General features: G+C 51.1%; 113 protein-coding genes and 1 pseudogene (1 of these 114 only partly in view). 91 read left to right on the forward strand and 23 right to left on the reverse strand.

Annotation, left to right across the window (positions count from 1 at the left end):
• Window positions 1-111 precede the first annotated feature (111 nt).
• From AC6RNO_RS00565 to AC6RNO_RS00580, 4 genes are all read left to right on the forward strand, one after another.
• Window positions 112-915, forward strand: a complete 804-nt coding sequence (locus AC6RNO_RS00565) for a hypothetical protein (RefSeq protein ID WP_497104195.1) — start codon at window positions 112-114, stop codon at window positions 913-915.
• A 131-nt stretch (window positions 916-1,046) separates the two neighbouring features.
• The gene (locus AC6RNO_RS00570; protein ID WP_497104196.1) at window positions 1,047-1,589 is read left to right on the forward strand and encodes a GNAT family N-acetyltransferase; all 543 of its coding nucleotides are present in this window, start codon (window positions 1,047-1,049) and stop codon (window positions 1,587-1,589) included.
• 118 nt (window positions 1,590-1,707) lie between these two features.
• On the forward strand, window positions 1,708-2,535 hold the full coding sequence (locus AC6RNO_RS00575; protein ID WP_474685662.1) for a metallophosphoesterase family protein: 828 nt from the start codon (window positions 1,708-1,710) through the stop codon (window positions 2,533-2,535).
• Window positions 2,536-2,557: 22 nt separating this feature from the next.
• Window positions 2,558-3,346 carry a nucleotidyltransferase domain-containing protein gene (locus AC6RNO_RS00580; protein WP_474685664.1) on the forward strand — a complete coding sequence of 263 codons (789 nt, stop codon included), beginning with the start codon at window positions 2,558-2,560 and terminating at the stop codon, window positions 3,344-3,346.
• Between the two features lie 82 nt (window positions 3,347-3,428).
• On the opposite strand, the gene AC6RNO_RS00585 is transcribed toward AC6RNO_RS00580, so the two are convergent.
• Window positions 3,429-3,986 carry a DJ-1/PfpI family protein gene (locus tag AC6RNO_RS00585; RefSeq protein ID WP_474685667.1) on the reverse strand — a complete coding sequence of 186 codons (558 nt, stop codon included), beginning with the start codon at window positions 3,984-3,986 and terminating at the stop codon, window positions 3,429-3,431.
• Between the two features lie 196 nt (window positions 3,987-4,182).
• On the opposite strand from AC6RNO_RS00585, the gene AC6RNO_RS00590 reads away from it, so the two are divergent.
• The 9 genes from AC6RNO_RS00590 (at window position 4,183) to rpmG (ending at window position 12,175) form a co-directional block, all read left to right on the forward strand.
• Window positions 4,183-5,010, forward strand: a complete 828-nt coding sequence (locus AC6RNO_RS00590; RefSeq protein ID WP_497104197.1) for a TIM barrel protein — start codon at window positions 4,183-4,185, stop codon at window positions 5,008-5,010.
• Window positions 5,007-5,429: a DUF6157 family protein gene (locus tag AC6RNO_RS00595; RefSeq protein ID WP_497104198.1), complete on the forward strand. Its 423-nt coding sequence runs from the start codon at window positions 5,007-5,009 to the stop codon at window positions 5,427-5,429. The genes AC6RNO_RS00590 and AC6RNO_RS00595 overlap by 4 nt, the downstream gene beginning before the upstream one ends.
• Window positions 5,430-6,085: 656 nt before the next feature.
• Window positions 6,086-7,069 carry a polysaccharide deacetylase family protein gene (locus AC6RNO_RS00600; RefSeq protein ID WP_497104199.1) on the forward strand — a complete coding sequence of 328 codons (984 nt, stop codon included), beginning with the start codon at window positions 6,086-6,088 and terminating at the stop codon, window positions 7,067-7,069.
• A 131-nt stretch (window positions 7,070-7,200) separates the two neighbouring features.
• A complete protein-coding gene (locus AC6RNO_RS00605; protein ID WP_497104200.1) occupies window positions 7,201-8,133 on the forward strand; it encodes a manganese-dependent inorganic pyrophosphatase in 933 nt (310 codons plus the stop codon).
• Window positions 8,134-8,326: 193 nt separating this feature from the next.
• On the forward strand, window positions 8,327-8,815 hold the full coding sequence (locus AC6RNO_RS00610) for a L,D-transpeptidase (protein WP_474680713.1): 489 nt from the start codon (window positions 8,327-8,329) through the stop codon (window positions 8,813-8,815).
• Between the two features lie 193 nt (window positions 8,816-9,008).
• A complete protein-coding gene (locus AC6RNO_RS00615; RefSeq protein WP_497104201.1) occupies window positions 9,009-10,214 on the forward strand; it encodes a GTP-binding protein in 1,206 nt (401 codons plus the stop codon).
• A 30-nt stretch (window positions 10,215-10,244) separates the two neighbouring features.
• Window positions 10,245-10,739, forward strand: a complete 495-nt coding sequence (locus AC6RNO_RS00620; RefSeq protein WP_497104202.1) for a transcriptional repressor — start codon at window positions 10,245-10,247, stop codon at window positions 10,737-10,739.
• 18 nt (window positions 10,740-10,757) lie between these two features.
• The gene (locus AC6RNO_RS00625; protein WP_497104203.1) at window positions 10,758-11,990 is read left to right on the forward strand and encodes a GTP-binding protein; all 1,233 of its coding nucleotides are present in this window, start codon (window positions 10,758-10,760) and stop codon (window positions 11,988-11,990) included.
• A 35-nt stretch (window positions 11,991-12,025) separates the two neighbouring features.
• Window positions 12,026-12,175, forward strand: coding sequence for a 50S ribosomal protein L33 (gene rpmG, locus AC6RNO_RS00630; RefSeq protein ID WP_474680717.1), 150 nt, complete (start codon window positions 12,026-12,028; stop codon window positions 12,173-12,175).
• Between the two features lie 40 nt (window positions 12,176-12,215).
• Here rpmG and AC6RNO_RS00635 read toward each other — a convergent pair whose 3' ends face one another.
• The 3 genes from AC6RNO_RS00635 to AC6RNO_RS00645 form a co-directional block, all read right to left on the reverse strand.
• Window positions 12,216-13,223, reverse strand: coding sequence for a TIGR03943 family putative permease subunit (locus AC6RNO_RS00635; protein WP_497104204.1), 1,008 nt, complete (start codon window positions 13,221-13,223; stop codon window positions 12,216-12,218).
• Window positions 13,224-13,241: 18 nt separating this feature from the next.
• Window positions 13,242-14,171: a permease gene (locus AC6RNO_RS00640; protein WP_497104205.1), complete on the reverse strand. Its 930-nt coding sequence runs from the start codon at window positions 14,169-14,171 to the stop codon at window positions 13,242-13,244.
• 68 nt (window positions 14,172-14,239) lie between these two features.
• Window positions 14,240-15,250, reverse strand: a complete 1,011-nt coding sequence (locus AC6RNO_RS00645) for a GTP-binding protein (protein ID WP_497104206.1) — start codon at window positions 15,248-15,250, stop codon at window positions 14,240-14,242.
• Between the two features lie 294 nt (window positions 15,251-15,544).
• On the opposite strand from AC6RNO_RS00645, the gene AC6RNO_RS00650 reads away from it, so the two are divergent.
• The 4 genes from AC6RNO_RS00650 to AC6RNO_RS00665 all read left to right on the forward strand — a co-directional run bounded on the left by AC6RNO_RS00650 (window position 15,545) and on the right by AC6RNO_RS00665 (window position 19,006).
• Window positions 15,545-16,252, forward strand: coding sequence for an ATP-binding cassette domain-containing protein (locus AC6RNO_RS00650; RefSeq protein WP_497104207.1), 708 nt, complete (start codon window positions 15,545-15,547; stop codon window positions 16,250-16,252).
• Window positions 16,198-17,106 (forward strand): iron chelate uptake ABC transporter family permease subunit, encoded by a 909-nt coding sequence (locus tag AC6RNO_RS00655; RefSeq protein ID WP_497104208.1) that lies wholly within the window; start codon window positions 16,198-16,200, stop codon window positions 17,104-17,106. Before AC6RNO_RS00650 ends, AC6RNO_RS00655 begins: the two co-directional genes overlap by 55 nt.
• Window positions 17,107-17,142: 36 nt before the next feature.
• Window positions 17,143-18,165: a metal ABC transporter substrate-binding protein gene (locus AC6RNO_RS00660; protein WP_474680723.1), complete on the forward strand. Its 1,023-nt coding sequence runs from the start codon at window positions 17,143-17,145 to the stop codon at window positions 18,163-18,165.
• Between the two features lie 220 nt (window positions 18,166-18,385).
• On the forward strand, window positions 18,386-19,006 hold the full coding sequence (locus AC6RNO_RS00665) for a serine/threonine protein kinase (protein WP_497104612.1): 621 nt from the start codon (window positions 18,386-18,388) through the stop codon (window positions 19,004-19,006).
• Window positions 19,007-19,356: 350 nt separating this feature from the next.
• Here the strand turns inward: AC6RNO_RS00665 and AC6RNO_RS00670 are convergent, their stop codons facing one another.
• Entirely contained in the window at window positions 19,357-19,674 is a 318-nt protein-coding gene (locus AC6RNO_RS00670) for a hypothetical protein (RefSeq protein ID WP_488436474.1), read from the reverse strand.
• Window positions 19,675-20,021: 347 nt separating this feature from the next.
• Between AC6RNO_RS00670 and AC6RNO_RS00675 the strand changes: the two genes are divergently transcribed.
• The 17 genes from AC6RNO_RS00675 (at window position 20,022) to AC6RNO_RS00755 (ending at window position 38,932) form a co-directional block, all read left to right on the forward strand.
• Entirely contained in the window at window positions 20,022-21,803 is a 1,782-nt protein-coding gene (locus AC6RNO_RS00675) for a cache domain-containing sensor histidine kinase (protein WP_488436475.1), read from the forward strand.
• Window positions 21,800-23,398 carry a response regulator gene (locus tag AC6RNO_RS00680; protein ID WP_488436476.1) on the forward strand — a complete coding sequence of 533 codons (1,599 nt, stop codon included), beginning with the start codon at window positions 21,800-21,802 and terminating at the stop codon, window positions 23,396-23,398. The genes AC6RNO_RS00675 and AC6RNO_RS00680 overlap by 4 nt, the downstream gene beginning before the upstream one ends.
• 201 nt (window positions 23,399-23,599) lie before the next feature.
• Window positions 23,600-24,862, forward strand: a complete 1,263-nt coding sequence (locus AC6RNO_RS00685) for an extracellular solute-binding protein (protein ID WP_497104209.1) — start codon at window positions 23,600-23,602, stop codon at window positions 24,860-24,862.
• Between the two features lie 100 nt (window positions 24,863-24,962).
• Window positions 24,963-25,865: an ABC transporter permease subunit gene (locus AC6RNO_RS00690; RefSeq protein ID WP_497104210.1), complete on the forward strand. Its 903-nt coding sequence runs from the start codon at window positions 24,963-24,965 to the stop codon at window positions 25,863-25,865.
• Window positions 25,866-25,880: 15 nt separating this feature from the next.
• Complete coding sequence (locus AC6RNO_RS00695; protein WP_497104211.1) at window positions 25,881-26,726, forward strand: ABC transporter permease subunit; 846 nt, start codon at window positions 25,881-25,883, stop codon at window positions 26,724-26,726.
• An 89-nt stretch (window positions 26,727-26,815) separates the two neighbouring features.
• Window positions 26,816-27,475, forward strand: a complete 660-nt coding sequence (locus AC6RNO_RS00700; protein ID WP_497104212.1) for a futalosine hydrolase — start codon at window positions 26,816-26,818, stop codon at window positions 27,473-27,475.
• A complete protein-coding gene (locus AC6RNO_RS00705) occupies window positions 27,472-28,311 on the forward strand; it encodes an MqnA/MqnD/SBP family protein (protein ID WP_497104213.1) in 840 nt (279 codons plus the stop codon). The genes AC6RNO_RS00700 and AC6RNO_RS00705 overlap by 4 nt, the downstream gene beginning before the upstream one ends.
• A 184-nt stretch (window positions 28,312-28,495) precedes the next feature.
• A complete protein-coding gene (locus tag AC6RNO_RS00710; RefSeq protein ID WP_474680732.1) occupies window positions 28,496-29,434 on the forward strand; it encodes a DMT family transporter in 939 nt (312 codons plus the stop codon).
• Window positions 29,435-29,461: 27 nt separating this feature from the next.
• Complete coding sequence (locus AC6RNO_RS00715; RefSeq protein ID WP_497104214.1) at window positions 29,462-30,244, forward strand: SDR family oxidoreductase; 783 nt, start codon at window positions 29,462-29,464, stop codon at window positions 30,242-30,244.
• Between the two features lie 109 nt (window positions 30,245-30,353).
• Window positions 30,354-30,725, forward strand: coding sequence for a hypothetical protein (locus AC6RNO_RS00720; protein ID WP_497104215.1), 372 nt, complete (start codon window positions 30,354-30,356; stop codon window positions 30,723-30,725).
• A 424-nt stretch (window positions 30,726-31,149) separates the two neighbouring features.
• A complete protein-coding gene (locus AC6RNO_RS00725) occupies window positions 31,150-32,988 on the forward strand; it encodes a cache domain-containing sensor histidine kinase (protein WP_474680735.1) in 1,839 nt (612 codons plus the stop codon).
• 19 nt (window positions 32,989-33,007) lie between these two features.
• On the forward strand, window positions 33,008-34,522 hold the full coding sequence (locus AC6RNO_RS00730; protein WP_497104216.1) for a helix-turn-helix domain-containing protein: 1,515 nt from the start codon (window positions 33,008-33,010) through the stop codon (window positions 34,520-34,522).
• 123 nt (window positions 34,523-34,645) lie between these two features.
• Window positions 34,646-35,938, forward strand: a complete 1,293-nt coding sequence (locus AC6RNO_RS00735; protein ID WP_497104217.1) for an extracellular solute-binding protein — start codon at window positions 34,646-34,648, stop codon at window positions 35,936-35,938.
• A gap of 11 nt (window positions 35,939-35,949) precedes the next feature.
• The gene (locus tag AC6RNO_RS00740; RefSeq protein ID WP_497104218.1) at window positions 35,950-36,834 is read left to right on the forward strand and encodes an ABC transporter permease subunit; all 885 of its coding nucleotides are present in this window, start codon (window positions 35,950-35,952) and stop codon (window positions 36,832-36,834) included.
• A complete protein-coding gene (locus tag AC6RNO_RS00745; protein WP_497104219.1) occupies window positions 36,831-37,655 on the forward strand; it encodes an ABC transporter permease subunit in 825 nt (274 codons plus the stop codon). Before AC6RNO_RS00740 ends, AC6RNO_RS00745 begins: the two co-directional genes overlap by 4 nt.
• 39 nt (window positions 37,656-37,694) lie before the next feature.
• On the forward strand, window positions 37,695-38,639 hold the full coding sequence (locus tag AC6RNO_RS00750; protein ID WP_497104220.1) for a glycosyl hydrolase: 945 nt from the start codon (window positions 37,695-37,697) through the stop codon (window positions 38,637-38,639).
• Window positions 38,640-38,743: 104 nt separating this feature from the next.
• Window positions 38,744-38,932 (forward strand): hypothetical protein, encoded by a 189-nt coding sequence (locus tag AC6RNO_RS00755; protein WP_497104221.1) that lies wholly within the window; start codon window positions 38,744-38,746, stop codon window positions 38,930-38,932.
• 184 nt (window positions 38,933-39,116) lie between these two features.
• Here the strand turns inward: AC6RNO_RS00755 and pdaA are convergent, their stop codons facing one another.
• Together pdaA and AC6RNO_RS00765 are read right to left on the reverse strand one after the other, a co-directional pair.
• Window positions 39,117-39,878: a delta-lactam-biosynthetic de-N-acetylase gene (gene pdaA / locus AC6RNO_RS00760; RefSeq protein ID WP_474681036.1), complete on the reverse strand. Its 762-nt coding sequence runs from the start codon at window positions 39,876-39,878 to the stop codon at window positions 39,117-39,119.
• Window positions 39,879-39,985: 107 nt separating this feature from the next.
• Complete coding sequence (locus tag AC6RNO_RS00765; RefSeq protein WP_497104222.1) at window positions 39,986-40,942, reverse strand: radical SAM protein; 957 nt, start codon at window positions 40,940-40,942, stop codon at window positions 39,986-39,988.
• Between the two features lie 150 nt (window positions 40,943-41,092).
• Here AC6RNO_RS00765 and AC6RNO_RS00770 point away from each other — a divergent pair, with 150 nt between their 5' ends.
• Window positions 41,093-41,356, forward strand: a complete 264-nt coding sequence (locus AC6RNO_RS00770) for an HPr family phosphocarrier protein (RefSeq protein WP_474680754.1) — start codon at window positions 41,093-41,095, stop codon at window positions 41,354-41,356.
• 26 nt (window positions 41,357-41,382) lie between these two features.
• Here AC6RNO_RS00770 and AC6RNO_RS00775 read toward each other — a convergent pair whose 3' ends face one another.
• Window positions 41,383-41,682: a hypothetical protein gene (locus AC6RNO_RS00775; protein WP_474680755.1), complete on the reverse strand. Its 300-nt coding sequence runs from the start codon at window positions 41,680-41,682 to the stop codon at window positions 41,383-41,385.
• 188 nt (window positions 41,683-41,870) lie between these two features.
• On the opposite strand from AC6RNO_RS00775, the gene AC6RNO_RS00780 reads away from it, so the two are divergent.
• From AC6RNO_RS00780 to cntE, 5 genes are all read left to right on the forward strand, one after another.
• Window positions 41,871-42,545 carry a response regulator gene (locus AC6RNO_RS00780; RefSeq protein ID WP_497104223.1) on the forward strand — a complete coding sequence of 225 codons (675 nt, stop codon included), beginning with the start codon at window positions 41,871-41,873 and terminating at the stop codon, window positions 42,543-42,545.
• Entirely contained in the window at window positions 42,542-43,987 is a 1,446-nt protein-coding gene (locus tag AC6RNO_RS00785) for an ATP-binding protein (RefSeq protein ID WP_497104224.1), read from the forward strand. Before AC6RNO_RS00780 ends, AC6RNO_RS00785 begins: the two co-directional genes overlap by 4 nt.
• Window positions 43,984-44,568, forward strand: coding sequence for a phosphatase PAP2 family protein (locus AC6RNO_RS00790; protein WP_497104225.1), 585 nt, complete (start codon window positions 43,984-43,986; stop codon window positions 44,566-44,568). The genes AC6RNO_RS00785 and AC6RNO_RS00790 overlap by 4 nt, the downstream gene beginning before the upstream one ends.
• Before the next feature lie 24 nt (window positions 44,569-44,592).
• Window positions 44,593-45,567 (forward strand): alkaline phosphatase family protein, encoded by a 975-nt coding sequence (locus tag AC6RNO_RS00795; protein WP_497104226.1) that lies wholly within the window; start codon window positions 44,593-44,595, stop codon window positions 45,565-45,567.
• A 360-nt stretch (window positions 45,568-45,927) separates the two neighbouring features.
• On the forward strand, window positions 45,928-47,136 hold the full coding sequence (gene cntE / locus AC6RNO_RS00800; protein ID WP_497104227.1) for a staphylopine family metallophore export MFS transporter CntE: 1,209 nt from the start codon (window positions 45,928-45,930) through the stop codon (window positions 47,134-47,136).
• 51 nt (window positions 47,137-47,187) lie between these two features.
• Here cntE and AC6RNO_RS00805 read toward each other — a convergent pair whose 3' ends face one another.
• Entirely contained in the window at window positions 47,188-47,850 is a 663-nt protein-coding gene (locus AC6RNO_RS00805; RefSeq protein WP_474680761.1) for a nitroreductase family protein, read from the reverse strand.
• A 182-nt stretch (window positions 47,851-48,032) separates the two neighbouring features.
• On the opposite strand from AC6RNO_RS00805, the pseudogene AC6RNO_RS00810 reads away from it, so the two are divergent.
• Window positions 48,033-48,194 (forward strand): annotated as a pseudogene (locus AC6RNO_RS00810) (ATP-binding cassette domain-containing protein); the annotation flags it as partial.
• A gap of 129 nt (window positions 48,195-48,323) precedes the next feature.
• On the opposite strand, the gene AC6RNO_RS00815 reads toward AC6RNO_RS00810, so the two are convergent.
• From AC6RNO_RS00815 to AC6RNO_RS00825, 3 genes are all read right to left on the reverse strand, one after another.
• The gene (locus AC6RNO_RS00815; RefSeq protein WP_474680762.1) at window positions 48,324-48,986 is read right to left on the reverse strand and encodes a nitroreductase family protein; all 663 of its coding nucleotides are present in this window, start codon (window positions 48,984-48,986) and stop codon (window positions 48,324-48,326) included.
• 94 nt (window positions 48,987-49,080) lie between these two features.
• Window positions 49,081-49,548 (reverse strand): Rrf2 family transcriptional regulator, encoded by a 468-nt coding sequence (locus AC6RNO_RS00820; protein WP_474680763.1) that lies wholly within the window; start codon window positions 49,546-49,548, stop codon window positions 49,081-49,083.
• A 1,112-nt stretch (window positions 49,549-50,660) separates the two neighbouring features.
• Entirely contained in the window at window positions 50,661-51,482 is an 822-nt protein-coding gene (locus AC6RNO_RS00825; RefSeq protein ID WP_474680764.1) for an undecaprenyl-diphosphate phosphatase, read from the reverse strand.
• 176 nt (window positions 51,483-51,658) lie between these two features.
• Here AC6RNO_RS00825 and AC6RNO_RS00830 point away from each other — a divergent pair, with 176 nt between their 5' ends.
• Window positions 51,659-52,255 (forward strand): VTT domain-containing protein, encoded by a 597-nt coding sequence (locus AC6RNO_RS00830; RefSeq protein ID WP_497104228.1) that lies wholly within the window; start codon window positions 51,659-51,661, stop codon window positions 52,253-52,255.
• Window positions 52,256-52,278: 23 nt separating this feature from the next.
• Here the strand turns inward: AC6RNO_RS00830 and AC6RNO_RS00835 are convergent, their stop codons facing one another.
• Window positions 52,279-52,956 (reverse strand): phosphatase PAP2 family protein, encoded by a 678-nt coding sequence (locus AC6RNO_RS00835; RefSeq protein ID WP_474680766.1) that lies wholly within the window; start codon window positions 52,954-52,956, stop codon window positions 52,279-52,281.
• A 162-nt stretch (window positions 52,957-53,118) separates the two neighbouring features.
• Between AC6RNO_RS00835 and AC6RNO_RS00840 the strand changes: the two genes are divergently transcribed.
• The 14 genes from AC6RNO_RS00840 (at window position 53,119) to AC6RNO_RS00905 (ending at window position 67,413) form a co-directional block, all read left to right on the forward strand.
• Window positions 53,119-54,393, forward strand: coding sequence for a glycoside hydrolase family 18 protein (locus AC6RNO_RS00840; RefSeq protein WP_474680767.1), 1,275 nt, complete (start codon window positions 53,119-53,121; stop codon window positions 54,391-54,393).
• 183 nt (window positions 54,394-54,576) lie between these two features.
• Complete coding sequence (locus tag AC6RNO_RS00845; protein WP_474680768.1) at window positions 54,577-55,692, forward strand: MGDG synthase family glycosyltransferase; 1,116 nt, start codon at window positions 54,577-54,579, stop codon at window positions 55,690-55,692.
• An 86-nt stretch (window positions 55,693-55,778) separates the two neighbouring features.
• Window positions 55,779-56,981, forward strand: coding sequence for an MFS transporter (locus tag AC6RNO_RS00850; RefSeq protein WP_497104229.1), 1,203 nt, complete (start codon window positions 55,779-55,781; stop codon window positions 56,979-56,981).
• Window positions 56,982-56,983: 2 nt separating this feature from the next.
• Window positions 56,984-58,333: a polysaccharide deacetylase family protein gene (locus tag AC6RNO_RS00855; protein WP_474680770.1), complete on the forward strand. Its 1,350-nt coding sequence runs from the start codon at window positions 56,984-56,986 to the stop codon at window positions 58,331-58,333.
• A 154-nt stretch (window positions 58,334-58,487) separates the two neighbouring features.
• A complete protein-coding gene (locus AC6RNO_RS00860; protein ID WP_497104230.1) occupies window positions 58,488-59,405 on the forward strand; it encodes a hypothetical protein in 918 nt (305 codons plus the stop codon).
• Between the two features lie 101 nt (window positions 59,406-59,506).
• Window positions 59,507-60,244 carry an ATP-binding cassette domain-containing protein gene (locus AC6RNO_RS00865; protein WP_497104231.1) on the forward strand — a complete coding sequence of 246 codons (738 nt, stop codon included), beginning with the start codon at window positions 59,507-59,509 and terminating at the stop codon, window positions 60,242-60,244.
• On the forward strand, window positions 60,237-60,983 hold the full coding sequence (locus AC6RNO_RS00870) for a DUF2705 family protein (RefSeq protein WP_497104232.1): 747 nt from the start codon (window positions 60,237-60,239) through the stop codon (window positions 60,981-60,983). The genes AC6RNO_RS00865 and AC6RNO_RS00870 overlap by 8 nt, the downstream gene beginning before the upstream one ends.
• A 15-nt stretch (window positions 60,984-60,998) precedes the next feature.
• Entirely contained in the window at window positions 60,999-62,477 is a 1,479-nt protein-coding gene (locus tag AC6RNO_RS00875) for an ATP-binding protein (RefSeq protein WP_497104233.1), read from the forward strand.
• Complete coding sequence (locus AC6RNO_RS00880) at window positions 62,474-63,166, forward strand: response regulator (RefSeq protein ID WP_497104234.1); 693 nt, start codon at window positions 62,474-62,476, stop codon at window positions 63,164-63,166. The genes AC6RNO_RS00875 and AC6RNO_RS00880 overlap by 4 nt, the downstream gene beginning before the upstream one ends.
• 272 nt (window positions 63,167-63,438) lie before the next feature.
• A complete protein-coding gene (locus AC6RNO_RS00885; RefSeq protein WP_497104235.1) occupies window positions 63,439-64,302 on the forward strand; it encodes a VOC family protein in 864 nt (287 codons plus the stop codon).
• Between the two features lies 1 nt (window position 64,303).
• On the forward strand, window positions 64,304-64,771 hold the full coding sequence (gene lspA / locus AC6RNO_RS00890) for a signal peptidase II (protein ID WP_488436560.1): 468 nt from the start codon (window positions 64,304-64,306) through the stop codon (window positions 64,769-64,771).
• Between the two features lie 7 nt (window positions 64,772-64,778).
• The gene (locus tag AC6RNO_RS00895) at window positions 64,779-65,522 is read left to right on the forward strand and encodes a DUF3105 domain-containing protein (protein ID WP_497104236.1); all 744 of its coding nucleotides are present in this window, start codon (window positions 64,779-64,781) and stop codon (window positions 65,520-65,522) included.
• Window positions 65,523-65,598: 76 nt separating this feature from the next.
• Window positions 65,599-66,474, forward strand: a complete 876-nt coding sequence (locus tag AC6RNO_RS00900; protein ID WP_497104237.1) for a YitT family protein — start codon at window positions 65,599-65,601, stop codon at window positions 66,472-66,474.
• A 282-nt stretch (window positions 66,475-66,756) separates the two neighbouring features.
• On the forward strand, window positions 66,757-67,413 hold the full coding sequence (locus tag AC6RNO_RS00905; protein WP_497104238.1) for an FBP domain-containing protein: 657 nt from the start codon (window positions 66,757-66,759) through the stop codon (window positions 67,411-67,413).
• 612 nt (window positions 67,414-68,025) lie between these two features.
• Here the strand turns inward: AC6RNO_RS00905 and AC6RNO_RS00910 are convergent.
• The 3 genes from AC6RNO_RS00910 to AC6RNO_RS00920 form a co-directional block, all read right to left on the reverse strand.
• Complete coding sequence (locus tag AC6RNO_RS00910; RefSeq protein WP_497104239.1) at window positions 68,026-68,751, reverse strand: polysaccharide deacetylase family protein; 726 nt, start codon at window positions 68,749-68,751, stop codon at window positions 68,026-68,028.
• Window positions 68,752-68,834: 83 nt separating this feature from the next.
• Window positions 68,835-69,524 carry an LrgB family protein gene (locus AC6RNO_RS00915; RefSeq protein ID WP_474680782.1) on the reverse strand — a complete coding sequence of 230 codons (690 nt, stop codon included), beginning with the start codon at window positions 69,522-69,524 and terminating at the stop codon, window positions 68,835-68,837.
• Complete coding sequence (locus AC6RNO_RS00920) at window positions 69,512-69,895, reverse strand: CidA/LrgA family holin-like protein (RefSeq protein ID WP_474680783.1); 384 nt, start codon at window positions 69,893-69,895, stop codon at window positions 69,512-69,514. The genes AC6RNO_RS00915 and AC6RNO_RS00920 overlap by 13 nt, the downstream gene beginning before the upstream one ends.
• Window positions 69,896-70,096: 201 nt before the next feature.
• On the opposite strand from AC6RNO_RS00920, the gene cidR reads away from it, so the two are divergent.
• From cidR to AC6RNO_RS00955, 7 genes are all read left to right on the forward strand, one after another.
• Window positions 70,097-71,008 (forward strand): cidABC operon transcriptional activator CidR, encoded by a 912-nt coding sequence (gene cidR, locus AC6RNO_RS00925; RefSeq protein WP_497104240.1) that lies wholly within the window; start codon window positions 70,097-70,099, stop codon window positions 71,006-71,008.
• 149 nt (window positions 71,009-71,157) lie between these two features.
• Entirely contained in the window at window positions 71,158-71,760 is a 603-nt protein-coding gene (locus tag AC6RNO_RS00930) for a TetR family transcriptional regulator (RefSeq protein WP_497104241.1), read from the forward strand.
• A gap of 1 nt (window position 71,761) precedes the next feature.
• Complete coding sequence (gene map, locus AC6RNO_RS00935; protein ID WP_497104242.1) at window positions 71,762-72,511, forward strand: type I methionyl aminopeptidase; 750 nt, start codon at window positions 71,762-71,764, stop codon at window positions 72,509-72,511.
• A gap of 45 nt (window positions 72,512-72,556) precedes the next feature.
• Entirely contained in the window at window positions 72,557-72,856 is a 300-nt protein-coding gene (locus AC6RNO_RS00940; RefSeq protein WP_474680787.1) for a hypothetical protein, read from the forward strand.
• A gap of 124 nt (window positions 72,857-72,980) precedes the next feature.
• Window positions 72,981-73,613: a 3-hexulose-6-phosphate synthase gene (gene hxlA / locus AC6RNO_RS00945; protein WP_474680788.1), complete on the forward strand. Its 633-nt coding sequence runs from the start codon at window positions 72,981-72,983 to the stop codon at window positions 73,611-73,613.
• Window positions 73,614-73,618: 5 nt separating this feature from the next.
• Window positions 73,619-74,176: a 6-phospho-3-hexuloisomerase gene (hxlB, locus tag AC6RNO_RS00950; RefSeq protein WP_497104243.1), complete on the forward strand. Its 558-nt coding sequence runs from the start codon at window positions 73,619-73,621 to the stop codon at window positions 74,174-74,176.
• A 220-nt stretch (window positions 74,177-74,396) separates the two neighbouring features.
• On the forward strand, window positions 74,397-74,786 hold the full coding sequence (locus AC6RNO_RS00955) for a winged helix-turn-helix transcriptional regulator (RefSeq protein WP_474680790.1): 390 nt from the start codon (window positions 74,397-74,399) through the stop codon (window positions 74,784-74,786).
• Between the two features lie 71 nt (window positions 74,787-74,857).
• Here AC6RNO_RS00955 and AC6RNO_RS00960 read toward each other — a convergent pair whose 3' ends face one another.
• On the reverse strand, window positions 74,858-75,883 hold the full coding sequence (locus tag AC6RNO_RS00960) for a cation diffusion facilitator family transporter (protein ID WP_488436514.1): 1,026 nt from the start codon (window positions 75,881-75,883) through the stop codon (window positions 74,858-74,860).
• Between the two features lie 831 nt (window positions 75,884-76,714).
• On the opposite strand from AC6RNO_RS00960, the gene AC6RNO_RS00965 reads away from it, so the two are divergent.
• Window positions 76,715-77,095 carry an ArsR/SmtB family transcription factor gene (locus AC6RNO_RS00965; protein ID WP_488436516.1) on the forward strand — a complete coding sequence of 127 codons (381 nt, stop codon included), beginning with the start codon at window positions 76,715-76,717 and terminating at the stop codon, window positions 77,093-77,095.
• A gap of 14 nt (window positions 77,096-77,109) precedes the next feature.
• Here AC6RNO_RS00965 and AC6RNO_RS00970 read toward each other — a convergent pair whose 3' ends face one another.
• Window positions 77,110-78,126 carry a cytochrome d ubiquinol oxidase subunit II gene (locus AC6RNO_RS00970; protein WP_488436517.1) on the reverse strand — a complete coding sequence of 339 codons (1,017 nt, stop codon included), beginning with the start codon at window positions 78,124-78,126 and terminating at the stop codon, window positions 77,110-77,112.
• Window positions 78,123-79,472: a cytochrome ubiquinol oxidase subunit I gene (locus AC6RNO_RS00975; protein WP_497104244.1), complete on the reverse strand. Its 1,350-nt coding sequence runs from the start codon at window positions 79,470-79,472 to the stop codon at window positions 78,123-78,125. Before AC6RNO_RS00975 ends, AC6RNO_RS00970 begins: the two co-directional genes overlap by 4 nt.
• 406 nt (window positions 79,473-79,878) lie before the next feature.
• On the opposite strand from AC6RNO_RS00975, the gene AC6RNO_RS00980 reads away from it, so the two are divergent.
• The 4 genes from AC6RNO_RS00980 (at window position 79,879) to AC6RNO_RS00995 (ending at window position 84,399) form a co-directional block, all read left to right on the forward strand.
• Window positions 79,879-80,700, forward strand: a complete 822-nt coding sequence (locus tag AC6RNO_RS00980; RefSeq protein ID WP_488436519.1) for a helix-turn-helix domain-containing protein — start codon at window positions 79,879-79,881, stop codon at window positions 80,698-80,700.
• Between the two features lie 284 nt (window positions 80,701-80,984).
• Window positions 80,985-81,839 (forward strand): ABC transporter permease subunit, encoded by an 855-nt coding sequence (locus AC6RNO_RS00985; RefSeq protein WP_497104615.1) that lies wholly within the window; start codon window positions 80,985-80,987, stop codon window positions 81,837-81,839.
• A 13-nt stretch (window positions 81,840-81,852) separates the two neighbouring features.
• Window positions 81,853-82,725, forward strand: coding sequence for a carbohydrate ABC transporter permease (locus tag AC6RNO_RS00990; protein WP_474680796.1), 873 nt, complete (start codon window positions 81,853-81,855; stop codon window positions 82,723-82,725).
• Between the two features lie 69 nt (window positions 82,726-82,794).
• The gene (locus AC6RNO_RS00995; protein ID WP_497104245.1) at window positions 82,795-84,399 is read left to right on the forward strand and encodes an extracellular solute-binding protein; all 1,605 of its coding nucleotides are present in this window, start codon (window positions 82,795-82,797) and stop codon (window positions 84,397-84,399) included.
• Between the two features lie 259 nt (window positions 84,400-84,658).
• On the opposite strand, the gene AC6RNO_RS01000 is transcribed toward AC6RNO_RS00995, so the two are convergent.
• Window positions 84,659-85,027, reverse strand: a complete 369-nt coding sequence (locus AC6RNO_RS01000; protein ID WP_497104246.1) for an HsmA family protein — start codon at window positions 85,025-85,027, stop codon at window positions 84,659-84,661.
• A gap of 217 nt (window positions 85,028-85,244) precedes the next feature.
• Window positions 85,245-85,760, reverse strand: a complete 516-nt coding sequence (locus AC6RNO_RS01005) for a helix-turn-helix transcriptional regulator (protein WP_474680799.1) — start codon at window positions 85,758-85,760, stop codon at window positions 85,245-85,247.
• Between the two features lie 320 nt (window positions 85,761-86,080).
• Between AC6RNO_RS01005 and AC6RNO_RS01010 the strand changes: the two genes are divergently transcribed.
• The 8 genes from AC6RNO_RS01010 (at window position 86,081) to AC6RNO_RS01045 (ending at window position 95,827) form a co-directional block, all read left to right on the forward strand.
• The gene (locus tag AC6RNO_RS01010) at window positions 86,081-87,208 is read left to right on the forward strand and encodes an ROK family transcriptional regulator (RefSeq protein ID WP_488436523.1); all 1,128 of its coding nucleotides are present in this window, start codon (window positions 86,081-86,083) and stop codon (window positions 87,206-87,208) included.
• A 202-nt stretch (window positions 87,209-87,410) separates the two neighbouring features.
• Entirely contained in the window at window positions 87,411-88,349 is a 939-nt protein-coding gene (locus tag AC6RNO_RS01015) for an ROK family protein (protein ID WP_488436524.1), read from the forward strand.
• A complete protein-coding gene (locus tag AC6RNO_RS01020; protein WP_474680802.1) occupies window positions 88,346-89,071 on the forward strand; it encodes a glucosamine-6-phosphate deaminase in 726 nt (241 codons plus the stop codon). The genes AC6RNO_RS01015 and AC6RNO_RS01020 overlap by 4 nt, the downstream gene beginning before the upstream one ends.
• 28 nt (window positions 89,072-89,099) lie before the next feature.
• Window positions 89,100-90,416, forward strand: a complete 1,317-nt coding sequence (locus AC6RNO_RS01025; protein WP_474680803.1) for an ABC transporter substrate-binding protein — start codon at window positions 89,100-89,102, stop codon at window positions 90,414-90,416.
• A gap of 78 nt (window positions 90,417-90,494) precedes the next feature.
• Window positions 90,495-91,415, forward strand: a complete 921-nt coding sequence (locus AC6RNO_RS01030; RefSeq protein ID WP_474680804.1) for a carbohydrate ABC transporter permease — start codon at window positions 90,495-90,497, stop codon at window positions 91,413-91,415.
• 4 nt (window positions 91,416-91,419) lie between these two features.
• Window positions 91,420-92,253 (forward strand): ABC transporter permease subunit, encoded by an 834-nt coding sequence (locus AC6RNO_RS01035; RefSeq protein ID WP_497104247.1) that lies wholly within the window; start codon window positions 91,420-91,422, stop codon window positions 92,251-92,253.
• A gap of 45 nt (window positions 92,254-92,298) precedes the next feature.
• The gene (locus AC6RNO_RS01040; protein ID WP_474680806.1) at window positions 92,299-93,684 is read left to right on the forward strand and encodes a family 4 glycosyl hydrolase; all 1,386 of its coding nucleotides are present in this window, start codon (window positions 92,299-92,301) and stop codon (window positions 93,682-93,684) included.
• 4 nt (window positions 93,685-93,688) lie between these two features.
• Window positions 93,689-95,827: a glycoside hydrolase family 3 N-terminal domain-containing protein gene (locus tag AC6RNO_RS01045; RefSeq protein WP_497104248.1), complete on the forward strand. Its 2,139-nt coding sequence runs from the start codon at window positions 93,689-93,691 to the stop codon at window positions 95,825-95,827.
• 130 nt (window positions 95,828-95,957) lie between these two features.
• Here the strand turns inward: AC6RNO_RS01045 and AC6RNO_RS01050 are convergent, their stop codons facing one another.
• Complete coding sequence (locus AC6RNO_RS01050; RefSeq protein ID WP_497104249.1) at window positions 95,958-96,467, reverse strand: GrpB family protein; 510 nt, start codon at window positions 96,465-96,467, stop codon at window positions 95,958-95,960.
• Between the two features lie 245 nt (window positions 96,468-96,712).
• Between AC6RNO_RS01050 and AC6RNO_RS01055 the strand changes: the two genes are divergently transcribed.
• From AC6RNO_RS01055 to AC6RNO_RS01070, 4 genes are read left to right on the forward strand one after another with little or no spacing between them, the layout of a single operon-like run.
• Complete coding sequence (locus AC6RNO_RS01055) at window positions 96,713-98,251, forward strand: spore germination protein (protein WP_497104250.1); 1,539 nt, start codon at window positions 96,713-96,715, stop codon at window positions 98,249-98,251.
• Window positions 98,252-98,257: 6 nt separating this feature from the next.
• On the forward strand, window positions 98,258-99,436 hold the full coding sequence (locus AC6RNO_RS01060) for a Ger(x)C family spore germination protein (protein ID WP_497104251.1): 1,179 nt from the start codon (window positions 98,258-98,260) through the stop codon (window positions 99,434-99,436).
• A gap of 24 nt (window positions 99,437-99,460) precedes the next feature.
• Window positions 99,461-99,685, forward strand: a complete 225-nt coding sequence (locus AC6RNO_RS01065) for a hypothetical protein (RefSeq protein WP_488436530.1) — start codon at window positions 99,461-99,463, stop codon at window positions 99,683-99,685.
• A 16-nt stretch (window positions 99,686-99,701) separates the two neighbouring features.
• Window positions 99,702-100,790, forward strand: coding sequence for a GerAB/ArcD/ProY family transporter (locus AC6RNO_RS01070; protein ID WP_474680812.1), 1,089 nt, complete (start codon window positions 99,702-99,704; stop codon window positions 100,788-100,790).
• A 204-nt stretch (window positions 100,791-100,994) separates the two neighbouring features.
• On the opposite strand, the gene AC6RNO_RS01075 is transcribed toward AC6RNO_RS01070, so the two are convergent.
• Window positions 100,995-101,666 (reverse strand): TetR family transcriptional regulator, encoded by a 672-nt coding sequence (locus AC6RNO_RS01075; protein WP_497104252.1) that lies wholly within the window; start codon window positions 101,664-101,666, stop codon window positions 100,995-100,997.
• Window positions 101,667-101,828: 162 nt separating this feature from the next.
• On the opposite strand from AC6RNO_RS01075, the gene AC6RNO_RS01080 reads away from it, so the two are divergent.
• The 11 genes from AC6RNO_RS01080 to AC6RNO_RS01130 all read left to right on the forward strand — a co-directional run.
• On the forward strand, window positions 101,829-102,776 hold the full coding sequence (locus AC6RNO_RS01080; RefSeq protein ID WP_497104253.1) for an aldo/keto reductase: 948 nt from the start codon (window positions 101,829-101,831) through the stop codon (window positions 102,774-102,776).
• A 574-nt stretch (window positions 102,777-103,350) separates the two neighbouring features.
• The gene (locus AC6RNO_RS01085) at window positions 103,351-104,139 is read left to right on the forward strand and encodes a DeoR family transcriptional regulator (protein ID WP_497104254.1); all 789 of its coding nucleotides are present in this window, start codon (window positions 103,351-103,353) and stop codon (window positions 104,137-104,139) included.
• A gap of 179 nt (window positions 104,140-104,318) precedes the next feature.
• Window positions 104,319-105,536 carry an aminotransferase class I/II-fold pyridoxal phosphate-dependent enzyme gene (locus AC6RNO_RS01090; RefSeq protein WP_497104255.1) on the forward strand — a complete coding sequence of 406 codons (1,218 nt, stop codon included), beginning with the start codon at window positions 104,319-104,321 and terminating at the stop codon, window positions 105,534-105,536.
• 47 nt (window positions 105,537-105,583) lie between these two features.
• Entirely contained in the window at window positions 105,584-106,495 is a 912-nt protein-coding gene (locus AC6RNO_RS01095; RefSeq protein ID WP_497104256.1) for an ABC transporter permease subunit, read from the forward strand.
• Entirely contained in the window at window positions 106,492-107,316 is an 825-nt protein-coding gene (locus tag AC6RNO_RS01100; RefSeq protein ID WP_497104257.1) for an ABC transporter permease subunit, read from the forward strand. Before AC6RNO_RS01095 ends, AC6RNO_RS01100 begins: the two co-directional genes overlap by 4 nt.
• A 33-nt stretch (window positions 107,317-107,349) precedes the next feature.
• Complete coding sequence (locus tag AC6RNO_RS01105; protein ID WP_497104258.1) at window positions 107,350-108,663, forward strand: extracellular solute-binding protein; 1,314 nt, start codon at window positions 107,350-107,352, stop codon at window positions 108,661-108,663.
• A 48-nt stretch (window positions 108,664-108,711) separates the two neighbouring features.
• Window positions 108,712-110,220 carry an alkaline phosphatase family protein gene (locus AC6RNO_RS01110; protein WP_497104259.1) on the forward strand — a complete coding sequence of 503 codons (1,509 nt, stop codon included), beginning with the start codon at window positions 108,712-108,714 and terminating at the stop codon, window positions 110,218-110,220.
• Window positions 110,221-110,226: 6 nt separating this feature from the next.
• The gene (locus AC6RNO_RS01115) at window positions 110,227-111,366 is read left to right on the forward strand and encodes a M20/M25/M40 family metallo-hydrolase (RefSeq protein WP_497104260.1); all 1,140 of its coding nucleotides are present in this window, start codon (window positions 110,227-110,229) and stop codon (window positions 111,364-111,366) included.
• Between the two features lie 21 nt (window positions 111,367-111,387).
• Window positions 111,388-112,146: an aldolase/citrate lyase family protein gene (locus AC6RNO_RS01120; RefSeq protein WP_497104261.1), complete on the forward strand. Its 759-nt coding sequence runs from the start codon at window positions 111,388-111,390 to the stop codon at window positions 112,144-112,146.
• Between the two features lie 429 nt (window positions 112,147-112,575).
• Window positions 112,576-113,574, forward strand: coding sequence for a glyceraldehyde 3-phosphate dehydrogenase NAD-binding domain-containing protein (locus AC6RNO_RS01125; protein WP_497104262.1), 999 nt, complete (start codon window positions 112,576-112,578; stop codon window positions 113,572-113,574).
• A gap of 315 nt (window positions 113,575-113,889) precedes the next feature.
• Window positions 113,890-115,343, forward strand: the 5' portion of a protein-coding gene (locus tag AC6RNO_RS01130; protein ID WP_497104263.1) for a heavy metal translocating P-type ATPase. It continues 1,135 nt past the right edge of the window; the window shows 1,454 of its 2,589 coding nt (coding positions 1-1,454); its start codon is at window positions 113,890-113,892; its stop codon lies off the right edge, out of view.

Raw genomic sequence — 115,343 nt, forward strand, 5'->3', positions numbered from 1 at the left:
ATATGCGCGCTGTCAACTACTAAAGATTGACAGCGGCTTCGTAAATCCTTATAATGATTATCATTATCATTAACCTGGCATCTAATGCAACCGGATGCAAAGGGAGGAACTATGCAGGCTGCACAATTGGACTTATATAAGCTGACACAGCGTTTTCATTTTCATGTAACAGATGCGGAGCAAGAAGTACTGTCCTTCCAATCAGACGAGCTTGCGCAAAAAGAGTCTATGGAACGGCTGATGCAAACATATGCGCCGCTCATTCAGGCGCTGGAGCCGGCTGCTGCCGCAACGTATACCGGCGGTGCGCTGCGGTACTTGATTTTTGCCCAGCAATCGGCCATTTCAATTTGCAATCAATCTCTGGATTTGTCTCCCGGCAACTTGCAAATTCAGCTTTTGTACAAAAACGGCTATCATTTCTTCGGTTTCCGACTGAAACAATGGGTCGTACAAGACGGACCCGTGAACCTTGAAGAACGCCACATCTGGAGAAAAGAAGTGCTGACCGCTTTGTACGGAACGACGCTGAGACCGATTATGGAGCAAATGGCGGATACGGTTTCCGTCCCTATCGCACAGTTATGGGGTCAACTGTCGAACGGGCGCGCTTACTTTTTGGACCATATGTTGAGCGAAGTGGAAGATAGCTCGATTCGGGAACGCGTGCACGAAGATCTCGAATTTTTGCAAAAAGGTTTGGAGCCCGCCGTATTCGGCCGCAAGCGCAATCCGTTTAATGTGACCGACAAGATGGTCGAGCATTCGACGGATCCGCAAAAGCAGATGCCGCTTAAAACCGCATGTTGTTTGTATTACCGCACAGTGAAAGAAATTTATTGCTATACGTGCCCGAAGTTGAGCAAGGAGCAGCGTGCGGCCAGATTGGCGGAAATAAGAAGCGCAGCCCAGTAAAAACGATGAAGAGGACAGCAGCCATTCGAGAAGGCCGGGCTGTCTTTTTTTGATTGCTGAAATGGCGCCCATACCATATTATGGTAATAGGGTGCAGTCCATGAAAATTAACGTAAGAGAGGAGCGTCTTGATGTTTAGTTATAAAGTAGCGGAAGATACCGAGCTGAAAATACTGGAAATGAGATATGCGGACGATCTGTATGCACTGCTTGACCGAAATCGGGCTTACCTGGGCAAATGGCTGCCTTGGGTAAAGGAGACGGATAATCCCGAGCCTATCAAACAATTTATTTCTCAAGCTTTGCAGCAGTTTGCCGAAAACAACGGCTTCCATTGCGGGATTTTTTACAAGGGTACAATCGCGGGATGTATCGGGCTAAATAAAATCGATTGGAAAAACAGGCATACTTCCATCGGTTATTGGCTAGGCGGAGAATATCAGGGTCGCGGCATTATGACGAGAGCATGCTCGTCGCTGGTTGACTATGCTTTGTGCGAATTGCAATTGAACCGCGTCGAGATCAGGGCGGGAGTGATGAATGATAAAAGCAGAGCCATTCCGGAGAGGCTTGGTTTTATGTGCGAAGGCACCATCCGGCAGGCGGAGCTGATCGAGGATCGTTACATCGACCATGCAGTCTATGGCATGCTGGCGGCTGATTGGAAGAAATAACCTGCGGATTCGTTGCGGTACGCCCGTGGGATTTTTGAATTTTTCTTCGAGCCTGCTGACGGCTAATTGCATTATAATAGAAAAAGAAAGAGCTTCTGGACTGAAAGGCAGGTAGGACATGATGAAGCGCTTCGATCTTATTTCTGATATTCATCTGGACTTTTGGATCAAAGAGACCGGAAGCGTCTGGAAATTGCGGAATGCGATTAAGAAACTGGTCCTGCAGCTCCTTCCTGAAACGTGTTCCAACACGTTGGTTATCGCAGGCGACCTCGGTCACAGCAACAAACAGAACTACATTTTTTTGAAGCTCATGAAAGAGCATTATCCGAACATTGCGCTCGTTATGGGAAATCACGATTATTATTTGGAAAAGGCGATGCTGGCAAGCAGCGGGCGCTACGACTCCATGGATCGGGCAAATGAAATGATGCTGCTCGCAAGCCAACTGCCCGGTGTAGTATATTTGGACGGCCAAATTGTTGAGCTGGACGGAATTGCGTTTGGCGGCTGCGGGATGTGGTACGATTTGCAGTATGGCATGCAGATTTTGCAGGCGGATTCCAACCGGTTGTTTATCGAATGGCAGTCCGTTTCCAACGACTATGCGCTCATTCGCGGCAAGCCGCGCCATACGCTCGACATGTTCGAGAGGGAAAAAGCGAAGCTGGACGAGGTCGTAGCGGGCGCGCAGGTCGTCGTCACCCACATATCACCCGATTGGAGCCGGGTGCCCGATGGCAGGGAGCTTGATTTGTCGACAAGCTTTTATTATTTCGACGGCGCTCCTTACTTCGACCGGATTGCCGATAAAACGTGGTGTTTTGGCCACATTCACCGGAGAATGGATTATGTGCTGCATCAATGCAGGTTCGTCAATGCTTCGCTGGGTTACCCGAGGGACAATCCGATAGCTCCGAAAAAAATCGTTCAAGTTTCGATTTAACAGAGAAAATGGGGGGCGGGCCGTGAAAGAGCACCATCAGAGGTCGATCAACAATTTCGTTCGTTTCTTGCAGCAGGACACGAACTTTCGCGCGATTATTATTGCGGGTTCCGTAGCAAAAGGAATCGCGAGGGACGATTCGGATATCGACGCGTATCTGGTCGTTACCGACAAAGAGTTCGAGCGCAGGAGCGCTGAGCAGAACTTGTCTTATTTTAATCAGGATGTATGCGATTACCCCGGCGGCTACATCGACGGCAAAATCATTTGTTACGATTTTCTGGTCAAAGCTGCGGAGAAAGGCAGCGAGCCGACCCGGGCGTCTTTTCAGGGGGCTTATGCGGCGTATTCGACAATTCCCGATCTTCAGCAACTGCTGGACCGGATTCCGGTTTTTCCGGAAGAGCGCCGTGAGGCGAATTTGAAAGATTTTTACGCACAGCTGCTGCTTTACGGCAACTATTTTGCTGTGAAAGCCTGGGAGCAGGACAATGCGTATTTGTTGACGCAATCGCTCAGCCAGGTGGCGCTTTCGGCGGGGCGAATTGTACTCGCTTACAATCGGCAGCTGTTTCCGTGCCACAAATCGCTCATGCGGGCGGTCGAGGCGGCGGAGACGAAGCCGGAGCAGTTTGTGCAGAAGACGAACGATTTGCTCAAGGAGCCGACCCGGGGAAAATTGAAGGCGTATTTGGACATGATGTCGGTGTTTTACGACTGCGGAATCAGTATGTCGCAGGCGGTCAGCATGTTCGTGCAAAACAATGAATGGAACTGGCTGGAGCCGGCTACGCCGTTAATGGACAGGTAAGGGATTTGCGGGGAGGCGACGTCTGAACGCTGCTGCCCGGCAAAGGGGCCGCCGATCGGCAGCCCGCCGTTTGTGCCTTAGCTTAGGAGAGCAGCTTCAGAAACTCGCGCATAAAGCCGGGCAAATCCGGCCAGGCATGACCGCTGACCAGCTTGCCGTCCACGTGAAGCGGATTTTCCGCATATTTGGCCCCGAGCTGCTCTACGTCCAGGCGGCAGGCGGTATATGCGGCGATGGTACGGCCTTCGAAAAGGCTGTTGTCCTTTAAAGCCGTAAATATTTGGGCGGCATGGCAGATGGCGCCGATCGGCTTGTCAGCTTCAAAAAAATGACGCAAAATCCGCGGCACGTTTTCATCGGAGCGAATGTACTCCGGAGCTCGTCCGCCGGGAATGATCAGGCCGTCGTATTCAGTAGGTTCCACGTCTGCGAAGGCGATATGGGAAGGCAGCAGGTGTCCGGGCTTCTCGGTGTACGTTTCCCAGCCTTCTACGAAATCGTGGACGACGGTGCGCAGAACTTTTTTTGCAGGCGATGCGATAACGGCATCATAGCCGGCTTCTTGAAGACGAAAAAAAGGATAATAAACTTCCAGCACTTCAGCGGCGTCGCCGGTTAAAATTAAAATTTTGTTCGACATCCTATCACTCCTTGGAAAAAAGATGGGAATCCACTTTCATTATGAACAAACGGCTTCCCGCTGTAAATGGGGAGAATTTGACGGTTATTGTCGAATGCCCATCAGGTTTAAATATCCGACGGACAAGGCAGAAGGAATTTTTGGATAAATGTGGAATATTTTTTTGTGCAGCATTATTTTGAGATGAGGAGCGTGGATGATGTTTGAAAATAAGCTTTCGATAAGCACTTGGAGTCTGCATCGCTGTTTGGGGCCTTTGCGCTGGACGGTTTGGGACGATGCGCTGAAACAGCCGGCCGTTGCGGAGCAGAGCCAGCCGACCGAATGGGAGCTGCTCGATCTACCCAAGGAACTGGCCGCCCGCGGATTCCGGTTCGTGGAAATTTGCCATTTCCATTTTCCTACCAGGGAAAGGGACTATTTAGAGCGGCTGAAGGCGGCTTTGGCCGCAGCGGACGTTAAATTCCATACTTTGCTCGTGGACTACGGCGATATTTCATCGCCTGATGCCGTTCGCAGAGAGGCGGACATCGCTTATTTGCAGCAATGGATCGATGCGGCTTCCGCGGCGGGCGCTGCTGCCATCCGCATCGTCGCAGGCGAACAGTCTCCCGGCGACAGTGAAGCTCACGCCCGAAGCGCAGAGGGCTTGCGGATTTTGCAAGCGTATGCCGCTGCCCGGGGTGTCGCCGTCGTAACGGAAAATTTCCGGGAGCTGACCTCTACAGTGGACAGCTGGTCCCAACTGATGACGGATTTAGGCAGCGGATTTACGACAATCGTCGATTTCGGAAATTTGGCCGCCGAGGAGAAAGAACGCGGAATTGCCTACGGCGCGCCCATCGCTCACTCGATTCACGCCAAGCCGGTTTATGGCCCGGGCGGGGAACTGGACCGGGAAGAGTTCGGCCGTATGCTGGCGATTTTGCGGGAAAAGAACTGCAGCGCTCCCATTTCCATCATTTTTGATCGGGAAGGCAACATGTGGGACGGAATCGAGCAGGTGAAGGCCGAATTGACATGAGTTACCTCGATACGTTTGTTTTGGTTTCACCCGACAGCGCCGCCGAACACAGCGAAATTCCCGTAAGCACCAAGGAAAACAAACCGATTCACGTCATTCAATACGAGCTTCTTTCGCAGCATCCGTACGAATACACCCAAAACGATTTGATTTTTGAAATTCATATCCGCCACAAAAACATTTCGCCGGAGCAGTTGGAAGCCCGGGGCGACGAAATTCGCGCAGAATTGTTTCAAAAGCCGCATCCCTGCCTGCGGACGTCCACTTTGGCCAAAAAATACGGTTGGGGAATCCATTACAACAGAGAGGGAAAAATCGCCCTCCATGCGATGGAATCCGAAGCGTATCAAAAGTTCGCCGAAGCTTCGGACGGCAAGACTCAACTCGTCAATGCGATGCGGAACGCACGGACCAAATAGAGCCTAAACCACAAGCCTCCATCTGTTGGAGGCTTTTCTGCGGTATTGCCCAAACACCACAGCCATCGGGGGGGGGGCGGGCGAGCCGCCGGAGATGGCTCGTGCTGGCCGGAACGGCTTGGCAGCTGGGGGAACTGCATGCGGCTGGCAAAACCTGCGAAAGTGCAGGCTTTTTCTTCGTAAGCGGCCCGTTTTAGGGGAAAGCCTGCAAAAGTACAGGAATTTCCGCTCACGGCGGGTCTGAATCGGGATTTACGCGAAAAAACCTGCACAATTGCAGGAATACTTCGCAGGAAGCGCATCAAGGTGGTGAAAGCCTGCACAATTGCAGGCTTTTCGCGCGGCGCGTCAGCGGAGGCGCTTGGGTTATTGCGCGCCGCGTCAGCGGAGGCGCTTGGGTTATTGCGCGCCGCGTCAGCGGAGGCGCTTGAGTTATTGCGCGCCGCGTCAGCGGGGGCGCTTGAGTTTTTACGCGCCGCGTCAGCGGAGGCGCTTGAGTTTTTACGCGCCGCGTCAGCGGAGGCGCTTGAGATTTGCCCGCCGCGCCAGCCAAGGCGCTTGCGTTTTGGTGGCCGCCGCGTGCGGGTCGGGACATATTTTCATAGTTCTGTGGATAGGATTAAACATAACAAATGGTACTATCCCGGAGGAGTCCTATGAAGAAAACCTACGCGGCAGCAATTGCTGCAATCATCGTTATCGCCGTGATCGGCCTCTATCGGCTGATTGAGCCCGGACGCTCGCATACGGACGGAACTGCTGCCGATGCACCCCAGTTGCAGGCACCTCCGATTGCGGACGAGCAGCCCCGGCAGGAAAGTGCCTCAACTATAGTTGAGGCGGGCTGGAACGAGCCGGCGCCGAGTGAGACGCCGGCCGTACTCGCGGCCAGCCCTGCTCCGGCGTCCGTCGCGGCAAGCGTGTACGCGGTACAGAGCGCGGCCGCCGCCACGGAACGGGCGGAAAGCGATTCACGCCCTGTGTCCATTCCCGTGCTGAATTATCACAGCATCGGCGACGAACCCGGCAATTCGCTGGTGCTTCCCCAGAAGGAGCTGGCTTTGCAAATGGAATACTTGCATGAGCACGGTTTTACGCCGCTTAGCCTTGCGGATTTTATGCTCATCCTCGAAAAGAAAAAAGCTGCGCCCGCGAAGCCGGTTCTGCTTACTTTTGACGACGGCTACGCCGATAATTATACGCTGGCGATGCCTGTGCTGGAGCGTTACGGTTTTCCGGCTACGCTGTTTATGTCGCCGGGCGCCGTTTCCCAGGACGGCTATCTGAACTGGGAGCAGGCCAAAGCGATGCAGGCCGCAGGCTGGGACATCCAGCCTCACGGCATGACGCACCCGCATCTGCCCTGGCTGTCCGCCGAGAAGCAAAAAGAAGAGATTGTGGAAGCGGGCAGGCTTATTGAAGAGCACCTTGGGGTCAAGCCTGTCGTGTTTTGCTATCCGTATGGAGAATTCAACAAGCAGACGCTGCAAATTTTGAAAGATTCGGGGTACCGTTATGCGTTTACGATCAAGCAGGGGCGCACGACGCCGGATCAGGACCCTTTTCAGCTCAAACGCATTTATGTGGACAGCGAAAACAGTATGAAGATATGGATTAGAAGGCTCGGCAAGCAGCAGTAACTCATAAGCCTATGCCGTTAAAAGCGAGTGGAAAATACGGAATAGCTTGTACGTAACATGCGATCCGGCTATAATCTATGTAGAGATAACGATTCTCACCCTAAAAACAAAAACGATTAAGGAGCATTAGAATGGAAAAAATTCTTATTTTCGGCCACAAAAATCCGGACACGGATACGATTTGTTCGGCTATCGCTTACGCGGATCTGAAAACGAAATTAGGCCAACAAGTCGAAGCTGTGCGCCTGGGCAGCATTAACGGCGAAACCCAATTTGCTCTCGATACGTTCAAGGCTGAAGCGCCGCGTTTGGTGGAAACGGTTGCGAACGAAACGAAAACCGTCATTTTGGTGGATCACAATGAGCGGCAGCAAAGCGTTTCGGACATCGATCAAGTTCGCGTGGCCGAAGTTATCGACCATCACCGCATCGCCAACTTCGAAACAAGCGGTCCGCTGTACTACCGCGCCGAGCCGGTAGGATGCACAGCGACGATTTTAAATAAAATGTACAAAGAAAACGGCATCGCCATCGACAAAAATATCGCCGGTCTTATGCTGTCCGCGATTATTTCGGACTCACTGCTTTTCAAATCGCCGACTTGCACGCCAGAAGACGTGGCCGCAGCCAAAGAACTGGCTGAAATCGCCGGTGTAAACGCCGAGGCTTACGGACTTGACATGCTGAAAGCCGGAGCAGACCTGAGCGACAAAACGATCGCTCAATTGATTTCGCTCGACGCCAAAGAGTTCCAAATGGGCAGCTACAAAGTGGAAATCGCCCAAGTCAACGCCGTGGATACGAACGACGTTCTGTCCCGCCAAGCGGAGTTTGAAGACGCTTTGAACGGTATTATCGCGGAAAAAGGCCTGGACTTATTCCTGTTTGTCGTCACTGATATTTTGAAGAACGATTCCATCGGTTTGGCGCTGGGTCGTTCCGTGCAAGCCGTCGAGCAGGCATATAACGTGAAATTGGTCGATAACAAAGCGACTTTGAAAGGCGTTGTATCCCGCAAATCGCAAATCGTTCCGCAATTGACCGATATTTTCAACAAGCTGTAAGCACAGCGCGTATAGTGATATCCCAAGCCTGTCGTCCCTAAGGATGGCGGGCTTTTTGCGCTTCGCATTTTCATGGAAGTTTATCTTAATCTTCATTTGCGGGCTTTTTTCGGAATGAATTTGCCGCCGGACAACCATACTAATCAAAGCTTCGGACAGCGGCAAAATGTTAAGCGAAAGTAGGCTGAATAGGATGCTCACCATAAGACGTATGCTCAGCTTGGCGGCGTTTGCACTCATGATTGCAGGAGCAGCGGCACCGAAAACCGCTCATGCCGACGAACCTTATCCCATCGAAGAAGACATATGCATCGTAATTGATAAATCGAGTCATCTGTTGTTTGTCTATGTGAATGAGAGTGCGCCGTTTACGTTCTCGGTCGCTACGGGAAAAGGAAACTTGACGCCGGAAGGGGAGTTTCGCATCGCCAACAAAATCAAGTATCCGTGGTATATGAGAAAGCAAATCCCGGGAGGAGACAAGAGAAATCCGCTTGGTACCCGTTGGTTGGGCATCAGCGTCCCTAATACGGGCGGTTTCCGTTACGGAATCCACGGCACGAACAAGCCTTATTCCATAGGTCAGAGCGTTTCTTCCGGCTGCATCCGCATGCTGAATAAGGACGTAGAATGGTTGTTCAAACATATTCCGGTCGGCACGAAAGTTATTATTCAAGATTAGATTCGGTTAATCGTAAAAAATACTATTTACAAACGAGAGTAAATGCGATAGTATGGTTTCAGTTAGTAATTATTACAATTAAAATCCGTTGGCGGATTTTTCTTTTTTGCTACATAATAGTAATAATTACATATAAACAAAAATGCTTGGTTCCGGATGCAGGGTCAAGCCGCTCGAAGGAGAGTGTTGAATAATGGCGGAATCGCAGCGGGTGCCGGATAAAAAGCTGCCTGTCACCGTATTAAGCGGTTACTTGGGCGCCGGCAAAACGTCGGTGCTGAATCACGTGTTGAACAATCGCGACGGTTTGAAAGTGGCCGTCATCGTTAACGATTTGAGCGAAGTGAATATCGATGCCGAGCTTGTGCGGGGCGGCGGGGGACTGTCGCGCACAGAGGAGAAGCTGGTGGAGATGTCGAACGGGTGCATCTGCTGTACGCTTCGCGAAGACTTGCTCCGCGAGGTTGAGAAGCTGGCTATGGAGCAGAAGTTCGATTACATCCTGATTGAGTCGACGGGAATCGGGGAGCCGATCCCCGTCGCGCAAACATTCACCTACATCGACGATGAGAACGGCATCAATCTCTCGTCTTTGACCGAGCTCGATTGCATGGTTACGGTTGTGGATGCGGCCCAGTTTTGGCACGACTATCGGTCGCAGGATAAGCTGAAAGACCGCGGGCAGGAAGCCGGCGAAGATGACAGCCGGGGTATCGTCGATTTGCTTATTAATCAGATTGAATTTTGCGACGTACTGATTATAAACAAGTGCGATCTCGTCAGCGAAACGGAGCTTGAGAAACTGGAAGCAGGGCTCCGCGGGCTCCAGCCGAAAGCGAAGCTGATCCGTACTTCCCACGGGCGAATCGACCCGAAGGAGATTTTGCATACGGGAAGATTTAATTTCGATGAGGCAAGCGGTTCAGCAGGCTGGATTCAAGAGCTGGAAAAGGAAGCGCATACGCCGGAAACGGAGGAGTACGGCATCTCTTCCTTCGTGTACAAGCGGAAAAAGCCGTTTCACCCGCAGCGGCTTGCGCAGTGTCTAGAGCGGTATCCGGGCGATATTATTCGCGCCAAAGGCCTGATGTGGATCGCCTCCAGAAATGCGCAGGCGATGGTGTTCGGGCAGGCGGGTGCTTCCAGACAGCTGACTGCGGCAGGCTTGTGGGTTGCGGCGCTGTCGGAGGAAGAGCGGCGGTTCCACTTCGGCGAACATTACCCCAAGTCCCCGGATTGGGACGACGTATGGGGCGATAGAGTGACGAAGCTCGTCTTTATCGGTATCGGCTTGAACAGGCCGGAGATCGAGCAGTTGTTCGATCGGGCGCTGCTGACCGAGCAGGAGATGCGCGAGCGCAATTGGCGGAGCTTTGCCGATCCGCTCCCGAGATCGTAGTCTATTTAACCGGCGGCGAGGAGGCTGCTTATGAATAATCGGCTGACGGATCATGACGCTTCCGCATCGGAAAGGCTGCAATCGATGATTCGCAGGCTTTCGCATCGCGGCGTCCGAATTACGAAGCAGCGCAGGCTCGCGCTTTGCTTTTTCCTGGAGACGCCAGGCTTTGCTTCGGCGATGGACGTGTATACGGATTTGGCGCACAAGTGTCCGGGTGTCAGCTATGACACCGTATATCGGAATATCCGTCTGTTTGCGGAGATCGGACTTATCGAGCAGTTCGTTCTGGACGGTTCCGTGCGGTTTAAGCTGAGCTGCAGCGGACACGAGCATTTTGAGCATTATCATTTGATTTGCGTTTCTTGCGAGAAAACGATTCCGCGCGATTATGAGCCGCACAAGCTGTTTGCGGACCTTCCGGGGCAGTTCCAGCCGGTCAAGTACAAATTCGACGTGTACGGCTACTGTTCGGATTGCTCGGAGGGGCGCGAAAGCAGGCAGGCGGCGGGAAAAGCGGAATGAGAGGAGTTCACCTAAGGCATGAGTGAAAATACGGCAAAAATTCCGGTTACGGTGCTGAGCGGTTACCTGGGCGCAGGTAAAACGACCGTGCTGAACCACGTTTTAAACAACCGCGACGGCCTTAAAGTGGCGGTTATCGTCAACGATTTGAGCGAAGTGAATATCGACGCCGGCCTGGTCAAAGAGGGAGGAGGATTATCCCGGACGGAGGAAAAGCTCGTCGAAATGTCCAACGGCTGCATCTGCTGCACGCTGCGGGAGGATTTGCTGCGCGAAGTGGAGCGGCTGGCCAAAGAAGGTCGGTTCGATTACATCCTCATCGAATCGACGGGCGTCGGCGAGCCGGTGCCGGTTGCGCAAACGTTCACCTACATCGACGAGGAGCATCATATCGATTTGTCGCGGTACTGCCGCCTGGATACGATGGTAACGGTCGTCGACGCCTACCGCTTCTGGCACGATTTCTCCTCCGGGGAGACGCTGCTCGAACGCCGGCAGGCGGTCGGCGATGACGATACGCGCGACGTCGTTGATCTGCTGATCAGCCAAATCGAGTTTTGCGATGTGCTGCTCCTGAACAAGTGCGACCTCGTCGATGAAGAGGAGCTTCAAGAACTGGAAGGGGTGCTGCGCAAGCTGCAACCCCGGGCGAAATTGATCCGGACCGCGAACGGTCAAGTCGATCCGCGTGATATTTTGAACACCGGGCTGTTCAATTTTGACGAAGCGAGTGTGTCTGCCGGCTGGATGCAGGAGATGGAGAACGCCCATCATACGCCGGAGACCGAAGAATACGGCATCTCTTCGTTCGTCTACGAACGGCGCAGGCCTTTCCATACGGAGCGGTTTACCGCCTGGCTGGCCGATTGGCCGGAAGAAATCGTGCGGGCCAAAGGCATGCTCTGGCTGGCGACACGGCACGACCTGGCGCAAAATATGAGCCAGGCGGGGCCCTCGATCCAGATCGGACCGGCCGGCTTTTGGGTCACTGCGCTGCCTGAAGCCGAGAAAGCTTCCATCTTGGCCGAGGAGCCTGAGCTGCTGCAGGATTGGGACCCGGTTTTCGGCGACCGCGTTACGAAATTCGTGCTCATCGGCATCGGGCTGGATAAGCCTGCGCTGATCGAATCGCTGGACCGCTGCTTGCTGACGGATGCGGAGATGCGGATGGATTGGAGCCGGTTCGCAGACGAGCTGCCGAATGCGTCGAACGAGCAGCTGGAGGAGCTGCTGGCCGGAATGGGCAAGTAAAACCGGGATTCCGCTTGGAAAGGAGGAAACACCGCATGCGCGTTACAATTACACTGGCCTGCACGGAGTGCGGGGATCGCAACTACACGACGACGAAAAATAAACGAAACACGCCGGGACGTTTGGAATTGAAAAAGTTTTGCCCGCGTCTGAACAAAGTTACGCTTCACCGCGAAACCCGCTAATGATACGAAGGAAGCCGGAGCAGGCCGCTCCGGCTTGTTGTCATTTGTTCAGTTCGGGAATAGGGTCGAAGTTCGGATATACGTAAGGAGTTCCCGGGTCCGGTATTTTTTCGACGCTCGTCGCATGGATCGTAAAAATATCGTTATTTTGATAGCTGCCTTTGTCGATCGTTCCCATGACTTTCACCCATGTGTCCTTGTCCAGATGGTTCGCTGTCGGAAAGTCGACCATCACGCCGTACGGCGAGGCGTCGGCCGAGCAGCACGAGACGGCGAACCGTCCGACGACGAATTGATCCTGTTTCATATCTTTTTCCCTGTATACAAATCCGGTCAGTTCGATTTTTTTGCCGAAAAAGTTTTGCTTGAACAAATCGATGGTGGACAAAACTTCCATGTAGATTTCCGGCTTCACGGCAATCAGATCGCGCTTGTAGAGGATCATTCCCATTTTCGCAAAATCTTCCGAATACTCGTCCGGCGCCACGAACATTTTTTTCAGCTGCTCATCCGTCACGCCGCCTGCTGCGGGGAGCGGTTGCGGAGCATTCGCTGCCGCCGACGGAGAGGGGGAAGGGGCAGCCGATGCGAGCGGGGCGAGCGCTTTGTCGCTCTCGGCCGCTGCCGCCAGCTGTTTGGTGATCGCTGCGGCCGCCGTGCCCGTCGATAAATTCATCCCTTTTTTGTCGGCCAGCGCGCTGCTCATTACGGTATGGGGCAGCAAAAAGCCCAAAAGCAAAGGAAACACGAACAAGCTGTAAGCGACCGTACTGCGCAAGCGCGAACGCGAGGGGGGATGTTCGCACCCGCAATCGGCCTGCTTTTTGCCCCACAAGGCGCCGATTCCGAGATAAACCTGATAGATGGCGATGGCGTAGAGCGCGACGCTCGAATATTTGACATAGCTTTGCATGCGGGGGGCGATGTAGTAGGCCAGGTTGTCCGTTTTGGTCAAATAGACGATGAACATGGCGAATGCCAGCAAAATGCCGGCCCGCAGCAAGTAATGGGGCGCCAGCGAGCCGGTATGCGAATGCTGATGTACCAATGAATCCCTCTCCTGTCATTATTGGATGAAAAGCAAACGTTCGATGAGCAGCGAGCCGAGCAGCACCGTGACCGCGATCAAAAGGCTGAGGAACAGGACGAACCTCGATTTGAACACCGAGAGCAGCATCAGCGTGTTTTTGAAATCCAGCATCGGGCCGATCACCAAGAAAGTAAGCAGCGAACCTTTGGAGAACGTGCCCAAAAATGAAGAAGCGACAAACGCGTCCGAAGTCGAGCACAAGGACAGGATGTATGCAAAGCCCATCATGAACAAATGCGAGATGACGGGGCCTTGTCCGATGGCGACGAGACTTTCGCGGACGACGAACGTCTGGATCAGCGCTGTCAGCATGGCGCCGAACATAAGAAATTTGCCCATTTCAAAAAATTCTTCGGCCGCATGGGCCAAAGTCGCGGTTATCTTGTTCGGCTGGCGCTCGGGTTCGGGTTCTTCCGGCTGGAAGGAGGCCATGCTCGTGCGCAGCGGGCTGCGTTTGACCGTTTTGTACAAAACAAAGCCGATGAAGGCGGCTGCGAGAAAAGCCAGGCCCATTCGTGCATACACCAGATCGGTGTGCGTCCGAAAGGCCATGTAAGTAGCGGCGTAGACGACCGGATTCAGAATCGGGCCGGATAAAATAAAAACGACCGCGACGTAGACGGGCATTCCTTTTTGAATCAGCCGCCTGACCACCGGAATCATGCCGCATTCGCAAACCGGGAAAACGATGCCGATCAGGCAGGCGAACAGGATGCCGAGCGCCGGATGGCGGGGGACGATTTTTTGAATCAGCTTCTCGGATACGAATACCTGCAAAATGGAAGATAAAACGACGCCCAGCAGCACAAAGGGAATAGCTTCCAAAATAATGCTGATAAACATCGTTTTGAACGTTTGCAGGTTGGTTGTGTCGAGGAAATCGGGTAGTTGGAGTGCCTGCAGCATATATGTACCTCTAAATAATAATATTTACGATTATTATAACGGATCGAACGGCCTTCGTATAGACGGGTTCAGGAGGAAATTTCAAACAGGCGCGACCATTCTTTCTCCAGCAGCGCAGCGTTCAGATCGATGCCGATGAAGACGACATAAGGATCGCCGGCAAACTGCGATGGCTCCCAATACGTTCTTTTTCCGGCAAATTGCATCAGCATCGTCGTCCCCTGCGGCCCGCAAGCGACATATCCTTTTGCCCGTAAAAGCTGTTTGTTCCATCTGGCGAGAAACTGTTCCAGCCTCTGCCTGGATACCGATTCGGCCGTGTGCCAGGGCAGTGTGACGGTTTGCACGCGCGAGTAGGAGAGGTTTTGCTCGTGTTTGTGAACGTGGTCTTCTGCCTCACGCTTAACAGCCGTTACCGATTTGAGCATGCGGAAAGGCCGGACGGACAGCGGAGCGGGCTCGTGGGAGGCGATGCTGGCGAGCAAGGGGCTGACGTCGATTTGGCTGCGCACGGTATGGACGATGAGCGATTTCTCGTTTTGCTTGCGGACGCTTTTTTCGATTTTGGCCAGCTGTGCAGGCGGGACGAGGTCGGTTTTGTTGATCAAAATCAGATCGGCCGCCTCTATTTGTTTCCGCAGCGTGGCGACAAGCTGTCTGTCGGAGGAGAAAATGCTGTTGTACTCCAGTACATGCTCGGCGTCCAGTACGGTGACGATTTGTTTCAGCGTCACAACGCCCAGAAGACCCGGTTCCGTCAGCGCGTCGGCGATTTCTTCCGGGTTGGCGACGCCCGTCAGCTCGATAAAGAGAACATCGGGCTTTTGCCCGAGCAGCAGCTTCAGGCTTCCGGCCAATTCCTCTTTTTTGCTGCAGCATACGCAGCCGTCCAGCAGCTTTTCGACCGCCAGCCCGGCAGCCTCGTCCACAATGTTCCCGTCCACGTCCTGCCTGCCGAGTTCATTCATCAAGATGCCCGGCCGCAAGCCGCGGTTTCTCGTTTCTTTCAACAATTGCATCAGCAGAGTCGTCTTGCCGCTCCCCAAAAATCCGCTTAATACGAAAACAGGAATTTTCATCGGGTTCCTCCATGAACGTGGTTGATGTTTTGTCACATACTTATTCTGAAAACCGGCGGAACATGCTATTAAAAAGTAATGATTACTATTAGCATAATGTGATCATACAGCAGCTCCAGGCTGCTTGGCAAATGCTGCGCGAGACGCGCGCCACTGCAAGCCGGAAAAAAGCATTGACGAATAGACGGGACGTTGCTATGATCTAATACGTAATAATTACTATTTAATATCGAGTCGGCTCGATTTTCTTTTTCGAGTTTAATCGTAATGATTACATTTAAAAGAGGTGAGCTTATGCTGCTAGCATCGCTGAAACAAGTATCGTTCGGCTATCGGGACGTACCCTGTCTGGAAGAGGCCAGCATCGACGTATTTGCCGGCGAATTCGTCGCCGTGACGGGGCCTAACGGCGCTTCGAAGACGACGCTGCTCAAGCTTATGCTTGGGCTGCTGCAGCCCTGGAGCGGAGAAGCGTACCTGGCGCCGTCGAACCGGGCGGGAAAGAAGCTCGTTGTCGGCTACGTCTCGCAGCAAATCGCCGCATTCAACGGCGGCTTCCCGAGCACGATTGTCGAGTTCGTGCGGTCGGGCAGGCACGCCAGAGGCTCGTGGCTTCGCCGGCTGACGAACGAGGATCACCGGCAGACGGAAAAGGCGCTGCGCCAGGTCGGCCTGTGGGGGCAGCGCAGCCGCAAGATCGGCGAGCTCTCCGGCGGGCAAAAGCAGCGCATCGTCATCGCCCGCGCGCTGGCGCAGGAGCCGGATCTGCTCGTGCTGGACGAACCGACGACGGGCATGGATCAGGACAGCCGGTACGCTTTCTATGAGCTGCTGCACCGTCAGGTGAAGGAGCACGGCACTACGGTCGTCATGGTGACGCACGGGCTGCCGGAAGTCCGCGCATACCTCGACCGCATCATCGAGCTTGAAAAGAAGGAGGACGGCGGATGGAAATGCTGCACTTCGACTTCATGCAGCGGGCATTTTGTGCCGGTGGGATAATCGCCCTGCTGGCGTCGGTGCTGGGGGTGTACCTGATGCTCCGCCGCCAGGCGCTCATGGCCGACATGCTTTCGCATGTGTCGCTGGCCGGCGTTGCGGCCGGAGCGTACCTGCATCTGAACCCGACTTTGACCGGCTTTGCCGTGGCGGCAATCGGCGCGGTCGTCGTGGAATATGTGCGCAGGTCCTACAAAACGTACAGTGAGATTTCGATAGCGATCATCATGATCGGCGGCTTGTCCGGCGCGGTCGTGCTGATGAGCTTGAATCAGGGCATCAACAAAAACTTTTCGTCGTACTTGTTCGGGTCGGTCGTTGCCGTGAACGGGACCGAGCTCGCCTTGATGTGCGCGGTCGCGCTGATCGGAGGCTGTTTTTTCTACGCGTTCCGCAGGCCTTTGTACCAGATCACGTTTGACGAGGAAACCGCGCAGACAAGCGGCCTCCCGGTGAAGCGCATATCGCTGCTGTTCAGCGTCGTTACCGGGATGATCGTGGCGTCGGCGATGCCGGTCGTCGGCGTCCTGCTCGTCTCCTCGCTGATCGTGCTGCCTGCCGCGCTGGCGATTCGCCTTGCGCCGAGCTTCTCGGCCGCAATCGGCCTTGCTATGGCTATCGGCCTGATCGGCGTCTTCTCCGGCCTGACGGCTTCCTATCAGCTGAGCACGCCTCCCGGCGGAACGATCGCCATCGTGCTGCTCGTTTTTCTGGTCGCCGGCATAGGCATCAAAAAGCTGCTGCTCCAACTGGGCAAGCGCATCAACCGCCGGCAGGCTGCCGCTGAACCCGCTGCCCCGGAACCGGCTGTTTCAAGATCGGCGACCCGCTATGCCAAGGATTCAACCATTCAATAAGTTCTTACATTTCATATAAGTTCAGGAGGAATACACATGCAAGGAACATGGAAACAAACGATGATGACGGCGGCTGCGGCCGCGCTGCTGCTGTCAGGCTGCGGCAGCAATACGGCGCAAACGGGAGCAGGAGCCGCCAGTCCGCCTACGGCGGGGACGAACTCCGCGCCGTCGCCGAGCGCTGCCGCTAGCGGCAAGCCGTTAAAAATTGTCGCGACCTTTTACCCGATGGTCGAATTTACGCAGCAAATCGTCGGCAGCCATGCCGATGTCATCGGTCTCATTCCGGCCGGCGCCGAGCCGCACGATTGGGAGCCGAGCGCCAAAGATATGGCGCAAATCAAGGAAGCTGACGTGTTCGTCTATAACGGTATCGTCGAAGGCTGGGTCGACAAGGCGCTGGAGAGCGCCGCGAACGATAAGCGCACAGTTGTGCAGGCGAGTAAAGGGATCGAGCTGATGGAAGGGCTGCCCGACGAGGACGAGGGGGAACACGCGGACGACCATAAGCAGCAGGAGGCGAAGGACGGCAAAGTTCTCGATCCTCACGTTTGGCTGAGTCCCACGCTGGCCCAAAAGGAAGTGGCTGCCATCGAGGCGGCGCTCGAACAAGCCGATCCCGCCCACAAGGACGACTACAAGAAAAATGCCGATACTTACATAGCGAAGCTGAAAGAGCTTGACCAATCGTATCGAACAGGGCTAAGCGGCGTAAAGCATAAAGATTTTGTCACCCAGCACGCAGCTTTCGGTTATTTGGCCAAAGAGTACGGCTTGACGCAAGTTCCGATTGCCGGACTATCCCCCGAGCAGGAGCCGTCCCCGGAAAAAATGGCGGGCATCGTGAAGTTTGCCAAGGAGCGTCAGGTCAAGACGATCTTTTTCGAAACGCTGGTCGATCCGAAAATCGCCCAGACGATCGCCAAAGAAATCGGCGCAAAGACCGATGTGTTGAATCCGCTCGAAGGTTTGACGGACGAGGATAAGAAAAACAAGCTGGACTACATCGGCATTATGAAGCAAAACTTGGCGGCGCTGCAAAAAGCGCTGAACGAGTAAACAGATTTAGGAACTTGGGTCCGCCTGCGGATCGAAGTTCCTTTTTCTTTTGCCGGCAGACGGCACCCAGTTGACCAAAGGGGACAACGTGTGCAATTATGAATGCGAGCGGCTGAAGACCGCCGAGCTTTTTTGGAGAGAGGAAGAGATTCGAACGTTTATGGTGGAATCTAAGGGCAACTTCCCGAGTGCGGCTGCGGCACATATAATTGCAGGGCCAATGGCTGCGCGCATCGAAGCTGAGCTGCTGCCGCACCTGCGCATAGCCAGCGAGCAGCCCGACGAGCCGATCGCCGTCTATCATGTCCCTGAGCCGTGGCGGCTGCTCGGTGCCGGAAACTACGCGGCCGTTCTGGCCCACCCTGACTTTCCCGATTGGGTGGCCAAAGTATATGCACCCGGCCGGCCGGGACTCGAAGACGAGGCCGAGGTATACAGGCGTCTTGGCCGGCATCCGGCTTATTCGGAGTGCATCTATGAAGGACGCAACTTTTTGATTTTGCGGCGTCTCACGGGCGTCACTCTATATAACTGCATGCGCAAAGGGATTCCGATTCGGCGCCAGGTGATCCGCGACATCGATCAGGCTTTGGCCTATGCGGCCGGCAAAGGGCTGTTCCCGCACGATGTGCACGGGAAAAACGTCATGATGAAAGACGGCAGAGGCATCGTAGTCGACGTTTCCGATTTTTTGAAGCGGGAGCCCTGTACGATGTGGGACGATTTGAAAAAGGCATACGACCGTTTCTATTTCCCGTGGATCAGCCGTCTTCCGTTTCCGGACTTTGTGTTGAATTTCTTGCGCAGAGGGTACCGGAAATGGAAGAAGGTCATGAGATAGAAGGGGAGGGAGGAATATTCGCAGGCGGCTGATCATAGCACAGTTATGGAGTCCGGCAGATGCGCTGAGTGCGGAACCCGACCCGGCGCATCGCCGGCAGCTCGTGGAAAGCCTGCAAAAACTCCCGCAACGCCGGGGATAGTCACCCCGCAGAATGAAAATAATCAGATCTGCTGCTGTAGTTTCAAGCTTTACAAGCGTAGCAGATGGAAACCAGTGCATTTCGCACGCTAGAGGCAGCAACTGCTTGGCAGTGCGGAGAAAGCCTGCAATTGGGCAGGCTGCCAGAAACCCATATACCCGAGCCAGTCGCACAATCTGCCTGGTTGCGCGAAGAGGAGAATGTAAAATTATGGGGATTGCGAGCTAGAGGAAGCAACTACTTGGCATGCGGAGAAAGCTGGCAAATGAGCAGGCTGCCAGAAACCCATACGCCCGAGCCGATTGCACAATCTGTCTGGTTTCACGAAGAAAACCTGCAAAAATACATGAATTTGCATCCTTGATCCCTTGCCACGAAAAATTCCTGCAATTGTGCAGGCTTTTAGCCGCGAATAGGGGCTCAGATTCATTTTCATCGAAAATTCCTGCACTTTCGCAGGCTTTTCACCAAAACGAACCGCTTCTCCGGAAAAAACCTGCACTTTTGCAGGTTTTCGCCCTGCCAAGCCACTTTGTGCCCCCTTCCCACTTCAGCGCAGCAACCGATGGCATGAGAGGCGCTAGTTGAGAAAGAGCGGCTGCAGTCCGCAGCCGTGTGGGGCCTGCGGCTGCGCCGCCCGCGATTCGCAAGTTTTCCGAGGTTTGCATCGGCAGCCGATGACAATTGAAAACACAAATGTAAGCGTTTGTGCTCGACCGGCCGCCGTCATGCAGCGCAACACTACGCGCCAGGAGCCGGGAGCTGCGCCGAAATAAACAATCGCCCATATAATGAAACGGAGGGAACCAATAAGGTGTGAAATTAAATAAATCGCAAACTTTACCCCCTTAGGAAAGTATGGTGCTTGCGCTTATGAGGAAATGGGTCAACAAGCTGCATGTTTCTTCTCTCCGCGATAAAATCCTGCTCACTTTGTTCTTTTTTATCCTCCTTCCTTATACTTACATTTTTTTTAACTACCGCTCCTATTCGGAAAAAATCATTGAAGAAAAGCTGATTGCTTCGAACCAGGAATTGGTCAGCCAAAAAGCCGCGGCCATATCGGATTTGACGACCCGGATGCTGAGAGCGTCGACGCTTCTGGTCAACGATTCCGAGGTGATGCAGTACTTAACCTCGGATGTGGACTGGAGCCGCCGGTATGAGGCGTCCAGACGGCTGACCCAGCTGCAAAAAAAGCTGCAGTCGACAAGGGATATTTTGGTCGACGACCATGCGTTCATGGCATTGATCGATTTTCGCGGGTACGTGCATTCTACATGGTTCTCGCCGGATATCACCGCCGATTTCGCGCAGTTTGCCGGTGCCGGCTGGTATCAGCGGACGATTGCTTTGAACGGCAGGCCGAATTGGGAGCTGTCCTACCGGACATGGATTCATGACGGCGACGTTAACCGGATTCGGGATTTAACCGTCGTTACGCGGGTTGTGATGGGAGACCGGACGTCGGGCGGTTACGGAATTGTGTTTATCGGGGTACCGACGGATTCCTTGCTCGGCACTTTGGCGCAATCGGACCTATCGATGAAAACGTTCATCATTGACGAACAGGGCGGCCTGCTTGCCGGCAGCAGCGAAATTTCACCGCAAGAGCTGCAGGCGCTGCAGGGCGGCTTGTCCGCGATGTCCGGAAACAAGCTGACGCTGGGCGGCGACAAGTTTTTGCTGAACGCTGCGGAGCTGCCCGAGTTCAAATGGAAGGTGCTCCAGCTTATGCCGCAGCAGGAATTCAACGCCCAACTGCAGAGCGCAACGGACCGTTCTTTTTCATGGATGCTCATCTGGTTTATCGCATTCACCTTGATTTTCGTTTACTTCATGTTTCGGATTACCGAGCCGATCCGGCTGCTGGCGCATTCCATGAAGCGGCTTGGCGCCGGGGATTTCGAGACGAAGGTGGAAGTTAAGGGCAGAGACGAAATTTCGCTGCTTGGCGTTTATTTCAACAAGATGACGGCGCAGCTGAAGCAATCGCTCGATTTGGCTGCGGAAGAACAACGGCAGCGGGAGGAAGCGCGGTTTCAGGCGCTGCAGGCCCAGATTCATCCCCACTTTTTGTTCAATACGCTGAATTCGATCAAATGGCGGGCGATGCTGTCGGGCGACGAGCACGTCAGTCACATGATTACGACGCTTGGCCGGCTGCTCGAATTTTCCATGAGACATGACCGGGAGCTGATCTCCGTCGCAGAGGAGCTGGAATATTTGGAAATGTATATGAATATCCAGAAGATGAGATACCACGATCATGTCATGCTGCATATTGATGTACCCGAGCGGATTCGGACGTACGCGATTTTGAAATTCACGCTGCAGCCGATCGTGGAGAACAGCATTATCCACGGCCGCCGGCAGCAGCTTCATATTCGCATTGCCGCCGAGGAGCAGGCTGGCCGAGTCATCTTGCGCGTTACCGACAACGGGATGGGGATGCCGCCCGAGAAGCTGAAGCAGGTGCAGGAAAGCATGGAACAGCCGCACGCCAAATTCAGCGGAGTGGGGCTGCACAACGTGCATGAGCGGATTCAGCGGTTTTTCGGCCGGCAATTCGGCATAGAGGTCGGCGGCGGAATCGGGCAAGGCCTGGAAGTCGCCATCCATATTCCGCTGCAAAGCGAGGTGAGCGTCCGATGATCCCCCTTCTGATCGTCGACGACGAAATATTTATCCGAGTCGGCCTCAAAAGCCTGATTCCGTGGCAGGAGCACGGATTCGATCTGATCGGCGAAGCCGCCAGCGGAGTCGAGGCGCTGGAGCTGCTCCGGCCTTATCCTTACTATATTGTGCTCACGGACATTCGCATGCCGGAGATGGACGGCCTCGCGCTGCTCCAGCAAATCAAGGCGTCCGGCGATTCGGCCAAGGTGATCATTCTCAGCAATCACAGCGATTTCGAATATGTGCAAAAAGCGCTGCAATGCGGGGCTTCCGATTACATGCTGAAGCTGACCATGGAGCCGGCCGAGCTGCTGGCCAAGCTGGACCGCGTCAAGCGGGAGCTGATCGACGAGCGGCAGGATGCGATAGACAAATCGTACCAGACGTTCAAAATGAAGCAGTATGGCCGGGAAGTGAAAGAAAACCGGCTGCGCGACCTGCTGACCCAGCAATGCTCGGGCAAAGAAATCCGGGAAATTTGGACGGAGTTCGACCTTCCGGGTTTGCACGATGCATACCGGCTGGTGTATGCGGTCATTGACGATTACGATCAAGTCGTCGAGCACAATACGTTCAAAAGCGAACGGCTGCTGAATTACAGCGTGACGAACATTTTGCAGGAGATTATGAAGAAGTACGGCAAAGGCGAGCTTGTGCAAATCGACGCGGGCCAATACGCGATTCTTCAAGAGCGCTTTCATCCGGTCATGCCGGAAGAGATGGGCAGCGCCATTGCCACGCTGCTGCGTCTATCGCTGAGCATGGGCATTTCGCCGGAATGCCGCGATATCCGGCAGGTGGCGGCCATTGCGGCGGAAGCGGCGCGTGCGCTCGAGCACCGGTTTTACGAAGGCCCTGGCACCGTGCTTTGGTCGGAGCGTTTGCAGCCGTTCGCCGGCGCAGCGTCCGGGCAGCTCTGGGATGCAGCCGCATGGGAGCGCATGCTGGACCGGCATCAGGCGGCCGACATGATCCGCGCGCTGGACGATTCGGTCGCAGATTTGCCGCGGCATCCGCCGCTCCATCCGGAAGCCGTGCGGGAGCGTTGGATGAATCTGCTGCACATGCTCGGCGCCTATTGCAAAAAGCATGGCGGAGACTTGTACTCCGTTCCCCCTTACCGGCACATCTACCCCCACCGTGCAGTCCGCCGCGCGCAATCCCTCGCAGAGATCCATCAATGGTTCCAGGGCTGGATTCCTATCTATGTGGAATATGTCAAACATCTTGCAGGCAAACGATGGAAGCCGGAAATACAAGCGATAGCCCGAAACATCCGGCACAACTACCATTTGCCGCTTAAAGTGCCCGATTTGGCGAAGGAAGCCGGTTTTGCCCCGAATTATTTAAGCGGATTGTTCAAGAAAGAAACCGGAGAGACGATCATCGACTACATGACCCGCGTGAGGCTGGAGAAAGCAAGGGAAATGCTAAAAGATCCCGCCTTCAAAATATATGAAATATCGGAAAAGGTAGGGTATGCCGATCCGAATCATTTCAGCAAGCTGTTCAAAAAAATCGAAGGCATGCACCCGACCGAGTTTAGAAAGCTGTTTTTGCAGCGCGACTAACACCTTACAAATGGCCTGATTTCGCTGAGAAAATGCCATTCCTGCAAACAGGCCGATCCTCTACAATAAAATCAACTTCATGAAGGTGAAAAATTAAAGCGTGAAAAGGGGAGCCCGAATATGAGAAGGTCAATGGCAGTCTGGTTATCGGCTATGTTTTCGATATCCTTGTTGGTAAGCGGTTGCACAGGAGAAAAAGCGGTGAAATCCAGTGCGGAACCGTCGGCGCAGCCCACTGTCGAGGCGAAAAAGCCTGTTACGTTAAAGCTATGGGGCGGCGTTCCCGAAGAAAGCGGTCCGGCCGACGTCGTAGCGAACTGGAATAAAGCGAACCCGGACATCCAGATCCAGTATGTGCGTTACGTCAATGACGATGCAGGCAACACGAAGCTCGACACCGCGCTCATTTCCCAGTCGGATACGCCGGACATCTTCATCAGCTACGGCGACGACCGGCTCGTGAAACGCGTCCGGGCGGGAATTACAAAGCCGCTGGATGACTACATCGCCAAGCAAAATTTCGATCTGGACGGCATTATCGGCAGCGCCAATGTAAAAAAGATCGATGGCGGCCTGCACTATTTGCCGGCGACGAAAAATATTAACGGCGTGCTGTTCAACAAAGCGGCCCTCGATGAAATCGGCGCCAAAGTGCCGGCGGCGGGCTGGACGTGGGACGAATTCGCGGAGCTGGCCGGGAAGCTGAACAAAGGCGACCGCAAGGGCGCTTTCGTCAACCCCGGATTCGATCCGATCGCGGAATACAGTTTGACGGCTGCGCAGCCGAAAGACCCTTATTTTGCGGCGGACGGCTCGTCGAATTTCAACCATGCCGCCGTACGCAAAGGGATGGAGCTGCAAAAGCAGATGGAGGACAAAGGCTTGACCGTCAAATGGGCCGATGCGCTCGCAGGCAAGCTGGCGATTCAAAATGAGCTGCTCACCGGCAAAGCGGCGATGGTCTACGGCGGCAACTTCCTGATCCGCTATGTGAAGGACGTGAAAAGTTTCCCCCGCGATTTTTCCGTCGCTTTTGCTCCTGAACCGCAATTCCAGAAAGGCACGAACAACAACATCGGCGGCATGGGCGATTATATTTCTATCAACAAAAATACGCCGAACGCCGACGCCGCATTCAAATTTATAAGCTGGTACGTAACGGAAGGCAGCATGCCGATGGTTGCCGGCGGACGGCTTCCCGTCAACAAAAAGGCCGATGCCGACAAAGTCGTCAGCCTGCTGGTCGGAGACTCCGCGAAGCTGTTCGACATGGACTCGTTGAAATCGTTTTTGTCCGCACAATACATCTTTGTGGACCGGACCAACTTGACGGCTTTGCCGGAGCTGAAAAAGATTTTGAAGGAAGAAACCGAGAAATACGTCATGAACGCGCAATCGTTGGACCAGGCGGTCGAAGCGGCAAAAACGCGCGCGGATAAAGCGATTCAAACGGCCAAAAAATAATCAGGCGGCTCATCGCGCCTTTTTGTCAAGAGACTGGAAGGCGCTTTTTTTCACCCTGACGGAAGCCGGTGGCTGCGCGAATAGTACTGGAGGGACGCCTATGCGTCGTGTATGGAAGCGGCGCCGGATGGAGGAGAACTTGGCCGGCTACTTGTTTATTTTGCCGAATTTGCTCGGTGTTCTTTGCTTCGTTCTGGTGCCGATTGCGTTCAGCATGATTCTCGTATTTACGGAGTGGGATTATTTGAAGGGGTTAAAAGGTTTGGAATGGATCGGTCTGGGCAACTTCGCCCATATGGCGGAGGACGATTGGTTCGCGAAATCGTTGACGAACACGGTCGTGTTTACAGCCGTAACCGTCCCTGCCGCAATGGTCGTCGGCCTGATCGTTGCCGTGCTGCTGAATCAATATGTGTATTTGAAGCAATTGATTCGCACGTTGTTTTTTTTGCCTTACGTCAGCAGTGTCGTCGCCGTCGGCATCGTGTGGAGCGTCATGTACAACGCCAAAGAAGGGCCGATCAATCAATGGCTCCGCTCCGTCGGCATCGGCGATCCGCCGGGCTGGCTGGCGAGTCCGCATTGGGCGCTTTCGGCGATCATGATCATGACCGTGTGGATGTATATCGGCTACACGATGATTATTTATTTGGCCGGGCTCCAGGGAATTCCCCGGGATCTGTATGAAGCCGCAGGCATGGACGGGGCGGGCAGGCTGCGGCAATTGCTGCAAATTACCGTGCCGATGCTCCGGCCGACCAGCTTCCTGATCGCCGTCACGCTCGTCATCGCTTCGTTTCAGGTGTTCGGCGCGGTCGCGGTCATGACGCAGGGCGGGCCGATGAACGCCACGCTGGTGCTTTCCTATCACATCTACCTGATGGCGTTTCAGTACAACAAAATGGGCTATGCGGCGGCTATTTCATGGGTTTTATTCGTCATCATTTTTATCGTTACGCTGCTGCAGTGGCAGAGCCAGAAGAAATCGCAGCACATCATGTAGCGGGAGGGGAAAACAATGCAGGAAGCAACGACAGGGCGTGCCGCAATCTGGGTAAAGCTGGGCATGACGCTGCTGTTTCTGGGTTTGGGCGTGCTGATGATTGTTCCTTTCGTCTGGATGATATCCGCGTCGTTCAAAACGATGGGAGAAATATTCGCCTTCCCGGTCCGGTGGATTCCCGCAACGTTTCATCTGGACAATTATGAGACGGTATGGGGAGGCAAGACGCCTTTTTACGTGTACTATGGGAATTCGGTCAAAATCACGCTGCTGACGGTCGCCGGCAGTTTGCTGACGAGCTCGCTTGCCGGATTTGCTTTCGCCAAAATCAATTTCGCCGGACGCGAAGCGATTTTTCTGCTCTATTTGGCGACGATGATTATTCCGTCCCAGGTGCTGCTGGTGCCGAGGTTTATCGTGTTTGACTGGCTCGGTTTGATCAACACGCATGAAGCGCTCATATTGCCCGGCATTTTTACGGTGTTCGGCACGTTTTTGATGCGCCAGTTTTTCAGCACGATTCCGCAGGAACTGCTGGAAGCGTCGCGAATCGACGGGGCCGGTTACTTCCGCATATTTTGGCGGGTGTGCCTGCCGCTTACGAAGCCCGCGCTCGTCACGCTGCTCATTTTGACGTTTACGTGGCATTGGAACGATTTCGAGAATCCGCTCATTTTTTTGCGGGACAAAGCGCTGTACACGATTCCGCTCGGGCTCACGAACTATTCGGACGAATTCGGCACGAACTATCCGCTTGTGATGGCCGCTTCCGTTTCGGGTCTTGTACCGCTGCTTATCGTTGTATTTATTTGTCAAAAATGGTTCGTTGAAGGCATCGCCAATTCGGGGCTGAAGGGATAGGCTCAGGCTGTTGCTCTTTACTTTATGTGCAGAACGAGATACCTTTGTGTAAGGGAACTAACAGGATGTACACGAAGGAGTTTGGGGAAATGGAGTTCGATACAGCAAAGCGCATACTTGTCATAACCGCCGTCGACGTGGAAAAGGAAGCCGTCCTGCGCGGTCTCCGCGGAGCCGGCCGGTTTGACGTCATCGCGGCGGGGGTCGGCGCCGCCGCAGCCGCAGCGAATACGGCTGCGGCGCTCGCCGCCGGCGAATACGGGCTTGTCGTGATGGCCGGGATCGCCGGCGGTTTTGCCGGACAAGCCGCGATCGGCTCGCTCGTCGTGGCCGGCGAGGTCGTCGCCGCCGATCTGGGCGCGGAGACCGCGGACGGCTTCGTCAGCCTGGACGAGCTCGGCTTTGGCTCCGCGCGCGTGCCGGTCGCAGCGGCCCTCGCCGAGCGCCTCAGCGCGGCGCTGCAGCAGGCCGGGCTGGCGGCCCGGACGGGGCCGGTGCTCACCGTGTCGACGGTGACCGGCACCGCGGCGACCGCCGCGGCGTTGGCCGCGCGCGTGCCCGGGGCTGCGGCCGAGGCGATGGAGGGCTACGGCGCAGGCGCTGCCGCTGAGTTCCGCGGCGTGCCGTTCCTGGAGATCCGCGCGATCTCCAATGCAGTTGGGCCGCGCGACCGGTCCGCCTGGCGGATCGGCGATGCGCTGGCGGCGCTCGAAGCGGCCGGCCCGGTATTACAGGAGGTTTTATCATGAAAATCGCATATTCACCTTGTCCGAACGATACTTTTGTTTTTCATGCCTGGGCTCACGGCTTGATCCAGGGCGCTCCGCAGCTCGATGTCACTTATGCGGATATCGATATCACGAACGGTTTGGCGGCCAGCGGCGCCGGACCGGAAGTGCTCAAAATCTCGTACGCCGCACTGCCGTGGGTGCTGGACGAGTATGCGCTGCTGCCTTGCGGCGGCGCGCTCGGCCGGGGCTGCGGCCCGCTCGTGCTGACGCGCGGTGGAGAGAGCAGCGCCGGCAATCCTGCGGCGCTGGCCGGCAAACGGGTAGCCGTGCCCAGCGAGCGATCGACGGCCTACCTGCTGTTCCGCCTGTGGGCGGCGCAGCGCGTGCCCGGCGGCGTAGGCGAGATCGTGGTCATGCCGTTCCACGAAATTATGCCTGCCGTGCGGGACGGCCTGATCGACGCCGGCCTGGTCATCCACGAAGCGCGCTTCACGTACCCGTCGTACGGGCTGAGCCTCGTGGCCGACATGGGCAGCTGGTGGGAGGAAGACTCTGGCCTGCCGATTCCGCTCGGGGCGATCATCGCCCGCAGGTCGCTGGATACGGCTTTCATTTCCAGCTGGATTCGCGCCTCGGTCAAGTACGCCTGGGCGAATCCCGAGGCATCGAAAGAGTACGTGATGCGGCATGCGCAGGAGCTGTCTCCGGACGTCGCGCAAGCCCACATCGATTTATACGTCAACGAGTTTACCGCGGACTTGGGAGAAAGCGGCTATGCGGCTGTGCATGCGCTGCTCAGCCGGGCGGCGGAGGAAGGCCTCGTGCCGAAATTCGATCTGGCGGCGCTGCGGTGATAAACATGCCTTGGAACATGGAACAGCCCCTGCCGAACATCGGCAGGGGTTGTTCGCGCCGCCGTGCGGCTATTCTCTCATAGACAGGAGCCGACGCGCATCGTACACTATGAAGGAGTGCGGCGATAAGTTGTGCGCCAGCGGATAAAGAGAGACAATCGAGAGAATGGATGGATGGGGAAAGATGAACGCACGCATACTGGTTTATGCGGGACTTATTTTGGTTTCCGCGATATGGGGAGTCAATTTCGGGGTATCCAGATTGGCGATGGGGACTTTCGGACCGGAGTTGTCTACTTTTTTGCGTTTTTCGTTAGCGGTTCCATTGTTGTTCCTGTTTTTGAAAGTGAAGGAAAAGTCGGTCGGCGTAGAGCGAAAAGACATCTGGAAGCTGATGATTATCGGCTTTTTTGCGATTACGGTGCTTGAAATGGCGGTTATGTATTCGATCAAATTTACGACGCTCGCCAATTCCTCGCTGCTGAACGTGGCTCCGTGGCCGATTTTCGCCGCTTTGTTCACGCCGTTCTTCACGAGCGAGGCCATTACCCGCAGGCTGCTGCTTGGAGGTCTGTTCGCCATGGCCGGCGTCGTTCTGATCATTACGGGCGGCGAACAAAGCCTGGATTTCAAATCCGAGCATATGCTCGGAAATTTGCTGGCGCTCGGCGTCAGCATAGTCGGCGCATTAACGAATCTGGCCTGCATGCCGCTGATGAAAAAGTATTCACCGCTGCGCGTCAGCAGTTGGTACATTTTGTTCGGAGTCGTCTTTCTGACTCCTTTTACGCTGACGGGCTGGGGCAAGGTGGCATGGGGCCAAATCCAGACGCTGGACATTTTCGTCGTTCTGTACAATGTGCTCTTCTGCACGTTCATCGCCTTTGTCGTATGGAACAGCTGCATGCTGAAAGCGGGCGCGGCGCGGGGGAACTTTTTCCGCTACGTCGTCCCGGCTGCGGCGCTTGTCACCGGCGTTGTGATGTACGATGAGCAAATCAATACCGGGCAGATCGCCGGCGGGGTTTTGATTGCGCTCGGGCTTATATGGATCAGCCTGGAGAAGCCGCGGGAGAAAGCCGTTCGCAACGCAGACGGCGCCGAGTTGAGCACGCCCGTCTAAAATAAGCCAAAAGAGGAGCTAAACGCGATGGAATTAGGTTTGCAAGGCAAAGCAGCGTTGATTACGGGAGGGAGCAAAGGGATCGGATACGCGACGGCTCTGGCTTTGTCGCTGGAAGGCGCCCGCGTTGCGATCTGCGCGCGGAACGCGGAGCAGTTGCGGGAAGCGGCGGCGCGCATTGCTGAAGCGGGCGGCGGCGAGGTTTACTTCGTCGAGGCTGACGTCAGCAGCGAAGAGGATTGCAAGCGGGCCGTGGAGCGGGCGGCGAAGCATTTTGGGCGCCTCGACATACTCGTGAATAATGCCGGCACTTCGGCGGCAATGCCGTTCGAGCTGGTGTCAACCGATTCTTGGCGGAACGATCTTGATCTGAAACTGTTCGGAGCCATCAACTGCTCGCGGTATGCGGTGCCTTACATGCGCGCCGCCGGCGGCGGCTCGATTGTCAATATTACGACCTCGGCCGCAAAAACGCCGCCGGCATCGTCGCTGCCCACATCGGTAAGCCGCGCCGCCGGACTGGCGCTCACGAATGCGATGAGCAAGGATCTTGCGGCCGATCGGATTCGCGTCAATACGGTGTGCATCGGCACCATTCGCAGCGACCAGATTGAGAAATGGTGGAAGAAGCAGGCTCCCGAGCTGACGTGGGAGCAGTTTGCCAGCGACCCGCGGCACGCTATTCCGCTGGGCCGCATCGGCAGTGCGGAAGAGGCCGCCAAAGTCATTACGTTCCTGTCTTCGGATGCAGCATCTTACGTAACAGGAACATCGGTCAATGTAGACGGCGGCAAAGGCGCCGCTCTTTAACTGTATAATCAAGCCCGTTATCGAAAGAAACGTTTTCGTCGGTAACGGGCTTTTTTTGCATTTGGGCTTTGGCAAGCGAAAAATCGATGCACATCGGCGATCCGGCGTCATGATAGAGGTATTCCAGCGCCACCAGGGCGTTTTTGCACGGCCAACCCAAAACGGTGGTGCTGGCGTCGCGCAGCGGCTCTTTCCCAATGCGCCTCTCCCGGCGCGGGGTGTAGCGTTTCACGGCGAGCGGTCACGAGGCGGCTTGGCAGGCAGGTCAGGGGAAAAACCTGCGAAAGTGCAGGAATTTTCTGAGGAAATGATTCATTTTGGCGAAAAGCCTGCGAAAGTGCAGGAATTTTCGATGAAAATGAATCTGAGCCCCTGTGCGCGGCAAAAAGCCTGCACAATTGCAGGAATTTTTCGTTTTCAGCGTGCGAACGAGCAAAAACCTGCACTTTTGCAGGCTTTCTCCGCGCAGCCAGGCAATTAGGCAGCTAGGCTGCCGGGCGATCCCGCTTTGCGTGCGAGTTTCTCAACCGTCAGGCTTTCAGGCAGATTTCCCACGCCCAACTGGAGATGGTGGTCGTATGCAGATATCCCACGCCCAGCTGGAGATGGTGGTCGTATGCAGAATTCCCACGCCCAACTGGAGATTGTAGTCAAGCTGTTGATGTTTGTCATACGCAGGTTTTCCACACCGAGCTGCTGATGCTTGTCATTCGTAGATTTCCCACGCCCAGCTAGTGCTGTTGGTCATCCATTTTTCCAGATGGATGTGTTCGATTCTCACTCGCATGTTGGCTTTCCCATCTCCCTTTTTCATAGTTGCCAAATGGGGGGCAGCTTTTATGATAAACATATTAATAAAAATGCATATAAGTTAATATATTTATTAATTAAATGGGGTGAGTACGATGATAGCTAAGCTTCGCGGCATCAGCTTCCATGATGCGATCGTTTTTTTGTTTCGCTCGCTGCTGCAAAGAACGATTATCCGCACTATTCTTTTATCTTATTTGGGGACGAACGTGCTGCTGCTTGCGCTTCTCGGCCTATTGTCCGTGCGCGATTCGACGGCGGCGTTGACGCGGGAGATGACCCAATCGAGCTATAAGCTGATGGAGCAGGCGGCAAGGGGGCTCAGCTTCAATTTCGATGAAGCGACCCGCCCGCTCGTTCTGCTGGCCGGTCATTATTCGGTCATCACTTTGATGGCTTACGGCGATAAAGTGTCGGCCGAAGAGCGCATCCAGCACGAGCGCAACATTGCCGATCTGGCGTTCGGCGTCACGTCGTTCCAGTCGCTGATCAGCGATATTTTGATTCTTGGCAAAAATGGATACGTCAACAATCTGGACGGGCGCAAGACGCTGCGCTGGGACTATCCGTTCACTCGGCAGCCGTGGTTCCGGGAGGCGGTGGCGGCGAATCCGAACAAAGGGTTTGTAACGCTGGGGCTGCACAAGCAAGAGTATTATTTGACGACGAGCGTGTCCAAGTACAATCAGCCGACTTTATCGATTGCGATTCCGGTCACGGATTCGGGTAGAACGACGGTCGGCGCTGTCGTCGCGAACCTCGATTTGAACAAAATCAACGGGATGTTCGAGCTCAACTCGTATCAAAAAAACGAAAATATTTTTATAGTCGACGAGCATCGGACGATCATGGTTCACAAAAGCAAGGACGCAATCGGCCAGACGCTGGATTTTCCCGGTATCGGCAGCATTTATAAGGAAGACTCCGGCAGTTTTATTTCGACGATCGAGGGGAAGGAGCAGCTTGTCATTTACCACACGACGGCTGTCAAAGGGCTGCGCATGATTTCTACGATTCCGATGTCGGAAATCAGCTTGCAGTCGTCGCAGCTCAAAGCGAATCTGATCGGATTTCTGTATTTGTTTCTCATTCTGAATGCGCTTACCTCGATCCTCATCACGATCCATATCGCCCGTCCTTTCAGACGGCTGCTAACCACCGTCGACAACACAGGAGAGGACAGCTTGTTCGTTGTCTCCAAAAACTATAAATACCGGGAACTGAACGTGATTGGCAACAAATTCAAGGAACTGGTCGGCCGGATCGAGCTGCTGGTCAAGCAAAATTACGTCGCTCAAATCGCGATGAAGGAAGTGGAGCTCAAAACGCTGCAATCGCAAATCAATCCGCACTTCCTGTTCAATACGCTCCAATTGCTGCAAACGGAAATCGTCTGCGGCAACACGGAGGATTCCAACCATCTGGTGCTTTCGCTCAGCAATTTGCTGCGGTATTCCATGAAACGTTCCGACGATACGGTCGAACTTCGGCAGGAGCTTCAGAACGCGAACGATTATCTTTTTATCGTCAACCGCAAATACGACAACCGCATCGCCATCGATACGCGTATTGCGGAACCGCGACTGCTGGCAAGCAAGACCGTGAAATTAATTATTCAGCCGATACTTGAAAATGCGATCGTTCACGGATTCGAGGAAAATCCGCGCAGCGCGAAGCTCAGCATCCGCATCGTGCCGGTGAAAAAAGGCGTTCTGATCGAAGTGAAGGACAACGGAAAAGGGATGACCCGGGATCAATTAAGGGCGCTCGCCGTTCAATTGGCCAATACCGAATCGTCCGGGGGCAATATCGGATTATATAACGTCAATCAGCGGTTGAAGCTGAAATTCGGAGCGGAATATGGCATTCGCATCCGCAGCAGTGTCAAACATTCGTTTACGAGCGTATATGTGGTGCTGCCGTTTCGGCCATAAATTAAGGAGTGTGTGCCTAATGAAACTGATGATTGCGGACGATCAAACGTCGCTTCACACTTTTTTGGATAAAATGATGGATTGGGCGGCGCTCGGCATCAGCGACGTCATGCATGTATACGACGGCGAAGAGGCGGCCTCCCGTGCGGCGGGCTACAAGCCCGATCTGCTGCTCATCGATATCCGCATGCCGCTGCTGGACGGAATCGGCGCACTGAAACGGCTGCAAACGCTGGGCAAAAAACCGAAGACCGTCATCCTCAGCGCCTACGACCATTTCGAGTATGCGAGGGATGCGCTGCGGCTGCAAGTTTCGCAGTATTTGCTGAAGCCCGTGGATACGCGTCAATTGGAGGCCGTCATCCGGGAGCTTGTACAGGAGATTTACACAGAAACCCGCATGGCGATAAAAAGCTGCCTGGAAAAAGCGGAGCTGCAGCTTCCGTTGTCCGGCGGCGAGCTGTCCATGCTGCAGGATCGCTTTCAAATGCTCGGCATTGTCCAGTATGCCGTATGGACGTTGACCTGCAGCGCGCCCGTGTCCGTCGCGGATTGGTGGCGGCCGGGCCCGGAGACGGAAGGGCAGCTGCATCTGTTCGATGCCGTGCAGGCCGGCGGCAAAACGGTTGTGTGCATCGGGATGAAAAAGCGTTTCAGCCCCGAGGCTCTCAGGGAGCTGGGCGAAGCGGCGCTGCGGGCGTGGCAAGCGGTGGAGCCAGACCTCCCGCTTACGATAGGCTGCAGCGCGATCGAGACGGACGCCGGGAAGCTGGCTCTCCGATTGGCCGAGAGCGGGCAAGCGGCCCGGTTAAGCTTTTATGCGCCCAACGCCGTTCATGTTTATGACGGCCGCGGTTTTGCCGGCGAATCCGCTTCACAGCATCTGCGCGCCCTGGAGCAAAAGCTGGAGGAAAAAGCGCGGGGAGGGCTGACGCCGGCGGAAGCGAGAAACGATTTGACGGAGCTGCTGGCCTGGTTCCGCAAGGAGCGGGTCGAGCCTGACGTCGCCTGCCAGGCAAGCGGCAGGTATTTTTTGATCGCTGCTCAAGCGCTCTCCGGCACACCGTTCGCCTCTTCCGCGCATCAGGCTCTGCCTGCCGCCGAGCTGAGAGGCTGCAAGCGGATCGACGAGCTTGAAAGCTTGCTCCGGGAGAGGCTGGACACCGTCATTTGCGCGGATTGCGACGGAGCCTCCAGGCTGGAGCGCATCGTCCGCGAGATCAAGGAATATGTGGAATGCCGGGCCGACGGGGATCTTTCGCTGACTGCGGTCGCGGACCGGTTCGGCATCGACAAGTACCAGCTCAGCCGGATGTTCAAGCAGCAGTTCCAGACGAATTACTGGGCTTTCGTCACCAAAATCCGCATGGAGAAAGCGGCCCATCTTTTGATAGAGACGAACTGGAAAAACAACGTCATTGCGGAGCGTACCGGTTTTGTGGACGATAGCCATTTCAGCCGTGCGTTCAAAAAATATTTTGAGCTGACGCCGAAGGAATACCGGACAAGATACACGGAAAGCCGGGAGGCATGAAAATGAAAGCGTGCAACAATTGGCAACGATTCGTGCAACGATATGAATTCAATCCGGACCGTGCCGGGAGTTACAATCGATTTGTAAGTGCTTACAAACATTGCAAACGGGGGATGAAAGCTTATGAAAAAAGCATGGAAATTGACGATGACGGGACTAGTGGGCCTGTCCGTAATGGCATCCGGCTGCAGCAGCGGCGGCGGGACCGGAGCCGGAACCGATAGCGGCGGGGGAAGTGCGGCCAAAGGGTCCGAAAAAGGGGTGAAGCTGAGCATTTTGTCCTGGAACAACGAGAAGGAGATGAAGCCGGTCATCGACGGCTTTATGGCGCAAAATCCGAACAGTTCCTTCGATTTCCAAACCGCGCCGCCGGTTAAAGATTATATCGCCAAGCTGCAGACGATGCTGCTGTCGGATTCCGCGACCGACCTCTTTATTATCGCCGCCGAGAACCGCAACGAAATTATTGACGGCGGCTATGCGCTCGATTTGACCGATCAGCCGTTCACCCAAACGATGCTCGACGGCAACAAGCCGATGCTCAGCAAAAACGGGAAAGTATACGCTTTTACCCAAACGGGCTGGGTCGGGGGCTTGTTTTACAACAAAGCGCTGTTCAAAAAAGCGGGAATCGAGAAGGAGCCTCAGACATGGGATGAATTCATCGCCGCTTGCAAGAAGCTGAAGGCCGCAGGCATTATCCCGATCTATGACAATATGCAGGATGTCACGATGCTGCACGACGGACTGTACGCCAATATGACGCTGAATGCGGACCCCGACTTCGACGCCAAAATATTCAAAGGCGAAAAAACGTTCGAGCAGGGCTGGACCGAACCGCTGAAGGCTTTCAAAACAGGGCTGCTCGACAACAAAATTTTGACGGCGGATATGATCGGTTTGACGGGCGATCAAATCGTCAATGAATTTGCTTTGGGCAATGTCGCCATGTTCTCGGGCGGGCCCTGGAGCATCAATACGATTCAACAGGCGAATCCGAATCTGGAGTACAGCATGATGGCGATTCCCGGGCCGAAGCCGGGCGGCAACTATTATGCCGGAGCGCCGGGCGTCGGGTTTGCCGTGAACAGCAAGACGAAGCATAAAGACGAAGCTTTGAAATTCATCGCTTACTTGGCCTCGCCGGAAGGCTTGAAAAAGTTCGAAGAAGGCACCGGAGCGATCATTACCGCAAAAGGATACGAGAGCAAAGTTCATCCTTCGATCGAGAAAGCGTACAAGGAAGGCTTATTGAAAGGCAAGTTTTATTTGCCGATGGTTTCCTGGTCCCGCAATCAGGAGGCGCTGCGCAACCAGATGACGATTTCGACCCAGGACATGGTCGTAGGCAAAATCACGCCGGAAGATGCCGCCAAATCGATCGACAAGAAGATGAAAGAAATGGATAAGAAATAAAGGAGGCAGATGTGGTCAAATTCATCCGACAGTTTCAATATCAAGTTTTTTTGCTGCCGATTTTGTTTGTCTACACGTTGTTTACGATTTATCCGTTGATCAAGTCGTTTTTCCTCAGCTTGACCGATTTTAACGGCTACACCAAAGCGTTCAACTTCATCGGGCTGAAAAACTATACGAAAATTTTTGTCGACGACGCCATTGTGTCGGGACTGTCGTACACGCTTTTTTACGCGATTGCTACTACCGTTCTGATTACGATTCTGGCTATACCGCTCGCCTTGATTCTGGATCAAAACTTTTTATCGAAAAATGTGTACAGAGCTATTTTTTTCTTTCCCTCCATTCCAAGCGGGCTGCTTTTGGCTTACATTTGGGGATTTATTTTGGCCCCGATCTCGTCCGGCGTGCTGAATACAGTGCTGGGCAAACTGTTTCATGCGGGCCCGCAGCCTTGGCTGTCCGACCCGCTGTTGGCGAAGCTGTCCACGGTCGTCGTCTCGGTATGGGCGGGAACGGGCTGGCACGCCGTGCTGTACCTTGCCTTTTTGCAGTCCATACCGAAGGATTATTACGAAGCCGCCGCTATCGACGGGGCGGGCCGCTGGCGGCAAATCCGCGACATTACGCTGCCGCTGCTCGCTCCCGGCATGACAGTGAGCGTCATGCTTTTGCTAACCGGAGGGCTCAAAGTGTTTGAAATTCCGTTTGCCCTGACGAAGGGTGGCCCGGGTTTTGAGACGTACACGATTACTCAAGTGATCGTGCTTCGCGGAATTTCGGAAACGAACTACGGGCTCGCTTCGGCGATGTCGATTATTTTCTTCCTCATCGTTCTGGTTCTGACTTATATCCAGGTGACGTGGATGCAAAAGCGGGAGGATAAAATCCAATGACGTCATCGAACAAAAGAGTGTGGCTGCTCGACATTTTGATGCTGCCGGTAGGGTTTATCACATTTTTTCCGTTCTACCTGATCATCGTCAACACGTTGAAAAGCACGCAGGAAACGGCCCGCAGCCCGATGAGCCTGCCTTCGCATCTGGATTTCACCAATTATGTGAAAGTTTTTAAAGAAACGCCGCTGCTGCGCAGCTTTGAGAACAGCCTGATTTTGACGGTCATTTCCGTCCTGCTGATGGTGCTGATCGGAGCTATGGCGGCGTATCCGGTCGTTTTTAATCCGAACCGGCTGAACAAATGGATCACCACGTATTTGCTGGCGGGATTTCTGATCCCGTTCCAGACGACGCTTATTCCTTTGTTCGAGCTGATGACGAGCTTCCTTCTTACCGACAAGCTGTCCGGGCTGATTTTGCTTTATATGGGCGGTTCGGTGTTCGTCTTCTTTTTGATGATGGGCTACATGAAGACGATTCCCCGCGAGCTGACGGAGGCGGCGATCATTGACGGGTGCAGCGTTTGGGGCATTTTCTGGCGCATCATTTTGCCGCTGCTTAAGCCGATTACGGTGACGAGCATCATTTATCAGACGATGTGGATCTGGAATGATTTTTTGGCTCCGATGCTGTTTCTCAATTCGCAGAGCAAGGCTACCCTCGTCCTGCAAATTTACAAAGCGAAGGGCGAATTTTCGGTCAACTGGCCGATGTTCATGACGTTGACGGTCATTGCCCTGATCCCGATCTTTATTTTCTTTATCGTTATGCAAAAGCAAATCGTAAAGGGTATTGTCGGGGGAGCGGTCAAAGGTTAAGCTAATCATAAAAACGATGAAAAGAGGGCACTAACGCAGATGAAAGCACCTTTATTTCGCGATCCGATCTATGACGGGGCTGCTGATCCGGTACTTATTTGGAACCGGCAAACGAAGGAATGGTGGATGATGTACACGAACCGTAGGGCTTCGGCGGAGGGGAAGGATTATGCCTGGATTCACGGCACCGACCTCGGCGTAGCTTCTTCTGCGGACGGAGGTGCTTCGTGGCTGTACAGGGGAACGCTGGAGGGGCTCAATTTCGAATGGGGCCGCAATACGTTTTGGGCGCCGGAAATTTATTGGCACGAGGGCGTTTATCATATGTACGTCAGCTACATCCGGGGAGTGCCGGATAACTGGCCCGGCCATAGCCGCAGCATCGCGCACTATACGAGCGAGAACTTGATCGAATGGACGTTCCGCTCTGTCCTGCCGCTCAGCTCCGACCGCGTCATCGATGTTTGCGTGTACCCGCTGCCGGACGGGCGTTTCCGGATGTGGTACAAGGACGAGGCGAATCAATCGGCAACCTATGCGGCGGATAGCCCGGATTTGTACCATTGGACTGTAGTCGGACCCGTCATCACGGGACGGCCGCACGAAGGGCCCAATGTGTTCCGTTTTAAAGACGCCTATTGGATGAACGTCGACGAGTGGAGAGGGCAGGGCGTTTACAAATCCGGCGATTTGATGCACTGGGAGCGCAATGGCCTTATTCTCGACAAGCCCGGAACCCGGGAAGACGATCGGGTTATCGGGCTGCATGCGGACGTAGTCGTCCAGGGCGACGAGGCGTACATTTTTTACTTTACGCATCCGGAGCGTATAGAGGCGGACGGCCGCATCGAGCCCGAGCGAACGTACCGGGAAAGAAGAACGTCCATTCAGGTCGCGAGGCTTGACGTCAAGGACGGCGTGCTGTTGTGCGACCGGGACGAACAGTTCGAGCTGCGGCTGAACGGCGAGGAAGCAACGGGCTAGGGGTTTGCACAAAAGTAACTTCGTCGGAGGAGCGCAGCCGCTCTTCCGTAACCCATACCTTTCCGCACGGGTTGCGGCGCTGAAGTGAGGGGGCGCAAGGCGGTTTGGCATGGAAAAAACCTGCGAAAGTGCAGGTTTTTTCCATGAAAATGGTCCATTTTGGCGAAAAGCCTGCGATTGTGCAGGAATTTTTCGTGGCGAGCATATCCATCGAGCAAAAACCTGCACTTTTGCAGGTTTTCTTTGCGCAGTCGGGCAGATTGTGCGACCAGCTCCGGCTTGCCGGTTTCTGAACGGCCTGAGTATGGAAAAGACGGCGGCTGCCTGGGGGTGAGGACGGCAAAAAGCCGTATTGCCGAAGCAAAAGGTTCGCACCGCGCGCAGCTCCCAGCGCGCGGTGTTGCGCCGCATGACGGCGGTCGGTCGACCACCGGCGCTGTTTTGCATCGTCAGTACGGCCGCGATGGGTGGCGAAATTTACGGGAAATGGATGCTCATTTGATCCATGCTTTTGAATTCATAGCCTTGCTGGCGGGCGTCGTCAATAATTTTGGCAAGCGCCTCGGCGTTATCTTTGGAGACGGAATGGAGCAGAATGACGGAACCGGGATGCAGCTGCGACATGACGCTGTCGTAAGCGAACCGCCAGCCTTTTTGATTGCGGGTGTCCCAATCTTTGTAGGCGATCGACCAAAACACGTTAATATACCCCAGCTTTTTGCTTTCCGCAAGGGACCGTTCGTTAAAAATGCCTCTTGGCGCCCGCAAATATTTCATCTCTTTTTGGCCGGTCCGTGCCTGTACTTCCGTTTGCACTTTAGTCAGTTCTTTCTCGATTTGGGCTGCGGAAATTTGGCTCATATCGGGGTGCCCCCAGGAATGATTTCCGACGATATGCCCTTCGTCGACCATTCGCTTCAGCAGCTCGGTCTGGGTTTCAATAAAATGGCCTGTAACAAAGAAAATGGCGGGCACTTGTTTTTCTTTCAAAACATTGAGAATTCTCGGAGTATTCCCATTTTCGTAGCCGTTATCGAAAGTCAGAAAAAGCTCTTTTTTCGAAGTATCCCCGGTAAAAACAGCTCCATATTTTTGTAAAAGCGGTTTAAATCCTTCTTCATCGATGGAAGGCATGGAACCGTTTTTGCTTTTCTTAAAACCGAAATGGTACGTACCATCCGCATGAATGGTTGCGGCCTGTCCGAAAAAAATGAGCAGCGCCGTCAGAAAGACGCACATTCGTTTAAGCGGCAATTTAGTCTCACTCCTCTTGTTGGATGCAGTCTTGTTTGTTGACCTACTGTCATAATTCTCTTCGGAGCCTGTTTTTATGTATTTTGCCCGGCCTAATCCGCAAAAGAAAAGGAGAGCTGCTCGGGAACCGGAGGCTGCCCGCCGTTTCTGCGGGGAGGGATGGCTGCCGCTGCAGAATAACGGGGTTCTTGATTGCCTAAACCGTACTTGTGCAATAAAGCTTGAACGAGCTGTATTTTCGGCTCCCTGTACGATTTCGGAAGAGAGGAGGACTCGCTGTAAAGCTTGCCGTATTGCGGCACCAAATCGGGATAGCGGTTCTGCAAAGTTTGAAAAAACCACACTTTGACTTCGGAAGTGCTGAGCCGCAAATACGAGGGCATGACAAACTTCGCTTGATGCAATGCTGCGCTGCGGATCAGCGCTTCGATATCGCTTGCCCGGTCTGTCAGCAAAGGAAGAATAGGGGCCATGAAGATGCCCGCGGGAATTCCCGCTTCAACTAACTGCCGGACGGTTTCCAGCCGTTTGGCGGGCGAAGGGGTCGAGGGCTCCATGTTTTTCCAAATGGCATGATCCAATGTGTTCAAACTGATATTAACGGAAACGATCGGCACGGATTTCAGTAAATCGAGATCCCTGAGAATCAAGGGGGAGCGGGTCGTAATGCTTACCGGAAAATCGTACTTCGCCAGCACTTCCAGACAAGCCCGCGTCAGCATCGCTTTGCCTTCGATTTGCTGGTACGGATCTGTCGCTGTGCCGATCGCGATAAGGCTGCCGGCTCCGCCGTTTTGTCGGGCCAGCCGGGCCAATTGTTTGTCAAGCGCCTCCGCAGCGTTGGACTTCAAAAAGATATGGTTTTGAAACGTATCGTCGGTTTCTTTGCCCAAAAAAGCATGCGTGGAACGCGCATAGCAAAAGCTGCACCCATGCTGGCAGCCGCGGTAAGGATTGATCGACCAGTCAAAGGGCATGGAAGAAGCTTTCACTTCATTCAGCACGGTTTTGCATGAAACGGATTCATATTGGACGCGGCGTCTGTTCAAAACGGCCTCTCCTTCCAAGGAATGAGAATGTATGTTCTGTTTATTGTAGCAAAATATTTCCCGGAAGACAATGCTTGAAGTACAAGATTAATTCCGTATAATCGAATATATTGGAAACAAATTTTTATGAGAAGGCGCGGGTTGCAGACAATGAGAGTACATGAATTTATGATCCATTCGGACATGGAGCGCAATGACCTGACCGAAATATCGACGATATCCAACCATTTTGCTTCAGATATAACGCTTACTTTTCAAACGGACAACACCGAGCATACGGTCGATGTCAAGAGCTTGCTGGGCATGCTGCTGCTGCCTATTAAATCGGGTACGACGGTTCGTCTTCTGACCAAAGGCAAGGATGAGGAGGAAGCGCTGAATTTTGTACACGGCTGGTTTGAAAACAAAGCGTAGCTGCGGCGGAAAAGCCGGGAGGGGAATCACAATTTGAATCTTGCGATGTGATCCCACTTGTTCTCCAGCTGCAAAATTTCCTTTTGCCTCGGACCTATCAGGTCGAAATGGGGATAAGGAGGCCTGTTGTGAATGTAGCGGGGGTCTAAATCGTAGGCTGAGCACCACCTGGCCAAACGGTCCAGATCGGAGCAGCCGACCTTCGTAACCGTGCGAATGCCGGCAAACCGGTCGTCCAGCCAATAGTGGGTAAGATAGGCGATTTCTCCGCGGCTCACGGCTTCTTTCCAGCGCCGCAGCTCTTCTTTTGTAATTCCGAAAGCCATCGATAATTAGACCACCTTTATGCGATTTATGGTTGCAGTATACAGATTATAACATGAACGCCCCAGGCCGCTTGGGGTTTTTTTGCATAAAACGATCGGCCGTTCATCAAAATATCAGAGCCGGTTTCTCATCATATTTTCATCTATTTGCATTATAGTGATGAGGGCGGAGATCAAAGGAGACTGCAATGAAACGGATTTTGCTGATAGAAGACGAAAAAAATTTGGTTCGGTTCATCGAGCTCGAACTGCAGCATGAATCGTTCCATGTCCAGGCCGCTTATGACGGGCAGAGCGGGTTGGAGCTGGCGCTGCAAGAGGAGTGGGACTTGATTTTGCTTGATATTATGCTTCCCAGACTGAGTGGAATCGAAGTGTGCCGGCGCATCCGCACGGTCAAACGAACGCCGATCATCATGCTGACGGCCAGAGACACCGTAGTCGACAGAGTATCCGGTTTGGACAGCGGGGCCGACGATTACGTGCCCAAACCGTTCGCGATCGAAGAGCTGCTCGCAAGAATGCGGGCCGTATGGCGCAGAGCGGAGGCAGGGGATAGCGGCCTGCATTCCATGTTGTCGTTTCGCGACATTTGCGTCGATCTGGATGCCAGAACGGTTAGCAAAGCGCAGCAGCCGGTCGAGCTGACGAAAAGGGAATTCGATTTGCTGGTCATGTTCCTGCGGCACCCGAATCTGGTGCTGACGCGGGACATGCTGCTCGACAAAGTATGGGGACATGACACGATGGTAGAAACGAATGTCGTTGACGTGTACGTCAGGTATTTAAGGAACAAGCTCGATGAAAATAAAGCGGATAGCTTCATACAATCCGTCCGCGGCCTGGGATACGTAATGCGATGAACATTTTCGGACACCCTTCTGTCATTCAGCGGATCCGGCAGCGGTTCTCCCGGTTGCCGGTCAAATGGAAGCTGAGCTTGTGGTCGACGCTGCTCATCTTTTTGTTATTCGGCAGCTATAACTTTGCCCAGTACCTTGTATTGAACAACTGGATGCTCGCTCAGGAAAAAGGCTTTATGCAGCAATCCATGTCGCAGCTGGACAGTTATTTTGAAGAAAGAAAAGCGGAATTGAACGATGCAACCGTAAAGGATGCGGCTCCTTTTATTGAAAATTTGCTGGAAAACAATCAGATGATCCGGATCCTCGACCGCAATGCGAATCCGGTCATATCGTTAACGGACAAGTTCAGTCCGGACTGGATTGTTCCCCAAAGCGCGGCCGTCCCGGAAAGGCTGGAGTTGAAAATCAACGACGATCACGTGCTGGTATATCGAAAGCCGCTGCTGACAAGCCATTTTCAAGGAACGATAGAAATTTCCAATCATCTTGAAACTTTCGATCATTTTAACAAAGGTTTGGTCTGGGTTATGGTGATCGGCGGGTTATTGGCATTTCTCATAAGCGGAATCGGCGGTTTTATGCTAGCCGGACAATTCATGCGGCCTGTCGCGGCGTTGGCGGCGGCCATTAGAAACGTCAAGAAAAAAGGTCTGCACGAACGGGTGAATCACTCCGGGAACGGGGACGAGTTCTCCAAGCTGGCGCAAATGTTCAACGAATTAATGAGTGAGTTGGAACAATCCTTTAATCAACAAAAGCAGTTTGTCGAGGACGCATCGCACGAATTACGGACACCGGTTACGATTCTGGAAGGCCATTTGTCGCTTCTAAACAGATGGGGCAAGCAGGACCCCGCGATTTTGGACGAATCTTTGCAAGCGTCGCTTCAGGAAGTCCGCCGTTTAAAAGGGATCGTTCAGGAATTGCTGGCTTTAACGAAAGCGGAAACGAACAGATTGACAGTTCAACCGGAAACTGCCCTGCTGCAGCCGGTCGTTCTTCATACGGTTAACAGTTTTGCGGCTTTATATCCGGATTTTGCTTTTAAAGTTGAAGCGGAGGAGCTCGCAGATGTGAGATTGCCTGTCGCGGCGCTGCATGTAGAGCAAATTTTGCTCATACTGCTCGACAATGCGGTCAAATATTCCACCGATGTCAAATCGGTGCTTGTTCAAGGAACCGTAAGCAAAAGCGCCGTACATCTCAGCGTCAAAGATCATGGCATCGGCATACCGCAAGACGAACTGCCCCGCGTATTCGACCGGTTTTACCGGGTGGATAAAGCGAGAAGCCGCGAACAGGGAGGGACCGGGCTCGGACTGTCGATTGCGCAAAAGCTGGTAGACTTGTACCAGGGCCAAATTCTCATTTCCAGCGTCGAAAATGAAGGCACGACGATCACCATTACGTTTTATAAAGAAAGCAGGGAACCATCATGAACGACGCGATTTTTAAAATGATTTACGGGCTGACGGGGCGATTTCCCGCGCTCGATACGTTTGCGGCCGTATTTTCGCAAAATGCGCATTGGCTTGTGGCCGCGCTGCTAATTGTATATTGGTTGAAAGGGAGTCAAAAATCGACGATTTTTGCTTTGTTTACGGCAATGCTGGCCTTATTGTTCGGGCAAATCATCGGCACCGTATATTCACATCCGCGCCCTTTTATGGCTGATGCCGCGGTGCATTCGTTAATCCCGCATGCGGCCGATTCTTCGTTTCCGAGCGATCATGCGCTGGCCTCGTTTTCACTTGCTTTTGCCATATGGCGCACCAACCGGAGGTGGGGCATCGGCCTGCTGGCGTTGGCGGTTGTGATCGGCTTGGGCCGGATATTTGTCGGCGTCCATTACCCCGCGGACATTGCCGGCGGCGCCGTCATAGCTCTGTTGGCGGCATTCGCCGTGATTCGCGCGGAACGCCTTCTCGAGCCTGTGGCACAGTTCATTTTAAAGCTTTATCGAAAATGCTTCCCTTTCCTGGGAGCGAACGATCAACCTTCCCATTCTTCCAAAATGTAAATCAAGAACGGAGGCCCTATTGAGATGAAAGCTATTTGTTGGCTGCTGTCGGCTATCCTGCTGCTCGCCGGCTGTTCCCCCGCCGGAGCCGGAAAGGGCGGGCAATCCGCGCCTGCCGCTACGGCGCCGGAGCAAACGGCGACGGCTGCTCCGGCGAACACGCCGCAGCCGGTCAAACCGGCGCAGCCCACGGCATCTGCTCAGCCTGCGCAGCCCACGGCTCCACCGGCCCAAGGTGCGGCCGCGGCTAAGCCGGACCACGTTGTGATCGTGGTCGAAGAGAACCACTCCTATGAAAAGCTGCTGGGGAATACGTCCGCGCCTTATATCAACTCGTTGGCCGAGCAGGGGGCTTTTTTCACCCAATCTTATGCTGTCGCACATCCGAGCCAGCCGAATTATTTGGTTCTCTTTTCCGGCTCCAATCAGGGGGTTAAGGACGATTCTTGCGGCCATACCTTCAAGACGCCTAACCTCGCCAGCGAGCTGCTTCAGGCCAATTACACATTCGGAGGCTACTCGGAAGATCTGCCTTCCGTCGGTTCAACGGCATGCACGCACAAGCAGTACGGGCGAAAACACAGCCCTTGGGTGAACTTTTCCAACGTGCCCAAAGAGGCCAACATGCCGCTGGAAAGCTTTCCCGCCGATTACAGCAAACTGCCGACCGTCTCGTTCGTCATCCCGAACTTGGATCATGACATGCATGACGGCACGATCCAGGCAGCGGACGATTGGTTGAAAAAGCATCTCGACGGCTATGTGCAATGGGCCAAAACCAACAACAGCATGCTCATTCTCACCTGGGATGAAGACGATTCCTCCAAAGATAATCATATTCCGACGATTATGGTTGGCCCGATGATCAAGAACGCGAAGTACGATCAGCGAATCACGCATTTGAACGTACTGCGTACGCTCGAAGATATGTACCAGCTTCCGCACATGGGCGCCACGGCAGACGTGTCCGCCATTCAAGGCATATGGAAGCTGCCGTAAGGAATGAAGTAGAGGCAAACTAAGAGGAGAGAGCACGAGGCTAGGGATTTCTCAGCCTGTTTTCGTAGAACAGTCAAAAGAGGGCGCCGCCGAAGCGGAAAATTCTGCTTCCAGGTCGCTCTTTTTTGCGTTTTGTTTATCGAAAACAGAAAACTCTTGTAATATGGACACGTTTTGTTATAGAATCGATTTCGATGATTATGATAATCATTATCGAAATTTACATATGACAATCGGGGATTCCGCAGGGGAGAGCGGCTGTGGAGCAAATTTTGTCGAATCCTGCCAACGAATATACGAAAATGCTTTGGAATTCCAGATTGTCGGCAGTTACCAGCAGCGAATAGGAGTCGAACGGAATTGAAACAACCTGAATTGAAACAAACGGGATTCAAAGAAAATCCCTTCAGTAACCGGGCCGTGTGGCTGTATGCAGTTGCCTTTCTGTTTTATGCGACAAACCATATGCTGATCATTGCGCTGCCGTTTTTTTCGCAGGCGCTTGGCGCGGGCCGTTCGGAAATCGGCATCATTATGGGGGCCTATATGTTCGTCTCCATGTTTTTACGTCCGGTTGCGGGCGCTGTTGTCGATCGTTTTGGCTCGAAAAAAATATTTTTGGCAGCGTTAGTGCTGAATGCCATCGTGCTGGGCAGCTACACGTTCGAGACCTTGTGGGCGTTTGCCGTCATGAGAGCTCTACAAGGTGCGATACTCGCTTTTTTTTCCATGACGATTCACCTGCTCATTATCGATCTTCTGTCCGACAAAGTGAGGGGACAGGGGCTTTCTTTGCTTTCGCTTTCGTCCATGCTGCCTTATACATTCGTGCCCGCATTGGTTTTATTTATGAAAAATGAGGTATCGATGACGTCCATGCTGCTGTTGTTCGCCTGTATGGGCTTGGTCAATATTATCATGGGTTTCCGGCTGTACCGGACAATGGGGCCGCAGGTGGAATCACAGCGGCAGGCAGAGGCCGCTCTCCAAGCCGGCAGCGGTAAAAGGAGAGCGAACAGGGCGCTTGTGTTTCCATCGCTCGTCATGCTTCTGGCGTCGATTGTGTTCAGTGTGGCGCCCACATTCCTGCCTTTATATTTGGAGGGCAGGGGGATACACTCGGCTCCGCTCTATTTTCTGACGGAAACGGCGGTACTGATCGTGATCCGTTTTTTTGGACGGAAATACGTTCCTTCCTCCGAATCGTTTCCGAAATGGCTGCTCGTTGCGCTCATCGGCTGCTTTACGCTATCGCCGGCACTGCTGTCGCTATCGGTTTCCACGCCTGTACTGCTTGCCGCTGCGGTTTTTAACGGGCTGGCGTTGTCTTTGCTGTACCCGACGCTCATGACTTACATTACTTTTGTCGTTCCGGAGCAGGTTCGCGGCTATTCAATCGGTTGGTTCATTGCCGCGGCCGATTTCGGAACCTCTTCGGGAGCTTTTGTGATGGGCCTGATCGCCGACCAATTTTCCTACCCGGCAATGCTGGGCACAGCAGCTTGCATCGGGGCGGCTTCGCTCGTGCTGACCCTGCTTTATCGCGGGCAAAAGGCGGTGGCCCCGTGAGTCTGCCGGTTGTCGATCGAATATCGAAGACGTATGTGTCTTCGGCTTGTGTTACGCCTTCGGCATTTCGTTGAAGAAGGCTACATCTTCGATTGGCAGCCTTACCGTCGGATGGCCGGGTTTCGCCGCTTTGCCGAGAGCGATAAGCATAACGGACACGTAACGCTCCGGAATGGCGAAAGTTTCCGCGAATTTGGCTTTATCATAGCCGGCCATCGGGACGGTGTCGTAACCTTTGGCGCGGGCGACAAGCATGAGCTGCATCGATATCAACCCGCCGTCGAGATAGACGACTTGGCGAATTGTTTCGGGCGGCATGCTCGAATACCCCTCGTTAATGCGCTCGAGGAACGATTTGGCCGTATCCGCAGGCATGTAACCGGCTTCGACCGCTTGACCGTAAATCTTCTCGGCCAATTTGAAGCTCTCCGTATCCCCAAGAATGGCGATGACGGCCGAAGCCTCGACCACTTGCTGCTGATTGAACGCGATCGGAAGCAGCTTTTGCTTCAGTTCCGGCGAATCGATGACGAGAAAGCGCCATGGCTGCAAGTTGGCGGATGAAGGAGCCAGCGTCGATTGCTGCAATATTTCGGTCAATTCCTCGCGTGAAATTTTCACATCGGGATCATAGCTCCGGACGGATCGGCGTCCTTGAATTACATCGAAAAAAAGTTGCTGCTCCAACGCTTGAGTCGGTTGTGAAACGGACATGGTTTTCTCCTCCTGTATTCTGTGCGTAAATTCACACAGTATAGTGTAAAAAAAAAGATTGCCAAACTGTTACATATATAAGTACAGTATAGCGTCCGCGTTTCTGACTGTCAATTCCGATAATTATCGAGTCTCTTAGCGAAGAGACGGTTGGCCTCCAAGCGGTTGATATGCGGTAGATGCCCAGGCAAATGAGCGGCGGCCAACTGCATCGCGTCAATATCGCGCGGGCGATCGAGCTTAAGCTGAAATTGATTGTGCTGGACGAACCGGTCAGCAGCTTGGACATGATCGTGCAAAAGCAAATATTGCTTCATCTGAAAGATTTAAAAGAATCGTTCGGTCATCGCCATGATGCATCACAGTCCCGCAGCAAAAAACACCCCTATAATAGTCATCGGTTAGAAAACACCCGGGTGTTTAACCAGAGTCTATTACTAGGGGTGCTTTTCAGCGTAGGGATGCGTTGATTGTTATGCCTTCGGCATTTCGTTGAAGAAGGCTACATCTTCGATTGGCAGCCTTACCGTTGGATGACCGGGCTTCGCCGCTTTGCCGAGAGCGATAAGCATAACGGAAGCGTAACGTTCCGGAATGGCAAAAGCTTCCGCGAACTTCGCTTTGTCATAGCCGGCCATCGGGACGGTGTCGTAGCCTTTGGCGCGAGCGACAAGCATGAGCTGCATCGATACCAGTCCGCCGTCAATCAAAGCGCCTTGGCGAATAGCTTCAGGCGGCATGCTGGCGAACATGGCGTTATAGCGCTCGACGAACGATTTGGCCGTATCCGCAGGCATGTAACCCGCTTCGACCGCCTGGCCGTAAATTTTCTCGGCCAATTTGACGCTCTCCAAATCCCCGAGAACAGCGATGACGGCCGAAGCCTCGACCACTTGCTGCTGATTGAACGCGATCGGAAGCAGCTTTTGCTTCAATTCCGGCGAATCGATGACGAGAAAGCGCCACGGCTGCAGGTTGGCGCCTGAAGGAGCCAGCGTCGCTTGCTGCAATATTTCAGTCAATTCCTCACGCGAAATCTTCACATCGGGATCATAGCTCCGGACGGATCGACGGCCTTGAATTACATCGAAAAAAAGTTGCTGTTCCAGCGCTTGAGACGGTTGTGAAACGGACATGGTTTTCTCCTCCTGTATTCTGTGTGAAATATCCCACAGTATCATATAAAAAAATATTGCCAAACTGTTACAGATAATTCACAGTATAGCGACCTCATCGCCGGATGTCAATTCCATATTCGTAATTGTCGAGCCTTTCCGCCAAATCGGCGATCGTGTAACTGCCGAGCACTTCGCGCACGCTGCGGTCCATTTCCTGCGAAATATCGCCGAGGAGCGCTCTCATTTGCATGCCCAACGGATGCGTTCCCGTTTTATCCGTCATCCCGCAGCATAGCGGGTTGCCGGCCTGAAAAACATGATACAATTCAGCCAGCGTAATCGACTCTGGGTTCTTTTTCAGCCGATAGCCGCCGTCGCGCCCCTCTCGCGTTTCGAGAAATCCTTCGCGCGCCAGAACGGCGAGAACCCGCCTGAGCAGCGTCGCCTCCGATTGCAAATAACCCGCGATTTCGACGCTTGGGCACGTGAGCGTATGTTCCCTGGACAAAATGATTAGTGCCTGAACCGCTAGTCCAAACCACTTCGGTTGGGCATTGCCGGTACATTTTTCCGTTTCCATGCTGTATCTCCTTTCACGCCCGGGGTGGCTGTTCCAGCTTCTGTGTTTATCTGCACATTGTATCGTGAATGCGACAAGTAGAGCAAGTGCAAAAAAGAAACTCCACGGCTATGGAATGTTACATCAAGAGACGTTGGTGAAGGAAAACATGCAAATCCGCAGGGATATGGAGGAAAGGAACAGAGGAAAAGCCGCACATATGTGGGCTTTTGCTTTTGTACTTTGTTAGGGCAGCCAGAGGAGGGCCTAATTTGGACGCAGCCGCTCATGAAGCGGCCAAGCAAGGCAGTCCGAAAAGTCTGCGAAAATTGTGCTGGCTGTCCAGAAACCCGCAAGCCAGAGCCGGTCGCACAATCTGGTTGCGCGAAGAAAAACCGGTAAAAGTCAGGCTGCCCACGAAAGCCGCGACACTCAGTAGGGCCACGGGAAAGAGTGAGGCCCTAAATTAGAGGGACAGCCGCATTTTTTCCGGGCGCGCACCTCTCCTTCTGCGATCGCGGAACTGAACAAAATGGAAGAGAGACATCGTGGTAGGGAAAAAACCTGTGAAAGTGCAGGTTTTTTCGCTGGAATGGGCTTGTTTTGGCGAAAAGCCTGCAAAAGTGCAGGAATTTTCGCTGAAAATGAATCTGGGTCCATTAGTTCGGTGAAAAACCTGCACTTTTGCAGGAATTGTTCGTGGACAGTGGTCAAGGACGCAAATTCATGTATTTTTGCAGGTTTTCTTCGTGCAGCCAGGCAAAGTGTGGTTATCGCCTCTGACGCGGGGGTTCTACGCAGGTTTTCCTGGCGTAACCAGGCAGGCGTGCTGCCGCCGCTGATCAGCGCCTTCGGCTGTGCAGACTTCGTCCGGCCGACCGCCGCTATGCAGCGCGACACTGCGAGCTGGAGCTGCGAGCTGCAGAGCCTTCGGCTGGAGCAGACTTCGTCCGGCCGACCGCCGTCATGCAGCGCGACACTGCGCGCAGGAGCTGCGCGCTGCAGAGCCTTCGGCTGGAGCAGACTTCGTCCGGCCGACCGCCGCCATGCAGCGCAACACCGCGCGCAGGAACCCCGCTATTCACAGCGGGGACAGCAAACCTGCCGCGCCCAGGCGCTCACCACCGCCCGCACTACAAAAAGTACAACAGCAGCATCACGACGCCGACGACCCAGCAATAAATAGCGAAAGGGCGCATCGCATGAAATTCATGCTTTTTAAACCATTTCATCAGGAACCAGACGCTGAGGTAGGCGAAAATACCTGAAAAAAGCCCGCCGATCAGGGACATTTGCAGAAGGCCTCCAACGCCGGATTTGGCGAGCTTGGGCACTTCGATAATTCCCGCGCCGATGATGATCGGAGTGGCCAGCAGCATCGAGAAGCGCGCGGCGGCTTCGTGCTTGAGCCCTACCCAGAACCCGGCCGTCATGCTGGCGCCGGAGCGGGAAAATCCGGGAATGAGCGCAAGCGACTGGAACAGCCCGACGATAAGCGCCTGCCTCCAACTGAGTTCCTCAATCTCCTTCGTTCCGCGGTGCGCCGATTTTTCCCCTATGTAGAGGAGAAAGCCGTTTACGATAAGGAAAAATGCCGTAGAGCCGACATTGCTGAACATATGGCGCAGCGCTTTTTCCAAAACAACGCCAATGATTGCCGCTGGGATCGTCGCGATCACGAGTCTGCCCAGCAGCAGCTTTGCTTTGCCGTCCGTCCGGTCAAAGAGTGAACGGATGACTTGCCACCACTCTTTGCGAAAGAAAACGAGCAGGGCCGCGGCGGTCCCCAAATGTAGCATCACGACATAAGGCAAAAAATGCTCTTTTAAAAATTGATCGTCCAAATTCCATTGAAATACAAAAGGTGTAAGCACTCCGTGAGCTACGCTGCTGATGGGAAATAGCTCGGTAATACCTTGAATAATCGCAAATAAAATCGTTTCCCAAAATCCCATAATTCAATTGCCTCCCATACATTTGTCAAATCCAGCCTCAACTACTATATCAATCTCGATCCATAGTTTCATGAGAATTTCATTAATTTTGCAAAGCAGACTTTTTTCTCATCGTTCTCTCATGTTAATTGCCGCCGGATGTGTTACGATCATGTAAGTAAAGGCGGGTGCTGCTGATGAGTCACTCTTTTATGACATTTATTTCCCATTATGGGTACGCGGCCGTATTCGCGCTGCTGTTCGTAGGTATTGTCGGTTTGCCGTTACCTGTAGAACTACTGCTGCTGGGGGTAGGCACCATCGCCCTCAAAACAAATCTTCATATCGTCTGGATCGTCTTCTTCGCCTGGCTTGGAGCCAGCGCGGGAATGACTTTAAACTACGCGCTCGGACGAAGCGTCGGGCTCAAACGAATCGGTTACGTCACCAAATGGGTTGGGCTTTCGGAAAGCAAATTGGAGAAATGGGCCGATTCCTTTACCAAATACGGTTTCATGCTCGTACTGTTCGGCTACTTTGTAGCAGGTCTCAGACACGCTTCGCCTTTTATTGCCGGCGCTATCCGGATGCGGTTTTCCCGGTTTTTATGGACTGCGTACGCCGGAGCGTTAGGCTGGATTCTTATTCTGGTGCTGGTCGGTCAAAAGGTCGGACAGCATTGGCACCAGCTTTTCGCGTTTTTGCACCACCCGGTCGGGATCGTCGTGCTGGCGCTTATCGGAATCGGGACATTTTGTATCAAAAGCAGGCTTCGCCAGCGCCGGTTTTCATGAAAACAAAAACCTCCAAATCCACATTAAGTGGGCTTGGAGGTTTTTTGATGACCGATCTTTTGCGGAGCGCGATGCTCCATGTACCATTGAAACAGCCAGACGCATAAAGCGAACCAAAACGCGCTCGCAAAGTAGGCGCCGACGACGTCGCTCGGATAGTGTACGCCCAAATAAATGCGGCTGACGCCGATCATGACCGTCATAAAGACGCAAAACAGAATAACGGCCGTTCTTCCGAGGCGGGTGGAAATGTGTCTCCAAAGCAGAAAAGCGATCGAGGCATACAGAGCAAAAGCCGCCATGGAATGGCCGCTAGGGAAGCTGAAGCCCGTCTCTTCGATCAGTCTGTGAAGGGTGGGCCGTTCACGGCGAAATATGCTTTTGAGAATGGAGTTGATTATTGGGGTCCCGACAACAACGGCGAGAAACAGGATAAGCTCCAGGCGATGCCGCAGGATGAAAAAAAGAAACAACAGACTGCAGACCGAAATGACGACCACGCTTTGGGTCGAGCCGATCAGCGTAAAGCATTTCATGATTACAGTGAGCCACGGTGACTCCAAACCTTGCACAAAACCTATAACGCTGCTGTCAAAATTCGCGACTCGCCTTCCGTTGATTATGGAAGCAATCACCGCGAAGCAAAGGAAGCACAAAACGGCCAAAATCGGTACAAATGCAATTTTCGAGCTTGATTTCATGAAACGGGTTCACCTGCTGTATGTAAAATGGACGAAGTTTAAGTAGTATACCATATTATGGACGGTTAATACGAATTTTGACCGATACTATGTTTGGAACCTCTGAGGCACCGGCGGAATAATGTGGATATAGAATGCTTTAGGCGAGAGTGAGGGAAGGCCGTGCTCATTCATGTGGTGCGAAGAGGAGAAAATTTGTGGCTGATTTCCGGGCGTTATGGGATTGATACGAAGAGGATTGCCGAAGCCAATGGGCTCGAGGACCCGAATCGTCTGGCCGTCGGTCAGGCGTTAGTCATCCCCGGGCTGTATCCCGAATATATAGTACGACAAGGGGACACACTCGGCTCGATTGCCGCCGGCTTCGGCGTTACCGTCGAGGCTCTGGCCCGAATCAATTCGATTACCGATACGACCCGCATTTACCCGGGACAAATTCTGAAAATTCCGGAGCAACCGAAGCCGATGATCGACGTTAACGCCTATACGAACGCATTTGGCGAGAGAGACGTGCAGGCGGTCAGGGAGGACGGCAAGCATTTGACTTACTTGACTCCTTTTGCCTATCGCATGAAGAGGGACGGGACCTTGTCGCCCGTTCGCGATGAGAGACTTATTGCCGAAGCCTATGCGAACCGCGTAGTACCGGTTATGTCGATTACTAATTTTTCGGCCGTAGAAACAGGTTCAAGGCTGGCACATGACATATTGTCAAGCGCCGACACGCAGGAAAAGCTGTTGACGAACATCATTCGGATCATGGAAGCAAAAGGGTACCGCGGCCTTAATGTCGATTTTGAGAATGTGTACCCTGCCGACCGCGAATCGTACAATCAATTTCTCCGGCTTGCCGTACGCCGTTTGCATGAACGCGGGTTTTTCGTCTCATCCGCACTCGCTCCGAAATCGAGAAGGGAACAAAAAGGCCTGCTCTACGAAGCGCACGACTATGCCGCGCACGGAGAAAGTGTCGACTTCGTCATACTCATGACCTATGAGTGGGGATACCGCTTCGGTCCTCCCCAAGCCATATCGCCGATTCAGGAGATCAGACGGGTTCTGGATTACGCCGTTACCGAAATTCCCAGAAACAAAATTATGATGGGCTTCCAACTATATGCGCGAGATTGGCTGCTTCCTCATGTACATGGACAGCAGGCGGAAACATTCGATATGCAGGAAGCGGTGCGCCGCGCGATCCGGCACAGAGCCGAGATCAAATATGACCGCAAATCCCAAACTCCGTATTTCCGTTATGCCGATGAGAGGCGGCGGCTGCATGAAGTATGGTTCGAGGACGCAAGAAGCGCTCAAGCGAAGTTCGACCTGGTCAAGGAATACCGGTTGAGAGGAATTAGCTATTGGGTGCTGGGTTATCCTTTTCCACAAAATTGGATACTGCTCGAAAACAATTTTCAAATTCGCAAACTGCTGTAAAATGGCTTTTTTAGCCTGTTGAACGGCCTCCTTCAGGCTGAGATCATCATGAGCGCTCATTTTTGATGATTTCCACATATACTCTTTTCATCCCTGTTTGATATACTTCTATATAGATGCAATCGATGTTTTTCTCATTTTTGTCCCATACTAGTAGGGAGAATAAAGGAGGAGGCCTTCGCTTTGAATGAAAATCCGCGAATCTTGCTACTTACGGCCAGTTACGGAGATGGGCATTTGAAAGCGGCCCATGCTTTGAAACAGCGATTTCATAAGCGCGGTATTACGCACGTCCAGACAATCGATTTAATGCAGGAAGCTCACCCGTTGATCAATAAAATGTCGACCATTACATATTCATGGAGCTTTCAGGCTTCCCGCTTCGGCCTTAATTATTATGGCTGGAGCTACTATTTAACAAGCCAATCCAGCGAGCAAAATCCGTTAAGCACATGCCTCAACCTGATGGGCAAAAAAAAATTGACGCAAATCATTGCCCGCGAGAGGCCGGATGCGATCGTCAGCACGTTTCCCTACGGAGCGGCGCCTTCGGTCGGCCGGGCACTGCAAATTCCGGTCTACACGATCATAACGGATTTCACGCTTCATTCCCGCTGGGTACATACCGGAATCGATAAATATTACGTCGCCTCCGGCGATTTAATGAACGCCCTCATCTCGTCCGGGGTTCATCCGGACAAAATCGCCGTCACGGGAATTCCTCTGCGGGAAACGTTTGACGAAAATTTGCGCACGGATGCTGCGAGAAATCGGGTTCTGATCTTGGCGGGCTCGCACAGCGTGCCCCGGACTACCGCGGAAATGATCGGCAAGCTTTTGGCGATTCAGGGCATCCGGGTCACTGTTGTATGCGGCCGAAATCAGCGGCTTGAACAGGTCCTTAAGCAGCGGTTTGCAGACAGGCCTCATGTGCGGATATTCGGCTTTGTGGAAAATATCCACGAGCTGATGGCGCACTCCGGCTGCATCATAACCAAAGCCGGAGGGCTTACACTGGCCGAATCGCTCGCCCTGCAGGTTCCCGTATTTATATTTAAACCGTTTGCCGGCCAGGAAAGGGAAAATGCCATTTATTTCTCGGAAAAAGGGGTGACGTCCATCTCCAATCATATGAATGAATTGATTGTCCAAATGGAACGGTTTGTATCCGATGAATCGCGCTTTGACGAAATCAAACTGCGGATGGCCTCGCTGCAGAAAACAAACGCCGCTGACCTCATCGTAAGGGACATATTAACCGAATTGGGCCGATCGGACCCTGCCTCCGCTTATTCTTGAGGCGGGTGCATGATTCTCGAAGCACAAGGGGATACCACTGTATAAGAGCGATGGACTCACGCAATTTGTATAGGTAGGTGAATGACTTGATCCCTAATCTAAGCAAGTTCCTGCCCCGGCACTTTATTTTATATGCCGCCGTTCTATTTTTAGTGGAGTTTGTCAGGGGAGCGTTCCTCGTTTCGTTTTTGCCGACGTATGCGGTGAATCAATTAGGTTTCTCCGTTGCGACCGTAGGAATCGCCGTTTCCATTCATTATATAACGGACACGCTCCTAAAAAGTTTTGCCGGCTATTTATTGGATCGTTTTTCTTTGAGATGGATCGTCAATTTGGGCTTATGCATATCGTTCGCCGGACTTTTGATGGTCCGGTACGCTTACTATCCGTGGGTTCTGGTGGCCGCCGCGGCGGTTTTTGGCATCGGCATTTCGCCTATATGGCTCGTATGCCTCAGCAAAGTAAAGCCGGACAACCGCGCTTCGCAGATGGGGATGCTGTATTCCTTTTGGCTGGCCGGCATCGGCTCCGGTCCGATCGTCATCAATTTTATCATCGACCAAAGCTACAAGACGGCTTTCATCCTGATGCTGCTGCTGTGGGCCGCAAGCTGGGCATTGTCGCTGTTTATAAGCAATGCCAGGCAAAGCGCGGTGATGCAAGTTTCATTCGACAAGCAGCTGGGCATGCTGTGGGATCGTTTGCGGACGATGAAGTCACTCATTCCGGGCATGATTTTGCAGACGACGGCCGCAGGCATGTTAGTCCCGATTTTGCCGAGCTTTGCCGTGAAACAGCTGGGTTTGCATTATTCGCAATATTCTTATATTTTGATTGCGGGCGGTTTGTGTACGATGCTGTTTTTGATTCCGATGGGCAAGCTTTCCGATCAATGGGGAAGAAGATGGTTTTTGATCATCGGTTTTTCCGTCTTTGCCCTTTCTTTGTACGGATTGACGCTGCATCCCGTATTTTGGGCGGCTGTAGTTATGGCTGCCGTGCTCGGTTTGTCCTACGCGGCGGTGCTTCCTGCGTGGAACGCGCTGCTGGCTCAATATGTGCCGAAGCAGCAAGCGGGCATGGGTTGGGGATTGTTCTCCAGCGTGGAAGGAATCGGAGGCATCATCGGACCGGTGCTGGGCGGCTGGCTGGCAGCTGTCTGGAGTGAGAACGCCGCTGTCTTGACAAGTTCCGTGCTGCTTGGCTTTATCGCCGTATATTACTTGATCTTTTCGCCCGAGGGCTCGGGAAACAAGCATAAAGACGATCTTCCAGGGGGAGTGCGCTGAGCATGGATGACTTTATGTGGTTCATCATTATCATATTTTTGATCTATACGATACTTCCGACGTTATTGATCCGTTTGTTCGGATTCGGCGTGTACAAAAAAGGGAAAAACGCAAGCGCAAGCGGAATCGCGCTGACGTTCGACGACGGCCCCGATCCCGAATATACGCCGCAGCTGCTGGATCTGCTCAAGCGTTACGACGTGAAAGCGACGTTCTTCGTTCTTGGATCGAAGGCGGAGAAGCATCCGGAGCTGATCACGCGCATCCATCGGGAAGGCCATTTGCTGGGGATACATAATTATGTGCATTGGGCCAATGCGCTAATGACCCCGAAAAAAGTCAGAAAGCAAATTGAGCAATCCGTGCAGGCGATCGAGAACATCATCGGAGAGAAGCCGGTGCACTACCGTCCTCCGTGGGGCGTTATCAATTTATTCGACTTGCTGCTGCTCAAGCGGTTTCGAATGATATTGTGGTCCTTGATGGTGAGAGACTGGAGCAGTACGGGGGGAAAGGAAAGGATCAAGCGGGAGCTGTTGTCCAAGCTGAACAGCAACGATGTGATCGTGTTGCACGATAGCGGCCAGACGTTCGGCGCGGACGCCGATGCCCCCGATTATATGCTGGAAGCTCTCCAGGAATTCCTCGAAGTATGCAAGCTGAGGGGGTGCGTATTTTTGCGGATTGACGAAAAGATGCGGCTGGACGAAGAAGCGGACAAAGAACCGGTTGTTTTATCGAAAAGAATTCTCGTGTATGTATGGTTAAAGTGGGAGCACTTATTTCACTTTTTTTTCAAAGTAAAACCGGTAAGCCCGCACAACCGGATGTTCTATATCAGACAATGCAAGTATTACGGGAAGACGATCCAACTGCAAGAAGGGGATGAGCTGCGTTCGGGGGACGTTGTTGTCGAGCTGCATTTCAACAATGAGCAGTTGTTCGAGATGGCTTCCAAATCGGGTTCGGTCGTACATCTCGCAGTCCATATGATTCGCGAAGCCAGGCGATGTTTCCCTAACATATCGGAGTGGCTGTCCGAGAGAAACGATGTAAAGGCCTTATACGGCGTCACGATGATTCATCAGGGCACCGGGAAATTGGGATTTACCGTGGAGGATTTGCCGAAAGGCGCATTTGCCCGGCTATCGAAGCTGTACTTGCGGCTCTTGCTTTATATGATGCATCCGGAAGGCAAGAAGCGGCTCAAAGCGCCGGGAAACCTCGCCTCGCCTAAAATCATCGCCATTTCGGCCAAAGAATTTTTGCGCAGATATCCGGTCCGCCCGGACGTACAATTGGAAGTCGATTCGAAAGGGTGGAGCGCCGCCCAGGTCGAGGAAGTGCTATAATCGTTCATATTCAAAGAGCTGCCGGCAGCTCTTTGTTTTATTTCCACATCAATCTGATTTAAGAAATATTTAAGAAATGTTTCACAAGGGTTTCATTTTTGGCACCTATGATTAGCGGTGTAAGACAAATATATACACCGTATAGGAGGATAACATGAAAAAGAAGTGGTTGATTCTGGGAAGCGCTGTTGGGATTAGCAGCATCGTCATGGTAACGACCGGGTTTAGCGCACTAGCCAGCACGTCCGGCTACGATGCCTACAAGTCCGCGCTCAAAAACACGAAAACCGTCAAAAATGTAACCGTCCAAGCCGCTGCGAATCTGCAGGACAATGGAGCTTCACTGATTCAGGCAAGCGGAAGCTTTAAAGTGAGCCCGGATACCAAAACGTTTAGCGGTAGTGCGGACGTAACTTCGAATGGCTCGAAGCAATCGTTTGACATTTATAAGCAAAACAATGAAACTGTATTCAAGTCCGGCGCAAGCGACGTCTATTACGTGAAACAGGAATCGGAGCAAAAGCATAAAAAAGCAAAAGAAACGGCTGATCCGGCCATTTCCCAGCAAGTTGAAACGGTCATCGACGCGCTGGTAGGCAATTTGAAAGATTACGTCGCGGTAAACGAACAGGCAGACGGTTCGAAACAAATTTCCGTTTCCCTTGACAGCACGCAGCTTCCGGCAGTCGTCAATGCGATCGCGCCAATCGCCATTAAAGAAGCGGCCAAAGAGCATGGACAGCGGAGCGCGGCAGACAACAGCGATCCTCAAGATTTGCCGTTCCAGGAAAATTTCCTGAAAGCGGCCGTGCCTCAATTAACCCAAGACATCAAGGTTGAAAAAGTAGCTGTCAAAGCGGACGTGAATGCTTCCAACTATATCGATCATCAGGAAGCCGACGTAACGGTATCCGGAAAAGATGCCTCCGGTACTGCACACCAGGTGACGCTGCACCTGCAGGCGGATCTTTCGGGTTACGGCAGCACGACGCCGGATACGATCGACCTTACGGGCAAAACCGTACAGCAAATCAAGCATGAGCGCGGCGGCAAGCACGAAAACAACGATTAACGAATAAATTCGTTCTTATGCTTTTACACATATTTGAAGCAGACAGGCCTTTTATCTGTACGGCCTGCCTGCTTCACCACAATTCCGAGGAGGAATGCCGGATGGACCCTATACTGGAAACGCAGTGCCTAACGAAAGTTTACGGCAATGAAAGAGGGATACGCGATATCAGCCTTCAGCTGTACGAAGGGGACGTGTATGGATTGCTCGGTCCCAATGGGGCGGGGAAGACGACGTTCCTGAAGCTGATCACCGGGCTGATCCGCGCGGATCAAGGCACGGTCACCTTATTTGGCGCCGATATGTCGGATCGATACGAGGCGGGTATGCGGCACGTCGGCTGCATGATCGAATCGGCCGATTTTCACGATTTTCTGACCGCATGGCAGTATTTGCAGCTGGTCGCGCGATTTTATCCGGGCATCGGTGAACGGCACATGGAAGAAGCGCTGGATGCGGTCGGCCTGCTGAAAGTACGCAAAGAGAAAATCAAACATTTCTCGACAGGCATGAAGCAAAAGCTGGCGTTAGCCGCGGCCATTTTACCGGAACCGAAGCTTGTTATCCTGGATGAACCGACAAACGGCCTCGATATCGAAGGCACGGTCATGTTCCGAAAGCTGATCAAACGGCTGTCCGAAGAAAAAGGGACATCGTTCATCATTTCAAGCCATATGATCCATGAGCTGGAGCAGCTGTGCAACCGGGTAGGCATCATTGTGCAGGGGCAGCTGCAAAAAGAGGGGCACGTCTCCGACCTGCTGCACAGCAATCAATCGCTGGAGCAATTTTATATCAACGAGCTGCAGCTCGCGAAGGGGGATCAGCATTGTGCATAGATGGAAAGCGGGGTATATCAACGAATTGCTTCTGCTGCTGTACCGCAAAAAAGTGGTCATGTTCGGCATCTTTTCGGCCATATTGCCTATACTGCTTGCGCTTTCACTGCACGCGCTTCAGCCTGTATTGGGACTCGTCGCCGTCAGCCAATCGTTTCCCGTTCAAATGCTGGACATCTACACCGCCGTATGGATTCCGCTGTTTATTTTGACGATTACTGCCGATCTGTTTCCGCATGAGGTCGCTTCCCGGACTTTGAAGCTTGCCCTGCTGCGGCCGAATTCGCGGCTGCAAGTATTTTTCGCTAAAACGGCGGCACTGGCCACGGGTATCGCAGCTTTGCTCGTTATCTTGGCCATCGTTACGTGGATTTGCAACCTGTTTGCAGGTACGACGGCAGGCCTTGCGGAAGGAATCGGCATCATCAAAGCTTATGCGGCCGCCTTCGTCTCCATGGTCGCTCTGTCCGCCGTCTTTGTTTGCATCGCCCAGTTTTTTAAAAGCGCCAGCGGCTTCATGGTATTTACTATCGTCGTGTACGCCGCCGCCAAAATCGCTCCGTTCCTGTACAGCCCGGTTTCCGCCTTTTCGCCGGCTTCTTACACGGATTGGCACATGCTTTGGCTCAGTCCGACGGTCGCGGCCGGCAAATTGCTGACAGCTTCGCTTTTCCTGATTTCCAGCTGCATGTTGTTTTTGGCGCTTGGTTACTATAAATTTGACCGAAAAGAAGTGTAAACGGGGAATCCGCTTATGTCGATACGTGTAAAGCTGCTGCTCTCTTACGCAGCCATGCTCATTATTCCGCTAGTCATGATGATCATTACTGCCTTGTTGCTGGTCGTCGTTTTCCGCGGCGATTTTCAAAGCATCCGCGACCAGTACGGCACCGGCGAAGGGTTTTTCGAGAACCACAACGTGGAGCGGACGATGAAAGAGATGCGGCGTACAGCCGAAAAAAATCCGTCGATGCTGGCGGACGCGGCTTATTTGGCCGATCTGGATCAAGAGCTGCAGGCGAACAAATCGTATCTGATCGTCCGCAAGGGCGGCCATGTTGTCTACGTTTCGCCCGCTTTTCAGCAGGCTGAAGTTTTGAACCATTTGCCCGCTTTCGACCGTCCGGGGCATACGGAAAAAGAAGAGCCCGTCCGGTACGGAAACCAGCTGGAAGAAATCATGCATTTCGATTTTATGTACGCAGACCAGTCCCCGGGAAGCGCATTCGCGGTGACGGCCGTCGATCCGCTGGTGAATTTTGCCCAAAAATTTTTCCCGATCTTGTTCATAACTCTTGTCGTTATTCTTATTCTTACGCATACTTTGCTGACTTATTTTGTATCCAGAAGCATCATCAAACCGCTTCAGAAGCTTAAAAACGCGATGAAACGAATGAAGTCGGGCGATCTGGATTTTCATATGGAACCGACCAGCAAGGATGAAATCGGGCAGCTCAGCATCGCATTTGAAGATATGCGCAGACAGCTGCACCAATCGATTCAAACGCAGCTGCAATACGAAGAAAACCGCAAAGAGTTGATCTCCAACATTTCCCACGATTTGCGCACGCCGCTGACGGCCATTCGGGGATATGTCGACGGAATCGGCGACGGAATTGCGGATACGCCGGACAAACGGCAAAAATATATCGAGATCATCTCATCCAAAGCCGAGGAAATGGATCATTTGATCGATGAGCTGTTTTTGTATTCCAAACTGGATTTGAAACGGCTGCCGTTCCATTTTGAAACCGTAGATATTCGCGCTTTCTTATTGGATTGGTCGGATGAACTGGAATTTGAACTTGGAAAAAAAGGCGTCCATTATGATTCGGATATCATATTCGAACAGCAGACAAAAGTGTCTATTGACCGTGATAAAATAAAGCGGGTATTTTCCAACATTATGGACAATTGCATTAAATATATGAACAAACCGGAGAAGCGCATTCATTTGCGGGCTTGGAAAACGGATGAACATGCCGTCATCGAACTGACGGATAACGGGCAGGGGATCGATACGGCTGCGCTTCCTTACGTATTCGAGCGGTTCTACCGGGCGGATCCTTCCAGAAACAGCCACACGGGCGGCAGCGGGCTTGGCCTGGCCATCTCCAAGCAAATGATCGAAGGCCACGGCGGGACGATCGAAGCGCGCAGCGTGAAGGGCGAAGGCACTTCCATAACGATCACACTGCCGCTTAAAACGGATAAAGACGGTGATAAACGATGAACCAGAGTATTTTAATCGTAGAAGACGAACAGCTTATTGCCGAGTTGGAACGAGACTACCTGGAGGTCAACGGCTACAAAGTCGATATCGCAACCGACGGCGAGCAGGGCTTGACGCTGGGCATGAGCGGGGAGTACGACCTGATCATTTTGGATTTGATGCTGCCCCTGATCAGCGGTTTCGAGGTATGCAGGCAAATTCGCGAGAAGCATAACATTCCGATTCTGATGGTAACCGCCAAAAAGGAAGATATCGACATCATCCGCGGTCTCGGACTCGGCGCCGACGACTACATTACGAAGCCGTTCAAGCCCGGGGAATTGGTCGCCAGAGTCAAGGCGCATTTGGCCAGGTACGAGCGGCTGACCGGTGCCAATGACAACAAGGACGAAATTCGCGTCCACGGGCTGCTGATCGATTACGGTTCGCGGAGAGTTTTTGTGAACGAGCGGGAAGCGATTTTGACGACGAAGGAGTTTGATCTGCTTTATTTCCTCGCTGTGAACCCGAACCGCGTGTTCAGCAAAGACCACCTTTTCGAGCGGATATGGGGGATGGACGCGCTCGGCGATTCCCAGACCGTTACCGTCCACATCCGCAAACTGCGGGAAAAGATCGAAGCTGGCGCCTCCAATTCCCAATACATTGAGACCGTATGGGGAGCGGGTTACAGATTCCGGTTAAATTAATGCGCCAAAAGCTTAAGTCGTGCCAGTGACCGACTCACTTGCGGGTTAAGCTCTTTTGGCGTTTTTTGTGGAGTTCCATACGGCTGCTGTCATGAGAACCGTCGATTTACCGCCCGCAGTCGGTTTATACAGGACAGCTGCCGGCGAAATGAGCGGAGCGGGTGCGCAAAAACATAAAACTTTACACACGAAGTTTATTATTATACACTAAGTTACGAAAAGTAATTAACTTTCGTAATTCGATGATGTGATTTTCAGAAAGGAATGATCGTATGGCTGGGCAAATGGATGCAAATATCCGGCTTGGAGAATTGAAAGTGAAAGTCAGTCAGCTGGACCGGTCCGTCCGGTTTTATCAGGATGTCGTCGGCCTGAAGGTGCTGAGTCTCGGCGCCAATACGGCCAACCTTACCGCGGACGGGGAAAGCACCTTGATCGTGCTTGAGGAAGTTCCGAACGCCATCGTCACACCACGGCGGTCTGCGGCAGGGCTGTATCATTTCGCGATACTGCTGCCCGAAAGGAAAGACCTCGGACTTTCCTTGCGCAATCTGATCGAGTCCGGCATTCACATCGGTCAAGCGGACCATCTGGTGAGCGAAGCTTTGTACATTACCGATCCCGATCATAACGGCATCGAAATTTACCGCGACCGCCCCCGCGACAGCTGGCGCCGCGACGCGGAAGGCAACTACGTGATGGCAAGCGATCCCATCGATTGGGACGGCTTGCTGGAAGAAGCCAAAGGCCGCGACTGGCAAGGGCTGCCGGCGGGTACGACGATCGGGCACGTCCATTTTCATGTAAGCGACCTTGAGGCGGCGAAGCAATTTTACTGTGACGTGCTGGGGTTCGACATTGCCGCTGACGCCCGGAGACAGATGAGCGCATTGTTCATATCGGCAGGCGGCTACCATCATCACATCGGACTCAACATTTGGGCTGGAGTCGGGACGCCGGCGACGCCGCCGAACGGAACGGGGCTTGCTTATTTTACGATCCGATTCCCCGATCAAGCCGCACTTGCGCTTACGCTCGAACGGCTGCGGCAAGCGCAAATTCCGGCCCACGAACAGGCCGGAGCATGGGTTATTCAAGATCCGTCCAATATCGCCATAAGACTGGTCCTTGCTTGAGATGCTTTTTTATCTTATAGCACTGCTGGTTGTGGGCGTCGATCAGTTGTCCAAAATATGGATCCGCCTGCACATGCAGGTCGGCGATTCGATCGTGATCTGGAACGGCGTTCTGGAGTTTACCCGTTACGAAAATAGCGGAGCGGCTTTCAGCTCCTTTCAGGGTTACGGTCGCTTGTTCGTACCGGTCGCCGTCTTTTTCGTCGCCGCCGTCCTGTATTACCGCCGGAAAGGCGTGCTGCAAGGTCCCGTTAAGCAAGCGGCAGCCGCGTTCCTCGTCGGCGGTGCTACCGGCAACGCAGTGGACCGGATCCTGTTTAACCAGGTAACGGATTTCATTCATTTTCAATCCAAGAACGGGATATTGAATGCTGCGGATTACGCGATTAATATCGGATTGATTTTGTTTGTGCTTGATGTGTTGATATTGTCCAAACTCTCACTTTTTACTCGAAGAACGGAAGGTTAACACAATTATGGATATGAATCAAATGGATCATTCATCGCATGCAGCAAGTTCTTCATACTTATGGCTGCTGTTACTCGGCATCGGTCTTCTTGCGCTCGCTGTAATCGGATACGTCTATGCGTCCAGACTGAACAAAGAAAATACGAGCCGGTTGAAAAAAGATCAGAAAGCCGCTTTGAAAAAGAAAAGCAAAACCGCGCTGCTCGTTTCGCACGCGCTGCTCGCTGCCGCCGTCCTTGTTACCGGAACGTACTTCATCGTGAACGCAAGCGGCAAATATAACGTTGAGGCTTTAAATTTCGGCGTTCCGATTCAAGTAACGACCGATAAAGATTACGGCAGAGGGCATTCCGACGATCCGCAGCATTACGAGATGAAAATTCCGACATCGGGCACGCACAGTCCCCACGATCTGAAATTCGGCTTTTACACGGAAAAACCGCCGACTGAGAAACTTGTCCACAATTTGGAGCATGGAGATATCATCATCTACTACAAACCGGATGCGGACGCAAGCGTAATCGAGCAAATCAAAACGCTCTCCAAGTACAAAAAAGCGGGTTCAGGCGTACTCGGAGTGCCGAACACGGACATTCCAGCCGACAAACAGATCGTCGTGAACGCGTGGACTAAGACGATGGAATTGACGGCGTTTGACGAGAAGCAGATCGGCACTTTCATTTATCAGTATATAAATAAAGGGCCGGAGGTCATTCCTCCCGAGATCAGGCAAGGCGGCGGCACCATGTAAGAGCGCAAGGGAAGAAGAGAGTAGAACCCGTCGGATTGGATATAATAGGCGGAAGAAACTTTCGGAGGATTCCCGCATGCATACCGTTATCGCCCAACATCCCAAACTTTCGAAAATAAAGCTGATTCGACGCATCTTTTTACTTGTGCTCGGATCGGCTTTATTTTCAGTTGGCCTGGAAATTTTTCTCGTCCCTAATCAAATTATCGACGGCGGCATTACAGGCATTTCGATTATGCTGGCGCATTTGTTTCATCTGCCGCTCGGGCTGCTGCTGTCCGTGCTCAATCTCCCTTTTCTTTACGTCGGTTACAAACAAATCGGCAAAACGTTTGCCGTCTCGACGCTGTTCGCCGTCATCTTGATGTCCGTCGGCACCGCACTGCTCATACCGGTCAAGGCGATTACGGTAGACCCGCTGCTTGCCGCGGTATTCGGCGGCGTCATTCTGGGCATCGGCGTCGGGATGGTCATCCGCTCGGGCGGTTCCCTAGACGGGACCGAGATCGTCGCTATCCTGATCAGCAAGAAGTCTCCTTTTTCCGTAGGCGAAATCGTCATGTTCATCAACTTGTTTATACTCGGGAGCGCAGGCTTCGTCTTCGGCTTCGATCATGCGATGTATTCCCTGATCGCCTATTATATCGCTTTCAAAATGATCGATATTACGATCGAAGGGCTGGACCAGTCCAAAGCCGTATGGGTCATCAGCGACAATTCCGAGGACATCGGGGCCGCATTGAACGACAGATTGGGCAGGGGAGTTACTTATCTCCATGGCGAAGGCGTCTTTAGCGGCGGCGACAAAAAAGTCATTTTCACCGTCATTTCGCGGCTGGAAGAGGCCAAGCTCAAGTCGATCGTGGATGAGATCGATCCTTCGGCGTTTCTTGCTGTCGGCAATATTCACGATGTCAAAGGCGGAAATTTCCGCAAAAAAGATATCCACTAAAGCCGATGCGGCAATCCTCAGCCGGGACACAATCCCCGGACGGGATTGAGATAACGGGCAATTTTGTTTATAATATCCATATCGCCGGACGTGGAGGTGGTACAGATGGCAATTAGAGATTGCCGGATTGGCACAGTCTCATGCAAAGCCCATTTTAGAGGCGATACTTTGCATGGGCGTACAATTGTTCCAAAATAATCGCCCGAACAAAGCATACATCGTTTCTAATACTTGGCTTTGCACCTTATTTCAATCTATTAACAAATAAGGGGCTGGACCTGTATGTGTGAACCATTTATTAGAAACCATCAATATAATTTTATTAAAAAGCAGGCGCATTTGCTGCTGCAAACGCTCAGAACGGTTGCCGATCCGAAGGTGCTGGAATCCGTCAGATACGGCACGGAAACGAAAATAGCGGAACTGCTGCAGGAATCTGCAGACGACGACCGCAAACAAATCGTGGAACGGATCTCCGCATTGGAAACGGCAGACGATTTCCAAACGTATTTGAGGGCGGTAGAGCCGCATTTGGCGGCATTTCCGCAAATTTCGGAAAAACAGATTCAGAAGCTTTTTCCGAAAAACAAGAAACTAAAGGTTCCTGATTTATCGACGATTGACTACCGTTATGTAACTTATTTGAGCTGGATCGACATCTCGACCAATAAATTGTTCATGGTTTACCATAAAGACGGGCAGTTCGTTGGGGTTGAGGGCCGATTTACGCCCATTAACAAGAAAAGTTATTGCTTTTTATGCGGCAGATACGAGGAGCTCGCTTTATTTACGGCGATATCCAAAAAAAAGCCGGCTCATTCTTCGCCCGATTATTATAAAGCGGTAGGCAATTATTTGTGCATGAACGGCCATGAATGCAACAAAAACATCACGGACATTTCCGCTTTGGAGAAGTTTGTGGAAAGTGTAACAGGCTAGACACAGCTCATTAGACGGGGGCTGTCCCATTAGTCATAATAATGACGAAGGGACAGCCCCTTGTTTAATATATTTCTCTAACGTGCCTCTTTTGCCGGTGCTGATGTTGGCACAGCACTCTTTCCTCATTGCGCCTCTCCCGGCGCAGGGGGTCACAGAGCCGGCTGTGTAAGCCGGTCTGGGGGGAAACCTGCGAAAATCAGGCTGCTGAAAAATACCCATGTTAGAGGAGATAACGATAATTTGCCCGACTGCACGAAGAAAACCTGCAAAAATACATGAATTTACATCCTTGATCGCTGTCCACGAACAATTCCTCAATTGTGCAGGCTTTTCAGCCGGGACATGGGCTTAGGTTCACTTTCAGCGAAAATTCCTGTACTTTTGCAGGTTTTTCCTAAAAACAAGCCAATTTCAGAGGAGAAACCTGCACTTTCGCAGTTTTTTCCTAGCAAGCTGATTTCTGCCCAGTCGTGCAGTTTCATGACCTAACCGGGTGAGGCGCAAGCCCAAAAAAAGCGGCTGTCCTCCAAATTACCCTTACTCGTTCGTTCTCCTAGCCCAAACAGAGTGTTGCGACTTGCTCAATTATAGCGCAGCCGCCGATGCGCTTTACGGCTTTTTGGCGGGAATCGCATTGCTGTAGCTCAACAGCTCGGTAACTGTGACAAAACGGTAGCCCCGCTGTTTCAATTCCGGTAATATCTTTTTCAAAGCGTCAATGGTCTGAGTGGGACCCTCTACATAATCGTGAAATAGGACGATATTCCCATTGTTGGAGTGTTTCAACACTCGGTTGACGATTTTGTCCACCCCCGGGGTGCTCCAATCTCTGGTGTCGAGCTGCCATGTCCACATAATCATTTTATAGCCTTCCTGCTTGACGATGTCGACAAGCCGTTCGTTAAAAACGCCGCCCGGCGGACGAAAGAGATGGCTGCGTTGTCCGGTAATGGAGCCGATCAGCTCCTCCGTTTGATTGATTTCTTTTTTCATATTTGTTCTGCGGCTTAAATAGGCGTGGCTGTAAGTATGATTGGCTATTTCGTGTCCTTCATTGACCTCCCGCCGAAGCAGGTCCGGATTCAGCTTCACTTTATTGCCGACGACAAAAAAAGTCGCTTTCGCGTCATATTGTTTAAGCAGATCCAAAATTTGCGGCGTATGCTCGGGATGAGGGCCGTCATCGAATGTTAAGGCAATCACTTTCTCACTCGTCGCTACTTCCCAAACAACTTCTCCGCGGGATTCGTAATATTTTCGATCTTTCTGGGGGGCCGCCTCCGCAGCGGTCTGAAACAGCAAAAAGCAAATGCTTAGCGTTATCAGAATTCTCATTTTGCCTCCAATGTCATGTTGATCTGTTAGGAACTAGCATACGCCAATACCTGAAAAATTATCAGAACATGAAGGAGGCCGAGCTAAAAAACAAACCGTTCCAGAAGCCGCATCACCCATGGCGCGGCGCACAACGTAAAGAAAGCCGTCAAAATCATTGCGATCGAAGAGATGGAACCGGACACGGAGCCGAATTCGAACGCTTTGGTCGTTCCGGCCGTATGTGCACTCGTTCCGAACATAATGCCTCGGGCGATGTCGTTATGGATGCGGAATGCCCGCACCGCAAGCGGCCCGACGATGATGCCGAGCAGCCCCGTCACCATGACGAATACGGCGGTGATGTTCGGTATGCCGCCGATCGATGCGGAAACCGCAACCGCAATAGGCGTAGTTGCGGAGCGCGGTGCGAGGCTTTCCGTCAGATTCGCCCCCAGGTGAAGCCAGGCGGAGAACAGCGCCGAAGTCAATATCGCAAGGACAGCTCCGCAAAACACGCTGATCACGATCGTCGCGCCATGCTTTTTGAGCATGGCAAAATTTTTGTGCAGCGGAACAGCCATGGCCACAGTAGCCGGACCGATCATGTCCGTCAGCACGCGATTGCCTGCGGCGTAGGCTTCATAAGGAATGTGCGTATACGCTACCGCCGCGATCAGCGCGATCGGAACGAGCAGCAGGGGGGACAGCCACACAAACGGAAAAAGGCGGTAAAGCTGTCGGCAAGCGTAATAAAACAGCACCGTCATGATGAAGCAGCCTAATGGGAGCATGTTTCCCGCTTCCTTTCTTTGCGTTTGGCGAGCAGCTGCGCCAGCAGGCCTGCACCGGCCATCACGATGATCATGCTTGCGAAAATAACGATAAAAATGCGCAGCCCGTTCGTGAGCAGCAGGGACTTATAAGGAATCATTCCGACGGCGGAAGGGATGAAGAACAGCAGCATTTCCGCCAGCAGCCATTTCGAGCCGAGGTCAACCCATTCCAGCCGGAGAACTCGCGTTTGCAGCAGCGCAAAAATGAGCAGCATGCCCGCAATGCTGCCGGGAACAGGGACGTGCAGCCAGCCTGTCAGGGCATTCATTCCGAACGAAACCGCGGTGAAAAACAAAACTTGCGCCGCGACCAGGAGAGCTTTTCTCATTCCCCAGCCTCCTTCGTTTTTTGAACCGCATTCTTATTGGCGAATAAACCTACCTCTAAACGCGGTCGCTCATCTTCGAAAAGACCTCGATAGAGGTTTATCTCATGCAAGTGTACATGAAAGCTTTTCATAGGTAAAATGAATAGTATGAATGTCATGCATTCCATTTATCTATACAGAATGGGGGAGTGGGGGAGTCTTATGGATTTGCGCCATTTGCAGTATGTGCTGGAGGTAGTTCGCTGGAGCAGCTTTACAAAAGCGGCCGAGGAGCTGCATCTGACACAGCCGACCATCAGCAAGACGATCAAAAATTTGGAGGACGAGCTGGGGGTTGAGGTGTTTGTCCGCAACGGGAAGCGGATCGAGCTGACGGATGCAGGGCAGGTCATTATCAAACACGCCGAGCCGATCATGAAATCGTTCGAATATTTAAAGTCGGAGCTGAACGATTTGACGCACTTGAAGCACGGAAGCATTCGGATCGGACTGCCGCCGATGGTAGGCTCGAACTTTTTTCCGGTCGTCATGAGCAAGTTTCGGCAGCGTTATCCCGGCCTTGCGATCCACATGGTCGAAGACGGCTCCAAAAAAATCGAGGCCGGCGTCGCCGGCGGCTTGCTGGACATGGGCGTCATTTTGCTGCCGACGGATGAGGAGCTGTTTCATGCGTTCTCTTTCGTCAAGGAACGGCTGAAGCTGGTCGTGCACCCGTCCCACCCGTTGGCCGGGCGCACGCAGGTATCGCTGGCCGAGCTTGCCGCCGAGCCGTTTATTTTATTTCGCGAAGACTTCGCCCTGCACGACCGGATCCTTGCGGCCTGCAAACAGCAGGGCTTTGAGCCTGCCGTGCTTTTTGAAAGCTCGCAATGGGATTTCATCAGCGAGATGGTCGCGGCCGGCCTCGGCATCGCGATGCTGCCCGAGACGATTTGCGCAGCGCTCGATCGAAGCCGGGTGCGCCTGCTTTCGCTGGTCGAGCCGGAAATTCCGTGGCAGCTGGCCATGATATGGAGGCGCAACGGATATTTATCCTTCGCAGCCCGGGAGTGGATTCGGTTTACACAGCAAATGTTGGAGGAAATGGCCGGCGATGGACCTTTTCCCACATAGATGGGTGCCTCACCTCAAATATACGGCTTGTCGACGCCTCTTTTGAAGCGGGGAATTCGTGCAGTGTATTTTCGGGTTGACGGGAAAGGAAAATTATTGTATTTTTATTTTGACATTGCAGTAGGTCAAAAAAGGAGGGCTTTCCGATCATGTCTCCCCGAACGAAAGAACAGAACGAAGAGATTCGTGCGAACCGGATGCAGCAAATGCTGCGGGCGGCTGCGCAGGTGTATATCGATAAAGGCATAACTATGGAAATGCGCGATGTAGCGGCCCAAGCCGCACTCGGTTATGGAACGGTTTATCATTATTACAAAAATAAATACGAATTGTTTGACGATTTGCTGTGGTGTGCTTTCGAACAGGCGAAATCGGTCACGGAAACCGCTTTGGGCGGCGGAGGACCATGGCCTGAGCGGCTGCGGAATTATATCGTGCTCATGCTTCGCCAGTGGTCGGAGGATCTTTCGGTGTTCATCCTGTACAAAATGTCGGCGGAAAATTTTCACCAGCTGCCCGACGGCCGCTACCGGGAGCTGTCCCAGCGGTTCCACGAAGAGCTGTACTTGCCGCTGGCGGAGGTTGTGCGGGAATGCGCCGGCGGGCGAAGCCCGGAAAAGGCGGCTAACATGCTGATTGGCTCGCTGGTCGGCTATGCCGGATTGCATATTCATCATCAGCATGAAGAGATGGATGGCGACGAGGCTGCGGAAACGCTGCTTACGGGAATTTTGCCGGGAGGGAGCAGGTAGTATGGTGACTTTGAAATCGGCGGCGGAAATCGAAGAAATGAAAATAGCCGGGAAATTCGTGGCGGCATGCCACAAAAGAGTGGCCGAGTTGATTCGCCCGGGCATAACGACGCAGGAGATTAACGACGAAGTGGAGCGGCTTATCACGAACGCCGGAGGGAGAGCGCCCACTTTGGGCTACAATGGCTACCGGTATGCAACGTGCGCTTCCGTCAACGATGTGATCGCGCACGGGTTCCCGAACAGCAAGCCGCTTCGGCAGGGAGACATCGTCACCATTGATATCGTCGCGGAGCTGAACGGTTGGGTCGGCGATTCCGCATGGAGCTATGCGGTCGGCCCCGTCTCGGAGGAAGCCGAGAAGTTGATGCGGGTCGCGAAAGAGTGCATGTACATCGGTATCGAACGGGCAACCGTCGGCAGCCGGATCGGCGATGTCGTCCATGCGATTCAACACCATGCGGAGCAAAACGGTTTTGGCGTCGTGCGCGATTTGCTTGCCCATGGAGTGGGTAGAAGCATGCATGAGGAGCCTAATTTTCCGCACGTCGGGTCGCCGGGCAAAGGATTCCGCCTTAAGGAAGGAATGGTTTTTACCATTGAGCCGATGTTGAACGCGGGAACGTATCGCATGACGATCGACGACGACGGTTGGACCGCGCGAACCGCTGACGGGAAGTTGTCCGCTCAGTATGAACATACAATTGCCATTACGAAAGCGGGACCTGTCATTTTGACTGCGCCGGAATAATTCCGGGTATAGTCGACAAAATCTCGCGGGGGGAGAAGAGAGAGCATGGATAATGGAAAAAAACAATTCGTATCGAAGTGGCGGGCGAAACGTGAAATGGGCAGAAGAAAATACGTGCTCATGCACGGTTTTCTCGGTTTTGGGGTCGGGCTCGCACTGCTTTTCAGCATGATCGAACTGATTACGAACGGATCGTTTATTTTGAGCTATATGATTGCGCGGGTTGTCGTGCTGCCTACGATCGGGATTATTATTTTCAGCAACCGCTGGGATTCGCTGGAGAAAAAATACGAACGGTTGCTGCAGGGATCTTCCGCCAAAAATCCGAGAGGCCGGGCCGTGTAATACGCCAATAGTATCCTCCGCGTAACTACCGCACGCCAAAGTGCCTACTTCCTTAAATGAAATTAAGGTTCTACAATAAGCATGTGTTGAAGAACAACTTTATTTCAGAAGGAGCGATACGAGGATGGAACTGCAATTAGCACTGGATCTAGTAGATATTCCCGAAGCGAAGCAAGTGGTTGCGGAGGTAGGGGAATATATTGATATCGTCGAAATCGGCACGCCGGTCGTCATTAACGAAGGGCTGAAAGCCGTAAAAGAAATCAAAGAGGCGTTTCCGTCGCTGCGCGTGCTGGCCGATCTGAAAATTATGGACGCCGGCGGGTATGAGGTCATGAAAGCGTCCGAAGCGGGAGCGGATATCATTACCGTTCTGGGAGCGTCCGACGATTCGACGATTCGCGGCGCGGTAGAGGAAGCGAGAAAGCAAAACAAAAAAATTATGGTCGACATGATCAACGTGAAGGACATTGAAGGCAGGGCAAAAGAAATCGACGCTCTCGGCGTTGACTATATCTGCGTTCATTCCGGTTACGACCATCAGGCCGCAGGCAAAAACTCTTTCGAAGAGCTTACGGCGATCAAGCGCGTCGTCAAGCATGCGAAAACGGCGATCGCAGGAGGCATCAAGCTGAATACGCTGCCGGAAGTTATCAAAGCCAATCCGGATCTGGTCATCGTAGGCGGCGGCATTACCGGCCATGAAGATAAAAAGGCGGCCGCGGCGGAAATGAAACGTTTGATCCGTCAGGTTTAACCGCTATGGAAACGATCGAATACGCAGTCGAGATCGTCAAGGAGCTCGGGCGCTCGGTGGAGCAGATCGGCGAGGAAGAGGCCGAGAAATTGGCCGATCTTATTTTGCAATCCGGGAAGGTGTTTGTGGCGGGAGCCGGAAGATCGGGTTTAATGGGGCGGGCATTCGCCATGCGCCTGATGCACACCGGGATTGACGCCTATGTGGTCGGTGAAACGGTGACTCCGGGCATCGGCAGGGGCGATATTTTCGTCATCGGCACGGGCTCGGGGGAAACGAAAAGCTTGGTTCCGATGGCCGAGAAAGCGAAAAGTCTCGGGGCGTCCGTTGTTGCCGTCACGATTGCTCCCGAGTCCACCATCGGAAGGTTGGCGGATGTTGCGGTGAAACTGCCGGGTTCGCCCAAAGATCAAGCGAGCGGCGGCCATACGACTATTCAGCCTATGGCTTCTTTATTCGAGCAAACTTTGTTGGTCTTTTACGACGCCGTCATTCTCAGGCTGATGGACAAACAGGGGCTGGACTCCGGCCGGATGTACGGCAGACACGCCAACCTGGAATAAGCCGCGGGGCGCGAAAGCGCCCCCGCACCGCGCGCTGCGCGCGGTGTGGAGACGCATGACGGTCGTCAACCACATCATGTTGTTAGGGTCAATGCGTCCGCATGAGCGGATGCATTGACCTTTTGCCGCTTCGGTAAATCGGCGCCGGCATTAAATAGCGCAAACTATATAAAAACGAACCGTGAATTTATAGTATACTAAGGAAAGGAGGAGGATGATCATGGCCAGTGAAGTCAAAGAACGAATCAATCTTATGGAGATAAATTGCGAGAAAGAATTAACTTTGGCGGTTATCGGGGGGAAATGGAAATTAATCATATTGTGGCATCTCGGCCTGGAGGGAACCAAACGGTTTAGCGAACTGAAAAAGTTGATCCCCCATATTACGCAAAAGATGTTAACCAATCAGCTGCGTGAATTGGAAGAAGATCAGTTGGTCTACCGGAAAGTGTATCCCGAAGTTCCGCCCCGTGTCGAATATACGTTGACCGAACACGGTGAAAGTTTAATGCCCGTATTGAAAATGATGTACAACTGGGGGAAAAATTACGGAGAACGCGTCATATGGAACGAGGAAGGGACTTGTCAGGAGGCAACGGTCACCTTATGATGGCCGATTATGCATGATAAAAGGCTACGATAACTAACTTCATCGCAGCCTTTTTGTTGTTGCCTGCAGCTTTATATCTTGCATTCCGCATGCTGCAGGTTGGATTTTTCCACTTGAATCGTCGTGTGACGGATTTGAAATTTGTTTTCCATTTCGTGAATCGCCTTCTGCAAAATGTCTTGACCGTCCTTATCGTCCTCGATCAGCATATGGCAGGTCAAAGAATCGAGGCCGGACGTAATGGTCCACACATGAAGGTCATGCACGTTAATAACTCCGTCAATGCGTTCCAACGTTTGTTTCACCTGATCCATTTCAATCGTGATCGGCGTGCCTTCCATCAAAATATGGATCGCATTGCGGATTACAGCCCAAGCGCTTTTCAAAATAAGGACGGAGACGACCACGCTGATAATAGGGTCCGCAACGTACCAGCCGAAGGAAAGCATGAACAATCCGGCTATGATCGCGCCAACCGAGCCTAGTGCGTCCCCGATAATGTGCAAGTAGGCGCTTTTTACATTGATGTTGCCCTCGATATCCCCTTGCTTCATCAGCGCCCAGGCGCTTGCCAGATTTGCGATTAATCCGACAGCGGCAATAAGAATCATCGAGCCGCTGGAAACTTCGGGCGGAGCGAAGAAACGGTCGATAGCTTCTTTGATAATAAACGCGGCGATGATGAACAAGGAGACTCCGTTGAACAAAGCCGCCAATATTTCAAAGCGGTAGTACCCGAACGATTTGCGTGGGGACGAAGGTCTGGTCGCGAACCACATGGCTGTCAGACTTAATGCGAGCGAAGCCGCGTCGCTTAGCATATGGCCGGAATCGGAGAGAAGGGCGAGACTGTTCGTAGCGAGTCCTCCGAAAAATTCCAGCAGCATGATGGCGCTCGTAATGATCAGCGCAATGGTCAGCCCTTTTTTGCTATTGGGGGCGTGAGAGTGTCCATGCCCGTGTCCGTGATGGTGGTGGCCGTGACTGTTTCCATGGTTATGTCCGTGATTCTGTCCGTCATGATGCCCGTGCGAGTGATCGTGTTCATGCGAATGATCATGGGAATGATCGCGATGGGAGTGGTTGTGCGACGACATATGTGATCCCTCCTGAATTAATATATGAGCATTTGTTCATATGTATTATATTCCAGAATGCGCCGATTGGCAATAAAAAAGAACAAGCCTTAATTTAGGCTTGTTGAGACTGCTGGAGCCGGCACTAGCGCAATGCGAAACATGCTTGTAAAAGTGCACCGCGCGCAGCTTCGAGCGTTCGGTGTTACGCTGCATGATGGCGGTCGGTCGACCATATGAGGCCTGACCGGAAACCCACACGCCGGAGCCGATCGCGCAATTTGCCAGGTTGTGTGAAGAAAACCTGGCAAAGTGCAGCTTTTTGCCCGGTGATCTCCTGGTAACGGAAAATTCCTGCAATTGTGCAGGCTTTTCGCCGCGAACATGGGCACAGGTACATTTTCATCGAAAATTCCTGCACAATCGCAGGCTTTTCGCCAAAATGAACCATTTCCGAGGAAAAAGCCTGCACTTTCGCAGGCTTTTCCTTGCAAAGCCGCCTTGTCCCCCTCACTTCTGCGCCCGCTACCTGTGCAGGAGAGGGAAGGCCCATTTCAGCACCGCAACCCGTGGAGGAGAGGCATGGGGGGAAGAACGGCCGCGCCGCCTTGTCCCCCTCACTTCTGCGCCCGCTACCTGTGCAGGAGAGGGAAGGCCCACTTCAGCACCACAAATCGAGCAGGAGAGTCGTGGGTTGGGGAAGAACGGCCGCGCCGCCATAGGCGCATAACAAAAGAACAAGTTTTAGTATAAACTTGTTCCCGTGCAAGTATGTGATATGCCCGGTAGTGTAGAGCCGGTTTTTCTTTTTTGTTATAATGAATCAATCAGAAAAAAGAGGGAGCGGTCATAATGGCGGACGTACACGCAGAAATAACACCATTTCAAGAGCAGTGCGATGATTCCTGCGAAGGGACATCCAATGTTGCCGAAATTAAAGAAAAAATGATTTCCGAAACTACCGCGGCGGATTTGTCCGATATTTTCAAGGCTTTGGGAGATCCGACGCGGGTTAAATTGATCTACGCTTTGCTGCAGGGCGAGCTATGCGTCCACGATTTAACGGTTATCCTCGGCATGGGACAATCTGCCGTCTCCCACCAGCTCCGCTACCTGCGCAATTTGCGGATCGTCAAACGGCGCAAGGCGGGGAAGACGGTTTTTTATTCGATTGATGACAGCCATATCGAGCAAATTTTTACGCAGACGCTCCAGCACGTCAAACATAGTTGACCGACCGGCCTGGCTCAAGCCCGCTTGCCCTGCACATAATCGGCGTCAAAGAGGAACAGGCGCATTAACAGGATTAGGGACGGAATCAAAATAAGCAGTCCCGCAATAAAGGCAATCACCAGCGCCATGCCCATAGACGGGTTGGTAAAACTGTCGTGGATCGTAATGTACGGATAAAGAATGTACGGCAAATGGGCTTTTCCGTAACCGAAAAAGGCGAACGCAAACTGCAAAATGACCATGATAAAAGCGAGCCCAAGCCGGCGCTGCTTCCAGACCAGCCAGACGGCGGCCAGAAAACAGAGCAGTGAAGCGCCGAACATCCAGCCCAGATCGAGCATGCTCCGAAAATGGTCCGGATTTTGCCTGCTGATCGCGAAAAATACGAACAGGCTGGCTGCGATGGTCGGAGCGCTCCAAAAGAGGGCGTAGCCGCGTACGATTTTGAACGCCGGCAAATCGTGCGCCCTGTGAGCATAGTAGCTCAGAAACATGGCCGAAATATATAGCACGCTGACAAGCGCCAGCAGGACAACCGCCCAGGTGTACGTGCTTCCGAGAAGCGCGCTCCAGTCCATGACGATGTCTCCGCCGCGCTCGAAAACAACGCCGCCTTCGGAAATGATCAGCACCGCGGACAGCGTCGCCGGGATGAGCAGGCCCGTTGCGCCGTAGATCAGCATGTACCATTTGTTGTCTTTGGAACCGTACGTGCTGAACGCATAGTAGGCTCCCCTGACGGCAAGCAGGACGATGGCGATGCTGCCCGGAACGAGCAGCGCAGTCCCGTAATAGCGGGCTGTTTCCGGGAAAAAGCCGACCATGCCGATGTAGAAAAAGACGAGGAAGACGTTGGTGACTTCCCAGACGGGCGACAAGTATCTTTCGATGACTTTATGAATGATATGCTTTTTCATCGTGATCACGGAATAGTAGCTGAAAAATCCTGCGCCGAAATCGATGGATGCCACAATCAAATAACCGAACAAAAATATCCATAACACCGTTATTCCCAATAATTCCAAATTCATCGTTGACCGCCCTCCTTTGCGATGCCAAGCGCGATTAGCTCGTTCGAGACGTTGTTTTTTCGGAAAAGCTTGGACAGTACTTTAACCGCAGTCAGCGCCAGCACCAGATACAGCAGACAAAACAGGAGCAGCATCGTATCGACCTGTTGGGAAGACGTGGCTGCTTCCGCAACCTTCATATACCCGCGCAAAATCCAGGGCTGCCGTCCGACCTCCGCATAAAACCATCCGGATTGAATCCCGATCATCGACAGCGGTCCGCACAAAATAATGACGAACAGCAGCCACTTCGGATACGGCTTGCCATAGGCTTTGCGGGAAAACCAGAGGTGCAAAACCGCCGCGACAATCGTAAACATGCCAATACTGACCATGATATCGAAAAAATAATGAACGTACAGCGGAGGGCGCAAATCCTCCGGAATATCGTTCAGTCCTTTGACTTCCGCACCCGGTGTGCCTCCGGCCAAAATGCTGAGCGCGTACGGGATTTTCAACCCGTATTTGATCTCACGGTCTTCCGTCAAAATACCGCCGAGCACGAGCGGCGCATTCGTGGAAGTTTCGAAATGCCATTCGGCTGCGGCCAGCTTTTCCGGCTGGTTTTTGGCCAAAAATTTCCCCGACAAATCCCCGATGAAGGCGGTAGCCAGCGAGAAAATGAGACCTGCGGCGACCGTCAGTTTCAGTGCTTTTTTGGCGTATACGGCGTCGCCTCTTTTTCGGAGAAGCGAGTAGGCGGCAATAGCTGCCAGTATGAAAGCGCCGGTCATGTAGGCCGAGGAGAGCACATGGGCCACTTTGGTCGGCATGGAAGGGTTGAACATCGCGAGCAGCGGCTTCACGTTTGTAATCATTCCGTCCTTCAAGGTGAATCCTTGGGGAGTATTCATAAACGCGTTAACCGTTGTAATAAAAAATGCGGAAGCCGAGGAGCCCAAAACGACCGGCACCAGAAGCAGCAAATGAAGCTTCGGTTTGACCCGTTCCCAGGTGTACAAATAGATGCCGAGGAAAATCGCTTCGATGAAAAAGGCGAACGTTTCCAGAAAAAGCGGCAGGGCGATGGCCTGACCGGCTATTTTCATAAAATTCGGCCAAAGCAGGCTGAGCTGGAGGCCGATGGCCGTCCCGGTTACGACGCCAATGGCCACGGTAATGACAAATCCGCGCGCCCATCTGCGTGCGAGCAGCGTGTAGTAAGGATCTTTGCGCTGTATGCCGACAAGTTCGGCGAGCATAATCATCACCGGCACGCCGACGCCGATCGTTGCGAAAATGATATGAAACGATAAAGTAAGCTCCGTGAGCATGCGGCTGTAAAAAACGGGATCGTAGTTAGGCATAAGGTTTCATCTCCTTTTGGCATGGTGTTGGCGGGTTTCAAAAAAGCTTTCTGACAAAAGAGGCAAGCATTACAAAAGCGACGGCAAACATTAAAATCATGAGGCGTTTTTCGTGTTTTTGCGACGGGCTCAAGCGGATCACCTTCTTATCATCATGTTGGGACTGCTTAGTTTTATATTACCGTATGGTTGTGATTTATTTCACATAAACTGTGAAGACGCATTGAACAAAGTTTTACAATATTCAAAACGAAAGGGGGGGATTTGAAATTTCCTTCTTCGGCAGCATGTCCCTATATCTTTCCATGTAGAGTTCCTTGAATCCACAAAAAGATCATAATATAATATATTCAATCAGTAGGTATTGGGTTAATTGTATAATTTTATATTAGAAAGGATAATTTCTATGGAATATGTCGAAATTAATCCTCGAATTGAATTATTCATCAACAGACACTCCACACCCACTTGGATTATTGAAGATGCGACGACAGATTTTGTCGATTTAACATATATTTTTAAGGGAAGGGCTTACTACTCCATTAATGGCACTGTCCATGAAGTCAATCAAGGGGATCTCATATGTATTCCTAAAGGCAGCCGCCGAAGCGCAACCACTGACCCCACAAATTTGATGACCAGTTATGCACTGAACATCCAACTCTATGATCTGGAAGGCAAGGACGTTCATTTGCCGTTTCCTTTAATTTCACATATCGACGAGCCAGAAGAATTGCATTCATTGTACAATGAGTTGACATTTGAATGGTTAAAGAAAAATAAAGGTCATGAATTGAAAGCGCGTGCATTGCTGTTTCTGATTCTTCATTATTATTTCAAGTCTTTGTACTATAAAGACAACAATGCGAATATAGACAAACGCATTCAGAAATCTATTAGATACATTTTAAGCAACTTGCAGAATCAAATTGAAGTTGAGGAGCTGGCATCTGTTGCCGGCTTGACTACCGCGTATTTTGGAACTCTATTTAAGAAATACATGGGGGCATCCGTTAAAGAGTATATCAATAGAATGAAAATCAACAATGCTGAGAATATTCTCCTTAGCGGTGAGTTTACCGTTCGGGAAGCTGCTTATAAATGCGGTTTTGAAGACATTTATTATTTCAGCAAGCTATTCAAAAAAATAAAGGGTTTTCCCCCCTCCAGAATTTTAATAGAAAATAGCAGATCTGATCGGCAGGAATTTGAAACCCTAAACAAGTAGAATAAATCGGACTTATCGCGGAAGCAGCGATAGGTCTTTTTTTATGCAAAGATAGGGGAGTTTAATAAAAATGTTATCCATAATTAATACAAACGGTTAAAAGTTTGTCCATGGATATTGAAAGCGCTTAAAATTACAATTCAAATATAAAAAATACAAAAAGGAGAGTACACCAAATGGAGAGGAACGATGTAATGAAAACGGAAGCAAGCACGAAAACCTCCATTCTTGCAGTCAAAGGAGGTGGCATCGCCTATTTGAAACGACAATGGCCGCTCTACATCATGATGGTCGTTCCGATGGCATTCTTCATCATTTTCAAGTACATTCCGATGGCTGGCGTTATGGTTGCTTTCAAAGAATACAACATATTCAAGGGCGTTTGGGCCAGTCCTTGGGTAGGGTTTGCAGTCTTTAAAGAAATCTTCGCCATGCCCGAGTTTTATAAGGCGCTTCGCAACACTTTGATGTTGAACGTGCTTGGCTTGCTCACATTTCCAGTTCCCATTATTTTAGCGCTTCTGCTGAACGAGTTGCGGGTTCAATGGTACAAAAAGGTAAGCCAGACATTGATGTATCTGCCCCACTTTATTTCCTGGGTCATCGTAGGGGGAATGGCCATTGAATTGCTCTCAACCAATAACGGTTCGATCAATCATATGCTGACGGCGATTGGCGCTTCCCCTATTCCTTTCTTGGAGAAACCGGTGCTATGGATTACAACCTATGTGGGGACCGGAGTTTGGCGTAATGCGGGATGGGGAACGATCCTATACCTCGCAGCGCTTACAGGAATCAATAAGGAATTGTATGAAGCGGCAGAAGTGGACGGCGCAACCCGGATGCGCAAGATCTGGCATGTCACTTTGCCGGGCATCAAGCCGACGATCGTTGTCCTGTTCATTCTTCAAATCGGCAATATGGCCAACATTAGCTTCGAGCAGCCGTATGTGCTGAAAAATTCGTATGTTATGGACTACGCCCAAGTAATCAGCACTTATGTATATTCCGTAGGGATTCAGTCGGCAAGATTCACTCTCGCAACGGCCGTCGGTTTGTTCCAATCTGTAGTCGGATTGATTCTCCTTCTGTCAGCAGAATTCATTTCGAGAAAAATCAACAATCAGGGCATTTTCTAAAGGGGGTACATCCATGATTCAAAATCCGACTGAGAAAATCGGCAATATCATTATTATGTTCCTGCTGGGCATCTTTTGTTTATTCTGTGTTGTGCCGATGCTTCATATTTTTGCTCTATCGCTTAGCGGCAACCGGGCTGTTATGTCCGGCGAAGTGACTTTGTGGCCAATTGATTTGAATTTCGAACCGTACAAGAACGTGTTTGGCGACATGAGTATGATTCGCTCGCTAATGTTTACGGTCTGGCTCGTGACCGGTTATACGGGCGTGAGTTTGATCGCCACTATCTTGGCTGCCTATCCGCTTAGCAGGCGGAATTTCAAGGGAAAGAACTTGTTGTTTGCCCTCATTATCATCACGATGTTTTTTAATCCTGGGATTATCCCGAATTACTTGTTGATTAAACAGCTGCATATGTTGAACAGTGTTTGGTCGCTAGTGATTCCTTTGCTTATCAATGCTTTCTTATTGATTATCTTAAAAACTTCATTCTCTCAGCTCCCGGCTGAATTAGAAGATTCCGCCTGGATGGACGGATGCGGGCACTTCCGTTATTTGATACGGATCGCGCTGCCCCTGTCGTTGCCGATTATAGCGACATTGGCTCTTTATTCGGCGGTCGATCGATGGAACATGTTTCAGGATGCGCTGTTCTATATCAACGACTCACATCTTTATCCGATTCAGCAGAAGCTTTATGAGATCGTGATCAACAGCCAGGTGAACGACGCCACTGCCCAAGAAGGCTTTGGAGGCTCTGCCCCGGTGCCGCAGAGCTTGCAGGCGGCGAGCATCATGTTCGCAACGGTGCCCATTCTACTCGTATACCCGTGGCTCCAACGTTATTTTATCTCAGGCATGCTTGTAGGTGCAGTAAAAGGCTGATAGCTGTCTCGACCGTTTCAAGCGGTTGAATTCACTATACATTCGACAGATTAAAGGGAGGATACAAACATGCGAGTCAAATTTCGCAAAACCATTAACGTAGCAATGGCAGTTTTAGCGACGACCGCTATCTCGCTTGCAGGCTGCAGCAGCTCGCAAAACAGCTCAAGTAACTCGACCACTCCGGGAAGTTCGCCAGCGGCGAACGAGACCCCGAAGGGTCCGCCGATCACTTTAACGGTCGAGCTGTTTGATCGAAGTAATGCGCCGGCAGGCGCCCCGCCAATCACTGACAATTTCATGACGCAGTACATCCAGAAAAACTTTGGCGATCCGAACAACATTACTGTCAAGTTCGTCACCATTCCTCGCTCTGAGGAAGTCAAGAAGCTGAATGTATTGATGGCATCAGGAACAGCCCCGGATCTCGTTTTTACGTATGACAAGCCAACCGTTCAAAGCTACGTGCAAAGCGGCGGTATCGCAGATCTCGGGCCGGCGATCGACAAATACGGTCCACAGTTGAAGAAAGTTCTTGCTCCTACGTTGAAGGACGGCGTTTTTAACGGCAAGCAGTATACCATTCCGGCGCTGCGGGTCATTCAATCGCAAACGACAACAATCGTTCGTAAAGATTGGCTGGATAAATTGAATCTGCCGCTGCCAACGACAACGGACGAGTGGTATCAAACATTGAAAGCGTTTAAAGAGAAGGATCCGGGCAATACCGGCGGAAAGGTTATTCCTTTTTCGTTGATCGATATGTTCCATATTAAGCCGCTAACCAACTCCTTCTGGGATTGGAGCAAAATCACAGAAGAGGATCTGTTCGCCGATCCGGATGGATGGACGCTGCCTGGCAACAAGGAAGCCTTCAAGTTCTTAAACAAACTATATAATGAAGGTCTGCTCGATAAAGACTTCCCGCTTGCGGCAGACTTCAGTCAGACATTCAACAAACAAGTCGTCAACGGCCTCGCAGGGTCTGCTACACCGAACACAAATGATCCGGTTTACAGCGGCTACTATGCGAACCTGAAGAAAAACAATCCTGAAGCTGTTCTCGCGACGATCGATCCGTTCAAAGCGTCGAACGGCAAGTATCCTAAACCGATGTATTCCCCTAGCGGTATTTATCTGATGGTTCCGGCAGCGAGCAAAAACGTCGATTCGGTTATCAAATATTTGAACTGGATGGCGGAACCGAACAATCTTATCGCACTGCAATTCGGAAAAGAAGGCGTTTCTTACAAAACAGGCGACGACGGCATTCCATTTGCATTGACAACGCCTGAAGCCACCCAAATTCTCTTTAATAATCAAGATTACGCCATGATTATGAACGGCAAATATGTAAGCACGGACTCGCCAGACAAGAACATTGCAGCCAACGCAGCCGATCCGCAATTTAAAGACTTTACAATCAGCAGCATTAAGACCGGTGCGCGTGACGGCTATACAGGTCCTCGCGTCGACATTCCAATTCAAGCGGAAATCAAGTATTCGCAGATTCTGAACGACAAGGTCAAGCAGATGTTGGCTAAGATTATTACCGCCAAGTCTACCGAAGTCGACAGTATCTATGACCAGCAGCTCAAGGAATGGAAGGATACGGGGGGCGAAGCCATTATGAAAGAAAGAAGACAGGCGTATCAACAATTTTACAAAAAATAATCCTTAACCGCCTAATGAACTCGGTTCTCTCTATGGGGGGACCGAGTTTCATCATTTTCAACTTTAATGCTTTAACCGATGCAGCCGTTCGGTGGAACAGCATCTATTGTGCTTCCGCGGGAACGAAAAACGTGAAGTTCCGGTACGCGCCGGAGTCGGGGACCACAAGACAGCAACGCCTCTGTTATGAAGTATAACAGAGGCGTTTTTTGCCATGCCCATATCCCTTAATATTCGGGAGATGGGGCAAAGCGATGGCTTATTTGAAAATACTTAGTCCGACCCCAATCAAGTAAGGTACTAACCACAATCCCCAAACCACTAAGCTAAACTTATGGAATTGACCGATTTGCTTTTCCTTCTTTCTCCATAATACAATTGCTGCCCATATGGCATGAATTAGCATCAGCAGAAGGGCGACCATGCCTGTAATACCGTGCAAATTAATCTCTCTGTTTTGGTTCAGCTGCCCCATAAAGCCAGTACCTATTCCATCGAACAATAGACCGGCAAAGAAGAAAGCGAGATGCTTCGGTTTCAGCCGACCTGAAATTTTTTCAGCCCAGACACCGATAGTATAAGCAACCAACGCTAAGTTTATAAACAGAACCGCGAAAAATAATAACATGATTTCCTCCTGAATAGTTTATTTTTGAATAGTCATAACTGACTAATTCATGATTGATTATATATTGCATGATATGATTAGTCAATACTGACTATTTGAATTTTGACTATCTTTAATTTTCTTTCTTGGTAATATTCATGCTAAAACCGACACAAAAAAAGCAGGCTCTGCGCTGCAGCGCAAAACCCGCTATGAAATGTACGAATCGAAAGAAGGCCTATTCTTTTTGTAATTCTTCAATAACAGATTGCAACCAGTTCCTCTCAGCCTGTTTGCATACAAGATGATGCTCGATCGATAAATCAACCCCTCTTGAGAACTTATGTTTAGGCATTTGTTGCAATTCTTCGATTTGTTCGGTCAACCCATTCAAACGCAGCAAGAGACAATCGATCGCTTCTTCTTTGGGTAGATAGTCCATGAACATAAGTCCAATATCGCCCTTGAAGGACGTAGTATCCTGCTCAGACAGGTTTCCACGAAGAAGCAAGTAAAATTCTTCTTCGCCGGCCGGAGTAATGGAATACACCTTTCTCGGCGGGCGGTTTCCTTCCTGGTCCTCGCGTACGCTGATAAAACCTGCAGCGTTCAGCTTGTCCAAAATGGCATACGCTGTAGCTTTTTTCATGGAGGTAACCCTGCTCAAGTTTTTATCGATAAATTCATTAATTTGATAGCCATGCAGACTTTGGGACTTTAATATTCCAAGTAATAGCAGCGTTCTTTCGTCCATAGCCTTCCCCTTCTGCTCGTTCCGATATGATTTATTATATTTTACAATAATTTCATTATTTAATAAAGCTTCAAGGAAGAGCCTATCCCCGTGTTCCTCTCAGTCACTCGCTAACCATTTCCTTGGCAATCTGTAGCATCTCCTGCCATGCTGATCCTCCTCAACTTATTGGAATATTATACAGCATCCTCTGTAGATTTTTCCATTGAGCTGTCCTGTACCAGTTTTGGCTAATTCGCCGTAAGGAAAGTTGCGTTCATTGACGTGACCGGCTTCTTCGTTTAAATTAAATTTATACGAAATCCAAGGAGACAGGGAAATTGAAAAAAGGCAGTTTGGAACATTTGAAAAAATTAAATCGCAACCTCGTATTGGAAATGATTCGTTCCGACCAACCGATCAGTCGGGCCAAGGTAGCGCAAAAATTAAACCTTAGCCGCTCGACCGTTTCCGCTATCGTCGATGAATTGATCTCCAAGAAGTTTGTGATGGAGACCGGGTTCGGTACATCTACCAGAGAAGGCGGACGGAAGGCGATCGAGCTAGGGTTTAACCCGCGGTCCGGCTTTGGAGTTGGGGTTGAGCTCCTGTTAAAGGGGCTGTTTATTTGCATCACGGATCTTGACGGGAATGTTGTCTGGAAGGAGCGGAGGGAAACCGATAAAGACTATCGGACGATTTATGAATGCATTCTCTCAAGTTTAGATAAAGCTTCCGTGCCAATGGATGCTGTGGTCGCGGTCGGTTTTTGCATTCCCGGTTTAACCAACTGCAAAGAAGGAATTATCGTTGATGTACCCGAATTTGGCTGGAAAAATGTCCGCTTTGTCGATGAAATGAAGAAGTATTTGGCCAAACCCATTTACATCAATAACGATGTGAACTGCGCGGCTTTATGTGAACGATGGGTTGGCGGGGCCAAAGACCTGGAAGATTTTATATACATTTATATAGGCATGGGATCCGGTGTCGGCAGTGCGATTATAGCGAACGGGAATTTGGTGCTTGGAAAAGATTTTATGGCCGGAGAGATCGCCTATTTTCTGCTTGAGGAAGATGTATCGAGCAATCGGACGAACGTGTCCGGCGAATTCGGAGTTTTTGAGAAGAAGATTTCGGGAACTGCACTCGTGGGGAGCCAAGGCTCGGTACAACAGTTGTTCCGTGCATACGAGCAGGGGGAACCGAAGTCTGTCCTTGCTGTGAACCGCTTTGTAACCAGTTTGTCTATTGGAATTGCCAATATGGTCAGTCTGCTCAATCCGGAGAAAGTGATTATCAGCGGTGAAGTGTCAGGCTATATGCAGCCTGTTTTGAACGAAGTTCAATCCAAGGTAAGTAAAATGACGCCGATTCAAACGACCATCGAAACTGCTGCGGTGAGATCGGAAGCAGGAGCACTTGGGGTTATTGCTTATGCTTTCGAACAAGAGCAGAATATTATGTAATGATTTTTTTATCATGCACGGGATAATCTAAACACGGCTTGTTTGTATGTCTACTACAAACAAGCTGTGTTTTTTTAGTTTGTTTTTTAATTGACATAACTATGAAAACGGTGTATATTCGTTTTAGATAGTACGTTCGAAGAACAAACTAACTAAACAACGCATTTTCAAATTGCCGAACTGAGGTGCAGAAAAAAAAATTATGTTAAGTACGAACAATTCTCAGCAAACCTCTGCTGAAGAAACCTATGCTGTTGGAGTCGACATCGGCGGAACAAAAATTATTGTCATAATTGCCAATCAAAACGGAGAAATCGTTTACAAGGAAAAAGTAAAAACGACGGAAGGGCTTGAAAAAATTTATGGGCACATTATGAAAAGCTTAAGTGCCGCCGCTATATCGCTGGAACAAGTTGTTGCAATCGGTTTCGGCGTGCCGGGTGTCACGAATAGCAAAGAAGGGATTATTATCGAAGCTCCCGCATTAAATTGGAGCCATGTTCCATTCAGAGATCAAATGCAGCAGTATTTGAATAAGCCCGTCTTTGTAGAAAACGATGTGAATTGTGCGGCATTAGGCGAACGATGGATCGGCTCGGCACCGAATTCGAACGACTTCGTGGTTGTGGCGATCGGAACCGGAGTGGGAAGCGCGATTGTTGCGAACGGCTCCCTCATCCAAGGAAGCAGTCATATGGCGGGTGAAGTCGGTTATCTCGTTTCGGAGCAGGATGTTCTTGACAACAAGTTCAATGCGTTCGGTCAATTCGGGCTTTTCGAGAAAAAAATATCCGGGGTGGCATTGTCTCAGCATGGCATTTTGCCCCACATTTTGTTTGAGCAGTATGCCGAAGGGGACGAAAAAGCGATTTCGATTATTGATCGTTTTGTCGCCGACTTGTCCATCGGAATTGCCAATATCGTCAGCTTGCTGAACCCCAAAAAAGTTATACTTGGCGGCGGAGTTTCTCAATCGCTTCATTTTGTAATCGATCTCATTCGTGAATCCGTAGCCAATTTAACGCCGATTCCGACGGAGATCGTGCTTACAGCTTTAGGGGAGGAAGCGGGAGCTGTCGGAGCCGTTGCTCTTGCTTTCGAACAAATGGGCATATTTAACCAACAAGGAGGTGCGGCATGAAAACGTATGTAGCTCACGACTATACGGCAATGTCTTTGCAGACAGCCGAACTGATCATTCAGTGTATCAATCGAAAGCCTGATTCCTTAGTATGCTTTGCAGCCGGAAATTCACCGCTCGGTACATTATCTTGTTTAGTGGAAGCAGCACGTCGAGGCGAGGTGAATTTTGACCGGTGCCGCTTTATCAGCCTCGACGAATGGGTCGGACTCGATGAATCGGATGAGGGCAGCTGCAGACAAACGATGAATGAACACTTTTTTATACCATGCGGCATCGAGGAAAGAAACATTCATTTTTTCAATGGCAAAAGCAGCGACTTGGAAGCCGAATGCAAGTCGATGGATGAACTGATTAAGACTCATGGGAGCATTGATTTATTGCTGCTTGGAGTTGGTATGAACGGCCATCTGGGCTTTAACGAGCCAGGCGTCAGCTTTGATCTGTACACGCATGTTATCGATCTCGATTCCGTTACCAAACAAGTTTCCGTGAAATATTTCCAAAATCAGCAGCAGGATGTACAGCAAGGAATAACGCTTGGAATCAAGCATGTGCTGGAAGCGAATACAGCCATTCTTATCGCCGATGGAGCCAAAAAAGCGGAGATCATGAGAAAAGCTTTGCACGATGAAGTGACGAATCAAGTTCCTGTTACGGTACTGCAGCGGCATCCGAATGTGCACGTTTGCCTGGATGAAGCGGCCGCATCGTTAATATAGGCCAAAATAAAAAATAGGGGGATGCAACATGAAAAAATTAAAAACGTATTCAATATTTTTCCTGCTGTCGATGACGGCGTTCAGCATGGCCGGCTGCACATCCGGATCAAATGATGCCGCAAAAGCTTCAGGCGGCGCTGGCGCCGGAAAAGTTACTTTGACGGTAACTTCTACGATGACCGACGAAGCCCGTGTTAACATTATGAATCAAACGATCAAAATTTTTAACCAGACGCATCCGAACGTAACGATTAAATACGATCCGAGTCCTTGGTCCAACTATGCTCAAAATTTAAAGCTGTCTTTCAATACCGATTCCGGGCAGGATATTGTGTATGTGGATGACACGATGCAGCAAATGCTGCAAAAAAATAACTACTTGATGGACATCACCAATGATGTGAAAAGCCGCGGTTGGATGGATAAAGAGGTTCCCGGCGCATTCGACTTCCAAAACGCAAGAACTTCAGGCAAGTATTACAGTGTTCCTTTCATGACGGCACCTGTTACGGTTTTCTACAATAAAGATATTTTTAGTAAATTGAACCTCACTCCGCCAAAAACGATGGATGAATTCAACGCCATTTTGGATAAAGTAAAAGCAGCGGGCTACGTGCCGATGGAAAATGGCGGATTGTCCAACTTGCCGAAGATGTGGTCGCTGTTCGATATTCTCTACAATCAAGTACCGATGGACGACATCAAACAGTTTTATTTCCAAAAAGGTATCACACCGGCGTTTGAAAAAGGGTTTGTAAACGCTCTGAATCAAATTAACGACTGGACCGATAAAGGATATTACCGGAGTGACGATGCTTCCATCGATGGAGCTGCAGTACCGCAGTACTATGCAAAGGGCCAATCAGCAATGGTGCTTGCCGGAAACTGGGACATTCCGACATTCGAGGGTACAAAGGTTGCGACCGGCGCATTTGCTTTCCCGTCGGCTAATGCAAATGCTTCGGCGAACCCGACCGTCAATGCGACAGACGGCGGATGGGCGCTCAATGCGAAGCTGAGCGGCGACAAGAAACAAGCCGCTTTGGATTTCGTCGACACGTTCTTGAATCCTGATGTCGTGAAACTCTGGTATGAAGGCGGATCTACACCGACGGTTAAGGCTGATATGTCCAGTGCTAAAGCTTCTGAGTTGAAAAAAGAAGTGGACCAATCGGTACAATCGACACAGATGGGCTTCTACTTGGACAATGCTGTTCCTGGACTTGGAGATATTTTGAATAAGCAGCTGCAATTGATGTTCTTTCATAAGGCCACTCCGGAACAGGCTTGGACAGAAATTAAAAATCAATATAACAAGCTGGTACAAGCTGCACAAGGCCAATAAGATTGAATGTTGAAACAAGATGTCCTTTAGCCTGCCATGGGCTAATGGGCATCCATCCTATAAGAGGAGGCGATTCTTGTGAAACAAGAAGCCATACCCTTATTGCAGCGCAGCAATAAACGGAAGGATGCGGGGAAAACAAATCCGCTTGCATACTTATTTCTGCTTCCGGCATTCGCCATGATCATCTATTTTGTTTGTTGGCCGGCGCTGCAAACTTTTTATATCAGCCTGACGAATTGGGATGGAATTAGTCCCAAGAAATTTGTAGGCCTTACAAATTATTATCGTCTGTTTAGCGAAGAGCCGATGTTTTGGCAGGCGATCAAGAACACTTTAATGTGGGTTGTCGGCGGGGCTACGATTCCCGTTTGGCTCGGGCTCGTTTTTGCAAACCTGCTTGTAAGAGGTAATGTCAAATTTACCAAATGGTTTCAGATGGGGTTCTTCTTTCCGCAAGTCATCTCATCTGTGATAGCCGCTGTTATTTGGAAGTGGATCTATGACCCGAACTTCGGACCCTTGTCCGCAATTCTGGATAACATCGGCATCGGCAAGCCTGCCGCGGGTTGGCTTGGGAATCCCGATCTTGTGATGTATGCGTTATTCGTCATTTTCTTGTGGGGAAGCTACGGATATACGACGATGCTCTTTACTGCGGCTTTACAGGGTGTCGATTCGCAATTGTATGATGCTGCAAATATAGACGGATGCGGGGCGTGGGGCCAATTCCGCCATGTTACGATTCCTGGCTTGCGGCAAACGATAACTACCGTCGTCATTTTAATGACGATCGGCTCTTTCAGCGTGTTTGATATCGTTATGGCAACGACCAAGGGCGGTCCGGGATACAGCTCTTATGTTATTTCATATTACGTCTATAACCAAGGCTTTATTGAAAATCGTTTGGGGTTTGCGGCAGCGGCTTCCATTATTTTGACAGTGTTCATTTTAATTGTTACCAGAACCATCATTCTGATCAGGGAAAAGGATCAATAAGCTTATGACCAGAATTTCGCATATCAGCCGCACACTCGTCTACGCAGTCATGATTACAGCGGCGCTGTTGACGATCGCTCCGTTCCTGCTCATTATCAATACTTCTCTAAAAACAACGGACGAAATCAATATCAACGGACCTTTGGCACTGCCGCAAGCGCTGCATTGGGGAAATTATTCACGCATTTGGGATGTCGGAAATTTTGTGACCTATTTTCAGAATAGCGTCATTGTCACCATCGTTGTTGTTGCGGTGGTAGTCCTTCTATCCTTGCTCGGTGCCTATCCGTTCGCTTATATGAGATTTAAGGGGAAGGGTATGCTTTTTCTCTTGATCCTGTGGGGACTTACGGTGCCATTGGATCTGATTATTATCCCTTTATTTACAAACTTGAAATCCATCGGCTTGCTGAATACGCTCTGGGCCATCATTTTGCCGCAAATCGCGTTGAATATTCCTTTCTCCATCTTTTTATTAAGAGGGTTCATGAAGGATATACCGGTAGCGCTTCTTGAGTCGGCGCGAATCGACGGTTCGAACGAAACGCAAAATTTGTTCCGAATCATCGTACCGATGCTGTATCCTCCGTTAGTTTCGCTAATTGTGTTTACAGCCATCGGGACATGGAACAACTTCATGCTTCCGACGATTCTTATTCAAAACGACATGCTGCGGACACTTCCGGTAGGACTCAATTTTTTCCAAACCAAATTTACAATCGATTATCCGATGATTGCTACCGCAGCGGTTATCTCGGCATTGCCTACTGCTGTCATTTACGTTATTTTTCAGCGGAACATTATGTCAGGTGTTATGGTAGGGGCATTAAAGGAATAGCCTGCACTAAATTATAATTTCTACATTATCAAAGGAGCTGGAACCATGAAAAAGATGAAAATTGCATTAATCGGAGCAGGGAGCGTTTCGTTTGCCTTAGGAGCATTGCAAGATATTGTATTGTCAGCGAGATTGAAAACTCAGGTCGATCTTGAAATCGCTCTTATGGATATAGTGGAAGAAAATGTGAATCGGACTTTTAAGTATGCGAATGAGATGTTCACCTCCTTCTCTCATCCGGCCAACATTTGGCAAACTACCGATTTGGAAAAAGCTCTTCAAAATGCGGATTTTGCCATCGTGGCCATTGAAGTGAACCGCTATTATTATTGGTCTCAAGATTTCCACATCCCGCGTCGCTTCGGAAGCAAGCAAATATACGGGGAAAACGGAGGTCCGGGCTCCATGTTCCATACGCTCCGCAATCTGGGGCCGATGCTGGAGATTGCCCGGATGATGGAAAAAGTATGCCCCGACGCCTGGTTTATCAACTATACGAATCCGGAAGCGAAATTGGTGGAAGCCATCTCCAAGTTAACTTCCATTAAGATCGTGGGTCTCTGTCATGGTCTGGATATAGGGATTCATCAGCTGTGCGATTTTCTCGAGCGGAAGCCCGAAGAAATCGGCATGGAAGGGGGCGGCTTGAACCACTTCGGCTTTTTCACCAAAATTTGGGATAAGAAGACAGGCGAAGACTTGTACCCGCTCTTCCGCGAAAAGGAACAAAAGGCTAACCGCCTGGCTCATTTCGACCACATCGGGCTCTCCAGAACGATGTATCATCTTTACGGCTATTACCCGTATCCGGGAACGAATCATATCGGAGAATATATCTCCTATGCGCAGGATTTCTACGCGGGCCTAGCGCTTCAATACAGATATGAACCGACGCAGGAGCAGCTCTGGAAGAAAGACTCGAGAACGCCGGACTTTGTCTATAGTGCGAGCGGCAACATTTTGGACAAAGGATTGTACGAGCCTGTACAGACGCAGGAAACATGGACGAATGAGGCGTATACGTTCCGTAAAGAAACGGTGAAGTCGAGCGGTGAATATGCCATTCCGATCGTCGAAGCGATTTTCTTTGACGATGAAATTCAGTTGAATTCGGTCAATTTGCCAAATAATGGAGCGATTAAAGGGCTTCCTGACGATATGGTGGTGGAAACTCAAGCTATCGTGAACGGAAAAGGCATCTTCCTGAAGCCTATGACCGTTGAACTGCCGACGGCGGTTATCGGAACGATCCATATCCAAGGGACGATCCATAAACTGCTGCTGGAGGCGTTTGTTGAAAAATCGAAAACCAAACTGCTGCAAGCGATTTTGCTTGATCCGCAAGCGCCGACTTATTATCAGGCTTGCGCCATGATTGACGAGATGTGCGAGCTGCAGAAGGAAATTCTTCCTGCCCTGGAGTGGAAATAAGATCATGGATAACAATCAATTGCACGAATTGCTTCAGAAAATGACGCTGAAAGAGAAATTCGGACAGCTCACTCAAGTTACAGGTGAACCCTATGTAGGCAGAATCGATCAGGAAATGGTCGAAACCGGACCGGAGTATTCACGGCACATACTTGAAGACGAGACCTTGTACACGATTGGCAGCGTCATCGGCGCCTCCAGCGCCAAGATTACAAATCTGATTCAATCGGAGTATTTGAAGAAATCCAGACTGAAGATTCCTCTGCTTTTTATGCACGATGCCATACATGGCTATAAGACGATTTTTCCGATCCCGTTGGGACTTTCCTGTACTTGGGATGAAAAGATTGTAGAGACGGTGGCCGAAAAGACCGCGTCCGAATTAAGAGCTGCAGGAATCCATGTCAATTTCTCCCCGATGGTGGATCTCGTGCGAGACTCCAGATGGGGCAGGGTCATGGAATCGTTCGGGGAGGACCATTTGCTGTCCGGAAATCTGGGAAAAACGATGATCAAGGGCTACCAGAAAATTCACGAGGGGAAAATTTCTCCGAGCGGGGTAGCGGCCTGCTTGAAACACTTCGCTGCTTATGGGGCGGGCATCGGCGGAAAAGACTACAACGCCGTTGATATGTCGATGAGAGAATTTTTTGCCTATTATGGCAAGCCCTATGAGATTGCTTTGCAGGAAAAGCCCAAATTCGTCATGAGCTCATTTAATAGTTTCAATGGGACTCCGGTTACAGCGAGCCGAACCATGTTAAAAGATATACTGCGGGATCGATATCAATTTGGCGATTTGCTTATCTCGGATTGGGGCGCAGTTGCGGAGCTTCAAAAGCATCGTGTGGCTCAGGATGGCAAGGAAGCGGCTGAGCTGGCATTAAATGCGGGGGTCGATATCGAAATGGTGTCCACTCTCTACCTGGAAAATTTTGAAGCGATTATCGAACAGCAGCCGGCGCTGCTGGAAGATGTGGATGCGGCTGTCCTGAAAGTGCTGCAGTTGAAAAATGAGTTGGGCCTTTTTGAAAATCCGTATGCGGACGAAGGCTTGGAACCGACGATTATTTTGAATCGCGAATCTTTGGAAGCTGCTGAAGATGCGGCTCGTAAAAGCTGTGTGCTCTTGAAAAACGAAAATGCACTTTTACCGCTGAGCAAGGAGCATAAACATATTCTCCTTGTCGGACCTTTTGCCAATACGAGGGAGCTGCTCGGCAATTGGGCCTGCAAAGGAAGCTTCGACGATGTGGTGACACTGGCGACGGGCTTGAAGCAGGCGGATAACTCGCTTCAAATCGCCGCTTATGAGACACTCGAGGATTGCCCGAATGATATTTTGGCCTCTTGCGATTATATTATCGTAACGATCGGCGAACACTGGGAGCGAAGCGGTGAAGGCCACAGCAGCGTCAAGCTTGAGCTGGAACAACGGCAGCAGCAGTTGATTCGGGCCGTGAAGAAAACGAATCTGCCTTACGCATGCGTCTGCTATTCCGGCCGGCCGTTGGCTTTGCAGGATATTATCGACGACATACCGGCATTGCTTTGGTGCTGGTACCCGGGTACCAGCGCAGGTGCGGCAGTCGCTGCGCTCCTCACCGGCCAAGCAACCCCCTCGGGGAAATTGACGATGTCGTTCCCGCGTTATTCGGCGCAAGCACCGGTTTATTACAACGAATACAGCACGAGCAGACCGGCCAATTCGTCCAGCTACAGCAGCCGATATCAGGATTGCGAGATCGGGCCGCTCTTTCCGTTCGGACACGGGTTGACCTATACAGGAACGACGTACTCGGATTTCAACATATCGAGTCATCGAATCAGCGAGGATCAGGAACTGAAGGTAACCTTTAAGATTCACAATCCGAGCCGATATGACTACTCGGAAATCGTAATCCTATATATTGAAGACTTTGTATCCAAGACGGTTCGCCCGATACGCGAAATGAAGGCATATCAAGTTATTCAAGTCCCGGCGTTCGGAGAGTATGCCGCCCAGATGTCCATCAGCTTGGAAGATCTAAAGTATCTCGATGCCGATTTGCAATGGACTGTCGAGCCGGGGAGTTTTCATATCTACATCAATAACATGGAGCAGCCGGTATTTACGATTGACTATGTACAGTCGCAAGTGTAAGGGCGCGAGAAAAGTCGAGTTCAGGAGCAGTTTAAGCCCTGACTCGGCTTTTTTTACATTATAATTACAATATGAATCAGCTGTGCATGACTAACAGGGGCCGCTGAAGTAGTAACGGTTCTGTCTGTACCTATCCATTACTTTTCTTTGCTTGTTCGAGTAAATTAGATACGTGATCGGCTTTTTCGTCCGAATAAGAGAGCAGTGTCGTATATCCTTTATTGATGGCGTTGAGTTTTCTTTCGCCATATTGCTTGGCTGCATGCGGGTTATCTCTTAAGTAATTTCTTATGAGAAGGTTATTTACCCATTGCTCACCATTCCAAATGACGACAGCAAGATTATAGGCATGTTCTTGGCGTTTTCGAAAATATAATCTTCCACCCGTTACTCCGAACCCTTCATAACCAAGTTCTATTAATTTGTTTGTTACAGTGTTGTTTAACTCAAGCGTTTTCACGCCTACCAAAACATCAATAATCGGTTTTGCAAACATCCCTTGTACCGAGGTGCTGCCGAAATGCTGAATGTCGATAGCATTGTCTCCAAAAGCTTGAAAAAGATTTACTTTTTCATTTTGAAATAAAGTAGGCCACTTTTCATCATAAGCAACTACACGAATAATCTCATCAATTCCCATCCTATTTCACTTCCTTTATTTGGTCTATTGTATCGTGCGAAGCAAGTGAAAGCAATCACAATAAAATTTTCGGATATCCAGACTTCCACGGTGCTGTGGCGGCGCCACAAATGAATGAAAATTATGTCCATACTTGTTACTACGGCTGGTGAAAGATGGGATGAAAAGCCGTTTTATGGATAAAATAATGGTGCGTTAACAAGATGATACGGCCAGTGATGGAATCGAACGGCAAGGAGGGGGCCATGCGGACACGAAATTCTACCTGTGACGGCAGCTTCGAATCCGCTGATCACACGGCTTTGGTTCCGGAGTTGGACCGCAATGTAGAGGCGCTCAAACAGGTCTTGGGCGAAGCCGACGACGTTTCGTTCCGCTCCTTCCAGGTGGCCGGAACGATCCGGGCGGAGCTCGTCAACATCCCCGGCATGTCGGACGGGCAGGAGATTGACAACAGCGTCCTGAAGCCGCTCATGCAATCACAGGACGCGGTATGCGCCGATTTGCAAGCGGTCAAGCACAGACTTTTGCCCATCGTGTCCGCCGATGAGGTCGCGACTGTCGAGGAATGCGCCGGGCAATTGATCAAAGGGTATACCGTGCTCCTGATCGACGGTTGCACCGGCGCTCTGCTGCTTGGAATCTCCAAGTGGGACAAGCGCAATGTGGAAGAGCCGAAGACCGAACCGTCGCTGCGGGGGCCGCGAGAAGGCTTCACCGAATCGATTGCGACCAATCTATCGCTGTTGCGACGCAAAATTCAGAGTGTCAAGCTGAAGCTAAAATCACAAAGGATCGGCCGCTATACAGGGACGGAAGTCTATATCGCTTATATTGACGGTCTGGCCAAGCCTTCCTTGCTGCAAGAGGTGCAAAGCCGGCTCGAGCACATTGATCTGGACGGCGTGCTGGAATCGGGATACATAGAAGAACTGACGGAAGACAATCCGTTCTCGCCGTTTCCTCAACAGCAATTTACGGAACGGGTCGATATAGCGGCTGCGGGCCTGCTCGAAGGCCGCATTGTTCTGCTGGTCAACGGCACGCCCGATGCGCTGATCGTTCCCGCGACGTTGGCGACGCTTCTGCAAGCTGCGGACGATTATTACAACCGCGCATTATACGCCAGTGTTCTGCGTTTCTTACGCTACATAACACTGTTCATTTCCATGGTTCTTCCGGCGGTGTACGTCGCGATTTTGAATTTTCATCATGAAATGGTACCGGGCAAATTGTTGACCAGCATCGCCTCCGCACGCGAGGCAATTCCGTTTCCGACGTTCGTGGAAGTGATGATGATGCAGCTCGCATTCGAGGTGCTGCGCGAAGCCGGGCTTCGCCTTCCGCGGCAAATCGGTTCGGCCGTTACGATCGTCGGTGCGCTCGTCGTCGGAGAAGCCGCAGTATCGGCGGGGCTCGTGTCGGCGCCGATCGTCATCATCATCGCGTTCACGGGCATTGCAGGATTTACGGCTCCGCATTATTCGCTGGAGCTCGCCATCCGCCTTTTGCGGCTGCCGCTCATCGTGCTCGGAGGGACGCTGGGCATGCTCGGCGTTATGTTCGGCATTATCGCCGTTGCCATCCATTTGTGCATGCTTCGCTCCTACGGCGTCCCTTATTTATCCCCGTTCGCGCCATTGGAGGCAAACGAAATGAAGGATACCGCGATTCGGGCTCCAAGATGGAATATGACGATGCGTCCCGGTTTTGCGAGTATGCGAAACCGCCGGCGACTTGCCCGGGGGCAGAAACCGGAGCCAGGCGAAGGAGGCGGACGCTGACGGAATATGGAGATAAGGAGGGCATTCCCCTGGATACGTGCCTGCAAGCGGCTTTCGCTCGTGATAGCGGTGTCCGCTTTGCTATTGTCGACGGGTTGCTGGGACCGAAAGGAAGTGAACGATCTGGCGATCGTGACGATCGCCGGGTTGGACCGAAAGGATGACGGGGAGATCGAATTGACATTGGAGATCGTCGTGCCGAAGCAGGAAGGAAGCAAGACGCAGATGAGCGGCAACACCTCCAAAAGAAGCGGTCCGACTTTGATCTGGTCCGCTTCGGGAGCGACGGCTGCTGCCGCAGCCTCCAAGCTGCAGCGCAAGCTGCCCCGCGACATCTACTGGGGGCAACTGGAAATGTTGGTCGTAGGGGAGGCGTTGTCCCGCGATCAGTTCCGGGAACAGTTGGATTATTTTGTGCGCGACAATCATATTCGCTTGAGGGTTCAGCCGTTCGTCTGCAAGGGAGCCGTGCGCGATTTTCTCACTTCCGCCTCACCGCTCGAACAGACCAAAGCGGACTTTCTGGGCGGTGAAGCCGCTCGCGTCTTCCGTTGGCCGATAACGCTCAACCTCCTGGTGCAAAAGCTCGGCAAAAAATCGGAAACGGCGATTCTGCCTTACCTCGATATCACGCGGGATGGCAAGGAAAGCGTTCCCTATGTGAAAGGTTATGCCGTTTTTTCCCGCGACCGCATGGCTGGAGTGATCCAAGGGGAGTCGTTCTCGGGAGTGAAATGGCTGCTTCATCAAGTGAAAGGCGATGTCGAAACCGTGAAGTTGAAAGAGCCTACATCTTCGCTCATATCGATTGGCGTTCTTACTTCCAGCACCCGATTCGTTCCTGGCTTGGAGGAAGGAATGCCGCGAATGGAGGTCGGGATCGAAGCTGAGGTGAGCGTCGTTCAAAATACGACTCGCTTCAAAACGTCCGATCCGAAATTCATCCGCCAGGTCGAAAAAGCGGCGGCCGACGACATCCGCCATCGTGTGAAGACCACAATCAAGCAAGCCCAGGGGATGGGGGCCGACATTTTCGGTTTCGGCGAAGTGATCAATCGCCGTCATCCGAGGGAATGGCAACAATTGCAAGACCGCTGGGAGCGGATTTTTCCTTCTATGCAAGTCAAGGTGAAGGTCAAGGTTAGCGTCCGGCATATCGGGATGTACAACGAGCCCGCCGGATGAACCGCGAAAAGAGGTGTCGAGCCCGTGACTTGGTTGAACATAGCGGGAGTAACGTGCGCAGCCGCGTTGATGGTTTGGGCCGAATGGCGCGGTCTCGAATTCGAATGCAAGAGAGAACGGGCGGCATTGATCGCCGTCACAGCTGCCGGCTGGATCGCGGCCGTGCTCGTCCTTGTTTTTCCGAATATGCCCGGACCGATCGAGCTATTCAATAGTGTACTCAAACCGCTGACCGCCGGGTTGAAGTGAGGGGGGAGGTTTGCCGATGGTGGAGAAAGGGAAGATTTCCGCAGCACAGCTAGGACTTCTTTTTTATGCGGTAGCCGCATACGACGGGATTCTGTTTATTCCGAAGATAACGGGGGAGGAGGCCGAGCGCGATTTGTGGCTGTCGCCGATCTGGGCCCACCTGGCCGGTTTGCTCTTCGTGCTTGCGATGCTTCGGCTTAGCCGTATGTTTCCGACGGAAACCATCATCCAGTACAGCGGGCGGCTGCTCGGTCCGTGGCTGGGCAAAGCGGCGGGCTTTACCGTCATCTTTTACGGTGTAAATTTGACTTCCGTCATCTTGAGAGAGTATGGCGACTTCATATCGGTCGTCTTTTTGCAAAAAACACCGGCACTTGTCGCCATGGGCGGCATGCTACTGCTTGTTTCCTTTGCGGTCAGAGGAGGCGTCGAGGTGTTGGGGCGGCTGGCACAGCTGTTCCTGCCGCTCACATTCCTCGTGTTCGGACTGCTGATTATCTTATCGATTCCCGAATGGGACGCAAACCGTATTTTACCGATCATGGGCAAAGGGATTGCTCCTTCCGCCAAGGGGGCCATTGTCCCGTTCAGTTGGTTCTCCGGCTATATGATGCTCGGACTGTATTTTCCGTTCGTGTCGAATCAGAAGAAAACGATGAGGTGCATGATGGCAACCTGGTTCGGGCTCATGGTTACGCTATCCGTTTCCGGGCTCGTATCCGTCTTACTTTTCGGCAAGCATGCCCACACGTTGAATTATCCGTTCATTGAAGTTGTCCGCTATATCGGCGTCGGCCAATTTTTCCAGCACATTGACGTTTTGATGTTGGCCGTCTGGATTCTCGGTACGTTCGTTCAACTGACTTCCTATTTGTATACGGCAGTATTGGGGGCGGCCCAATGGCTCGGACTCAAACAATATCGGGCGATTGTGTTCCCGATCGGCTTTTTTACTCTCGTAATCAGCATGTGGGGACCCTCAAGCGTGGACGTATTCGAGACTTACTTGGCAACGAGCCAAGTTGTGTTCGATTTCTTCTACGTTTTTCTCGGACTGCTCCTGTTCGTAACGGCATGGATTCGAGTTAAAATGCCCCAAAAATGAAAAATGCGAAGTGGCGGCAAGGACCAAGCGGAAATCGAATGAGGAACGCGCCAATCCCGAACGGAAAGGCGGGTTTTTTGCCTTTCAAACACCGAAATAGTGTCAAGAAGCTTATCAGATCAGTGGGAGCCTCTTGTTATTGGGGTATCGCTGAAAAGGGCAATTTAACGAAACCGAAACACGCAGGTCATCTGCGTATTTATGTCAAAAAAGGTTTTTGGTAATCTTTTGAGTCAAATACTCAATTCTCGGTATCATGATTTCATCATCAATTGCTGAAAGCTTTTCGGATTTGAATAACTGAATTTTCTTTAATTGATAATAATCATATAAAATTTGTTGAACAGTTAATTGATTCATCATTAGATATTTAGCATTGAACATCCCCCTTAGAATTTCATCCTGCTTAATTAACAGCTTGCCATTGATATGATTAAAAATCCCTTTTTGAATTCCTTCATCGTAGAAAGTCAAAACCTGCTGTTCTCGCTGCTTCATGGCTGCATTCAATCGATCATACCAATCCGGGTAACTGGTTTCGAGTTCCTTTAAGAAAATATCCGTGAAATATTCGGTAAGTGAAACGGACTGCTCGAATATTTGCTGGAATCGGGTACCGAAACTTTGATCCGAATCCAATGGGCAGAAAGTCGGATCATTCATGTAATCAACAAATCCATCCACGATGAATCCGATTATTTCTTCTTTGGTTGAAAAATATTTATATAGAGTCACTCTGCTAATCTCCATCACTTTTGCGATTTCATCCATTCGAACGGATTGAAGTCCATTTTTTCGCAAATAAGGAAGCAGCTTAGTAATTAGCTTGGCTCGAGTCTCGTTCATTTTATCCGATCTATTCATATCGTTGTTCAAAATATAACCCCCTTATTTTCATTATAACCTGAATTCTAAAGAAGTATATACACGAAATACAAAACTATCGAATTTAACAAATATAATAAAAATTGTTTACTGTGTAACTTTTGTGTGATATCATGGACATCGAAGTTAAGAAACGAAAGAGAGGTTATCTAAATGAAAACGCGGAAACTTGGTAACAGCGAGCTTATCGTCTCTTCTATCGGATTGGGTATGATGGGGATGTCCCCGGGAATCTACGGCACCATCAATGATGAAGAGTCCATCAAGACCATTCATCGAGCTCTGGAACTTGGAGTAACGTTGCTTGATACAGCTGATACGTATGGCAACGGTCATAACGAGGAACTTTTAGGCAAAGCTTTAAAAGGGCGGAGGGAGCAAGCAATTGTTGCTACCAAGTTTTCATTTGGATCCAATTGGGAGTTCATCGGTGGACACCCTGATTACGTAAAGAAAGCAATCGACGAGAGCCTGCGACGTCTTGATCTGGATTATATCGATCTTTATTACCAGCACCGGGTCGATCCTAATGTCCCAATTGAGGAGACGGTTGGTGCAATGGCTGATCTAGTTAAGGCCGGGAAAGTGCGTTATCTTGGTCTTTCTGAAGCAGATGCTTCTACTATTCGTCGAGCACATGCTGTACATCCCATTTCTGCATTACAAACGGAATACTCCCTTTGGAGTCGGGACGTTGAAGAAGAAATCCTTCCTACCGTAAGAGAGTTGGGCATCACTTTTGTAGCTTACAGTCCTCTAAGCAGGGGATTTATCACCGGCGAACTTCGTAATTATGAGGATCTTAAAGTCGATGATATTCGTAGAAATTTGCCTAGGTTCCAAGGTGAAAACTTCCAAAAGAATGTTGACATCGTTGACAAACTTGGGGAAATCGCCAAAGTGAAGAACTGCACGGTTGTACAGTTGGCAATAGCATGGACAATTGCTAAAGGCACTTTGCCGATTCCAGGTACGAAACGCCGACAATATCTTGAAGAAAATGTTGGGGCATTAGATATTCAACTTACTTCTGATGATTTAGCCCGTATTGATGCCGTTAGTCCAAATGCATTCGGTGGACGGTATCCCGGTATGGTCTAACCGGAGGGAAAAATACAGATTAACCCCTCGCAATTCACGAAAAAGCATGACGGGGATCCGACACATTCATTGGACTCCCAAAGCTTTGGGGTTGAAAGTGTGATGGCACTAAAAAAGAAAAAGAGGAACTCGAATAAGCGCTGCAAGATTGCGTATCTTTGTTTCAAGGCTGAAGCACACTGCCTTTCGCGGGCAGTGTTTTCTTATATCCAGATCGAAAGAATTTTGTGCGGCCTCGCTCATCTAGTCGGGCAGAATAATGTCAAGTCTCCGTAATAAAATGAGCAAATTAATCTGTCAGGTAGTAGTATTCTTGCATCTTGTATACATAACGCTTAGTATATATACCGAACAAAATCTAATCGGCTTATACTACCAAATATTTGAAGAATCCAATATGTGGTTTTTATGTTGTAAATTCCGATTGAATGTGGTAATAGAATGAAATTACATTGTTATTGAATTGTAAATGATCAAAAAGCAAGGTTAAATACGTCATTTCTCCATGGATTCTTTGGTGTGATTCAGTTAAGATAAATGTAATGGAATGACATACATAGTTTGGAGGGTAAGGATGCATTCTTCCTATAGTGAAGTGGAGAAAAGAAGGAAAGAGATATTGAAGGAACTGGAGGAACACGACAAAGTCTATGTACAAGAGCTTGCCGAAAAATTCGGCGTGACAACCGAGACCATTCGTCGAGACCTGGACAAGCTGGAAGGTCTGAACAAATTAAAAAAAATATTTGGCGGAGCGATCAAAACGAGCCATCAAAAGCTGGAATGGGTATATAACGATCGAGAGTCGATCAATCTGGAGGTCAAAAGAAAGCTGGCTGCCGAGGCAGCCAAATGGGTGGAGGACAACGATATTATATTCCTCCAGGCAGGGAGCACCATCGCCCAAATGCCGCCATTCTTAAGAGAAAAAAAGGAGCTTACGGTAGTCAGCAATTCCGTTCCTATCATTTTTGAATTCGCTCAATATAAGCGAAACGGAGTATTTGACGGGCGAGTGATTCAGATAGGCGGAGAGCTTCAAGTTTCTTCGATGGGGATGTCGGGCGTACTCGCTCAAGACATGTTAAAGGACATTACCGTAAACAAAGCTTTTTTTTCCTGCGGAGGCTTTACACCTGATAATATAAGTACGTTTCAAAGCGAGAGCGCGCTAATGATGAAAGGCTTGCTCACTCAAAGCCAAAAGAAAGTGCTTGTAGCGGATGCCTCTAAAATGGGAGTCAAGCATCTGTATAAAGTAACAACCATACATGAAGTGGACATGATTATTACGGATACGAACTTGCCTGAAGAATGGAAAACACACATCGAATTGTCCTCATTAAAATGGGTTTCTATCTAAATTCAAGTGCGATAAAAACAACACGTCGTTTGGAAACAAATGACGTGTTGTTTTTAATTTGTTTTATATTGGTTTTTTATAAAATTAACAATATATTTACGTTGTTTTTACACTTGTATTACATTCAGATGTTAAGATTTCTATGTAGAAACCACATGGAACGAAAGGGGAAACAATCATTGAATTACGAACTGAGCCATCGTGTTTGTGCGTTAAATCCTTACATCGGAGCGGAATTAAGAGATAAAGTCGAAGCGCTCCGCCGATCGGGGCGCAAGCTCATCGCTCTTAACGTGGGCGAACCGGATTTTCCCACACCGATCCATATCGCTCATGCAGGTATAGAAGCGATTATTAAAGGTGTGACAAAATATACCCCAGTGCAGGGTACATATGAAGTTCGGCAGGCAGTCAGCGAAAAACTCAAGCGAGAAAACGGTCTTAGTTACAGCCCGGAGGAGGTGATAATCACCACCGGTGCCAAACAAGCAGTGGCGAATGCGTTGCTCTCGATATGCAACGAAGGCGACGAAGTTCTTTTGCCGATTCCCTGCTGGGGGAGTTACCCGGAAATGATCGCACATGCAGGGGCGCGTCCCGTGTTTGTTGAAACCGAACCGGAACAAGATTTTCAACTAAACGTGGAGCGGCTTAGCAGTAAAATAACTTCCAAGACGCGGGCTATTTTGCTGACAAATCCCAACAACCCGACCGGAACGGTGCTTGATCGGGAAACGTTGTATGCCATTGGCATGATTGCCGTTCGTCATCAACTTTACATTATTGCGGATGAAATCTATGAACATTTGATCTACGGCGATAAAGTTCCTTCGATCGCGGCTTTAAGCGAGGCAATTAAATCGCGGACGATTACGATAAACGGGTTATCCAAAGCGTTTGCCATGACGGGCTGGCGAATCGGTTACGCCTGCGGCCCATTGCCTGTGATTCGGGCAATGACGGTCCTTCAAAGTTACACCACCTCCAATCCAAGCTCGATTGGTCAATACGCGGCGATTGCCGCGCTCAAAGATGAAGGAGATACGGTAAAGAAAATGACCGAATCATTTGATGAACGGAGGCAATATCTGATTCGTGAGATTCGATCGATTCGAGGATTGGCATGTCCCAATGCGAGAGGCGCTTTTTACTTGATGGTTGATGTGTCCCGTTACTTTGGTTCTGTTTATGAGAAGGGGACGATTGCTAGCAGCAAAGACTTTGCCGAATACTTGCTGGAGCAGGCGGGTGTCGTTGTGACGCCGGGGGAAATGTTTCATGCTCCCCATTTTATTCGGCTTTCATACGCCACATCCATGACACAATTGCAGGAGGCTGTTGCATTGATCAGGTCGGCGTTGTCTCCATTGAAAATGAGAGAGGAGAATCTGACTTGAATCCATGGCACATGGATAACCATAGAATTTTGGAAAGGAAGAGGGGTTTGAGCGAGCAATCGGTGAAAAGCAAAACAAGCAGAGCCAAATGGGCGTATACGAACTTAACCGCTTATTTATTGGTTTTTCCAGCCGTAGTTCTGCTCGTTGTATTTCATCTTTATCCGATGTGTATGACATTTTTTCTGAGCCTGACGGACTGGAATCTGATTGCCCCTGATTTTAATTGGATTTTCGCAGGCAATTATACGAAGATGCTTACCGCGCCTGAATTTTGGAAGGTGGTTGGACAGACGTTTATATTTGGAATCTTCTCAGTCGGCTTTACGGTCTTACTGGCTACAGTACTGGCTGTTGTGCTGGATGAAAAACTGCGGGGCGTCAGGTTGTTTCGTTCGGTCGTATTTTTGCCCTACATTACGCCCATGGCGGCTATTGGCACCCTATGGGTATGGCTGTACGACCAGGATTTCGGTCTTATTAACTGGGGGCTCGGTTTATTCTCTATTCCTCCTGCTCCTTGGCTGGCCAAGCCGGGGTGGGCCATGGCAGCGCTAGTCATTACGAAAGTTTGGAAGGTGGTCGGTTACTACATGGTGATTCTGCTGGCCGGCAAGCAAAACATAGCGGATTCGCTGTATGAAGCGGCCAAGATGGATGGAGCGGGCAGGCTGCAGTTGTTTAAAAATATTACGTTGCCGCTGCTCTCTCCTTATATCTTTTTTGTTCTTATCGTCGCGCTAATTGGCGCTTTTGAGGATTTTGATCTGCTGTATTCGATGACGCGAGGCGGGCCTGCTGAAAGCACAAATATGATGATTTATTACATTTACCAACATGCCTTTGATTTTTTTGAAATTGGCTATGCTTCCGCAGCCGCGACAGCGCTTTTTGTTATCCTTCTGCTCATCACGTTTATCCAGATGAAGGTCTCCAAAAGGTGGGTGCACTATCAATGAGATTGCAACAATTCGCATTTCGATGGTTCGGATACGTCTTTTTGAGTCTTATTTCATTCGTTATGCTATTTCCTTTTGTTTGGATGCTCAGCACTTCATTGAAGAGCTTCGATCAAGTGTTCGTGTTCCCTCCAACCTTGATCCCGGAAGTATTCCGCCCGGAAAACTACGCAGAAATATGGAAGTCGGCTCCGCTGCTTCGGTATCTATTCAATAGCCTATTTACAGCAAGCGTCATTATCGTAGTGCAACTGCTGCTGATCATACCGGCGGCTTATGCTTTTGCCAGACTGCGGTTTAAAGGAAGTGGCTTTCTATTTCTCTCGGTTCTGGCTACTATGATGATTCCGAACCAAATCACGTTTATCCCTAATTTTTTGACGATCAAACAATTTGGGTGGGTGGATACGTATGCGGGCTTGATCGCGCCATTCAGTGTGAATGCCTTTGGCATATTTATGCTGCGGCAGGCCTTTATGCAGGTACCGAAGGAATTGGAGGAGGCCGCCATTCTCGATGGTTGCGGACACGCCAGAATCATGCGCCATTTGATTATCCCTTTGTCGGGAGCAGCCGTTGTGACGTATATCTTGTTGTCCTTTATCAAGAGTTACAATGAATTGTTTTGGCCGCTCATTGTGACTAATAATGAAAATTTGCGAACGGTTCAGTTAGGACTGACGCGATTTATTACGGAAGGAGGAACGCAGTGGAATCTGGTCATGGCAGTTGCCGCAGTCATTATCGCGCCATTAGCCGGATTGTTCATTTCCATGCAGAAGTTTATTGTAAAAGGCGTGGCCACTACGGGTTTAAAGTAAGCGATAAGCCATTATAAATATGAGGTGAAACCAATGAAACGTAAATTCATTAAAAGTGTTATCGTGGTGTCATGTTCGGTCATGTTGCTGGCAGGCTGCGGGCAAGAAGCTCCGTCTTCTTCCTCATCGCAGCATCAGCAGGGGAAGCCGGTGCAAATTGAGTTTTGGTATGGCAATGGCGGGGTGATCGGGGATACCACCAAGAGTTTGGTCGAACAATTTAATCAATCGCAAAATGAGGTAAAGGTCAATGCGGTGTTCCAGGAGACTACGAATAATATCGGCAAGAAGCTATTGACGGCAATTGTGGGCAATGCTGTACCGGATGTTGTTCAGTTGAACGCCAGATTCTGGCCAACCTTTGCTTACAATAAAGCATTGCTGCCACTTGACTCTTATATTCAAAACGATTCGAACTTGGATTACGGCGATTTTGTGGACAGCTTTGTAAAGAACACTTCAATCGATGGAAAGACATACACCCTTCCCTTCAACCGGAGTACGTCGATCTTGTATTACAACAAAGATATCGTGAAGGAGATCGGGCTTGATCCGGAGCATCCGGTGTCCACATGGGACGAATTGGTGGCCGCCGCGAAGAAAGCGACCGTCGTCAAGGATGGGAAAACAGAACGATTCGGCTTCTCGACCTATCTGCCGCCTCTCTATTACTACTCGTTGATGTGGTCCAATGGCGGAGATATTTTCAGCCCGGATCAAAAGGAGGTTGTGCTCGACCAAGCGCCGGCGATTCAAGGTTTGGAAATGTATCGGAACATGATATATGACACGAAAACGATGATGCAGCCTACGGGCGGGACGACTACCGACAGCGGGCAGGAACTCGTCAATTTTAAAAATGGCAAGGTGGCTTTCCTGGTGGCCTCGACAGCCGACTTGAGTGAGATTCAAAAAAGTATCAAGTTTAACCTTGGCGTCGGTTTCGTACCAAAGTTTAAAGAGTATGCCGTAACTACGTCTTCCGGGGGGAATCTCGCCATTGTAGCGAAGGCCCCCAAGGAAAAGCAAGACGCGGCCTGGAAGTTCATCAAGTTTCTTACCGATAAACAGCAAACCATTTATTTCACTCAGCACACCGGATATATGCCGATTCGAAAATCTGCCGCTCAAGCGCCTGAAATGGTGAAGTTTTATGAACAAAATCCGTTCTTCAAAACCGCTGTCGATGAGCTTCCCTACGGAAGGGCACTCCCGGTCGTGCCTGACTTCGATAAAATCGAAGCAGAGCTCCAAAAGGCAATCGGTAAAACCTATGCTCAAAATGTTCCGGCCCAAGAATCGATGAAGGAAGCCGCCGACCAGATACGTGCGCTGCTTAAGAAATAGAGGATAGCAAAAAAACGGATGACTATAAAATAAAAAGGAATGAACACCATGGGAAAAACGGCTGAGAAGAAAAGTCCTTCGGGACGGCGGGTACTCATTATCGGAGCGGACGGATTAAGGCCCGATCAGGTTAAAGCCGATACGATGCCTACGTATTGCCGGTTAATGAAAAGCGGGACGGTGTTCCAATCTTTTTATTCGGTATATCCATCGCTTACACGGGTATGCATGGCCTCTTTAACCACAGGATGCTATCCGGGACAGCATGGGTTGATGAACAATCTCATGTACGCGCCCCGTTTTTCAGAGGACGGACTGCTCCAGACAGGAGACCACCGAGAATTAATGCAATTTCAACAGCGAACGGGGGAAGAGCTGCTCTTGCGTCCGACGTTAGGGGATCGTTTAGCCCAAGCGGACTTGCGTTTGACGGTTTCGGCCGGAAGCTCGCCCGGGGCTTCGTTGATCTGGAATTTTCATCATCCGCAGCATGTCATGAATCCTTCTACCGACTATGGGATCCCGGAGCTTAGCCAGCTGCATGCCGAGCGAGGCCCTGTCGCTAGCGAATCCGATGTCTGGATCAAAAAGAAGGAACGCACTTTATGGGCAACTCGGACGCTCATTGAACAGCAGTTGCCCGATGAACAGAATACTGTCATGGTGCTGTGGCTTCCCGAACCGGACGATACGCAGCATTATTTCGGCATCGCATCGCATGAGACTAGACAAGCCCAAAAGCTAGTGGATCAATGTTTGTCCGAGATTTTGGAGGCTGTCTCGCGACTTGGCCTCGAGGATGAATTGGATATATTGCTCATCAGCGATCACGGACATTCGACAGCAAACATGGTCGGCAGTCTGGAGCATTATTTGAATCAAGCCCGGAAAGAATTGAACAGAGAACTGAATTTTGTCGCAGTGGACGCTTTTATTTATGGGGACGAAAATCAAGTAGAGGAATTGCAGGCGCTCGCTGACTGGCTCTCTGCCCAACCTTGGTGCGGTATGCTATTGGCGAAAGAACCGCTTCATCAGCAGCTGAACAATGCGATGCCTTTGAGCGCGGTACTCGGCAGCATTACTCACGACAGAGCGCCTCTGTTAGCCGTTGTTCCAGCGTGGACCGATGAAGTGAACCCGGATGGCATTCAAGGAGTTGTTCATTACCTAAACTCCAAGACGGAGAATAAATCCTATCATGGCTCTATCCGAAATGAAGATATGCGGCCGTTTTGCATGGGATTCGGACCCAGCTTTAAAAAGAACTATGCGGCGCATATTCCGGCAGGCATTATTGACATTGCCCCAACGGTTTTGCACTTGCTTGGAGTTACGGGCGAAAGCGGCTTTTCGGGAAGGGTTTTATTTGAAGGTTTGAACGGTTACGAGGAGCAGGCGGTTCAGCACGACACTGTTAAGTATGAGGACATATATGCGGATTCCGAACGAACAAAAGGAATTCGGATCGTGGATGTGAATGGATCGACGTATCTCGTTGATTGTTTTTGTGAAAATACGAGAGGAGCTCTTTTGAAAGCCGCAAAGAAAGGATGAGGCGCAATGCCAACAAAATTTTGGGAAGACAAGGAAACGGATATGCTCAAGCTGCTTGAGGAGCTTGTCAATATCGATAGCGGGACATTTTATAAAGCGGGTGTGGATCAGGTAGGGAATGTGTTGGCCTCTGCTTATCAGGCTCTCGGATTTCAAGTTACGGTCGATCGGCAGTCCGAACGGGGCGATCATTTGATCATCGTTCATCCTGAAGCGCAACATCCCAACATCTTGATTATCGGGCATATGGACACGGTATTTCCTGTAGGTACAACGCAAAGCCGACCTTTTTCACGAGATGAATCTTTTGCTTACGGGCCTGGCGTATACGATATGAAGGCCAGCTTGGTTATGATGCTGTTTGCGATAAAATCCTTGATTGAACAAGGAGACGAGAGTTTCAAGCGGATCAAAATCATTCTGAATTCGGACGAAGAGCACGGTTCGATCTATTCCAGGAAACTGATTGAGCAGGAAGCGGCAGACGTTAAGTATGCTTTGATCGTTGAACCGAGCGATATGACGGGGAGGCTTATAACCGGCAGGCGCGGCGGCGGTAAATTCGAATTGCTTGTAACCGGAAAAGCGGCACATTCCGGAGAAGAACCGGAAAAAGGACGAAGCGCCATTGGCGAACTCGCGTATAAAATTGTTCAACTTCATGCTTTGACCGATCCAAATGCAGGCGTACATGTCAATGTCGGGGTGGTTAGCGGCGGAACGACCAGCAACACGATCGCTGCCCACGCCAAAGCTTCTATCGATGTACGAATGGAGACACCGGAACAGGCCGTGGAGTTGGAGCGCAAAATCAAACACATTTGCTCGACTACAATGATTGAAGGAACCACATTAGTCTTGCAAGGCGGTATTACGAGACCACCGATGATAAAAAATGCAAATACTAAGCATTTATTGAATATCGTTCAAGAAGAAGCGATGCAATTGGGAGAGTCAGTATCGGATATGAAAATAGGTTCAGGATCGGACGGTAACCTGACTTCGGCCGCAAGGATAGCGACGATTGATGCGCTAGGTCCGCGTGGCGGAAACGCTCATACTGCGGAGGAATTTGTGGTTATCGAAAGCTTGGTGCCAAGAACAAGGCTGCTGGCTAACCTGATTAAACGATTAAGTCGTGAATAAACCATTTAAGGGGATACTGCATTGCGAAATAAGATGAAGCAAAAACTTTTAGCAGGTAAAGCTGTTTTAGGGGTCTCCATTATGATCCCTTCTGTTCAACTTGTAGAAATGGCCGGCAAATTAGGGTACGATTGGGTGCTGATTGATTGCGAGCATGGTTCCATATCCTTGGAAACAGTTGAATACATGGTAATGGCAGCGGAAGCGAGCAACATTACACCCATCATTAGACCGCTAAAAAACGATCCGGAGCTAATCGGGCAATACATGGATCGCGGTGTGATGGGGATACAAGCGCCACATGTCAGTTCTGCGGCAGAGGCTCAGGAAATCATCAATGCTATAAAATATTATCCGATCGGCAACAGAAGTTTGGCTGTGGGAACACGCTCTGCCAATTACGGATTTGGGATCACTTTAACTGAATATTCCCAACGGGCTAATCAGGATCTGTTGGTCTGTGTCCAAATTGAGGACAAGGATGCTGTAGATAACCTTGATTCTATCGCTAAAGTTGAAGGAATTGACGTGTTATTTATAGGCCCATCCGACCTTTCTCAATCTCTGGGACATCCCGGAGATGCCGGGCATCCTATAGTAAAAAAAGTTATGGATGATGCTTTTTCAAAAATCATAGCATCTGGAAAGGTAGCGGGTACGGCAGGGAATCTTGAAATAACGCCAAGACGTTTGGAACAAGGCGTTAAATATTACTATACGCATTTAACAACGCTGCTGGCTTATTCATCTTCCGTATTCTTAGAGAATGTCAAGGATTGAATCAATGATTTGAAAGGATTAATAAGTTGAGAATCGGGTTATTCCCAGCGAAGACAGTGAAAATGTTGAATCAAAAATGGAGACCTCTCAGGATGCAAGAACAAGTGTCAAGTGGACAAGAAGTAATCGGATAATATAAAAATAAATCCAAGGAAATCCTTGGATTTATTTTTAATATTGGCTTGTTTACAAATGTGAAGTTAAATTGCTTTCAATTAAAAAACTTTATTTTCCTAAATCAGGGGCGGCCGGCGGGCGCACCCTAAACTAAAGTTATTCTACACAAAATTTTGAAAGTATTATATGATTACATGTGAAAGGATTCAGGAAGTTGGCTTAGGTGTGATAGGTGCAACGCCTGGTGCAAGAAGAACGATTCTTTCACAGCAGCAAAAATGGATAACTAATCTAATATATATGGAGGCTGTTATGGGGAAAATTGCGGTTTTTGGATTTGGACGTATCGGAAGACAACTCCTTCGGGCGGCATTACAGCAAAATTTGTTTGTCCCATTTTCCATATCGGATATTAAAGATGAAGCTACGCTTGCGGCACTTTTTGAAGTGGACACAAATTACAAGCGTTGGCATGAGCATGTATCGGCCCAAGAAGGCGCCATCGTGATAGGCGACCGGGAGATCCGGTATTTAAATTCGGCCAGTGAATTGCCAAATTGGGGTGAGTTGGACGTTGACCTGGTCATTGATTGTACCGGACGCGCCGTTACACGACCGGTAGCTGAGTTGCATTTGGAGCGAGGCGCCAAAAGGGTGCTTGTCAGCGGCCCGAGCAAATCGTTAGAAGACTGCGACGCAGTATTGCTTAAGGGAATCAACTTAGAAAGCTTCGATCCGGATAAGCATAAAATCATTAGCATGGCGAGCTGCACGACCAATGCGCTTGCACCGGTAGTTAAATTGGTCCGGGAAAACTATGGCATTCAATACGGCTTGTTTTCCACGGTACACTCGTATACAAACACGCAATCGTTAACGGATCAGCCGATGAAGGACCGTCGGGATTCATGGGCTGCCGCCGAGAATATCATTCCGTCGTCCTCAGGTGCAGCCAAAGCTCTGAAATTTATTTGGAGCGACCTGCAAATCACAGGCAAAGCCTATCGTATTCCGACCCGTACCGGAAGCATCGCGGAACTTAACCTGATAACGGAAAAACGGTGCACAGTTCAAGAGATTAACGATATGTTTCGACAAGCCTCAATAGAGGGCGAGTTAAAGGGCGTTCTTGATGTTTTGGAAGGGGAATGGGCCTCGTCCCGTATCGTAGCTGATCCGCATTCTTCGATTATCGACCTGCCTTTAACCCAAGTACAAGGTGAACTGTTATCCGTCGCTACCTGGTACGACAATGAATGGGGTTATGCTTCGCGGTTGGCTGAAGTGGCCGCCTATCTTGCTGCAAAATAATTAGCTTGACTATTGTTGACGAATTCGATGCACCCAAGGACGTATGAGCTGAACCAAAGGGTACGGCCTACATGATTACTGAATAATGACATTAAGTTTGTTAAAGAGCCCCGCTAAGAGGGCTCTTTTTTTCAACGCAATATGAAGTTAACATTTGCAAACGGAATATATCGTTGTTAAGGAGTATTATTTAAACCAGCCAGGCCGCCGTAAAAATTAGGTCGGGACCGGTTGACACGCGGATCGGTTCAGCATAATATGGAAATTACATATGAACAATTAATCATATATAGGCTGTAAAGGGGTGGATATTACATGGAGGCAAAGCATTCATGCGGTTGCGGCAAACATTCGACTGTCGATAGCGGAGATCAGGCAGCAGCAAGCAAAGAGCCGGCAGGGCACAGCGAAGCCGCTGCCGCTGTGGCCGATGGCACAAGCTGCGGCGGGCATGATCATGATCACGATCATGCTCACCACGATCATGCTCACCACGACCATGACCACACTCATCATCATCACTCCCATGAGAACCGTTACACCAACATGACGTTCACCTTGACCGGGCTTGACTGCGGCGATTGTGCCGCGAAAATTGAACGGGTTTTCTCCCGGACAGACGGCATCGGGGAGGTGGCGGCCCATTTTACGACATCCAAGATGAGCGTCAACTTTGACGAAACGAAGATTGATGAAGCCGCGATCGTGAAAAAGATCCGGCAGCTGGGCTATGACGTTGCGGAGCAGCCTGACGATGACCGGCATAGGTCGGTCTATCGGATAGATGGCATGGATTGCGCGGATTGCGCGAGCAAATTGGAGAAAAAGGTCGGGGCGCTGCCGTCGGTCAGTCAAGTAAGCGTAAACTTTGGCGCAGCCAAAATGACGGTCAGGCATGACGGCTCGGCCGCGCAGGCGATTATCAGAACCATCGAGCAAGCCGGTTATTCGGCTGCGGAGGAGCAGGCAGGCAAACCCCGACCTGCGGAAGACAAACCTTTTTGGAAACGCAATAAAAAGGTTGTGCCCACAGCGTCGTCCGGACTGCTGTTTGCAATCGGCTGGCTGCTGGATCTGACTTCCGCCGCTCCAACCGCGGTGCTTACCGTCATTTTCGCCGCGGCGATCGTCGTTGGCGGTTACCGGATTGCCAGAAGCGGCCTGTACGGTCTTCGATCCCGTACGATCGGGATGGACTTGCTGATGACGATCGCGGCCATCGGAGCCGCGTTGATCGGTCAGTGGGAAGAGGGCGCAGCCGTCGTGTTCCTGTTTTCTTTGGGCGAAACGCTGGAAGCGTACACGATGGACCGAACGCGAAACTCGATTCGCGGGTTGATGGAGCTGGCGCCGCGCGAGGCGCTTGTGCGCAGGGACGGCATCGAGACCGCATTGCCGGTCGAGGCGATCCGGGTCGGCGATTTGATGATCGTCAAGCCCGGAGAGCAAATCGCCATGGACGGCACGGTCGCCAAGGGCAGCTCAACGGTCAACCAGGCGCCGATAACAGGCGAATCTGTTCCGGTTGAGAAGGAGGCGGGCGACGATGTGTTTGCGGGCACTTTGAACGGGCAAGGAGCGCTTGAAATCCGGGTTACGAAGCTTTCGACGGATAATACGATTGCGAAAATTATCCACCTCGTTGAAGAAGCGCAAGCGCAAAAAGCGCCATCACAGCGATTTGTAGACCGCTTTTCCCAGTATTATACGCCTGCCGTCATTGTGATTGCCGTCTTAATCGCCATCATTCCGCCGCTTGTTTTTCAGCA

It is taken from the genome of Paenibacillus sp. sgz302190 (assembly GCF_059820445.1).

Bases quoted from the DNA above. Each gene is read 5' to 3' on its own strand.
- AC6RNO_RS00565 (WP_497104195.1), top strand. From the start codon at position 112: ATGCAGGCTGCACAATTGGACTTATATAAGCTGACACAGCGTTTTCAT.
- AC6RNO_RS00570 (WP_497104196.1), top strand. From the start codon at position 1,047: ATGTTTAGTTATAAAGTAGCGGAAGATACCGAGCTGAAAATACTGGAA.
- AC6RNO_RS00575 (WP_474685662.1), top strand. From the start codon at position 1,708: ATGATGAAGCGCTTCGATCTTATTTCTGATATTCATCTGGACTTTTGG.
- AC6RNO_RS00585 (WP_474685667.1), bottom strand. From the start codon at position 3,986: ATGTCGAACAAAATTTTAATTTTAACCGGCGACGCCGCTGAAGTGCTG.
- AC6RNO_RS00590 (WP_497104197.1), top strand. From the start codon at position 4,183: ATGATGTTTGAAAATAAGCTTTCGATAAGCACTTGGAGTCTGCATCGC.
- AC6RNO_RS00595 (WP_497104198.1), top strand. From the start codon at position 5,007: ATGAGTTACCTCGATACGTTTGTTTTGGTTTCACCCGACAGCGCCGCC.
- AC6RNO_RS00600 (WP_497104199.1), top strand. From the start codon at position 6,086: ATGAAGAAAACCTACGCGGCAGCAATTGCTGCAATCATCGTTATCGCC.
- AC6RNO_RS00605 (WP_497104200.1), top strand. From the start codon at position 7,201: ATGGAAAAAATTCTTATTTTCGGCCACAAAAATCCGGACACGGATACG.
- AC6RNO_RS00610 (WP_474680713.1), top strand. From the start codon at position 8,327: ATGCTCACCATAAGACGTATGCTCAGCTTGGCGGCGTTTGCACTCATG.
- AC6RNO_RS00615 (WP_497104201.1), top strand. From the start codon at position 9,009: ATGGCGGAATCGCAGCGGGTGCCGGATAAAAAGCTGCCTGTCACCGTA.
- AC6RNO_RS00620 (WP_497104202.1), top strand. From the start codon at position 10,245: ATGAATAATCGGCTGACGGATCATGACGCTTCCGCATCGGAAAGGCTG.
- AC6RNO_RS00625 (WP_497104203.1), top strand. From the start codon at position 10,758: ATGAGTGAAAATACGGCAAAAATTCCGGTTACGGTGCTGAGCGGTTAC.
- rpmG (WP_474680717.1), top strand. From the start codon at position 12,026: ATGCGCGTTACAATTACACTGGCCTGCACGGAGTGCGGGGATCGCAAC.
- AC6RNO_RS00640 (WP_497104205.1), bottom strand. From the start codon at position 14,171: ATGCTGCAGGCACTCCAACTACCCGATTTCCTCGACACAACCAACCTG.
- AC6RNO_RS00645 (WP_497104206.1), bottom strand. From the start codon at position 15,250: ATGAAAATTCCTGTTTTCGTATTAAGCGGATTTTTGGGGAGCGGCAAG.
- AC6RNO_RS00650 (WP_497104207.1), top strand. From the start codon at position 15,545: ATGCTGCTAGCATCGCTGAAACAAGTATCGTTCGGCTATCGGGACGTA.
- AC6RNO_RS00655 (WP_497104208.1), top strand. From the start codon at position 16,198: ATGGAAATGCTGCACTTCGACTTCATGCAGCGGGCATTTTGTGCCGGT.
- AC6RNO_RS00660 (WP_474680723.1), top strand. From the start codon at position 17,143: ATGCAAGGAACATGGAAACAAACGATGATGACGGCGGCTGCGGCCGCG.
- AC6RNO_RS00665 (WP_497104612.1), top strand. From the start codon at position 18,386: ATGGCTGCGCGCATCGAAGCTGAGCTGCTGCCGCACCTGCGCATAGCC.
- AC6RNO_RS00675 (WP_488436475.1), top strand. From the start codon at position 20,022: ATGAGGAAATGGGTCAACAAGCTGCATGTTTCTTCTCTCCGCGATAAA.
- AC6RNO_RS00680 (WP_488436476.1), top strand. From the start codon at position 21,800: ATGATCCCCCTTCTGATCGTCGACGACGAAATATTTATCCGAGTCGGC.
- AC6RNO_RS00690 (WP_497104210.1), top strand. From the start codon at position 24,963: ATGCGTCGTGTATGGAAGCGGCGCCGGATGGAGGAGAACTTGGCCGGC.
- AC6RNO_RS00695 (WP_497104211.1), top strand. From the start codon at position 25,881: ATGCAGGAAGCAACGACAGGGCGTGCCGCAATCTGGGTAAAGCTGGGC.
- AC6RNO_RS00700 (WP_497104212.1), top strand. From the start codon at position 26,816: ATGGAGTTCGATACAGCAAAGCGCATACTTGTCATAACCGCCGTCGAC.
- AC6RNO_RS00705 (WP_497104213.1), top strand. From the start codon at position 27,472: ATGAAAATCGCATATTCACCTTGTCCGAACGATACTTTTGTTTTTCAT.
- AC6RNO_RS00710 (WP_474680732.1), top strand. From the start codon at position 28,496: ATGAACGCACGCATACTGGTTTATGCGGGACTTATTTTGGTTTCCGCG.
- AC6RNO_RS00715 (WP_497104214.1), top strand. From the start codon at position 29,462: ATGGAATTAGGTTTGCAAGGCAAAGCAGCGTTGATTACGGGAGGGAGC.
- AC6RNO_RS00720 (WP_497104215.1), top strand. From the start codon at position 30,354: ATGATAGAGGTATTCCAGCGCCACCAGGGCGTTTTTGCACGGCCAACC.
- AC6RNO_RS00725 (WP_474680735.1), top strand. From the start codon at position 31,150: ATGATAGCTAAGCTTCGCGGCATCAGCTTCCATGATGCGATCGTTTTT.
- AC6RNO_RS00730 (WP_497104216.1), top strand. From the start codon at position 33,008: ATGAAACTGATGATTGCGGACGATCAAACGTCGCTTCACACTTTTTTG.
- AC6RNO_RS00735 (WP_497104217.1), top strand. From the start codon at position 34,646: ATGAAAAAAGCATGGAAATTGACGATGACGGGACTAGTGGGCCTGTCC.
- AC6RNO_RS00745 (WP_497104219.1), top strand. From the start codon at position 36,831: ATGACGTCATCGAACAAAAGAGTGTGGCTGCTCGACATTTTGATGCTG.
- AC6RNO_RS00750 (WP_497104220.1), top strand. From the start codon at position 37,695: ATGAAAGCACCTTTATTTCGCGATCCGATCTATGACGGGGCTGCTGAT.
- pdaA (WP_474681036.1), bottom strand. From the start codon at position 39,878: ATGTGCGTCTTTCTGACGGCGCTGCTCATTTTTTTCGGACAGGCCGCA.
- AC6RNO_RS00770 (WP_474680754.1), top strand. From the start codon at position 41,093: ATGAGAGTACATGAATTTATGATCCATTCGGACATGGAGCGCAATGAC.
- AC6RNO_RS00775 (WP_474680755.1), bottom strand. From the start codon at position 41,682: ATGGCTTTCGGAATTACAAAAGAAGAGCTGCGGCGCTGGAAAGAAGCC.
- AC6RNO_RS00780 (WP_497104223.1), top strand. From the start codon at position 41,871: ATGAAACGGATTTTGCTGATAGAAGACGAAAAAAATTTGGTTCGGTTC.
- AC6RNO_RS00785 (WP_497104224.1), top strand. From the start codon at position 42,542: ATGAACATTTTCGGACACCCTTCTGTCATTCAGCGGATCCGGCAGCGG.
- AC6RNO_RS00790 (WP_497104225.1), top strand. From the start codon at position 43,984: ATGAACGACGCGATTTTTAAAATGATTTACGGGCTGACGGGGCGATTT.
- AC6RNO_RS00795 (WP_497104226.1), top strand. From the start codon at position 44,593: ATGAAAGCTATTTGTTGGCTGCTGTCGGCTATCCTGCTGCTCGCCGGC.
- AC6RNO_RS00805 (WP_474680761.1), bottom strand. From the start codon at position 47,850: ATGTCCGTTTCACAACCGACTCAAGCGTTGGAGCAGCAACTTTTTTTC.
- AC6RNO_RS00815 (WP_474680762.1), bottom strand. From the start codon at position 48,986: ATGTCCGTTTCACAACCGTCTCAAGCGCTGGAACAGCAACTTTTTTTC.
- AC6RNO_RS00820 (WP_474680763.1), bottom strand. From the start codon at position 49,548: ATGGAAACGGAAAAATGTACCGGCAATGCCCAACCGAAGTGGTTTGGA.
- AC6RNO_RS00825 (WP_474680764.1), bottom strand. From the start codon at position 51,482: ATGGGATTTTGGGAAACGATTTTATTTGCGATTATTCAAGGTATTACC.
- AC6RNO_RS00830 (WP_497104228.1), top strand. From the start codon at position 51,659: ATGAGTCACTCTTTTATGACATTTATTTCCCATTATGGGTACGCGGCC.
- AC6RNO_RS00835 (WP_474680766.1), bottom strand. From the start codon at position 52,956: ATGAAATCAAGCTCGAAAATTGCATTTGTACCGATTTTGGCCGTTTTG.
- AC6RNO_RS00855 (WP_474680770.1), top strand. From the start codon at position 56,984: ATGGATGACTTTATGTGGTTCATCATTATCATATTTTTGATCTATACG.
- AC6RNO_RS00860 (WP_497104230.1), top strand. From the start codon at position 58,488: ATGAAAAAGAAGTGGTTGATTCTGGGAAGCGCTGTTGGGATTAGCAGC.
- AC6RNO_RS00865 (WP_497104231.1), top strand. From the start codon at position 59,507: ATGGACCCTATACTGGAAACGCAGTGCCTAACGAAAGTTTACGGCAAT.
- AC6RNO_RS00875 (WP_497104233.1), top strand. From the start codon at position 60,999: ATGTCGATACGTGTAAAGCTGCTGCTCTCTTACGCAGCCATGCTCATT.
- AC6RNO_RS00880 (WP_497104234.1), top strand. From the start codon at position 62,474: ATGAACCAGAGTATTTTAATCGTAGAAGACGAACAGCTTATTGCCGAG.
- AC6RNO_RS00885 (WP_497104235.1), top strand. From the start codon at position 63,439: ATGGCTGGGCAAATGGATGCAAATATCCGGCTTGGAGAATTGAAAGTG.
- lspA (WP_488436560.1), top strand. From the start codon at position 64,304: ATGCTTTTTTATCTTATAGCACTGCTGGTTGTGGGCGTCGATCAGTTG.
- AC6RNO_RS00895 (WP_497104236.1), top strand. From the start codon at position 64,779: ATGGATATGAATCAAATGGATCATTCATCGCATGCAGCAAGTTCTTCA.
- AC6RNO_RS00900 (WP_497104237.1), top strand. From the start codon at position 65,599: ATGCATACCGTTATCGCCCAACATCCCAAACTTTCGAAAATAAAGCTG.
- AC6RNO_RS00905 (WP_497104238.1), top strand. From the start codon at position 66,757: ATGTGTGAACCATTTATTAGAAACCATCAATATAATTTTATTAAAAAG.
- AC6RNO_RS00910 (WP_497104239.1), bottom strand. From the start codon at position 68,751: ATGAGAATTCTGATAACGCTAAGCATTTGCTTTTTGCTGTTTCAGACC.
- AC6RNO_RS00915 (WP_474680782.1), bottom strand. From the start codon at position 69,524: ATGCTCCCATTAGGCTGCTTCATCATGACGGTGCTGTTTTATTACGCT.
- AC6RNO_RS00920 (WP_474680783.1), bottom strand. From the start codon at position 69,895: ATGAGAAAAGCTCTCCTGGTCGCGGCGCAAGTTTTGTTTTTCACCGCG.
- cidR (WP_497104240.1), top strand. From the start codon at position 70,097: ATGGATTTGCGCCATTTGCAGTATGTGCTGGAGGTAGTTCGCTGGAGC.
- AC6RNO_RS00930 (WP_497104241.1), top strand. From the start codon at position 71,158: ATGTCTCCCCGAACGAAAGAACAGAACGAAGAGATTCGTGCGAACCGG.
- map (WP_497104242.1), top strand. From the start codon at position 71,762: ATGGTGACTTTGAAATCGGCGGCGGAAATCGAAGAAATGAAAATAGCC.
- AC6RNO_RS00940 (WP_474680787.1), top strand. From the start codon at position 72,557: ATGGATAATGGAAAAAAACAATTCGTATCGAAGTGGCGGGCGAAACGT.
- hxlA (WP_474680788.1), top strand. From the start codon at position 72,981: ATGGAACTGCAATTAGCACTGGATCTAGTAGATATTCCCGAAGCGAAG.
- hxlB (WP_497104243.1), top strand. From the start codon at position 73,619: ATGGAAACGATCGAATACGCAGTCGAGATCGTCAAGGAGCTCGGGCGC.
- AC6RNO_RS00955 (WP_474680790.1), top strand. From the start codon at position 74,397: ATGGCCAGTGAAGTCAAAGAACGAATCAATCTTATGGAGATAAATTGC.
- AC6RNO_RS00960 (WP_488436514.1), bottom strand. From the start codon at position 75,883: ATGTCGTCGCACAACCACTCCCATCGCGATCATTCCCATGATCATTCG.
- AC6RNO_RS00965 (WP_488436516.1), top strand. From the start codon at position 76,715: ATGGCGGACGTACACGCAGAAATAACACCATTTCAAGAGCAGTGCGAT.
- AC6RNO_RS00970 (WP_488436517.1), bottom strand. From the start codon at position 78,126: ATGAATTTGGAATTATTGGGAATAACGGTGTTATGGATATTTTTGTTC.
- AC6RNO_RS00975 (WP_497104244.1), bottom strand. From the start codon at position 79,472: ATGCCTAACTACGATCCCGTTTTTTACAGCCGCATGCTCACGGAGCTT.
- AC6RNO_RS00980 (WP_488436519.1), top strand. From the start codon at position 79,879: ATGGAATATGTCGAAATTAATCCTCGAATTGAATTATTCATCAACAGA.
- AC6RNO_RS00985 (WP_497104615.1), top strand. From the start codon at position 80,985: ATGATGGTCGTTCCGATGGCATTCTTCATCATTTTCAAGTACATTCCG.
- AC6RNO_RS00990 (WP_474680796.1), top strand. From the start codon at position 81,853: ATGATTCAAAATCCGACTGAGAAAATCGGCAATATCATTATTATGTTC.
- AC6RNO_RS00995 (WP_497104245.1), top strand. From the start codon at position 82,795: ATGCGAGTCAAATTTCGCAAAACCATTAACGTAGCAATGGCAGTTTTA.
- AC6RNO_RS01000 (WP_497104246.1), bottom strand. From the start codon at position 85,027: ATGTTATTATTTTTCGCGGTTCTGTTTATAAACTTAGCGTTGGTTGCT.
- AC6RNO_RS01005 (WP_474680799.1), bottom strand. From the start codon at position 85,760: ATGGACGAAAGAACGCTGCTATTACTTGGAATATTAAAGTCCCAAAGT.
- AC6RNO_RS01015 (WP_488436524.1), top strand. From the start codon at position 87,411: ATGTTAAGTACGAACAATTCTCAGCAAACCTCTGCTGAAGAAACCTAT.
- AC6RNO_RS01020 (WP_474680802.1), top strand. From the start codon at position 88,346: ATGAAAACGTATGTAGCTCACGACTATACGGCAATGTCTTTGCAGACA.
- AC6RNO_RS01025 (WP_474680803.1), top strand. From the start codon at position 89,100: ATGAAAAAATTAAAAACGTATTCAATATTTTTCCTGCTGTCGATGACG.
- AC6RNO_RS01035 (WP_497104247.1), top strand. From the start codon at position 91,420: ATGACCAGAATTTCGCATATCAGCCGCACACTCGTCTACGCAGTCATG.
- AC6RNO_RS01040 (WP_474680806.1), top strand. From the start codon at position 92,299: ATGAAAAAGATGAAAATTGCATTAATCGGAGCAGGGAGCGTTTCGTTT.
- AC6RNO_RS01045 (WP_497104248.1), top strand. From the start codon at position 93,689: ATGGATAACAATCAATTGCACGAATTGCTTCAGAAAATGACGCTGAAA.
- AC6RNO_RS01050 (WP_497104249.1), bottom strand. From the start codon at position 96,467: ATGGGAATTGATGAGATTATTCGTGTAGTTGCTTATGATGAAAAGTGG.
- AC6RNO_RS01055 (WP_497104250.1), top strand. From the start codon at position 96,713: ATGCGGACACGAAATTCTACCTGTGACGGCAGCTTCGAATCCGCTGAT.
- AC6RNO_RS01060 (WP_497104251.1), top strand. From the start codon at position 98,258: ATGGAGATAAGGAGGGCATTCCCCTGGATACGTGCCTGCAAGCGGCTT.
- AC6RNO_RS01070 (WP_474680812.1), top strand. From the start codon at position 99,702: ATGGTGGAGAAAGGGAAGATTTCCGCAGCACAGCTAGGACTTCTTTTT.
- AC6RNO_RS01080 (WP_497104253.1), top strand. From the start codon at position 101,829: ATGAAAACGCGGAAACTTGGTAACAGCGAGCTTATCGTCTCTTCTATC.
- AC6RNO_RS01085 (WP_497104254.1), top strand. From the start codon at position 103,351: ATGCATTCTTCCTATAGTGAAGTGGAGAAAAGAAGGAAAGAGATATTG.
- AC6RNO_RS01100 (WP_497104257.1), top strand. From the start codon at position 106,492: ATGAGATTGCAACAATTCGCATTTCGATGGTTCGGATACGTCTTTTTG.
- AC6RNO_RS01105 (WP_497104258.1), top strand. From the start codon at position 107,350: ATGAAACGTAAATTCATTAAAAGTGTTATCGTGGTGTCATGTTCGGTC.
- AC6RNO_RS01110 (WP_497104259.1), top strand. From the start codon at position 108,712: ATGGGAAAAACGGCTGAGAAGAAAAGTCCTTCGGGACGGCGGGTACTC.
- AC6RNO_RS01115 (WP_497104260.1), top strand. From the start codon at position 110,227: ATGCCAACAAAATTTTGGGAAGACAAGGAAACGGATATGCTCAAGCTG.
- AC6RNO_RS01125 (WP_497104262.1), top strand. From the start codon at position 112,576: ATGGGGAAAATTGCGGTTTTTGGATTTGGACGTATCGGAAGACAACTC.